Below are 115343 nucleotides of genomic sequence, written 5' to 3' on the forward strand. Positions count from 1 at the left end.
GCTCTGCGTTGATCTTCATGAAGACCTCATCCAGGTGCCATTTGTCCCCGGGGCGGGGCAGCCGGCGACGCAGGCCGTTGGCGTAGGTCTGCCCGAACTTGGCGCACCAGCGGCGGACCGTCTCATAGGAGACAAGCACGCCGCGCTCCAGCATCAGTTCCCCGACCCCGCGAAAGCTGAGCGGGAAGCGAAAGTACAGCCACACGCAGTGCGCGATCACCTCGACCGGGTACCGGTGCCCCTTGTACGACGGCGGCGCGCTGCCCACGGACGACCCCTCCCGGCATGACCAACCAGAAGATCATCCCACCCGGTCAGTCAACGTGACAGTGCCCTCGCGAGTCCACCCCGGCCCCCAGTGGCTCTTCCCGGGCATGGTCCCGGGCAAGCCGATTTCGACGCACGGCATGACCCAGAAGCTCAACCGGCACGGCATCGCAGTCCGCACCGCCCGCAACGCGGCGCTGGCCGCCCTTGCTGCTGATCTCCCCAGCCCGATCCTCGCCGACGTGACCGGGATGCACCGCCACACCGCACTCCGCTGGGTCGCCTACGCCCGACGCGACTGGGCCGAGTACCTCGCTGCCCGGGCCGAGGACCTGAAGGAACCGCCTGGTGGCGAGTGCCGATGAGGGGAACGATTCGTGCTGCGGCTGGCCAATCGATAAGGTGCCAGGTCATGACCGCACCCGTTCGATCCACGGGCCGGTCAGGGTTTTGCCGCAGTTTGTGGCACCTCCACGGCTGCCTTGCCGACCCCTGCCTGCCCCGGCCCTGGGACACGGGCGGGATCTTCACGGCGGGGCAGTCGGGCCCCGGCCGACGGGTCAGGAGGAACGAGTGGCACAGATCATCGCCGGGGTCTCACGGACGTTCAACGAGTTTCTGCTCTTGCCCAACCGGACCCGGACCGACTGCTCGCCCGCGACGGTCGAGCTGCGCACGCCCCTGGTGCGGCATATCGTGGGCGAGCCGTCGGCGATCGAGCTGCACTCCCCGTTCACGTCCGCGATCATGCAGGCTGTCAGCACACCGGAACTCGCGATCGCGCTCGCTCGCAACGGCGGTCTGAGCTTCCTGCACCACAACCAGTCGATCCAGGACCAGGTTGCAGCGGTCTGCCAAGTGAAGAACTTCAAGGCCGGATTCGTCACCAGCGATACAAACGTCCGGCCTGACGACAGCCTGGGTCTCCTGGTCGACATCATGCGCCGCACAGGTCACAGCACCGCCGCGGTCACCCACGACGGGACCGCCACCGGACGGCTGCTCGGTCTGGTGACCTCCCGCGACTTCCACCCGCAACGCCACGACCTGGCCGAACCGGTCAGCGGGCGGATGACCGCCATCGCCGACTTGCCCCATGCAGGGCCTGACACCACGCTTTCCGAGGCCAACGCCCGGCTGTGGGACGAACGGCTGGACTGCCTCCCCGTGCTGAACGGCGAGGGCAACCTGCAGTATCTGGTGTTCCGATCCGACTACACGGACAACAAGCGATTCCCGAACCAGGTCGTGGACGCCGCCAAGCGCCTGCGCGTGGGCGCGGGCGTCAACACCCATGACTACCAGGAGCGCATCCCGGCCCTGGTGGAGGCGGGCGCGGACGCGCTGTGCTTCGACTCGTCCGACGGCTACAGCGACTGGCAAGCACACGCCCTGACCTGGGTGAAGAAGCACTATCCCGAGATCCCGGTCGGCGGCGGCAACGTGGTCGACGGCGAGGCGTTCACCTTCCTCGCCGAGGCGGGGGCGGACTTCGTCAAGGTCGGTGTGGGCGGCGGTTCCATCTGCATCACTCGCGACCAGAAGGGCATCGGCCGCGGCCAGGCCAGCGCTGTGCTGGACGTCGCGACGGCCCGGGACGCGTTCCGCGAGCGCACCGGCGAGTATGTGCCGATCTGCTCCGACGGCGGCCTGGTCCACGACTACCACGTGGCCCTGGCGTTGGCGATGGGGGCCGACTTCGTCATGATGGGGCGATATTTCGCGCGCTTCGACCAAGCGGCCGGCGCGAAACTGCCTACCCGCGACGGCTTCGTGAAGGAGTACTGGGGTGAGGGCTCGAACCGGGCCCGTAACTGGCAGCGCTACGGTCAGGGCGGTCAGGGGCTGGTCTTCGAGGAAGGCGTGGACGGCTACGTCCCCTACGCAGGCGACCTCAACGAAGGGCTCGCCCTGACCGTCGCCAAGCTCAAGACCACGATGGTCTCCTGCGGTTCCGCCACCCTGCCGGAGTTCCAGTCCACGGCCCGGCTGACCCTCGTTTCAGACCAGAGCTTCCAGGAGAGCCACGCCAACGTCACCCTGCGAGACACCCCGACGACGGTCTGAACCGCCCCGGTTCGAATAGAGACTCGATTTCATGAAAGGATCGAGTCATGGCACGACCTTCCCGTTACCCGCTTGAGCTCCGCCGTCGTGCGGTGCGCATGGTCGCCGAGGTGCGCGACGACTACCCGAACGAGACGGCCGCCCTGCAGGCGGTCACCGACAAGCTCGGCATCGGCTCCCGCGAGACACTGCGGAACTGGCTGAAGCAGCAGGAGATCGACGCGGGGACACGGCCGGGGACGACGACGGAGGAATCGGTCCAGCTCAAGGCGCTGAAGAAGGAGATCGCCGAGCTGAAGCGGGCGAACGAGATCCTGAAGGCGGCGGCGAGTTTCTTCGCGGCCGAGCTCGACCGGCCACACCTGCGCTCGTAGCGTTCATCGACGAGCACCGGGACCGCTTCGGCGGGGTCGAGCCGATCTGCAGGACGCTCACCGAGCACGACTGCAAGATCGCCCCTTCCACCTACTACGCCTACAAGAAACGACTGGCCGCCCCGTCCGCTCGTACCGTGCGGGACACGGAACTCAAGGAGCTGATCCGGCAGGTCTACACCGACAACTACCGTGTCTACGGGGCACGGAAGATCTGGCGGGAACTGAACCGGCAGGGTCATGAGGTGGCCCGCTGCACCGTGGAGCGGCTGATGCGCGAGCTGGGCATCGCCGGCGCCGTCCGCGGCAAGAAGGTCATCACTACGGTCCCGGACCAGCAAGCCGGGCGGGCACCGGACCGGGTGGACCGCGACTTCGTCGCCACGGCACCGAACCGCTGCTGGGTCGCGGATTTCACGCACGTGGCGACCTGGGCCGGGGTGGTCTACGTCGCCTTCGTCGTGGACACCTTCTCCCGCCGTATCGTCGGCTGGTCCGCCGCGACGTCGAAGGAGACCCAGCTCGTCCTGGACGCTCTGGAGATGGCGCTGTGGCAGCGCGACCGCGATGAACGCCCCCACATTCGGGGCGAGTTGATACACCACAGCGATGCGGGCAGCCAATACACCAGTTTCAAGCTGGCCGAACACCTCGACGCGGCCGGCATCGCGGCCTCGATCGGCTCCGTCGGCGACGCCTACGACAACGCCCTGATGGAGAGCACGATCGGCCTGTTCAAAACCGAGTTGATCAAGCCACAGCGACCCTGGAAGACACTCTCCCAGGTCGAGCTGGCCACCGCCGAGTGGGTCGACTGGTACTGCCACCGACGCCTGCACGGTGAGATAGGCCACGTCCCACCCGTTGAGTACGAGACCAACTACTACACGGAACTCACGAAACCACAGGTCACACCCACAATCTGAGATCTCTACCGAACCCGGGGCGGTTCAGTCTCCTGACAAGCCGCCGAGGCCCATCAAGGACTACTGGTGGGAGGGGAATAGTGCACGGTCGGAATAACCCCCTTCCGCCAGTAGTCCTCAGTCTTGAACGCGGCTGCGTCGAGCGAGACCACGCCCACGGCCTGGTGACCCTGCGCGGCAGACACTGGAAAGGTGTCCGCGACGCTGCCGGCGACAAAATGCCCGAGGGTGAGATCCGGGCCGATCCGTGGGTCGTCACCGAGGCCGTCGCCACCGCCGTCGCCGTCCTGGAGCGGCTGCACACGAGTACCTGGCCGTTCCCGGCGACGTTGTTCACCGACGGCCGCGACGGCGCGACCGTCCTGCGCAGCCGCGTCGGCGGCTCCCGGTCGGAGACCCGGATCAACCACGACATCGCCGAATTCCTGGCCTGGGTCGAGGCCTACTGCACCGAACACGGCCGCAGCGACCGCATCCCGCCCGACCCGGTCCACCCGGTCATCTACTCCGCTCGCCTGCGCCGCACCCTGGCCTGGTTCATCGTCCGCCGGCCACGGGGCCTGGTTGCCGCCGCCATCCAATACGGACACCTCCGCGTCCAGATGACCCTCGGCTACGCCGGAAACTACGACTCGGGCTTCCCCGACGACCTCGCCTTCGAAGACTGGCTGGCCCGGCTGGACGCCCTCGCTGACGCACACCCGCGCCTCCGTGAAGGCGAACAGGTCAGCGGCCCAGCAGCCGAGACCTACCACCACCGCGTCCAGGCCGCCACCCGCTTCGCCGGCCGAGTCCTGCGCACCAAGCGGCACGCCACCACCATGCTCGCCAACCCCGACCTGCAGATCTTCCCCGGCAAGGGCATGACCTGCGTCCTGGACCCCAAGCGGGCAGCCTGCCGCCTGCGCAGCGAGGAAGACAGCACCCGCCGCACCCCAGACCTCGACGACTGCCGCCCGAACTGCGTCAACATCGCGCGGACCGACCGTGACATCGAACACGTCCTCGTCCAGATCGAGCAGCTACGACCGCTCGTCGACGACCCGCTGGCTCCCGCCTTCCGACACGCCCGCGAACAGCACGAACTCGACCGCCTGGAACGCATCGTCGCCGCCCACGACTCGACCGGAGAACTCCACGATGGCCACTGACCACGACGACGAACGCGACGCCATCACCGCAGCGATCCAACGGCTCCTCGCCGGCCGTCCAACCCGGTCCACCGGGGCGCTCACCACGCTGCAACTCGCCGCTGAGGCGGGTGTCAAGCGCTGGGTCCTCACGCACAAGCACGTTGACCTCAAAGAAGAATTCGTCCGCCGGAAGTCCGAAGCGAACGGCATCCCACCTGCGTTCCAGCCTCTACACGCCCGCGCCGTCGACGCCGAAGCCGCCGCTCAAGCCTTGCGGGAGGACAACGACCGGCTCCGCGAACGCGTCGCCGTCTATGCCCAGGTCATCCACGAACTGCGCACCGAGCTGGGCCGGCGCACCGACACCAGCACCCAGCGCAGCCCCGTCCGGAGCCTCCCCACCAGCAACACCTGACGAGCGAGGCAGTCACGGCCTACCTAAGGACTTCAAAGGGACTCGGTCCATCACCCGGCCGGGGCGGTCCCTCGCCCAGGAAGGCCACGATCAGGCGTACCTGGTCGTCCACCAACGACTCTCCGCCCAGCCTCACCCTGCGTTCCTGCCCATCGGGCCACTGCAGCCGGGCCTCCTGACCTGGTTGCATCGCGGCAGCGAGCCCTTCCGGCACACCCCGCAAAAGCCCGCCCCACTGCGGAACCTCGGCCGGTGTCAGCTCACCCAGCTCGGATCGAGCGGGATCTGCTCGTTCCCCACCAGCAGCACGGCAGACAGGGGTGACTTCCGCCCTCGTCTGCGGGGGCGTACGTGCGGGAGGCCTGCGCGTTGTCCCCCGGTGCGGGCCTTCTGCGGGTCGGTCCTTGCGGCCGTGAGGCAAGCGGAGGTGAGCCTCGTCGCGAACCGGCTGCGGGGACGAGGGCCGGGGCTGCAGCGGCTCCCCCTGCGGGAGGCGGCTCCGGCCCGCCGGAGGTTGACGGCGCCCGTGACCATGCCGGGCTAGGCGCGTTGAGCGACCAGTATGCACTCGCCGCGCTCCGCATGCGCGTCACGGCGTCGGCGTCACCCGGATGCCGAGCGTTCCGGCCTGACCTCGGCGCAGTCGGCTGCCGAGGAGGCTGAGGCGGCCGATGATGCCGTACTTGCGGGCGATGAGCTGCCGATAGCGGGCCGTGGTGGCGGCGTCGCAGATCTCGGCGGTGGCGGGAACCTGGTCGCCCGTCGAATTGCCGCGTAGATCGCAGGGGCCGACGAGGACGTCGGCGCGGGCCCGGATCCGCTTGACCTTCCAGGAGTCCGCGGCCGTCCAGACGCCGAGCGCGTCGCCGTCACGCACCACCCAGACGGGGGTGGCGACCGGGGTGCCGTTCCTGCGGTAGCTGGTGACCAGCAGATACTTGCCCGTACTGAGCCGGTCCAGTGAGGCGTCGTCCATGCCCGCAGTCACAGGTTGTTCGCGTAGAAGCTGGTGAGTCGTTCGGCGGCGGCGTCGACGTATGCGGGTTCGTCGTACATCTCGTAGTGGCCGGCGCCGTCGATCACCATGAGGTCGACGGGGTTGGGGGCCAGCTTCCACAGCTGCATGCCCATGTCGTAGGAGCCGGTGTTGCCGATGCGTCCGGCGAGGATGACCTGCAGGGGCTGGGTCATGAGCTGATCGGCCAGGTGGAAGGCGTCGTAGCCCAGCAGGAGGGAGTCGCCGCGCAGGAGGCGCCGGTTCGTGGAGTGTTCGTTGCCGCCGCGCTCGGTGCGGTAGTAGGTGATGGCCTGAGTGGTGTCGATGTCGGTCAGGCCCGCTGCCGCGGCGTCCTCGAGGGTGTCGGGCAGCCAGTTCACGCGGGTCATCTCGCCGGAGCGGGCCTCTTCGGTCCGTGCGTCCGCGAGGGCGTCGAGTGCTGCGGCCGGACCGTCGGGGGAGAAGCTGCGGAACGCGTTGCCGATGTTGACGGGGACGACCGTACCGACCGCCTTGATGCGGTGGTCCGTGCGGGCGGTGTGAACGGCGTAGCCGCCACCGGCGCAGATGCCGAGGACGCCGATGCGCTGCGGGTCGATGCCGGGGGTCGTGGTGAGCGCGTCGATGGCGTAGGAGATGTCCTCGCCTCGGCGGTAGGGGTCTTCGAGGTCGCGGGGCTCGCCCTCGCTCTGGCCCTGGTGGGCGGGGTCGAGGACAAGGGCGGCGATGCCGTGGGCGGCGAGACGGGAGGCGTAGTTGGCGCCGATCTGCTCCTTGACGCTGCTGCCGGGGGTGGAGAGCACCACGGCGGGCAGCGGTGCGCTGCTGTCCGCGTTGTCGGGCAGGTGGAGGTTCGCGGCGAGCTTGATGGGGCCGCGCGGGATCGTGAGGTGCTGGATCATGACTGGCTTCCTTCGCGAGATTGTTGTTCCATAGGAGCCCAGTACAAGACAGCATCTTGTACGATCTGGAACTAGTACGAAACTGTAGCACATGAAACGGAGGGCCGCATGTCGGTCGACGGGGCGCAGCTGTGGACGCTGAACCAGCGGCTGCTGGCAGTCGTGATGGATGCCTGCACGGAGGAGCTGGCCGAGCTCGGGTTGGAGACGAAGGAGTTCTTCGTCCTGGCCGAGGTGGAGGCATCGCCGTACCCGGCCGAGATCGCAACCGCGCTACTACTGCCCAAGGCGAGCGTGACGGTCTACGTCCGCAACCTCGTCACCAAGGGCTTCATCCGCCGCGAGATCGACGAGGCGGACCTGCGGCGTCACCGGCTCGTGCTGACCGACGAGGGCACGAAAGCACGCGATCGAGCACTTGCCACCCTCGCGGCGGAGTACGACCGCAGGTTGGCGAGGGTCACCCCCCAGGACCGCGTCGAGCTGCAACGCATCCTCAAAGCGATGCTCGACTCGCCCGCGTGAGCCGGTATGCGCGAGTGATCGTGGCAAGGAGAGGACACTGTCCTTGGAACCGGTCAGTCCCGGACCAGTTCGCGGGGTGCCGGCTGCCCGTTCCTGCGGGAGCTTCGGCGGGTGATGCGCCTGGTCATGATGGTGATCGCCGCCCAGGCGATCAGTGATTCCGAGTGCTGGATGAGCCGTTCGTAGTCGCGTGCGCGCCGGCGGGCGTGCATGATCCAGGCGAGGGAGCGTTCGACGACCCAGCGGCAGGACGACGAACCCACTGGCGTCCTTCGGCCGACTGACTGTCTGCAAGGTCAGGCCCAGCCGGGACTTCGACCAGGTCACGAGCTGTCCGGCGTAGGCGGAGTCGTCATCCCGCCGACCGCGACCGGGCAGCCCACGCGGCAGCAGCCGCGGGATCTTTCTGTACCCATCCGATTCACCCGGATCATCCAGAACATTCCATTCGAGGCAATGGCCATTGCCTCCCGACATGCCCTTTGGCAGCAACAACTCGCAATGGGCGAGAGAACGGCGGGGCGGCATCGGCGGGGCGTTGGCGTGGCGGGCGGTGGCGGGCGGTCTGGCGGGCGCGCAGGCGTGCCTCGGCGGCGGCCATGTCGTAGGTGGCGTAGCGGTTGCGGTGCGGGCGGAGGCGAGCAGGTCGTCGATGGTGCGGTCGTCGTCAGGCAGGACGGTCATGAGCGGTTCTTCCCGTCGGGGTGCTCCGGGCAGTGGAGTTTGAGCATGTAGGCGAGGCGTTCTCGGCCGGTGCGCAGCTGGGAGCGAACGGTGGATTCCTGGTTGCCCGTCACTTTGGCGGCTTCAGCGGCGGTGAAGTCCATGCCGTAGTGCAGCAGGATCGCGTCGCGCTGCCGTTCGCTGAGGACGCTGACAGCCGCGTACAGGGTGATGGCATCGGTCAGCGTGTCGTACGGGTCGTCCACGTAGTCGGCGAGCGCGGCCTCGAAAGCGGCCGTCTCCATCAGCTCCGGGCGGCGCCGACGTTTGCGGTGCATGTCGATGATGTGCCACCCATCGTGGTCATCGTGCTGCGGCTGGCGTCCGCGCTGAGTGGCGGTGGGCCGAAGGACAGCGTCTCGGCGATCGTCTCCGGGCTGTCCATCATCCTTGCTGGCCATCATCGCCAGCGCGATGATCTTCCGCATGGTGCCGCGCACGGGAGACGAGATCACCGCCGCCCGCCGGGACTCCTACGACCCGGCGAGCCGTCAGGCTGCAGCGCTCGTCACCCGGCCGGTCACCGGAATCACGCAGGGCATCAACACGCACGCCGGCAGGGACACTACCTCGCGGGCGCCGCGGACCAGCCAGACCTCGTCCTCCAGCGTGGCGCGCGCCAGCAGCGGCATCGCTGCCCACTCCACGCGGCCGACCACGTCCCCGCCCATCCCTCCGCGGCCGTCCGCGCCGCCCCAGGACACCGGGGCACGGGCACCTGATCAGGGGCCGGGCTGCGGGTTGGCCATGCCGATCAGCACACCGATCACGATGACGGCCAGCAGCAGGAACCTCTTCCCTTTCAGACCCACCTGGGTTTCCCCTCCGCAGTACGGCAGATCGACGTCACCGTACCGCCGGGGCGGGCTCACCACCGATGGCGGGCTCACGTCCACGGCCCGACAGACAGCAGACTGGGCCCCGGGCGATTCGCCCGGGGCCCAGTGCTGTGTCTCTGGCTGTGCGGGGCCAGTCACATCTGACGGGCCCTGGTGCGGGGCGAGTCCTACCGGTGGTGAGTGGCCGGCACCGATGCCGATTGCGACGGCGTACTGCCGACCGGTGCCTTGCTGCTGGCTCCCGGGCCGCCGGCCAGAGCCAGCAGCAACAGGAGCAGCATCAGCCCTCCGCCCCCCGTGCCCGCGGCCACGGCGATGGTGCGCGGGCTGATGGACCGGTGGTGCCCGCGAACGCGGGTGCCGTCGGCGCGGTAGTAGGGACGGACGTAGGCCGTCGGTCCGGTGGGGACCGGACGGGGCCGCGAAGCGGCGCGTCGGGGGGCCGTACGGGGCTGTGCGGTGCGCGGCCGGGTGCGGCGGTTGTGGCCTTTGACGTAAGTGCCGTCGCGGCGGTAGTGGGGGCGTACGTAGGTCACGGGCGGTCCTCGGCGGTGAAAGGGGGCAGTGCCCCCAGGCGGGGCCGGGTGTTCCTCGGCGCAGCATTCGACGGTAGCGACCGGCACTGACAATCCAGGGCGGCCAACTCATCGACTGTGCGCAGCTGTTGGGCAGCAGGCAGCGATTTTCAGACGGGTGATCCCGACGGCGGGCCTACTGTCGGTGCCGGGTGCTGTCATGAAGGCGACGGGGAGCAGCAGACGAGGGGGAAACGTGCCCGGGAACAGGGGATACGAAGACGTCGATCACACCGGCCGGCATGGGCGCGGGACGCTGTACACCGTGCCGGCGAGGGGCTTCCGGTGAGCCCCCGTCGGCGGCGGCGCAAGAGCAACGACGATCTACTCGTCGCGCTGGGTGGGCTCGTGGCCGTCGGGTTGGTGCTGGTCAAGGTCGGACAGTGGATATGGGCACACTGGTGGGTCCTGGTCGTGCTCGGCCTGCTGGCGCTTCTCGCCCTCGCGGGCTGGATCTACCGGCAGGTTGACCAGATGCGGTCCGCGCAGCTGCGGGTCGAGGGCCTGACCTATTCGCTCGGCCAGCTGGATGTCATGCACCACAGCGCCTTCGAGAACGCCGTGCGTGACCTGCTGGCCCGGGACGGCTCCCGCGACGCGCTGCGCTGCGGCGGCAGGGGTGACCTCGGCGCCGACGTGAAGGGGCACGATCCGCTCGGCCGACTGTGGGTGATCCAGTGCAAGCACCGCAGGAAGGGGCTGGACGGCTCGGCTGTCGGGACTCCGGAGCTGCAGACGCTCAACGGCACCGGTCGGCCGGTGCACGGCGGCGACGTCGTCGTGATGGTGACCAATGGAAGGATTTCCGCGCCTGCCCGCGACTTCGCCCGGCAGCAGCGCCTGCACCTGGTCGACCGGCGGGTGCTGGAGCAGTGGGCCCGGGGCGGGCGACCGCTGTGGGAGATCCTTCCGGCTGTTCCCCCTCCCCGGAAGCCTCCACAACTTCGCTGAGCTTTATCGCACTGGTGGGCGGGACCGGTTGGTCCCGCCCACCGTCATGTCGCCGTTGCCACGGGTCGAGCGCGAGGCGCTCTACGCTTCCGCCCATGACCAGCAAAATCCCCATCCGTGGGGCAGGATGGGGCAGCAGCACCGGGCGACTCCGGATGACCTGCGCTCCTACACCGTGTCGCCGGCGTCGCTGGTGACGGTGACCCGGGCCGACGGATCGACGGAGACCCGGGCGGCGAAGGCGGCGCGGAAGACGATGCCGGCGCCGCGGCGGCGGGGCCCGACCGTGTGCGCGATGTGCGCCGACCCGATCAAGGGCAAGGTGTGGGTGAGCCGGGAGCAGGGGCCCGCCCGGGGCAAGCCGGTACACCCGGACTGCGAGAAGAAGGCGCAGGCGTTCACGAAGGAACGCCGGGCGGCGAAGCAGAAGGAACGGGCGGCCAAGCCAAAGCGGCTGTCGCTGGTGGAGGAGAACCGGCGGTTGTTCGCGGAGCAGGAACGCATCCGTGAGCTGCGGCGTAAGCAGAGCCAGCCGAAGAAGTAGCCCAGGCAAGCGCGGGGCCCCGTCAGATTTGACGGGGCCCCTGCTGCACTGCGTGGCCCGGGTCTGCGTCCGTTCGCCCTACAATGCCTTGACCAGGGCGTTCTCCTCCCAGCCGTCGCCGTCCTCGAAGTAGCCCTCCATCGCGGCGCTGTTCTCGACCCATCCGCCTTGCTTGGCGATGACCTTGCGGTCGTTGCCGGCGCGCTTGGAGCTGGTGGCCAGCCCGCGGCGCGGGGAGTGCCCGGTGGGCCGGAAGTCCAGCTCGGCCCACTTGCCCAGCCGGGTGATGACGTCGCCGATGGTCTCCGGGTCGAGCCCGCCCTCCATGACGGTGTGCCAGCGGTTGTGCAGCGGCTTGTACGCGAAGTCGTCCGGGTCGGTGAGGGCGGCCGACTCCTTCCAGACCCGCCACGCGCGCACCGGGCAGCTGCCGGGGCGAGAGCCGAACGGCACCTTCACCTTCCTGGGCTTGGTCTTCGAGACCCGCACGTCGACCTCCATGCCATGCTCGGTCTAGACGAAGTCGCGCACTCGCAGGAAGGCGACCTCGTGCTCGCGCCCGGCGATGGCGAACGCGGTCAGCCCGATGGAGCGGCCCCGGATACCCAGCCGGTTGTCCGGCGCGGCGATGACGCTGGCGCGCAGGTGCTCGGCGAGCAGGGCGGGCGCCAGGCCACGACCCCGGGTCTCCTTCGTCTTCTCCATCTCCTTCACCTTGGCCTTGAGTACCCGGCGGGCGCGGGCGGCCACGGTCTTGTCGAGGACCAGGTGGTGGCCGGTGCGGCCGGTGACGACGACGCCGGACAGGCGGCGGTCGATGGTCGAGGGCGCGGTGTAGGTGCCTTCCTTCCAACCGGGCTGCCACCACAGCCACTCCACGAACGCGGTCAGGCTGCCCGGGGTGATGGCGGTGACGGGGAGTTCGAGCAGCGCACAGAACTGCTCCCACTGCTTCCAGTCGGCGGCGTAGGAGTCGGAGGTGTTCTTCGGCCGGAGATTCTTCTCGTGCTGCGCGCTGCGCTCCCCCAGCTCCTGGAACTTGGCGAGCACGTCGGGGGTGAACGTCTCGGCGGTCCCGGCGACCGGACCGGCGGACGCCGGCAGCAGCACCACGGTGGGCGTCACGACGTGTCGAACGTCCGCGCTCGTCCCGGTTTGCTCCATGATGCTTCTTCACGCCCCTTCGTTCGTACCGTTATTTGTAGTGTCTGTGTCCCGCATATGTGATCGGTGGCAGGCGTGTCGGACCGCAGGCAGCGCAGAACGCAACCGCCGGGAGGGCTGGGTCGTCCTGCCGGTCGTGACTCCTCTTCTTGCCCGCACCCGGGAGCGTCGACGCGGTCTGCGTCTGTGGCACGTGTGGATCGTCCTTCCCCTGGCCTTCGTCGCCGCGCTGGCAGTCGCCAGCAGCGTCTTCTACGCCGGCTGGGACCTGCTCGATGCCCAGAAGCTCAAGGCCGAACCGCACATCGACTCCAAGACGCTCTTCGAGCTGGTGAAGCTGTCTTTCGGTGTGGTCGCCGGGGCCGGCGGTCTGGTCGCCCTGGTCGTGGCTTACCGGCGTCAGCGAGTCGACGAGGACGGGGCGTTGCGAGATGCGACTCGCCTGCACAGTGAGCGGTTCACCGTCGCGGTTTCCCAGCTAGGTGATGCCTCCGCCGCGGTCCGCCTTGGCGGCGTCCATGCCTTGGCACACCTCGCCGACGACGCGCCCACGAGGGCACTACGCCAGTCCTGCGTCGACGTCCTGTGCGCCTATCTGCGCCTGCCCCACACGGCGGAGTGCGACCTGCCGGCAGGCGACACCCTGGCTCGTCATTCCTACCTAGAACTGCGGCAGGTCCGCCATACCGTCATCCGTCTCATTCGTGATCATCTCCGACTTGGCGTCGAACACTCCCACTCCTGGCGCGACCACAGCTTCGACTTCACCAGCGTGGTACTCGACGGTGGCGACTTCGAGGGTGCGCACTTCCTCGGCCACGTCTCGTTCGAGGATGCGCAGTTCACCGGACACGTCTCCTTCGACCGGGCGCGGTTTGCCAGCAGCAGCGTCTCCTTCGATGGCGTGGTGTTCACCAGCGGCAACGCTTCCTTCGACCGCGCCGAGTTCACTGGCGGCGACGTCACCTTCAACCGCACACAGTTCGCTGGCGGCAACGTCTCCTTCAAGGACGCGCACTTCGCCGGCGGCACGGTCGATTTCGGTAGGGCTGGCGGGACCGCCCCGGAAGGGTTGCCGTCGTCTGGAGGGTCCGTGCCAGTCGGGTTGGTCTTGCCCACCGCCTGGTAGGGGCGTGGCCCTGTGCAGGTCGGTACACGGTGCCCTACAGCACGCCGAGCAGGGCGTTGTCCTCCCCCTGATCGACGACTTCGAGGTAGCCGGCGAGCACCTTGGAGTGGGCGGCCCAGCCGCCCTGTTTGGCGATGACGATCTGGTCGTGGCCCTTCAGCCGGGAGGACGTGGCCAGTCCGCGGCGGGGGCTGTGGCCGGTGAAGCGGATCTCGATCCCGGCGCGTTCGCCGGCGCGGGTGACAATGTCGCCGATGGACTCCGGCGTCAGGCCGCCGTCCATGACGGTGTGCCAGCGGTTGTGCAGGCGGCGCCAGGCGCAGCCGTCGGGGTCGGTGAGGTAGGCGGCCTCCTTCCACGCCTGCCACGCGCGGACCGGGCAGATCGAGGGCCGGGAGCCGTACGGGACGGGGGCGACGCGGGGCCGGACCTTGGAAAAGCGCAGGTCAGCATGGATGCCGCCGGGGGTCTCGGCGTAGTCGCGGACGCGGTTGAAGGCGAGTTCGTGCTCACGGCCGGCGACGACGAAGTGCATGAGCACCAGGGCGCGGTCGCGGATGCCCCTGAGGTTGTCCGGGCAGGCGGCGCTGATGCGGACGGGGTGCTCGACCAACAGCGGCGGGGCCTGGCCCCGGCCGCGGGTCTCCCCGCTGGCCTCCATCTCTTTGACCAACTGCTTGAGCCGGTTGTGGGCGAGCCGGGCGACGCCGTCCTCCAGCCGCACGCCGTCCTCCAGCCGCACGCCGTGCTCGGCGCGGGCGGTCACCACGGTGCCGGAGATGCGGCGGTCGATGGTCGACGGCGCGGTGCACGTTCCCTTCTTCCCGCCGGGCCGGGTCCACAGCCACTCGACGAACATCACCAGCGTGCCCGGGGTGACGGCGAGCACGGGCACTCCGGAGTCGGCGCAGAACTTCGTCCAGCTCGCCCAGTCCTGGGCGTAGCTTCGGCGGGTGCTCTCCGGGCGGCCGTCGGCGACGGTGCGCACGGCCTGGCGGTCGATGTGGTCGAGTGCGGCCCGGGTCGCGGTGCCGTACTCCTCAGGCCGGGCCGGCACGGCCGGGATGACGACCGGTTCAACCACCTTCTGACCATCTGACATGAGACGCCCCGTTCACCGGTTTTACGCGCTTCCGCGGGCCCCTGGTATGAGCGAGCGCGAGCAGGCCATGGCCGACTGACACTGCACCCCGTGCGACCAGGAGATCGAACGCAAGCGCGCGGAGGCGCAGCGGCTGGCCGACCGCGCCCGATGGGACGACCTCGGGCCGACCATCGCGTGGGCACAGAAGATCCTCGCCAACCCGGACGCGTACGCGGTCCTGGACACCGAGACCACCGGCCTGACCGCGACGTCACGGATTGTGGAGATCGCCGTCACCACGGTGTCCGGGACGGTACTGCTCAACCCGGGCGAGCCGACCCCGGCAAAGGCCACGGCGATTTACCACATCACCGACGCCATGGTGCAGGACGCGCCCACCTTCTCCGAGATCCTCCCCCGCCTCACCGAGGCCCTCGCCGGGCGCCGGATCGTGATCTACAACCGGGCCTACGACACCGGACGGCTGCTGTGGGAGCTCCACCTTCACCATCAGGCCCTGGGCACGGTCGCCTTCACCAAGCACCCCGGCTACGGCCCCCAGCGGCACGCGGCCGCGCAGGCCTGGATGGACGCGCAGAAGTGGGAGGAGTGCGCGATGGAGCAGTACGCCGCCTTCTACGGCGACTGGCACGACTATTTCGGCAGCTACACCTGGCAGAAGCTGCGCGGCGGCCACTGGGCCCTGAGCGATACCCGTGCCGTCATCCGGCGGCTGGAGAGATGGCCGCCTACCCCAGCCCCTTCGACCGCATGGAGGAGTCCGCCGCTGCGTAACAACGACGGACCGCCCCCCGGGTTTGTGATCTCCTGCCCGATCCCTCTGCCGCTTGGAGGAGCGCATGCTCGAACTGGCCCTGAAGGTCACGCAGTTACCGGAGGCGTCGTGACTCAGGCTGATCAGTGGGGGCACTGGCGCCCGCAGTACCCTGCACATCATGCCGGTCTGGTCGCCTGCCTGGACTCCCTTGCGGTAGTCGAGCAGCGGCGCGGTCAGGGCGTCGCGCGCGCCCTGGTGGCCGAAGCGGAGAAGGCGGCCGCTCGCACCAGGCCGGGAAGCTGGGCGCGGCCGTCCTGTACGCCACGCACGAGCCGGAGCTGACGGACTTCTACGCCGGGCTCGGCTTCACCCTCTCCCCCGACGGCATCGGCATCCCCACCCCGACCGGGCTCATCTGCCACGGCCCGACCAAGGGCTTCCACTCTCGTCCCCGACCCGACACATGGAACTCGACCGCCACGGCGCCGAACTGCTGTTCCAGGTTTTGACCGAGCGCGAGGAGAAGACAGCGTCGCCATCGCCTCCAACGAGTCCTTCGGCAAAGCGCACTTGTTCCGGCGAACTCGTGCCAGGTGCTGCCGAAACAACACGGGTTTGAAGCGACGGGGTGGTGCCCGTCGGTACTGGTCAGAAGTGGGTGGCGATCCCGAATGCTCGTCGGAGCTGGGCCATGTCGTGACGGTCGTGATCGGCCGGTTCGTAGTCCTGGTGGAAGTAGACCTGCTGCTCAGGCGACAGGCAGGAGACTTTGGACCCCTTGATGGTGCCGGTGACGAAGCACGAGGCGGGATAGACGAACGGGCGGTCAGGGTCGAGTGAAGCCTGCACCGCGGATCCATCTGCGGCAAAGGTCAAAGGGTGCAGATCGATCTCTCGGCCGAGCGGGTCGGTGACGACAAACCGCACAGGACGCCAGCTGAGGTTCTCGACGAACCCCGCGTCCGCGAGAGCCGCCACGACGGCCGGTTCCTGGTCCTCCCGGTGCATCAAGTCCAGGTCACGGTGGTGGCGCGTTTGCTCACCGACCAGGGCGTCGATGCCCCAGCCGCCGCCGATCCAGATGTCGACGTCCGCGTCCCGCAGCACGGTGAGGATGGACAGTACGTCGTCAGCTGTCATCACCCTGGCACGTTAGCGGCGATCATCTGGGCGGGCGAGTGGATTTGTCGCGCGGGAGGCCAATTGCGCTTCCTGGGCGACGTGGTCGGTGAGATAGATCAGGGTGGCCTGCGGGTCCATGCCGAAGGCGGCCGCCACGAGCTTGGGGTCCATGGTGTTGACCAGGTCGACGAGGCGGGTGCTGCGGATCATGCGGGGCGGGTATCCGCATTCGTCAAGAACGTGCGAAAGATAGGCAGTTGAGGCCGGGCTCCGCCCGGCCTTCGTTCCCTTGGTGACCATTACGTGCGGGTTGGCCGTCGGCCATGCCGCGCGGTGGGCTAGACATCGCTGCAGCACCGCCCAGGAGGCAGGATCCAGCGGGACGGGGTGAGGCCGCTTGCCGAGCAGGACTGTCTGGGCTGCCGGGTCGACGTCAGCGATCTTCAACATGCGGACCTCAGTGCTGGAGGCACCGTGCAGCAGGGCGAGGATGCCGAGCAGGGCCTCGTGCGGGTGGACGAGGTCGTCGGTGGTCCAGCGGCGAAACAACCCGCGCTGCTGGTCGAGGGTGAGGGTGCGGCCGCGGAAGCCGCTCGGTTCCTTCGCCGTCAGGGTGCGGGCCGGGTCGATGAGCACGATGTGTTTCGAGCGGGCAAAGCGGAAGAACTGCCGCAGCACGACCAGCCGCCGCTTGCGGGCCTTGGGCACGGTGGCGAAGGAAGGCTTCGATGTCGTGCACGTCGACCGGGGCCCAGTCGTCCTTGCCGCGGTGCCCGGTGAGGAATGCAGCGAGGTCGCGCAGGATGGACAGGGCGGTTTCCAGGGTGTGGTTGCTGCGGGGGGCGGGTGCCGGCCCGGCGGGCCCGGTCCTGGGCCCGCATGCGGGAGGCGTCGAAGGCGGCCACGGCCGGCCGGAGCGGTTCGGGGAGGGCGTCGATGCGGCGTTGGCGCCGCCCGGCGGCGAGCCGTTCGGCCTGGTCGGTGGGCAGGGCCAGGCCGCGGGGGGTGGAGAAGTCCTCCAGTGCCCGGGCGAAGGAGCCCATCGACCGGCCAGTTCTGCGAGACCTTTCCAGCAGGACCTGGGGTGAGTTGGAGTGCCCATCGTTCAGAAGCCGGCCCAGGTCGGTGACGAGGCCGCAGGCCCGGGCGACGCAGAAGCGGGCCGCGACATGGACGACGAAGTCGTCGAGCCAGGCGGGCGGGTCGGAGAGCTGGTCGCGCAGATACTCGCCGCGGATGAAGGGGCGGTCGGGGTGCCGTTGCCAGCAGGCCGAGCACAGCCCCAATCCGGCATGCCGTCGCAGCTGGCCGCACTCGCGGCAGACTCGCGGCGGCTGCTTCGGCGGACCCGGGCGTGAGCATGACCCGCACCATCCGGTGTCCTGAGGTTCCCCCGCTGTGCGGGAGTGGCTGACTAGCTGGTCAGGGCGGCTTGACGTGGTTTCAGGTTCACTTGTTCGGCTGCTGCCTGGTCGGCGTAGTGCTTCTCCTCGAACTCGATGGGGCTGAGGTAGCCGAGCCGCTTCTGGATGCGGCGGGGGTTGTAGAAGCCGTCGATGTACTCGAAGAGCGCGAGGTTGGCCTCAGCTCTGGTCGCGAAGACGCGGCCGCGGATGCACTCCGTCTTGACCAGCATCCACAGGTTCTCCGCCAAGGCATTGTCGTATGAGTCGCCGACTGAGCCCATGGACGCCTGGATACCCGCTCTGACCAGGCGCGTTGTGAGCTTGATGGACGTATATTGCGTGCCGTGGTCGGCATGGTGGACGAGTTCGCCGGGGGCGACCTCGCGGCTGGCCAGCGCGTACTCCAGGGAGGTGAGGACCAGGTCGGCGTCCGCGCGGGCAGAGGTCTCCCAGGCCACGACTCTGCGGGAGAAGGCATCGCGGATCGCCGATAGCCAGAGCGGTCCCTCCAGAGTGGAGACCATGGTCAGATCGGTGACCCACAGCCGGTTCGGTGCGCGTGCCGTGAAGTCACGTTGCACCAGGTCAGGGGCGATTTCGGCGTCCGGGTCCCGGCGGGTGAAGCCCTTGCTCCGCCGCGGGCTGATCCCGGCCAGGCCGGCCTGGCGCATGAGCCGCTCGACCCGCTTGCGGCCGACGTGGACACCCTCGCGTTTCAGGACGGCATGGATCCTGGGTGATCCGTAGATGCCGCCGGAGTCCCGGTGGATCTGCCGAATCTGTCCGATCAGCTCGGTGTCCTGGCGGATCCGTTCACAGGGCTCCTTCTCGGCCTGGCGCCAGCGGTAGTAGGTGGAGGAGGGGATGTGCAGTTCCCGCAGGACGGGCTCGACCCCCAGGTGCGGGTGCTCGTCGAGGAGCGTTCTTACCTGGGCCGGGTCGGGTCGAGCTGCGCGGCGAAAAAAGCCGAGGCCGTCCGCAGGACCTCATTCGCCCGGCGCAGGTCCCGCACCTCGCGTCGCAGCTGGGCGAGCTCTTCCCTCTCCTCGGTGGTGAGCAGGTCATCCCGCTCGCCGGCGTCGGCCTCGGCCTGCCGGATCCAGCCCCGCAGGGCCTCGTGATGCACACCGAGTTCCTCGGCCATGCGGCGGATCACGGGCTTCGGCTCAGCAGTCCGGTACATCCGCACCGCACGCTCTCGCAACTCCAGCGGGTACTTCCTCGGCGCAGGCATCGTCTGGGCTCCTCTCATGAGACCCATCTGACCCGTTGTCACCATTCCCCGCATCTCGGGGGAACCTCATCCTCGCGCAGATAGCCCGGTTTGCCGCAGCGCGGGCAGGGCCGCTGGGCGGCGAGCCGCTCGGCTTTGCGGCGGCAGTCCCGGCACAGACTGCTCCGAGCTGCGCGGACCGGATGGCCGCACTCGTTGCAGACCCGCGAGCAGGTGATGCACTGGCCGGTGTTCGGCTGGAGCATGCGATCCTTGCCGCAGGACGGACATGCCGCCTTCGCGGCCTGCTCCTGCATCCGACGCCGGCACCGGCACCGGCACCGGCAGCAGTGCTCACGGTCGCGATAGCCGACCGGGGCCCCGCAGGTGACGCAGCTCCGCTGCTTCTTGCCCACCTCGGTTCCCGCCGGTCACAGGGGCGGCATCGACCGGCCCCGCGCGGAGGCGGCCTGCGGGAGGTCGGTGACGGGTCGGGGCGGTGCGACGGGTCGCTCGACGGGGGTGGTGTCGACCTCGATCAGGTCGTTGGGGGTGCACTCCAGCGCGGTGCACAACGCGGCCAGGGTGGTCATCTTCACCTGCGAGGGCTCCTTGGTGAACAGCGCGGACACCGAGGCGGAGGACAGCTCCAGGCCGGCCTTCTCGGCCAGTAGCCGCCGCAGCTCGGTCCCGGTCCACACCTCGCGCTGGGCGGCGGCCATCCGCAGTCGCCATCGGATCTTCATGCCGTGGTGTCCTTCCCGGTCAGCTCCGCCAGGGTGCCGGCGACGGCCCGCTGATAGGCGTCCTCGATGAACGTCGCGGAGGGCCGGACACAGCGCATGGTCGAGCTGACCGTCCAGCGCCCCAGCATCTGTTGGATGGCCACCAGGTCGACGCCGCGTTCGTAGTTGTGGGTCGCGCAGGCCCTCCGCAGGGCATGCGGGCTGAACCGGTCGGCACTCGGGCGTCCTTCGAGCTCCATGAGATAGCGAAGCCGGTTGCGGATGGTTCCGCGATGCAGGCTGCCACCAAACTCGTCGGCGAACAGCACTGGCGAGTCGGGGAACTTGGGCCGCATGTCGTCCAGGAACCAGTGCAGCACCAGGTCCAGGCCGTCGAGCATGGGCACCCAGCACGGTCGCGGCCCAGAGGTGCGGGCTCCCTTACCGAAGCGGACGTGGAGCTTGCCGAACGGGCCGCGGCTGAAGTGCACGTCCGGCTTCTCCAGCAGCGATGCCTCCTCCGAGCGGAGCCCGGCGTGATACAGCGTCCGAAACAGCGCATAGTCCCTTGCGGCGGGCCCGTACTTCCTCGCGGTCGCGATCCGCTGCTTCATGAAGTCGAAGAACTCCGCCACCCGCTCCGGTGTCGGCGGCGGCAGCAGGGCTGGCGAGTCGTCACCGACATGGCGTGAGGCGTTGAACTCGTCGACCGGCAGACCAGCCTCACGCCGAACGCGGCCTCGAACTCGGCCGCCTTGCGGGCCTGCAGGAACCGGTGGAACCCCTTGAAGATCTGCACATACTCGCGCCGGGTCGACATCGCCCGGCCCTTCACCGCAAGGTCACCGACCACCCGGTCGATGTCCTCCGGCGTCACCTCCCACGCCGGCCGCCCAAACGCGGACAGGGTCCGCTCCAGCAGGCCGATGTCGTTGTCGATAGTCACCGGGCTGAACCCACGAGCCCGCCACGAGGCGACGAACGCATCGACGCACGCGGCCTGGAACCGCCACGGGTCCGTCGTCAGCCGCTCCTGCGGGACCGCCCCGCCCGCGATGACCTGCAGTCTCGCCTCGGCCACCGGCACACCTTCCTCGCACCTGAACAGTCAAGGCAGCACCTTGAAAACCGGGGTGCTGCCGCGAGAACCAACGAGGACCGCAGGAGTGGGATACGGCCAGGTGGCAGCAGCAGCTCTTGTGAGGGAACAAGTGCCAGCCCCAGATGGCTGGACGAAGACCTTCACCGATCCCCGGCTCTGCGCGGCCATCGTCGACCGTCTGACCTTCAACGGCGCGATCATCGAGACCGGCACCGACTCCTACCACCTGGCCACCACCCGCGCACGGACCGAACAGCTTCAAGCCGACTGACGAGACAAGGCTGCAGAGGCCGTTTCTGTCAACGGCCGTGTGGTTCTCCCCGTAGGCGGCCAGGAGTTCGCCCCGCTGGCGGCCGTGGAGTCGTCCCCGGTGGCGGCCAGATAATTCCCCGCCTTCGGGTTGGTGTGGGTCAGCTGAAGGGCTTCACCCCCTGCCCGCTGGTGGCCTGGGTGAGCCGGTAGCTGTCACCCTGGGTGACGACGATGTGGGCGTGGTGCATGAGCCGGTCGACCGTGGCGGTGGCGAGCGTCTTGGGCATGATCTCGTCGAAGCCCGAGGGGTGGAGGTTGCTGCTGACGGCGATCGAGCGCCGTTCGTAGGCGGCGTCGACCAGGCGGTAGAAGCCCTCGGCGGCATCTGGGGAGACGGGCAGGAGCCCGATGTCGTCGACGATGATCAGGTCGGAGCGGATGATCTTTGCCAGGGTCCGGGCGATGGAGTCGTCCGCGCGGTGCCGGCGGACCAGGGCTCCGAGGTCTTCGATGGTGAACCAGGCCACGGTCAGCCCGGCCTCGATGGCGGTCTAGCCGAGGGCCTCGGTGAAGTGCCTCCTGCCCGTGCCCGAGGGGCCGCAGATGCAGAAGTTCTCCCGGCGGCCGAGCCATTCGAGCGTCTTCAACGCGTCCTGGGTGGGGCGGGGGATGGAGGGCTTGGCCTCGTCCCAGTCGCCGAAGGTCTTGCCGGTGGGGAACCCGGCCCGCTTGCGGCGGGTGTGCAGGTTCGCCCGGTCGCGTCCGGCGGCCTCCTCGGCCAGAAGGACGCGGACGACCTCGGCCGGGTCCCACCTCTGGGCCTTGGCAGTGGGGATGATGTCGGTCAACGACCTGCGGATGTGCGGGAGTTTGAGGCGGCGGGTCAGCTCGATGGCCTCGGCCAGCGGGTCGCCATTGGTGCCGGGAACGGTGCGAAGAGGGGTGGCCATCAGGCAAGGTCGCTTTCGTCGTACTCGGTGACATCCGAGATGGTGGTGGGGATGCCGAAGGTGGACCAGGCGGAGGTGCCCGGCCGCAGGGAGTGGTCCTCGCTGCGGCGGACCGGCTCGGCCGGCTCGTGGACGGCCTGGTAGTCGAGGATCGACAGCAGATCCTTCTCCGCGAAGCGCCCGGTGACCGCGGCGGTGCCGAGCGCCCGGTCAACTTCCGCTGCTGAATACAGCTTTGACAGTGCGACGGCCTCGGCCATCTTCGCCTTGATGCGGCGGACACCGGCCGCGCCGGCCCCGATGAGCCAGGACGCGGCGCCGGGACCCAGCGCGAGGAAGGCGGCCTCTTCCGCGCTCGTGGCCTTCGGGGTGCGGTCGCTCTCCTTGTTCTCGCGCGGCGGATAGTGGGCATCGTCCAGGACCGGGGTGCCGGGCTGCCCGCGCCGGTGCCGGGCGACCTCGCGGGCCGAGCCGTCCTCGCCGACCGCGGTGACGATCAGCTCGTCACCGTGGAAGCGGGCCCAGACCCGGGTGTCGATCAGCTCGTGCGGGACCGAGTAACGCACCGCCTCGACCGAGATCGTCGACTCCCAGTTGACCCGCCGGGTGGTGCCGAACGCGGCGGTGAACGGGCTGCGCGGCAGCGGGTGCAGCCTTTGTTGTTCTTCCGCCAGGCGTTCGGCGGGCTTGCGTCGACTCGCCCTGTGTGTGCGGGAGTTGACCTCATCGCAGAAGCTGCGGCAGGCCGCTTCCAGCTCACCGAAGGTCTTGTAGTGCTCACGGAGGTTCACGTCCTTCGGCACCAGGTCGGCCTTCGCGATGCGGACCGTCGCCTCGGATCCGCCCTTGGTCTCCGGATCCGCCGGCAGACAGGTGCGTATCGTCGTGCCGTAGTGCCGGGCGACCTCGACGATCTCCGGGTTGCGGACCGCGATCCCGGCGACGTGGTCGGTGGTGACCGTCTTTTCGTTGTCGGTGAGCACGTAGGCCGGCACTCCGCCGATCCGGCGGAACGTGGCCTCCAGACACGCGGTGATCGTCGGCAGCGTCTTGTCCCAGATCGGGATCACGACGCGGAACCGGGACCAGGCCAGCCAGGCGCACCACAGCGTGGTCTTGCGCCCGCCGATGACCGGGCCGTCGCCGAAATCGTACTGAAGCCACAGCCCGGGCTCGGTCACCCACGGCCGGTAAACCCGCCGCCGACCGGCCCTGAACTGGGCCTTTGCCTCGGCCACGGTGCGGCGGGTGGTGCGTTCCCCGCCCGTGAAGCCCATCGCGACGATCCTCTTGTGCACCACGTCCGCGCGGATCTTGCCCTGCGAGCGGACCACCAGTTCCTCGATCTTCGGCAGATAGCCGTCGATCGCCCGGGCCCGGTGACGGCGCCGGTCCGGGTGCTGGCCGGCGGCCCGCATCTTCACATACCGGGCCACCGTGTGGTGGTCGCACCCGGCCAGCTCTGCCGCGGCACGGTAACTGCTGGTGAGGTCGTACGCCTCAAGGATCTCCATGATCTCCCTGCTGTTCTTCACCCGCTCGACTCTCGCCGAACGAGATCTGGATCTTGCGAGCGGGGAGATATCTGGCCGTACGTGGGGAGAACCCTGGCCATCAGTGGGGCGGTAAGTGGCCGCCTATGGGGAGCTCGCCACGGCCGCCGTCACCTCCACTGCGCGACCGAAGCCCGGCAGTCCAGCCGGCCGCCAGCGGACCTTGACCGGCTCTGCCACCGCACCTCCACGCATCAAGTTGGATGTCGTCACATCCAACCGCCCGCAAGGCCGCACCGCGAACGGCAACCCGGTGAACCTTCCCGGTCAGAGCACTACCGAGCCGAGATACCAACCATTTCATGATCTGGGACCAGATCACCGGCGTCGCCGGTCAGCCCACCACAACCTGACTACAGCCCCGGACCGCGGGCCCACATGCCGCGACACACCACCAGACCGCCACCCGCCCGACAACGTGACAACGCCGACCAAACCTTTCGGCCAACCGAGGCCAGAGCCCGACGCCAGCGATTCACTGACATCCTGGACACCTTGAAGCGCGGAGGCCGTCTCCAGAGCAATGACATCAGCCTCGATTGACTGTACTGCTACATGGCAAAGAAAATCATCTGGGCACCTCATACGTACCGTGAAAAACGCGCCATGCGTCGTCAGGCTGAAAATCTTCACCACTGATGCTCCCTGCTGGACCACGGGCGGATTGGTGATCTAGTTTTATTCGCCAGGAGAACGGCCGGGTAACTTCACGCAGGGGTGATTTTGAAGTGTGCAGGTCACAGCAGTGTGGTCAGCACCCCGATCGAGACATCGGCCCGCCCTCGGGTACTGGTGGGGGAAGCAACTACCCGAGCGTGAGCGCTCTGCCGGTGATGTGCTGGGCAGACCCCGGACAGCGCCCTCGCCCGGCCGGGGCCCGCAGCTGATCAGCCGGAAACCTGTAGCTCATCGGGGCACGGTGAGCGTCGACGCTTGCCCCACTTCGCGTAACCTGAACTCGGCCGACCGGCCCAATTCGAGATCACTGTAATCCAAAATTACTCCAAGATGGTGAAGTTATGGAGTCCAGCGGCATCAACAGGTATCAGGCCGCATCCCTGGATCAATATCCGACTGTCAAGTTAGACATTTACACTCTCTCACCGGCGGATTCTCCACGCCTGGACAGGGAGTGCGCGGATCACATTCAATTACTCACCGATTCCGATGATCGATTTCCCCCCATCGTCGCGCATAGACCGACTAAGGGCTGTCCCGCAACTCCGAGGACCGCTTGCCGGTGTCCGGTTCGGCCTGCTTGACCGAGATCCCGTTGAGGCCGCGAGCCCGGGCTGAACCGGATAAGTCGATCCGGCTGCGGTGACCTACCAGCCTCTGCTCCGAGTTACGGGACAACGCTTAGGCGTGTTATTGATGGCATGCATAGACTTCGCGCTGCGGCACTGAGGGGAGTGAGGTTATAAATGCCCAATTTTTCGACCGGCAAGGGTGGTACGGGGCCCGGCCGCCATGGAGGAGAGGGATACCGCCAGGGCACTGTCACGTTGGCTGACCGGGTGGAGTGATCTTCGGGTTGGTCGTGGTGGAGGGGTCGTCCGCGGGCAGTACGTCGCCGTCGTACCAGGGACGCTGGTACCCGGTCGAGGTGATCTCGCGCTGCGTGCGGCGGTACGTCCGCTTTCCGCTCGGTTTCCGTGAGGGCGGGGAGCTGATGCTGGAGCGCGGTGTGGTCGTCTCCCACGAGAGCGTGCGGCGCTGGTGTCTGAAGGTCGGACAGGCCTGTGCCGGCGGCCTGCGCCTGCGGCGGCCCCGGCCCGGTGACACCTGGCACCTGGCACTTGGGCGAGGTCTTCATCAAGGTCAGCGGAGAGCGGAAGTACCTGTGGCGGGCCGTCGACGCCGGCGGGATGGTGCTGGACGTTCTCCTGCGGGACCGCCGGGGCACCGCCGCGGCCAGGCGTTTCCTCCGCCGCCGGATGAAAAGGAGGTGTTCGGTGCCGAGGGTGGTGGTCACCGGCAAACTCCGTTCCTGCGGGGCGGTCCGCCAGGAGGTGATGCCCTGCGTCGAGCACCGTGCCCACAAGGGCCTGAACAACCGGGCCGAGAACAGTCACCAGCCGACCCGGCAGCGCGAACGCGCGATGAAGGGGTTCCGCGGTACCGGCGGGGCCCAGCGGTTCCTGTCCGCGTTCAGCGGGATCCCACCTCACTCCCGGCCCCGCCGCCACCTGATGACTACACTCGATCACCGGGCCGAGACGACCATCCGCTTCGCGAACTGGGATCAGATCACCGGCGCCGCCGGCCGGACCACCACGGCTTGACCACAGACCCAGGGCCGCGGTCCACCACACCCCGACGCACCATCAAACAGGCGCAACCCAACAGCATGACAACGCCCGTCCGGGTAGTCCTTCATCGCCATCGGCGGTGAACACATTTTCTTCAAATCGAGCGGGTCCAGCATCAACATGTGCACCACTCAGGGGGAGGCTCCATCAGCGGTGGAACCAGTGTGCATCATGAACTTTCTGGCACTCCGACACGTTTCACTAGCAGAGGTCAACCGGGCGGGCGGGAGGAAGCGGTCCCGCTGGCTGTGAAGCGCGTCCGGTTGTCCTGGCTCGACGTTGGAATCCCCGAGGGAACACACTTGCTGTATTTCAGGATGCTTGGGTCACTTACCGTTGAAGTCGACGGACACCGTGTGACGGTGGCTGCGCCGCGGCAAAGGGTTATCCTCGCGGCCCTGCTACTGAACGCCAATCGGGTGGTGTCAGTGGACCGGCTGGAAGACTTCGTCTGGGACAACACACCACCGAGCAGTGGCCCGGCGGTGATACGTACTTACGTGATGCGGCTACGACAGGCACTCGGGTCGAGGGCCGGCGCGAGGATCGTCACCCGGGCGCCGGGTTACCTGGTCGAGGTGGACGATCAGGAGACCGACCTCGGCCGGTTCGACAGTCATCGCGAGAACGCGTCCGCACTGGCCATGGCGGGGGACCTCGCCGGCGCATCAGCGGAACTGAGCACCGCGCTGTCGATATGGCAGCAGAGTCCGCTGCAGGACGTCCAGTCGAGCACCTTGCGTGACATTGAGGTACGGCACCTCGAAGAGCGGTATTTCCAGACCCTCAGCTGGCGGTTGGACCTGGATATGCAGCTCGGCCGGCACACCGACCTCGTTCCCGAGCTGTGGCGGCTGACCCGTGAAAACCCTCTCCACGAAGGCCTGGCGGCGAAACTGATGCTGGCGCTGTTCCGCTCCGGACGCCAGTCCGACGCGCTGAACGTGTTCCATCAGATCCGGGCCGCGCTGATCGAGGAACTGGCCACCGAACCGGGCACGGAACTCCAGCAGATGCAGCAACAGATCCTGGCCTCGGAGGACGCACGGCTCACAGGGCCAGGACCGGCGGAAGTCGGGCCTGTCACCCGCATCGCCCCGTCACCGCCACGTCCGGCTCAGCTCCCCGCCGTGCTTCCCGACTTCCTCCCCTGCCCGTCCACCGGACCGCAGTTGTCCGTGGACGGCCTCGCGAGCGTGCTGTCCGATCCCACGGCTCCGCCACGGGCGAAGACCACGGTGATCAGCGGCAGCGGCGGTGTCGGCAAGACTTCCCTGGCGGTGCACTGGGCGCACGCCTGCCGCAAGGAGTACACCCGAGGCCAGCTTTACGCCTCCCTGGGCGGCAGCAGCGACCGCCCCGTCCGGCCGGCCGACCTACTGATTCGCTTTCTGCGCGACCTCGGTGTGCCACAGGCCATTATTCCCCAGGACGAGGCAGAACTCGAAGGCGTATACCGCTCGGTGGTGGCCGACAGCAAGCTGCTGGTCGTCCTCGACGACGCGCACAGTGCCGCTCAGGTACGCCCGCTCATCCCCGGCGGTGCACGCAGCAGAGTACTCATCACCAGCCGGAACCGACTAGCGGACCTTGAAGGTGCGCGGACCTTCGTTCTCGGACGCATGGTCGAGGACAGCTCCCTGCGCCTGCTCTCCACCATCATCGGTCGAGCGCGTGTCGATGCGGAACTTGCGGCCGCGCGGCAGATCGTCCGATTCTGCAGTGGTCTTCCTCTGGCCCTGCGGATCGTCGGCATCAGGCTGCTCAGTCGTCCGTACCGCCCTCTCGCCGGCATGGCCGACCGGTTGGCGAGAGCCGACCGGCTGCTGGACGAACTGAGTGTCGGCGACCTGTCGGTACGCAGTTGCTTCGACACCGGCTACAAGGCTCTCAGCGCTGCACCGAGGCATGGCATCCACGCGAAGTTGGTCCTACGGATCCTGGGTCCACTCGAAACCGGCGTCCTGAACACCGCTGTGTTGGTCGAGCGGCTCGGATGCTCTTCCATCGAGGCTGAGGACGCCCTGGACCGCCTGGTGGACGCCAACCTTCTCGAACAGGACAGCTCCGGACGATATCTGCTTTCCAACCTTGCCCAGGCATACGCCCGGGAACAGTCGATGGCACTGCGCAAAAACGCGCCTCGGATCGCTTGAGTACTGTGACGACGCCTCTCGGAGAACTGATGCCGTGGCCGGTACTGGTGGGACATGACCTCTTCATGTTCCACTACCCGCGGATGCAGGCGCTCCCATACCTTCCGCCTCACCGGTCCTGCCGCCGCCACGACGTCGGCCTTCCAACTCGTTCGAAGTGGCGCGGTCCTGCACACCTGACACCCAGCCGAATAAGGAACCAACAGACGTGACCGTCACCTCCCCTCACGTTCCCCTCAGCGATCCCGGCGCATGGCTGCGCCGGTTCCGACCTGCTCCTGACGCAGCGGTGCAGCTGGTCTGCTTCCCTCATGCCGGCGGCGCCGCGAGCTACTACATGCCGGTCGCCGCGGCCCTGGCACCGCGGATCGACGTGGTCGCGGTCCAGTACCCGGGGCGGCAGGACCGGCGTCACGAACCATTCGTCGAGGACATCGGCGTACTCGCTGACCACATCCACGCGGCACTGGTCACGTGCGCCGACCGCCCGATGGCGTTCTTCGGTCACAGCATGGGAGCGGTCACCGCGTTCGAGGTGGCCATGCGGCTGGAGCGGAGCCACGGCACCGGCCCGGTGCGGCTGTTCGTGTCCGGACGCAGAGCTCCCGGGACACGGCGCCAGGAGGCTGTGCACTTGCGCACCGACGAAGGGATCCTGGCCGAGTTGCGCGCACTCAGCGGTACGAACGAGCAGCTCCTGCAGGACGACGAGATGGTGCAGATGATCATGCCTGCCATCCGTGCCGACTACCGGGCGATCGAGTCCTACCGGGGCTCGGAGGGTGACGTCGTACGCTGTCCCGTCACCGTTCTCGTGGGAACCGAGGATCCCCAGGTGACTCCCGACGAGGCCCGCCTCTGGAGCTCGCACACCACTGGCCCGTTCGACTACCGCGAGTTCTCCGGGGGCCATTTCTACCTGGCGGACCACCAGAAGGAGATCAACGCTCTGCTGACTGAGCGGCTTCTCGGGGCGGCATGGTGACCGTTCTTGCGGCCATGCGCCTGAGCGCATGACGTTCGTGTCCTTGCATTTTTGAGCGAGTCGCGGCAGTCGCGGTTCGTTCAGCTTCCTGCGGCAGAAGCCGTCCGGTTTCATCACCATGTACGTAAGTCCGGGTCGCCGTCAGGACAGACCGTGCCCCTTTCGCGCGACCCGTCCGCCACGAGATGTCAGCCGGCCCAGCTGCCGCACCGCCACGGCGCGGTCGGCCAATTCGGTCGCGGACCGGGGCCAGGCGGCGTTGCGGCGGTCGATCGGCGTAATTCCGGAAGCCCACGCGCGCTGAGGACGCGTTGTGCCAGCGTCCCGGCGTCCGGACCTGAGCCAATACGAGAGAAGTTCCGATGATCAGCCATCCTTCAGATACCTCCTCTGCCTCGACCGGCGGCCAACTGCTCGCCATCAGTGATCTGCACGCCGTCCATGCCGACAACCGGAGAATCCTGCAAGGACTTCGTCCGCAGTCCGCTGACGACTGGCTCATCGTGGCCGGAGACGTCGCAGAGATCAGCACGGACATCGAGTGGGCGCTTTCCCAGCTGGCGGGGCGTTTCAGCAAGGTGATATGGACTCCGGGCAACCACGAGTTGTGGACCCACCCGAGCGACCCCGTGCAACTGCGGGGGGAAAAGCGTTACCGGTACCTGGTCGAATTCTGCCGCAGCATCGACGTGGTGACTCCGGAGGATCCCTATCCTGAGTGGAAGGGCGAGGGCGGACCGGCGATTGTCGCTCCACTGTTCGTGCTGTACGACTACTCGTTCCGCATGCCCGGTATGTCGACGAAGGAGGAATCTCTGCGCAAGGCGCATGATGCCGGCATCGTCTGCACTGACGAATTTCTGCTGCACCCCGACCCGTATCCGACCCGCGAGGCCTGGTGCAGGGCCAGAACAGCGGAAACCGAGCGACGGCTGGCCGCCTGCGACCCAGGCCTGCCGACCATCCTCGTCAGCCATTGGCCGCTGCTGCGCCATCCCACCGAGGTCCTTTACCACCCGGAGTTCGCACAGTGGTGCGGGACGACACTGACAGCCGACTGGCACCGCCGCTTCCGGGCCACCGCAGCGGTTTACGGTCACCTGCACATACCCCGCACCACGTGGCACGACGGGGTGCCATTCACAGAAGTATCGGTGGGCTACCCCCGCGAGTGGCGGCGCCGCCCGGCCGGCGCGCCAGGACTCCGCCGGGTCCCGCTGAAGGAGGCGTCGTGATCGCCGATGTGCTCCCCGCGCCCGTGATCGCCTATGACACCTTCACGGACGCTCCACGAGACGCCCTCCTCCCCGAGGAGCACGCCGTGGTCGCCACCGCCGTGGAGAAGCGCCGCCGCGAGTTCACCACCGTACGGGCACTGGCCCGTACCGCAATGCACGCACTCGGCTATCCCCCCGCCCCCGTGCTGCCGAACCGCCGGGGGGCACCGGGCTGGCCGGAAGGCCTGGTCGGCAGCATGACGCACTGCGAGGGATACCGGGCCGCGGCGCTCGCATGCGCCGTCGACATGATCGCCGTCGGCATCGATGCGGAGCCCAACGCCCCGCTTCCCGACGGTGTCCTGGAAGCCGTCTCCCTGCCGGCGGAGCGGGCATGGATCTCCGACCTAACGGCGGTCAGGGGCGAGGTGAGCTGGGACCGGCTGCTCTTCAGCATCAAGGAGACCGTCTTCAAGGCGTGGTACCCGCGAACCCGCTACGAGCTCGACTTCGAGCAGGCGGAGGTCACGGTTTCTCCGCAGTCGCACACCTTCACCTGCCGCCTGATTCTGCCCGAGCAGGCACCGCCGTCCTCGTGGCTCACCGACACGCAGGGACGCTGGCTGGTGCGGGACGGCCTGCTGGTCACCTCTCTGGCGGTGGCGGCCGGCTGGGCACCGGTCCCGGCGCTCGGTGCTGAGCCTCCTGCCGCAGCCCCGTCGGCTCCTTCGGGGCCCCGGCCGCCACGCGGACGGACTGGGTGTCGATGATCACCAGGTACGGGTCCTCCAATCGCCCGGACCGCTCCCACACCTGGCAGCGCAGGATTTCCTGGATCCGCTGGTCAGGGTCGTCCTTGCGTCACAAGGTGCAGGACGAACTGCCTCTACTTCTCACCACTCACACGACTTCGGTTTACCCGAGGGAAGCAGTACCGAACTGGCCGGAACGCAAGGAAGCGGGGAACCGACACGAGAACCGGGTCATACAGGCCCTGCGGGCCCGCGGATGGACCGTGCACCCCCTGCGGACAGGGCACTTGCCCCACGCCCGTTCAAGACGCGCTGCGCCGCACCAACTCCGCTCTTCGGCAGTTCCCCCGACCTCATCGCCGCTCGCGGCGCCGAACTCGTCACCATCGACGTCAAGGACCGCATGCCGAGTGCCCACAGCCACCGCTACGCGATCAGCACCGCCACCGTGAGACGTTGGCCTGCTCTTCACCGTCACACCCGCGCCCCTGCACCGCTGCACTACGTCCTGGGCGACATGAGGGTGCTCACGCCCGCAGAAGACTCCACTACACAATTCACGCCATGCGACACCGAAGCGGCGCCTACCACCTCGTCAGCAGCCACCAAGCCCATTCGTTCGACGAGGTCTTTGGCCCGAGGCGGGTCTGTCAAACGAGCGGCCCTGTCTCACATTCGGTGGTGACGGAAAGTAGTGGTGACGGCAAACAGACCATCGGTCACGAAGCCGCAGGCCTGCGCCCCGCAGTGGCCGTTTTCCGGGATCGACCGATTGGGTGCTGTCACGTTGGCTGAGCGGGTGGGATGATCTTCGGGTTGATCATGGTGGAGGGGGATCGTCCGTGGGGAGCGCGTCGCCCAGCCCCGGCCTGGTGACAAGTGGCACCTGGACGAGGTCTTCATCACGATCAACCGTGAGCGGAAGTACCTCTGGCGGGCTGTCGACCAGGACGGCATGGTGCTGGACATCCTGGTGCAGAACCGGCGGGACAAGACCGCGGCCAGGCGATTCTTCCGTCGTCTGGTGAAGAGGACCCGTACGGTGCCGCGGGTGGTCGTCACGGACAAGCTCCGCTCCTACGGCGCCGCTCACCGCGAGGTCATGCCCTCGGTCGAGCACCGCTCGCACAAGGGGCTGAACAACCGGGCGGAGAACAGCCACCAGCCCACCAGGCAGCGTGAACGTGCGATGAAGGGCTTGGCGCTCCGCTGGAGGGGCGCAGCGGTTCCCGTCCGCGTTCAGCGGTATCCCACCGCACTTCCGGCCCCGCCGCCACCTGATGGCCGCCCCCGACTACCGAGCCGAAATGAGCATCCGCTTCGCCATCTGGCAGCAGGTCACAGGCACCGCCGGTCTTTCCACCATGGACTGAGCACAGGGCCCACCATGCCCCGACACGCCATCGGAGACCCACACACCCAACAACGTGACAGCGCCCGTCCCGTAACTCGGGGCAAAGACCGGTAGACCACCACAGCCGGGATCGATTTGTTCAGTTCCCCCCGGCTCGCGGCCTCAACCGGATCTCGGCCAAGCGGGTGAAGTGCCCGCCGGGCAGTCGGCAGGCCATCCATGCCGATGATGGCGATCGGCTCGTGCTCCCTGGCCTCGGCGGTACGCAGCCTCTCCTTGGTACCACGCAGATCCGAGGTCAGGCGTTTGAGGTAGGTGAGAACCTTCTCATCCGTTGATTCCGGCGTACCAGCCATCAGCTCCTGGCCCTTCACTGAGTCTCGAAGTCGGCGACCGTACCGCCGCGTACCGGCCTGGCCACCCGGCGCCGCGTCGTACGCCGTCTGCGCTTGTGGGGCAGACTTCCGGTCGGGTGGATCGGCGTCCGCCATGGCAGTGCGGCACGTCTCAGCACTCCCGCTCACGCGCCACACATCGAGGCGACAGCTCTCCCATGGACAGGAGAAACCGCCAGCGTCACACGCTTCTCCGACATGTGACGCATGCGGGAAGCGGGCCTGCGCGTACCGTCGGCTGCGGTGTACGCGGACAGAGCATTACCTCATGCGTGTATCCAACTCCTCGCGTCACGTCGCACCTTGTCCTGCGCGATGACTCTGGCATACGGGCGCATCACATGTGTATCGCGCCGGTGACGCCGTACACTGCCTTGCCCGCCCACAGCGTGACGAGCGGCGACGGTCCTCCCGGCTCCTCGTCGGTCAGCTGCGACGGGGAAGGACGCATTCGGACCACTCGCACCGCTGCGGCGCCACCGGTCGGACGTCTGGGGTACCTTCGGACCGATCCGCGGTTACGCTTGGAGCAACGCTCTTGTGCATTAGCGTGTTGTAAAACGATCGCAAGTCACCTCGCGTTCGCTGCACGCGGAGCCGGGACGACCGAGCGACCCGGTGGGCCGGTCCGCTCCCCATGATGAACGCACGCTGACGGGAATACACGATGGCTGAACAGCTTGCTGTCTCCGACACCATGCACGCCTACGTGCGTGGGGTCTCACTGCGAGAAGATCCGATCCTCGCCGGTCTACGTGCATTCACCGCGCAACTGCCCGCGGGCACGGCGATGCAGGTGTCCGCGGAGGAGGGACAGCTGCTCGCCCTCCTGGTGCGTCTGACGGGTGCGGCCAACGTCCTGGAGATAGGAACCTTCACCGGCTACAGCACGCTTTGCATGGCTCGCGCCTTGCCGGACAAAGGCCGTCTGACGACGTGTGACATCACAGACCGGTGGCCCGGCATAGCAGCCGAGTACTGGCGGGAAGCGGGCGTCGAGGACCGCATAGAGTCGCGCATCGGCGATGCTAGGCAAACCCTCGACGCGCTGCGCCGGGAACACGGTGCGGGCCATTTCGACCTGGTCTTCATCGATGCGGACAAAGCTAGTTACCTGCACTACTACGAGAAGTCACTGGAGCTGTTGCGCCCCGGCGGTCTCGTGGTGGTGGACAACACACTCTTCTTCGGGCGGGTGGTGGACCCTGAGGCACAGGACGCCGACACCGTCGCGATCCGCGAGTTCAACACGTTCCTGCGAGACGACGAGCGGGTCGATGTGTCCCTGCTGCCGATGGCCGATGGCATCACTCTCGCCCGCAAGCGGTCTGCCTGAGAACACTTCCCGCCGTCCCGGCCCGAACCGGGGCGGCTAGGGTGCCGCAGTTCACGAAGCCGGGTGGCCGGGGGTCTCCGCTCGCGCCCCGCCCCCTTTCCCGCAACCTACCCGCATACCCGGCCACCGAGTATGCACCACGCCCAGGAGGCAGGTATTACGATGAAGACCGAGCCGATCGCGGTTCTCGGTGCCGGCGTGATGGGCGTGGGTATCACCACGCTGCTGGCGGGCCACGGCCTGCCGGTACGGCTGGTGGAGAACGACCCGGAGAAACTGGCGCAGGCGCCCGGCAGGATCCGGCGGGAACTGCGCATGGCCCAGCTGATGGGCGTCCTGCCGCCGGGGCGCGAGGAAGGCGAGGTGAGCCTTCACGGCGATCTTTCCGCGGTCCGCGGCGCACGGGTGGTGATCGAGGCGATCACCGAGAACGCCGACCTGAAGACCGCGGTGCTGGCCGATGTCTCCACGCTCGTACCGCCGGCCACCGCGCTGGTCTCCAACACCTCCTCGATCCCGATCGACGAGCTGGCCGACGCGGTACGGCACCCCGCCGACCTGATCGGCACCCACTTCATGAACCCGCCGGCCCTCATCGGCACCACCGAGGTCATCCGTGGCGTGCGTACAGGTGAGGCGACCCTGGAGGCGGTACGCGGCCTGCTCCGCGAGGTCGGCCGCAAGCCCGTGGTGGTCCGGGACGCGCCCGGCTTCGTCACGAGCCGTCTGCTGCACCCGATGATCAATGACGCAGCCCGGGTGGTCCAGGAGGGCACGGCGTCCGCCGAGGACGTCGACGCGCTGATGCAGGGCTGCCTGGGTCACCCCACCGGACCGCTGCGCACGGCGGACCTGATCGGCATCGACAACCTTGTCGACTCCCTCTGGGTGCTGCTCAAACGCACCGGCGATGAGGGCTGTCGCCCCTGCGATCTTCTGCTGCAGAAGGTCGCCGACGGCCACCACGGCCGGAAAACCGGCCAGGGTTTCTACGAGTACGAGGAGAGCACACCATGACCGTTCCCACCGACCAGCCCACGGACGTCCAGGCGGCCATCTTGACCTTCGTCGAGGCCAAGACCAAGACGAGCTGGGATCCCGGTGCCGATATCTTCGCGACCGGCGGGCTCTCCTCGCTCTTCGCCATGGAGCTGGTGGTCCACCTGGAGAAGACGTTCGGCATCTCCATCGGCGGCGCCGACATGCGCCTGGAGAACTTCCGCACGGTCGACTCCATGGTCGGGCTCGTGACGCGGCTGGGCGGGAATGCCAGTGCCTGACCAGCTCGCCGCCGAGGTCACCGAACTGGTGAGTGACCAGGCAGGCCACTGGGATCGCACTGGGCTGATCCCGCACGAGCTGCTGCGGAGGATGTCCGCGCGCGGTCTGCTCTGCGCCCAGGTTCCCGAGGAGTACGGCGGTCTCGGCCTCAGCAGCGCCCAGAACGGCGAGTTCACCGCACACGTCGGGAGCCTGTGCAGCTCCCTGCGGAGCGTGATGACCTCGCAGGGCATGGCCGCCTGGGCCGTTCAGCGGCTTGGTGACGCCGAGCAGCGCACCGGCCTCCTGGGCGAGCTGGTCGGAGGCCGACTGGCGGCTGTCGGCTTCAGTGAGGCGGAGGCCGGAAGCGACATCTCCGCCATGAGCACCACCATCCGGCCCGACGGGGACGACGTGGTGGTGAACGGCACCAAGGTGTGGATCACCGCCGCCCACTACGCCGACGAACTGGTGATCTTCGGGCGGTACGCGGAGGGCGGGGCGGCCGTTGTGGTTCCCGCGGACACCCTCGGTGTCACCATCGAGCGGGTACCCGATCCGCTGGGCTGCCGGGCCGCCGGACACTCCACCATTCGGCTGGACGAGGTCCGGGTACCGGCCACCCGGTTGCTGGGCGGCGCAGGGATGCCGCTCTCGATGCTGGTCACCCTCGTCCTGGCGTACGGCCGGATGTCCGTCGCCTGGGGGTGCGCCGGCATTCTCCGCGGCTGCCTGGCCGCGGCCGGCGCCCACGCCCGGACCCGCCGCCAGTTCGGCAAGCCGCTCGGTGAGCACCAGCTGGTCGGCCGGCACCTCGCGGAGCTGCTGGTTTCCGAGCAGATCGCCACACGGGCGTGTGAGCACGCGAGCGTCCGCTGGGACGAGAACGCCCCGGACGCGGTCACCGCCACCGTCCTGGCCAAGCATGTGAGTGCCACGCAGGCCGCGCAGGGTGCCGCCGCGGCGGTCCAGGTCATGGCATCGGCCGGCGCGGACAACAGCAGCCTGGTCGCCCGCGCTTACCGGGACGCCAAGCTGATGGAAATCATCGAGGGCAGCAGCGAGCTGTGCCAGGTGATGCTGGCCGAGCACGTGCTGTCGGACTCGTAGAGGAGCTGGCGAATGACTGAGCGGCCGACGACGGTGAAGTGCCTCGTCTGGGATCTCGACAACACACTGTGGCAGGGCACCCTGCTGGACGGCGACGACGTCCGGATCACGGACGAAGCCAAACATGTGATCACCGAGCTGGACCGCCGCGGCATCTTGCAGGCGGTGTGCAGCAAGAACGACCACGACCTCGCATGGGAGCGGCTGGAGCGACTGGGCGTGGCCGAGTACTTCGTCCTCCCGCACATCGGCTGGGGACCGAAGTCCGAATCGGTCCGGTCCATCGCCGAACGGCTCAACTTCGCCCACGGCACCATGGCGTTCGTCGACGACACGCCGGCCGAGCGTGCGGAGGTGTCGTACCACCTGCCGGAGGTGCGCTGCTACGACGCCGAGCAGTTGTCAGCCCTGCTGGACCTGCCCGAGTTCAGCCCGGTCTCCGCCACCGTGGACTCGCGACGGCGTCGTGAGATGTACCAGGCCGGTTTCCGCCGGGACGCCGAGCGCGAGGCGTACAAGGGACCGGACGACGACTTCCTACGCTCGCTCGACCTGTGGATGTCGATCGACAGGGCGACCGAGGACGAGCTGACCCGCGTCGAGGAACTGACGCTGCGCACGAGCCAGATGAACGCGACGGGCGTGCACTACGACGACGCCTCGCTGCGCCGGCTGATGGCCGACCTCGAGCACGAGGTACTGGTCGTCACCATGGGCGACCGGTTCGGACCGCACGGCGCGGTGGGTCTGGTGCTGCTGCACCGAACGGCCGTGGCATGGCATCTGAAGCTGCTGGCGACCTCGTGCCGGGTGGTGTCCTTCGGCGCCGGCGCGGCCATCCTCAACTGGCTCGTCGATCAGGCCGCCGCGTCCGGCGTACACCTGATCGCCGACTTCCGGGCCACCGCCCGAAACCGCATGATGGAGATCGCGTACCGGTTCGCCGGCTTCGAAGACCAGCCCTGCGAATGCCACGAGGCACTGACCGAGGCTGCGGACGGCACCCCCGGTGTCCAGCGCCTGCACCTGGTTCCCGGACGGCGGCCCGCACCGGCCACGATGCGGCTCGACGCGGTTGCACTCACGAAGGCCGAGACGCCGGTGTCCCTCTGAGCCGGCGGTCTCCCGAGCCGTACCGCCGACCGAGGCCGGGAGACGGCGATGCCTTGGTGGGGTGCGGCGATCGCGTCGTGCGTCCGGCCAGGGCCGAAGGCACAGATCCATGACGTGCGGTCGGGAGGGTGACCACGGCAGCCCTTCGACCGCGTGCCACCCGGTGAGGTGTTCGTTGGGCTGTTCATGGGGCGGGGCGAGCCGGGTTTCAGGATGCACTTCCTGCTGGGCGCGAACGGACTGCCCCCTGGTCGTCAGCCCCTCGGCCACCAACACCGAAGGCAGCCTACGGAAGCGGTTGCGGTGCTCCAAGAGCACCGCAACCGGCAGAAGGGCCCGCCGAACCGTCGTTGCGGTTGCCGCCCGTCGGTGTGGCGGCAAAGGGAACTCCAGTGGCGTCGGTGAGCACGTTGGCGCTCCGCAGCCTGGCTGTGAGAACCTCGTGCGGTCGAGGCCACACACCAGCCTCGGTCCACTCGGCCATGCGGCGCCAGCACGTCAACCCGGAACCGAAACCGAGCTCCGGCGGCAGAAGTTCCCACCACGGCGATGACCTGTCGCAGGACGCGTCCGGGCCGTCCCTTCGCGCCCAGCCGCGGGTGAGCGGCTCGCGGAACAGCCGTGGGCTTCCCCTGCGCTTCGAAAGAGCGGGCGCAGCCCGCGCTCGCCCGTCACCGGATCGACGCGTTCATGGGCCGCCGCCCGCTCCTCGGCCGGAAGAAGCGTGCCACGGCCCGCCCGGCCGGAACCGTCGCTGAGGGGCGACGGCCCCGGCCGGGCGGGCACGGCAGCTCAGTACAGCCCCTCGACCGCGGTACTGGCCGTCTCCAACGGGCGCACATTGGCCACACCGTCCGTGGGGAAGCGGTCACCCGTGTCGTACCGCACCGCCTCGTCGCGCTCGAGCACGTTGGGCAGGAAAAGGTCCTCGTGGAGCACGGTCAGCCGGACCCTGCCCACCGTGCCGTACGGCACTACGGTCCTCGGGTCGGTCTTGTCCACCACCGCCATCGTCACCTGCGGGAAGTTCGGCAGGTACGGCATCAGCTCACCGTCCTGCTCGACCGGCAGGCCTGCCGCGTTGCCGAACGTGTTGCCGTAGCTGAGACCGCAGATGCCCCCGTCCAGAGCCTTCACGATCTGCCGGTAGACGGAGGGGACCAGGTGGGTGCCGCTCAGCCGGACGCCCCGCAACGCGGCGACCTGCTCGGGGGCCCGGCGGGCGAGCGCCACCATCAGCGCCGGCGTGGTGTTGACGTAGTCCACCTGGCGGGTGTCGAGCACGTCCAGGATCTGGTCCAGCAGATGTTCGGTGTAGTCCCGCGCGACCGCCATCCGCCCGGTGCGCAGCAGCCGCTTCACCCAGCGGGGATCCATGTCGATCGCGTACACGACCGACTGGTACAGGTCCCCGGCCTCCCAGACCCCGTTGCCGATCAGGTGGGGTCCGGTGGGCGTCGCCTGGAGCCAGGTGCGGTGCGGTTCGAAGCCCTCGGTCTGGAAGGACCAGCGGCGCCACACACCACGCTGGACGATCATCTCCGGGGTGTAGCAGAGGCGGCACGGCGCGCCCGTGGTCCCGCCGGAGTCCCACACCCGGCCGGTGAGCGGGCGCGGAACGGCCAGGGGCACGAAGTCCCGCGGGTCACGCGTGCGGAGCACGTCCAGGTCGAACGGGCCGAACTCGGGGAGCTCCGCGTAGTGTTCGATGTCACGAGGGTCGAACGGCAGTTCCGCGACCCGCTCCAGCCAGTAGGGGCTGCCGGTCTCCGGGTCGAAGTGGCGCCGGACCACTCGCCGGGTCCACTCGTCCAGATCGGTGGTCAGCCAGCCGTCCACGAGCTTGTCGCAGTCGGCCGCGGACAAACCCGAGTTCAGCACTGCGGGAGCCCCTTCTCGGGGTATTCGATGCCCAGCTCGAACACGCTGGAGACAACCTTCTCGATGTGCTCCGGCTGCTCGACGTGGAGCACGGGGAAGGGTATGCGCAACAGCCCGGCGGGGATCGCCGGGCCGACCACCACACCAAGCTGCACGCCAATCCCGTGCATACCCTCATACACGTACGGCAGGCTGATCGGTGTGGTCGGGTTGCGCTTGAACAGGTCCTTGACGTCCCCGCCGGAGGCCAACTGCTTGCGGTCGAGGCAGGACATCACCGGCAGCTTGGGCGCGCGGAAGCCGATGGCCTCGATGTACGGCTCGATGAACTGCCGGAACGGGGCGCGCAGCGGGGTGTGCTGGGCGATGCCCCGGCCCGGCAACAGGGTGACCAGGCCCTCGGGCAGCGAACCGGCCAGCGTGGCCATGGCATCGTGCAGACCGCCCAGCATGTGGATGCGGAGCGCGCCGTCGGCGGTGTCGCCCATGTCACCGGCGACGTGGACGCCCTCGGCACCGCCGACGAACGTCTCGACGCTCTGGCCCGCGGGTACGGCCGCGATGGCGAGGGCGTGCGCCGGCTCGGACGGGTCCGGGTCGGGGCAGAGCCCGGCACTGGAGAGCAGTCCGAACAGTTCCTGCCTGGTGAGGGCGCCGGCCAGGCAACTGCTGGTCATGGCGCCCAGGCTCAGGCCACCGAGGACGGAGGGGTGTACGCCCCGCTCCGCGAGGATGTCGTGCACGGCGAGGGCGAGCGCCGTCTCGCGGATCGAGCCGACGCTCTGCCGCTGCTCCTGCGGCTCCGGCAGGTCCTCCTCCAGGATCTGGCCGACGGTCAGGCCGGTCCATTCGGCGATCTGCTCGTACAGCCGCTGCATCACCGGGTACGCGCGGTGCAGCTCGATGCCGTGCGGCTCGGTGCCCACGCCTCCGCCCAGCAAGTAGCCCAGCGCCATGTGAAACCTCCGTACATCATGTGTCGGACTTCAGGTCCGACTCTCTGGAAAGGGGAAAACAGCACCTCGGCGGCGCGCGGTGCCTAGGTTCGCGTCACGGTGCGCCGCAGGGGCCCGCCCGGGTCGTACGGCCGGGCGGGCCGTACCCGTCACAAGGTCGCCAGCCAGTCCTTGACGGCCCGCGTGGTCGTCTCCAGGTGATCCTCCATGACCGTGAAGTGGTCGCCGGGCACATCGAGCACCTTGGCGTCAGGCCACACGGCTCGCCACTCCTCGCTCGACGGGTCGTCCGTCATACCCTCCAGCGGCACGGTGGCCCGCAGCAGCAGCGTGGGCGTCTCCACCGCCCGCGGCTCCCAGAACTCGTACATGCCGCAGTACCAGCCCATGGCGGTGAGCCGGGTGCCGTCCAGGCTGACGAACCGCTCCTCACGCTCGAACATGCCCTTGAGCAGCTGGTCCTGGACCCTGTTGATGTGCGGACTGGTCATCGGGTAGCCGTCGATGACGACCACACCTGCCGGGGCGACTCCCCGCCGGCTCAGCCGCTCGCCCGTGTCGTGCGCAAGCACGCCGCCGGAGGAGGAGCCCAGCAGGACGAATGGATCGTCGCCGACCAGTTCGGCGATCATGTCACAGTACACATCGATGAGTGCCTCCGAGTCCGCGGCCAGCGGCTCGTCGTTCTGGAAGCCGGGGACGTCCAGGGCCGAGATGGCGTACTGGTTCTCGAAGAACGAGGCGAACCGGACGAACTGATGAGCTCCGCCCAGGGCGACGAAGGCGGAGAGGCAGATGATCCGGGGCCGCTTGGCTCCGGTGGCCAGCCGCAGCGGGCCGGGAATGCCCTCGCGGCCCGACGTGGCCGTGAACATGGTCCGCAACTGGGCGGCCTGGTGCAGCAGCTTCACGCCCGTCTTCAACTGGCCGCGCTGGGCGGCGTACCGGAAGAGTTCGCCGGCGGCGTCCAGCGGGCCGGCGCGGCGGGCGGAGACGGCCGGTGTGGCCGTCTCGGCCGACGCCGCGGCGAGCAGCTCGGTGCGCAGGAACCGCGACAGCTCACGGGGAGTGGCGCAGTCGAAGGCGACGGTGGGACGCAGCCGCAGTCCGGTGACCGCGGTCAGCCGGTTGCGCAGCTCGACGGCGGTGAGCGAGTCCAGGCCGAGGGCGAGGAAGGTGGTGCTCTCCTCGATGTCGTCGGCCGAGGCGTGGCCGAGCACGGTCGCGAGGTGGCCGCGCACGATCTCGCCGAGCAGGGCGTCGCCGTCCTCCTCGTCCAGGCCGGCGAGCCTGCGCCGCAGCTCGTCGGCGCTCTGGCGCTCGGGGCCGGGGCCGGGCCGCCGGGCCGGGGCGCGCACGAGGTCCCGCAGCAGGGCCGGTGCGTGTTCCGGGCCGGTGTCGAGCGTGGCGGCCGCGAGGATCGCCGGGACCAGCGCGGGAGCCCCCGTGCCGCGCGCCAGGTCGAGGACCGCCAGGCCCTGCTTGGTGTCGAACGGGACCACTCCACCGCGCGAGATCCGCGCCACGTCGGCCTCGTCCAGATGCTGGGTGAGACCGCTGCTGTGCTCCCACATACCCCAGGCGAGGGACTGGGCGGGCAGTCCCTGGGCGCGCCGGTGGTGGGCCAGGGCGTCGAGGAAGGCGTTGGCCGCCGCGTAGTTGCCCTGTCCGGGAGCGCCCAGAACGCCGGCGATCGAGGAGAAAAGGACGAATTCCCGTATTCCTTGGTGACTCGTCAGCTCATGCAGGTTGAGCGCCGCATCGACCTTGGCACGCAGTACGGCGCCGACCTGCTCGGCGGTCAGCGAGGCGAGGACGCCGTCGGAGAGCACCGCCGCGGTGTGCACGACCGCGGTCAGCGGCGCCCGCTCCGGTACGGCCGCCAGCAGCTCGGCCAGGGCGTCCCGGTCAGCCACGTCGCATGCGGCTCCGAGGATCTCGGTGTCCAGGTCCGCGCCCAGTCGCCGGAGCTCTTCGGCGCTCGGGCCCCGCCGGCTGGCGAGGATGATCCGCCGGACGCCGTGTTCGGTGGCGAGGTGGCGGACCACGAGGCCGGCCAGGCCGTCGGCACTGCCGGTGACGAGCACGGTGCCGTCCGGGTCGAGTCCTCGTTCCGTGCTCTCGTGGGTGGACCGGTTCAGCCGTGGCACGCGCAGTTCGCCTCGGCGCAGCACCAGCTGGGGCTCCTCGCAGGAGAGCGCGGCGGCCAGCAGGTCCTCGCTCTCCTCGTCGGTGTCGACGAGGACGAAGTTGCCGGGGTTCTCCGACTGGGCGGACCTGACCAATCCCCACACCGGCGAGCCGGCCAGGTCGGTCACGTCCTCGTCGTCTGCGGCGGCCACCGCGCCCCGCGTGACGACGACGAGCCGGGCGCCGTCGGCGTGGTCGTCGGCCAGCCAGTCCTGCAGCCGGCCGAGCACCCGGCGGGTGGTCTCGTGGGCCGCCTCCGCGGTCGGCGGGCCCGGCTCCACGTGGACCACCGTGTCGGCGCGCTCCACCGCCCTCGGCAGCGGGCGGGTCACCCAGGACACGTGGTAGAGCGAGTCGTGGCGGGGTAGGCCGGTGAGGCGGCGCAGCGCGAGCGATTCCACCTCGACGACCAGCCGGCCGTCGTGGTCGGTCGCGCGGACGGACACCTCGTTCTCGCCCCGCCTGGTCGTCTCGACCCGCAAGTCATCGCCCACCTCGCCGTACACGCTGACCCCGGAGAAGGAGAAGGGCAGGACCGGCCCGCCCTCGTCGCCGCCGCGGGTCAGGCCGACGGTCTGCAGCGCGGCGTCCAACAGTGCCGGGTGGACGCCGAACCGCCGGGCATCAGGTCGCTGCAGCTCGGGCAGACGCGCCTGCGCGTAGACACGGTCGCCCTGGTGCCAGGCGGCGGTCAGGCCCCGGAAGGCGGGGCCGTACTCGATGCCGCCCTCGGTGAACCTGTCGTAGAGGTCTCCGACGTCCATCGGTTCGGCGTCGGCAGGCGGCCACTGGGTGCCACCCTGAATCTCGGCAGGCGCCTCGGTCGCGCCGGGGGCGAGCCATCCGGTGGCGTGCCGGGTCCAGGGGCCGTCGTCCGACGCGGAGTGGACAACGAACCGGCGCCGGTCCGCCGCGTCCGGGCCCTCCAACGTCAGCTGGATGGTGAGCGGTCCGGCGGGATCGAGCACGAGCGGGGTCTCGACCGTCAGCTCCTCGAGCAGCCCGCAGCCCAGGTCCCGGCCGGCGTGCAGCACCGTCTCCACGAGCGCCGCGCCCGGCAGTACAACCGTACCGCCGACGGCGTGGTCGGCCAGCCACGGGTGGGTGCGCAGGGACAGGCGCCCGGCGAACAGCAGCGTTCCGCTGTCGGCGACCGGCCGCGGCCGCCCGATCAGCGAGTGGCCGCCGGTCGCGGTGCCGATGTGCTCGATGGCCGGGTCCAGCCAGTACCGCTTGTGCTGGAAGGCGTAGGTGGGCAGGGCGACGCGCCGGGCGCCGGGAAAGACCGGGTGCCAGTCGACACGTACGCCGCGTACGTGGAGTTCGGCGAGGGAGGTCAGGAACCTGTCCAGGCCGCCCGCGTCCCGGCGGAGCGTGCCGACCACGATCCGGCCGCCCGTCTCCTCGACCGCGGCGGCCAGCACGGGGTGCGGGCTGACTTCGACGAACGTGTCGTAGCCCGCGGTGATGAGCTGGTGGACGGCCTGGTCGAACTCCACGGGCCGGCGCAGGTTGCGGTACCAGTACCCGGCGTCCAGGGCGGAACCCTCCAGCCACGCGCTGTCGGCGGTGGACCAGAACCCGACCGCGGCCGGACGTGGACGCACACCGTCCAGCAGGCCGGAGAGTTCGTCGCGGATGCGCTCCACCTGGCGCGAGTGCGCGGCGAAGTCGACACCCGGGATCGGCCAGCGCAGGACGTCCTCGTCCGACAGCGCCGCGCTCAGTTCCTCCAGTGCCCCGGGGTCGCCGGAAAGCGTCACCGAAGCGGGACCGTTGACGGCGGCCACGCTGATACGGCCGTCCCAGTCGGCGATGCGTTCGCGCAGCGGTCCGGCCGCCATGGCCACGAACATCATCGCGCCCTGCCCGGCGAGCGCGGTGAGGGCCTTGCTGCGCAGGGCGACGATCATCGCCGCGTCCTCCAGCGTCAGCGCCCCGGCCACACACGCGGCGGCGATCTCGCCCTGGCTGTGACCGACCACCGCGTCCGGTTCGACGCCGTAGGACCGCCACAGCGCGGCCAGGGAGACCATCACGGCGAACAGCACCGGCTGCACACGGTCCACCTGCTCGTAGTCACCGGATCGCAGGACCTCGGCCAGCGACCAGTCCACATGCGGAGCCAGGGCACGCTCACACTCGGCGAGGCGCTCGGCGAACACCGGCGACGACTCCAGCAGCTCCACCGCCATCCCCGCCCACTGCGACCCCTGACCCGGAAACACGAACACGGTCCGGCCCACCGGGGCGGTCGTGCCCCGAACCGTGTGATCCGAGTATTCGCCACGGACCAGCAGGTCGAGTTCGCGGCTGAGGGCGTCACGGTCGGTGCCGACCACGACCGCGCGGTGGGGCAGCGCGGCCCGGCTGGTCGCGGTCGAGAACCCGATGTCGGCCGGAGCCAGTCCGGGGTGTGCTGCCACGTGGGCCCGCAGCCGGTCGGCCTGTCCGCGCAGGGCCTCGGCCGTCCTGGCGGACAGCAGCCACGGAACGGCCGTGGCGGGCGCGGGCGCGACAGGTGCCGCGTCGGGCTGGGGGGCCTGTTCCAGGACGAGGTGCGCGTTGGTGCCGCTCACTCCGAAGGACGACACGCCGGCGCGCCGGGGGTGCCCGTGCTCGGGCCAGTCGACGGCCTCGGTGAGCAGCCGGACGTCGCCCTCCGACCAGTCGACATGCATCGACGGCTCGTCCACGTGCAGGGTCCGGGGCAGGACACCGTGCCGCATCGCCAGCACCATTTTGATCACACCGGCCACACCCGCCGCCGCCTGGGTGTGGCCGATGTTCGACTTCAACGAGCCCAGCCACAGCGGCCGGTCGCGGTCCTGGCCGTAGGTGGCCAGCAATGCCTGCGCCTCGATCGGATCGCCCAGCGACGTTCCCGTGCCGTGCGCCTCCACCGCGTCCACCTCGGACGGCTTGAGCCCGGCGTTGGCCAGCGCCTGCCGGATCACCCGCTGCTGCGAGGGACCGTTCGGCGCGGACAGGCCGTTGGACGCGCCGTCCTGGTTGACCGCGCTGCCCCGGATCACCGCCAGCACCGGGTGCCCGTTGCGCCGCGCGTCCGAAAGCCGCTCCAGCAGCACCACACCGACACCCTCGCCGAAACCCGCGCCGTCCGCGCCCTCCGCGAAAGACTTGCAGCGACCGTCGCGCGCGACTCCGCCCTGTTGGCTGAGTCCCACGAACAGGCCGGGTCCCGCCATCACGGACACGCCGCCGGCCAGGGCCAGCGAGCACTCGTCCGCGCGCAGGGACTGCGCGGCGAGGTGGATCGCCACCAGGGAGGAGGAGCAGGCGGTGTCGACGGTGACGGTCGGCCCCTCAAGGCCGAAGGTGTACGCGATCCGACCGGAGCCGACACTGGACTGGGTGCCCATGCCGAGGAACGCCTCGACGCCGTCGGGAACGTGGTGCAGGGAGCCGCCGTAATCGGTGCCCATCATGCCGACGAAGACGCCGGTCCTGCTGCCGCGCAGGGTCGCCGGGTCGATGCCCGCCCCTTCGAGGGTCTCCCAGGTGGTTTCCAGCAGCAGCCGCTGCTGCGGGTCCATCGCCAGCGCCTCACGAGGCGAGATCCCGAAGAAGCCCGGATCGAAGTCGCCGGCGTCGGTCAGGAAGCCGCCCTCGCGGGTGTGCGAGGTCAACCTGCCGGGGGAATGCGGGTCGGAGAGCCCGCCGGTGTCCCAGCCACGGTCCTCGGGGAAGGGGGAGATGGCGTCCTTCGCCTCACGCACCAGGGCCCACAAGCCGTCGGGCGAGGCTACCCCACCGGGGTAGCGACAGCCCATGGCCACTACCGCCACCGGTTCACCGGTCCGCTTCGACAGGCGCTGGTTGGCCTCCTTGAGGCGCTCGTTGTCCACCAGCGCGCTGCGCAGGGCAGCGACCAGCTGGTCCTGAGGGGCACTCATCATGAACTCCACACACTTCGATCCGGATCAGGAATTGTCATTGCCAAGGGCACTGGCCCAACGGACGAGATCGTCGACGTCCATGCTCTGGATGTGACTGATCCGGTCTGCCGCCGTCTGCTGCCGCCCCTCTTCCGCGAGTCGCAGGATCACGTCGAGCACCCCGGACGCACGCAGCTGGTCCACGGTGACGGACGCGAGGGCTTCGCGGATCTCGGAGTCCTCGGGGCCGCCGCCCGGCTCGTCGGCCGCTGCCGGGGCGAGCCCCAGCTTGTCGTAGAGGTAGCCGGCCAGGCTCGAGGCGGTCGGGTAGTCGAAGGCCAGGGTCGGCGTCAGCCGGGTGCCGACGGCGGTGGAGAGCCGATTGCGCAGTTCGACGGCCATCAGCGAGTCGAAGCCGAGACCCGTGAACGTCAGGTCCGGGTCCACCGCCGCGGGCCCGTCATAGGCGACGACCGCGGCCACGGTCGACCGCACCAGGTGCGACAGGGCCGCCCGCTGTTCCTCTTCCGGCATCCCGGCCAACCGCTCCCGGAACGACGTTGTCCCGCCCGAGCCCTCGGCCACGGCCGGGGTCCGCCGGACAGCGGGCCGCACCAGGTGCCGCAGCAGCGGCGGGATCTTGTCGCCCTGGGACGACAGGTCCAGGTGGATGGGCACCAGCACCGCCTCGTCCATGGCGGACGCGGCGTCGAACAGCGCGAGTCCGTCGGACGAGTTGATGGGCCGCACGCCGCCGCCGGTGAGCCTGGCCACCTCGCGTTCGCCGAGCCTGCCGGTCATGGCGCTGCGCTGCTCCCAGAACCCCCAGCCCAGCGACTGGGCCGGCAGGCCTGCGGCGCGTCGGCGTACGGCCAACGTGTCGAGGAAGGCGTTCGCGGCGGCGTAGTTCGCCTGACCGGCCGCGCCGAAGGTCGCCGACGCCGAGGAGAACAGCACGAACGCGGACAGCCGCAGGTCGCGGGTCAACTCGTCGAGCAGCTGCGCCGCGTCGGCCTTCGGCCGCAGCACGCGGTCGACCTGCTCGGGCGTCAGCGACGTGACCGGGGCGTCGTCGAGCACGCCGGCCGCGTGCACGACCCCGGTCAGCGGCCGGTCGGCCGGGATGGCGGCGATGACCTCGGACATCGCCGTCCGGTCGGCCGCGTCGCAGCGCGCGGCCACCACACGGGCCCCCGCCGTCGTCAGCTCCTTGACCAGCTCCGGGTCGGGCCCGGACCGTCCGATCAGCACCAGGTCGCGGACGCCGTGCCGGGTCACCAGGTGCCGCGCGGTCAGTCCGCCGAGGACACCGCCGGCGCCGGTGACGAGCACCGTGCCGTTCGGGTCCCACTTCGGCTCCCTCCCGGTCGGCGCGGCCCGCACGAGGCGGGCGGCGAGTACGGCACCGCCCCGGACCGCCACCTGCGGTTCGCCACAGGCCACGGCGGCGGACACCAGCGTGTCCGCGTCGTCGGTCACGTCCAGGTCGACCAGTACGAACTGGTCGGGGTGCTCGCTCTGCGCAGCCCTGACCAGGCCCCACACCGAAGCGTGCACCGCGTCCCGCGGGTCGGGACCGGCCGCGTTGCGAGTGACGAACACCAGACGCCGGTCGTCCTGGTCCCCGGCCAGCCACTCCTGGACCCGGGCGAGTGCACGATGCACGACGGCGTGTGCGTCGTCGTCGGGTGCGGTGAAGTCGACCACCTCATACGCCGGCACGGCGGCGCCCGTGGCGGTCACCGGGTGCCAGTCGACCCGGAACAGCGACCTCACCCGGGCGGCCTCCATCTGACCGGCCGCGACCGGGCGCATCACCAGCGATTCGATGGCCGCGACGGGGAATCCGGTGGCATCGGCCACGGTGATCGCGACTTCGTGGGAGCCGGTCGTCGTCAGCCGCACCCGCAGGCTCGTCGCGCCCGACGCGAACAAGCTCGCCTTGCCCCAGCTGAACGGCAGCCTGATGCCTGGGGCCTCGCCCGCGGACGGTCCGGCCTCGACGGCCGCCAGCCACAGGGCGTGCAGCGCCGCGTCCAGAAGGGCCGGGTGCAGGCCGAACTCCCGGGCCGAGGCGCGCTGTGTCTCGGGCAGCGTGACCTCGGCGTACACTTCGTCGCCGCGCCGCCAGGCCGCCCTGAGCCCCTGGAAGCCAGGCCCGTACTGGTACCCCTGTTCAGCGAAGCGGGCGTACAGATCAGTCGTGTCCAGCGATTCGGCCCCGGCCGGGGGCCACTGGCCGGTCAGCCCGTCCGCCGCCGCGGTGCCGGTCGCCAGCGCGCCGGTGGCGTGCCGGGTCCATTCCTGTTCGGCGGCCGTGTCCTCCTCCCGGGCGTACAGGCCGAGGGAGCGCCGTCCGGACCCGTCGGCCGCGCCCACGGACAGCTGCAGGATCAGTCCGCCGTGGTCGGGGAGGATCAGGGGTGTTTCGAGGGTGAGTTCCTCGACCGTGCCGCAGCCGAGCTGCTCGGCGGCGTGCTGCGCCAGTTCCAGGAACGCCGTCCCGGGCAGCAGCACCGTCCCGTTCACCGCGTGGTCGGCCAGCCACGGATGTGTCCGCAACGACAACCGCCCCGTGAACAGCTGCCCCTCGGCGTCGGCCAGCGCCAGCGCCGCACCCAGCAGCGGATGCCCCGCGCTGCGCAGACCCGCGGCGCTCACGTCGCCGCTCCCGACGGCCTTGACCTCCAGCCAGTACCGCTTGCGCTGGAAGGGGTAGGTCGGCAGATCCCGGTAGGCCGGCGTGCCGGCGAAGAACGGTGACCAGTCCACCTCCACACCACGGACGAACAACTCCGCCACCGACGTCAGGAAGCGGCGCATGCCGCCCTCGTCACGCCGCAACGTCCCCGACACGACGGCCCCGTCACCCAGCGCCTCGTCCACCCCCATCGTCAGGACGGGATGGGCACTGACCTCGACGAAGACGTCGTGCCCGGCAGCCGCGAGATCCCGTACGGCGGTTTCGAACCGCACCGTCTGACGCAGATTGCGGAACCAGTACCCGGCACCGAGTTCCTCCCCGGTGAGCCATTGGGTGTCCACCGTGGAGTAGAACGGCACCACGGCCGGTCGAGGAGAGATCTGCTTCAGCACCCGCAGGACCTCCTCACGGATCTCCTCCACCTGCGCCGAGTGCGAGGCGTAGTCCACGGGGATGCGCCGGGCCCGCTCGACCCGGCCCAGGATCTCCTCCAGACCGGCCGGGTCACCGGCGACAACCACGGACGAGGGGCCGTTCACGGCCGCCACCGACACACCCTCGGGCAACAGGCCGCCCACCTGCTCCACCGGAAGGGGAACCGAGACCATGCCACCCCGGCCCGCCAGCGCGGTGATCGCCCTCGAACGCAGTGCCACAACCCGCGCGCCGTCCTCCAACGACAGCGCGCCCGAGACCACGGCGGCCGCAATCTCGCCCTGAGAATGGCCCACCACGGCAGCCGGCCGCACCCCGACCGACTCCCACAATGCCGCCAGCGACACCATCACCGCCCACAGCACCGGCTGCACCACATCCACCCGGCCGAACTCACCGGAGGCCACAACCTCCGGCAACGACCAGTCCACATACGGCGCCAACGCCCGGCCGCACTCCTCAAAACGCGCGGCGAACACCGGCGAGCAGTCCAGCAGCTCCACCGCCATCCCCGCCCACTGCGAACCCTGACCGGGAAAGACGAACACCGTCTTGCCCACAGCGGAAGCGACACCCGTCACCGTGCCGGCCAACGACTCGCCCGCCACGACCGCTCCCAAAGCGGCCTCGAGCTCCACCCCGGACCCGCCGACGACCACCGCACGGTGCTCGAACACCGACCGGCCCGCCAGAGCCGCACCCACCGCGGCGCGATCCGCACCCGCCAACGACACCAACCGACCCGCCTGCGCACGCAACGCGTCCACCGAACGACCCGACACCACCCACGGCACCACGCACGACACCACAGACGACGACACCGGACCCTCAGCGTCCACGGCAGCGGACACCGGCCCCTCCACCGGGGCCTGCTCCAGGATCAGGTGAGCGTTCGTACCACTGACGCCGAACGACGACACGCCCGCGCGGCGCGGACCGTCCTCGTCGGCCCACGGCCGTTCCTCCGTCAGCAGCTCCACCTTGCCCACCGACCAGTCGACATGCGTCGACGGCTCGTCCACGTGCAGGGTCCGGGGCAGGACACCGTGCCGCATCGCCAACACCATCTTGATCACACCGGCCACACCTGAAGCGAGCTGCGTGTGACCGATGTTCGACTTGATGGAGCCGAGCCAGAGCGGTTCCTCGCGGTCCTGGCCGTAGGTGGCCAGCAATGCCTGCGCCTCGATCGGGTCACCCAGCGTGGTGCCGGTGCCGTGCGCCTCGACGGCGTGCACGTCGGACGGCTTGAGCCCGGCGTTGGCCAGTGCCTGCCGGATCACCCGCTGCTGTGCCAGGCCGTTGGGCGCGGACAGGCCGTTGGACGCGCCGTCCTGGTTGGTGGCGCTGCCCCGGATCACGGCGAGGACCTCGTGGCCGTTGCGCCGCGCGTCCGAAAGCCGCTCCAGCAGCACCATGCCGACCCCCTCGGACATGCCCATGCCGTCGGCGGCGTCGGCGAACGCCTTGCAGCGTCCGTCGGCCGCCAGGCCGCGCTGACGGCTGAAGCCGACGAATCCCTCCGGGTTGGCCATCACGGTCACGCCGCCGGCCAGGGCGAGCGAGCACTCACCCGAACGCAGCGCCTGGCTCGCCAGGTGCATCGCCACCAGCGACGACGAACACGCGGTGTCCACACTGACCGCGGGCCCCTCCAGACCGAAGGTGTACGCGATCCGTCCGGACGTCACACTGGCGGAACCGCCGGTGACCATCTGGCCCTGAAGCCCCTCCGGAATCTCGGCGTTGGCGCCGTAGCCCTGGTAGCCGGTGCCGATGAAAACGCCGGTCCGTTCGCCCCGCTGGCTCTCCGGATCGATGCCCCCCCGTTCGAACGCCTCCCAGGCGGTCTCCAGCAGCAGCCGCTGCTGCGGGTCCATGGTGATCGCCTCACGCGGGCTGATGCCGAAGAACACCGGGTCGAAGTCGCCCGCCCCGTCCAGGAAGCCGCCGTGCCGGGTGTAGGAGGTGCCGGCCTTGTCAGGATCCGGGTCGTAGAGGCCGTCCAGGTCCCACCCGCGGTCGGCCGGGAAGTCGGAGATGGCGTCGCCGCCCGCGCGCAGCAGTGTCCACAGCTCCTCCGGGGTGCTGACACCACCGGGGAACCGGCAGCTCATCGCCACCAGCGCGATCGGCTCGTCGTCGGCCGCGACCGCCACCGCCACCGGCGCCGCCGGCGCGGAGGCATCATCGGTCAGCTCCTCCCTCAGGTGGCGGGCGATGGCGTGAACGTTGGGGTGGTCGAAGACGACCGTGGTGGGCAGCCGCAGGCCGGTCGCGGCGTTCAGCCGGTTGCGCAGTTCCACGGCGGTGAGCGAGTCGAAGCCGATGTCCCTGAAGGCCCGCTTGGGATCCACCGCGTCACCCCCGGAGTGGCCGAGCACCGAGGCGACCTGATCGCGCACGAGTCCGACGAGCTCGGCCTCGGAGAGGGCCGCGGCCACCGGCGTTGCGGCCGGGCTCTCCTCCCGGGCGAGGGCAGCCACCTCCGGTATCTCATCCAGCAGCGGACGGGGACGAGTGGAGGTGAAGACCGGCGCGAAGCGCGACCAGTCGACCTCAGCGACCGCGAGGACCGTCACGTCGTCGTCCAAGGCCCGCTGAAGGGCGGAAACCGCCAGCTGCGGGTCGATGAACGGCAGGCCCTGGCGCCGGACCCGGTCCATGTCGAGGCCGCCGGGCATGGTGGAGGCATCCGCCAGGTTCGGGGTGTTCCAGATGCCCCAGGCGATGGATGTGGCCGGCACGCCGCGGCCGCGCAGGTGCTCGGCGTAGGCGTCGAGGAAGGCGTTGGCCGCGGCGTAGGCGCCGTGGTCGCCGCTGCCCCAGACACCGGCGATGGAGGAGAAGAGGATGAACGCGTCGAGATCGGGCAGCAGCTCGGCCAGGTGAACCGCGCCGGCTGCCTTGGCGTGCACGACGTCCTCGAACTCGGTCAGCGAGGTGTCGGCCAGTGACGCGATCTGGATGAGGGCCGCGGCGTGCACGACCACGCGGACCGGAGTGCCCTCCTCGGCGAGCCGCGCCACCAGGTCGGCCACCGCCGCGCGATCGGTGACGTCGCAGCCCGTGTAGTCGAGCCGGGTCCCCGCCTCGGCGAGTTCCGCGGTGAGTTCCGCGGCGCCGGGCACGTCCGCGCCACGGCGGCTAGCCAGCACCAGGTGCTCGGCGCCGGCGGCGGCCAGCCAGCGGGCGATGTACGGGCCGACGGCGCCGGTGGCCCCTGTGACCAGAACCGTGCCCTGCGGCCGCCAGGCACGCCGGGCGGGCCTGCCGTCCGGCAGCGCGCGGACGAGGCGGCGCACCAGGGTGGTGTGCGCGCGGATGGCCCACTGGTCCTCGTCGCCGCCACCGGCGAGCACCTCGCAGAGCGCGGCGGCGGACCGGTCGTCGTAGTCGGGGGGCAGGTCGGCCAGGCCGCCCCAGAACTCCGGGTGCTCCAGGCCGATGACCCGGCCGAGGCCCCACACCGCCGCCTGTGCGGGGTGCCGCAGTTCGGCGTCACCGGCCGCGGAAGTGGCGCCGTGGGTGAGGCACCACAGCGGCGCGGTCCAGCGGACGTCGTTGAGCGCCTGAGTGAGCACGGTGGTGAGGGCCAGGCCTGTGGTCAGGCCCGGGTGAGCCGGGTCCGGCCGTTCGGCCAGCGCCAGCAGCGACAGCACACCGTCCGGCTGCGGCCGGTCGCCCAGCGCTGTGGCCAGCTCCTTCCGGCCGGCCCCGACGGGGACGACGTGCTCGGCGACCTGTGCGCCGCGCTCGGTGAGCGCGCGCAGTACGCCCGTCACCCAGGCTTCCTCACGGCATCCCTCCGGGACGATCAACAGCCATCTGCCCGGCAGCGGGCGGGCAGCGGGGGTGGCCGGGCGCCAGGTGACGCGGTAGCGCCAGGAGTCCGTGGAGACCTCTGGCGAAGGCGGCGCCAGCCAGTACCGTTCGCGCTGGAACGGATAGGTAGGCAGGGCCACCTGCCGGCCGCCTGGGTACAGCGCGGCCGCGTCCACCTCCGCTCCGTGCGCCCACGCCGTACCGAGTGATGTCAGGAAGCGGCGCATGCCGCCGTCGTCGCGGCGCAGAGTGCCGACCGCCAGTACCGGGGTGCCACCGTCGCCGTGCCCGGCGGTCTCCTCGATGCCCATCGTCAGGACGGGATGGGCACTGACCTCGACGAAGACGTCGTGCCCGGCAGCCGCGAGATCCCGTACGGCGGTTTCGAACCGCACCGTCTGACGCAGATTGCGGAACCAGTACCCGGCACCGAGTTCCTCCCCGGTGAGCCATTGGGTGTCCACCGTGGAGTAGAACGGCACCACGGCCGGTCGAGGAGAGATCTGCTTCAGCACCCGCAGGACCTCCTCACGGATCTCCTCCACCTGCGCCGAGTGCGAGGCGTAGTCCACGGGGATGCGCCGGGCCCGCTCGACCCGGCCCAGGATCTCCTCCAGACCGGCCGGGTCACCGGCGACGACCACGGACGAGGGGCCGTTCACGGCCGCCACCGACACACCCTCGGGCAACAGGCCGCCCACCTGCTCCACCGGAAGGGGAACCGAGACCATGCCACCCCGGCCCGCCAGCGCGGTGATCGCCCTCGAACGCAGTGCCACAACCCGCGCGCCGTCCTCCAACGACAGCGCGCCCGAGACCACGGCGGCCGCGATCTCGCCCTGGGAATGGCCCACCACGGCAGCCGGCCGCACCCCGACCGACTCCCACAATGCCGCCAGCGACACCATCACCGCCCACAGCACCGGCTGCACCACATCCACCCGGCCGAACTCACCGGAGGCCACAACCTCCGGCAACGACCAGTCCACATACGGCGCCAACGCCCGGCCGCACTCCTCAAAACGCGCGGCGAACACCGGCGAGCAGTCCAGCAGCTCCACCGCCATCCCCGCCCACTGCGAACCCTGACCGGGAAAGACGAACACCGTCCGGCCCACACCAGCGGCGACCGGCTGGTCCAGGTCCGCCAGCCCGGCCGCCCGGTCCTGGGCGTCCCGGCCGACGACGAACGATCGGTATTCGAACGCGGTACGGCTCGCAAGGGTGTGACCGACGTCGACGGGGTTGTCGTCGACGACCGACAGCAGCCGCTCCGCCTGGGCCCGCACGGCTTGCGGTGTTTTGCCCGACAGCAGCCACGGCACGACCGTGACGGGTGGCGCGGCGGTCTCGGCGGCCGGAGGCACCGACTCGATGATCACGTGTGCGTTGGTACCGCTGATACCGAACGAGGACACACCGGCTCGACGCGGGTTGTCCCCGTCGCGCCACTCGCGGGCCTCGGTGAGCAGCTCGACTCGTCCGGCGGACCAGTCGATGTGCGGCGACGGCTCCTCCGCGTGCAGCGTCCTGGGCAGCACGTCGTGCTGCATGGCCAGCACCATCTTCATGACGCCCGCTACACCGGCGGCGGCCTGGGTGTGGCCGATGTTCGACTTCACCGAGCCCAGCCACAGCGGCCGGTCGCGGTCCTGGCCGTAGGTGGCCAGCAATGCCTGCGCCTCGATCGGATCGCCCAGCGACGTTCCCGTGCCGTGCGCCTCCACCGCGTCCACCTCGGACGGCTTGAGCCCGGCGTTGGCCAGCGCCTGCCGGATCACCCGCTGCTGCGACGGGCCGTTGGGGGCGGTCAGCCCGTTGGACGCGCCGTCCTGGTTGACCGCGCTGCCCCGGATCACCGCCAGCACCGGGTGCCCGTTGCGCCGCGCGTCCGAAAGTCGCTCCAGCAGCAGTACGCCGACGCCCTCCGACATGCCGAACCCGTCGGCGCCCGCCGCGAAGGACTTGCACCGGCCGTCCACGGCCAGGCCGCGCTGGCGGCTGAACTCCACGAACCCGCCGGGGGTGGCCATCACCATGACGCCACCCGCGAGCGCGAGGGTGCATTCGCCCGAGCGCAGCGCCTGGGAGGCCAGGTGCAGCGCGACGAGCGACGAGGAGCACGCGGTGTCGACGGTGACCGCGGGACCCTCCAGACCGAACGTGTAGGAGATCCGACCTGAGACGACGCTCGCCGAGTTGCCGGTGGCGATGTAGCCCTCACCGGCCTCCGGTGCCCCGGCGAGTAGGGAGATGTAGTCCTGGCTGTTGGTGCCGATGAAGACACCGCCGGGCGTGCCTTTGAGTGAGACGGAGTCGATGCCGGCCCGTTCGAAGGTTTCCCAGGTGGTCTCCAGCAGCAGCCGCTGCTGCGGGTCCATCGCCAGCGCCTCACGCGGCGAGATGCCGAAGAAACCGGCGTCGAACTCGCCCACGGCCTCCAGGAAGCCGCCCTCCCGCACGTACGAGGTGCCGACACGGTCGGCGTCGGCGTCGTAGAGGCGGCTGACGTTCCAGCCGCGGTCGGTGGGCAGACCGGTGATCGCGTCACCGCCCGCGGCCAGCAACTCCCACAGCTGGTCGGGGGTGCTGACTCCCCCGGGGAACCGGCAGCCCATGGCCACGATGGCGATCGGTTCGTCGGAGGCCACGACCGTCGGGGCGGCCTTCACGGTGTGGGTGCCCACCGACGAGGTGAGGAGGTGCGCCGTCAGGACCGCGGGCGTCGGGTAGTCGAAGACCAGGGTTGCCGGCAGCTTCAGGCCGGTGGCCTTCGTCAGCCGGTTGCGCAGTTCCACCGCGGTGAGCGAGTCGAAGCCCAGCTCGCGGAAGGCCTTGCCGGGTTCGACCAGGTCCGCGGACGCGTGACCGAGGACGACGGCCGCGGCACCGAGTACCAGGCCCAGGACGTGTTGCTGCCGCTCCGGCTCCGGCATGGCCGCCAGCCGGTCGCCGAAGGACGACCCGTCGGCCGGTCCGGCGGACGCCCGCCGGACCGGCGCGCGGACCAGGCCGCGCAGCACCGGAGCCAGGGTCTCCTGACGGCGCAGCGCGTCGTGGTCGACGCGGACCATGACGGGCGCCGCGAGGTCCGTCGCCAGGGCGGCGTCGAGCAGGGCGAGGCCCTGCTCGGAGGAGAGGGGGGTCATGCCGGACCGGGCCATCCGGGCGATGTCGTCGTCGTCCAGTCGCGCGGTCAGGCCGCTGCGCTCGGTCCACATCCCCCAGGCCAGCGACTGGGCAGGCAGCCCGACCGCCCGGCGGTGCTGCGCGAGCCCGTCCAGGAAGGCGTTGGCCGCCGCGTAGTTGCCCTGGCCGGGGGCGCCGAAGACGCCCGCCGCAGAGGAGAACAGCACGAAGGCCGCCAGGTCCTGGTCCCTGGTCAGTTCGTGCAGGTACGAAGCGGCGTCGGCCTTTGCGCCGAACACCCGGGCAAGGCGTTCGGGGGTGAGGTCGGCCAGGACACCGTCGTCGAGGACGCCCGCGGTGTGCACGACCGCCGTCAGCGGCCGTTCCAGAGTACCGAGTACTTCGGCCAGCGCGTCACGGTCGGAGACATCGCAGGCGAACGAGCGGACGTCGGCGCCAGGGATGTCCGGCGCGTTGCCACTGCGGCTGAGCATGACCAGATGACGGATCCCGTGCTCGGCCACGAGGTGTCGGGCGACGAGCCCGGCCAGCACGCCGCTGCCGCCCGTGACGAGGACGGCGCGGTCCGGGTCGAGCCGTCGCGGCGGGATGAGGACGAGCTTACCGACGTGCTTTGCCTGGCTGAGGAAGCGCAGCCCCTCGCGAGCGCGGCGCAGGTCCCAGCTGCGGGTCGGCAACGGCGTCAGCACGCCCTGCTCGAACAGCGCAAGCACCTCGGTCAGCATCTCGTGGATCCTGTCGGGGCCGGCGTCCATCAACTCGAACGCCCGGTAGCGCACGCCCTCGTACGCGGACGCCACCTGCTCGGGGTCGCGGAGGTCGGTTTTGCCCATCTCGATGAAGCGTCCGCCGCGGGGCATCAGGCGCAACGAGGCGTCGGTCAACTCGCCGGTGAGGGAGTTGAGGACTACGTCCACGCCCCGGCCGTCGGTCGCGGTCAGGAAGGTGCTTTCGAACTCTGCCGTCCTGGAGGAGGCCAGATGGTCGGCGGCGAGTCCCGTCGCCTCCCACTTGCCGGTGCTGGCCGTGCCGTAGACCTCGGCGCCAAGGTGCCGGGCGAGTTGCACGGCGGCCATGCCGACGCCGCCCGCTGCGGCGTGCACCAGGACGGACTCACCCGCCCTCAGACCGGCCAGGTCGACCAGTCCCCGGTAGGCGGTGAGGAAGACCACAGGCACGGCCGCGGCCTGCTCGAAGGTCCAGTCGGCGGGCATCCTGCCCAGCAGCCGCCGGTCGGTGACCGCGATCGGCCCGTAGCAGCCGGCGAACACACCGCACACCCGGTCGCCGACCGCAAGATCGGTGACGCCCGGTCCGGTCCCGGTGACGACGCCCGCCCCCTCGATGCCCAGCGGCCCGGGCTCGCCGGGGAGCAGTCCCAGGGCGTTGAGCGCGTCACGGAAGTTCATGCCGGCGGCACGGACCTCGATGCGCACCTCGCCGTCGGCGAGCGGGGCGGTCAGCTCGGGCGCCGGCAGCAGCGCCAGGTTCTCCAGCGTGCCTCGTTCCGTGGTCCCCAGCAGCCATGCGGACGTCTCGGCGGGCGGCAGCAGGATGTCCCCGGCGGAGTAGCGGGCCAGTCGCGACTGGTGTGCGACGCCCTCGCGGATCGCGAGCTGCGGTTCGCCCGTCGCTGCGGCGGCGGCCACGAGGTGGTCGGACGCCTCGTCGGAGTCGATCAGCACGAACCGGTCGGGGTGCTCCGCCTGGGCGGAGCGGACCAGACCCCACACCGCGGCGTGCGCGGGGTCCACATCCGCGCCCGGCTCGGTGGCCACGGCCATCCTGGTGCGGATGACCAGCGTTCCCTCCTCGGAAAGGGCACGCTGCAGCCGGGCGAGCACCTGGGTGGTCGCCTCGTGCGCCGTGCCGGCGTCGACCACGAAGATCTCGGGCTCCGGATGCGTACCGTCGGCCTCCAGCGGCATGACCGGCCACTGGAAGTGGTACGGCAGGTCACGGGGGCCGTGGAAGAGCAGGGGATTGAGCGGACGGACCACCAGCGAGTCGACGGTCACGACCGGAGCACCGGACTCGTCGGCGGCCGCGATGGCGATCGAGTCCGGCCCGTCCGGGCGGATCCGGACGCGCAGCACACGCGCACCGGACGCCAGCAGCGAGACCCCTCGCCAGGTGAAGGGCAGCCTTGCCTCGTCGCCGGGGAAGAACGCGCCCAGACCCGCGGCCTGGAGCGCCGCGTCCAGCAACGCGGGGTGCAGCCCGTACGCGTGGGCGTCCTCGCCCTGCTCGTGAGGGAGCGCCACCTCGGCGAACAGAGTGTCGCCGTGCCGCCAGGCAGCTCGCAGTCCGCGAAAGGCCGGACCGTAGACGAAGCCGTTGCCCGCCATGCGGTCGTAGTACCCGTCGAACTCCAACGACTCGGAGCCGACCGGGGGCCAGGTACGGGCGGTGAAGTCGGTGGCGGCCGTCGCCAGGGCGAGCGAGCCGCCCGCGTAGCGGGTCCATTCCCGGTCGGCGGGCGCGTCGTCCGCCCTGCCGTGGATCGTCAGCCGTCGGCTGCCGTCGGCGTCCGGCGCACCGACCACGACCTGGATCGCGAGTCCGCCGTGGTCGGGGAGGATCAGGGGTGTTTCGAGGGTGAGTTCCTCGACCGTGCCGCAGCCGAGCTGCTCGGCGGCGTGCTGCGCCAGTTCCAGGAACGCCGTCCCGGGCAGCAGCACCGTCCCGTTCACCGCGTGGTCGGCCAGCCACGGATGTGTCCGCAACGACAACCGCCCCGTGAACAGCTGCCCCTCGGCGTCGGCCAGCGCCAGCGCCGCACCCAGCAGCGGATGCCCCGCGCTGCGCAGACCCGCGGCGCTCACGTCGCCGCTCCCGGCGGCCTTGACCTCCAGCCAGTACCGCTTGCGCTGGAAGGGGTAGGTCGGCAGATCCCGGTAGGCCGGCGTGCCGGCGAAGAACGGTGACCAGTCCACCTCCACACCACGGACGAACAACTCCGCCACCGACGTCAGGAAGCGGCGCATGCCGCCCTCGTCACGCCGCAACGTCCCCGACACGACGGCCCCGTCACCCAGCGCCTCGTCCACCCCCATCGTCAGGACGGGATGGGCACTGACCTCGACGAAGACGTCGTGCCCGGCAGCCGCGAGATCCCGTACGGCGGTTTCGAACCGCACCGTCTGACGCAGATTGCGGAACCAGTACCCGGCACCGAGTTCCTCCCCGGTGAGCCATTGGGTGTCCACCGTGGAGTAGAACGGCACCACGGCCGGTCGAGGAGAGATCTGCTTCAGCACCCGCAGGACCTCCTCGCGGATCTCCTCCACCTGCGCCGAGTGCGAGGCGTAGTCCACGGGGATGCGCCGGGCCCGCTCGACCCGGCCCAGGATCTCCTCCAGACCGGCCGGGTCACCGGCGACAACCACGGACGAGGGGCCGTTCACGGCCGCCACCGACACACCCTCGGGCAACAGGCCGCCCACCTGCTCCACCGGAAGGGGAACCGAGACCATGCCACCCCGGCCCGCCAGCGCGGTGATCGCCCTCGAACGCAGTGCCACAACCCGCGCGCCGTCCTCCAACGACAGCGCGCCCGAGACCACGGCGGCCGCAATCTCGCCCTGAGAATGGCCCACCACGGCAGCCGGCCGCACCCCGACCGACTCCCACAATGCCGCCAGCGACACCATCACCGCCCACAGCACCGGCTGCACCACATCCACCCGGCCGAACTCACCGGAGGCCACAACCTCCGGCAACGACCAGTCCACATACGGCGCCAACGCCCGGCCGCACTCCTCAAAACGCGCGGCGAACACCGGCGAGCAGTCCAGCAGCTCCACCGCCATCCCCGCCCACTGCGAACCCTGACCGGGAAAGACGAACACCGTCTTGCCCACAGCGGAAGCGACACCCGTCACCGTGCCGGCCAACGACTCGCCCGCCACGACCGCTCCCAAAGCGGCCTCGAGCTCCACCCCGGACCCGCCGACGACCACCGCACGGTGCTCGAACACCGACCGGCCCGCCAGAGCCGCACCCACCGCGGCGCGATCCGCACCCGCCAACGACACCAACCGACCCGCCTGCGCACGCAACGCGTCCACCGAACGACCCGACACCACCCACGGCACCACGCACGACACCACAGACGACGACACCGAACCCTCAGCGTCCACGGCAGCGGACACCGGCCCCTCCACCGGGGCCTGCTCCAGGATCAGGTGGGCGTTCGTACCACTGACGCCGAACGACGACACGCCCGCGCGGCGCGGACCGTCCTCGTCGGCCCACGGCCGTTCCTCCGTCAGCAGCTCCACCTTGCCCACCGACCAGTCGACATGCGTCGACGGCTCGTCCACGTGCAGGGTCCGGGGCAGGACACCGTGCCGCATCGCCAACACCATCTTGATCACACCGGCCACACCCGCCGCCGCCTGCGTGTGACCGATGTTCGACTTCAGCGAGCCCAGCCACAGCGGCCGGTCGCGGTCCTGGCCGTAGGTGGCCAGCAATGCCTGCGCCTCGATCGGATCGCCCAGCGACGTTCCCGTGCCGTGCGCCTCCACCGCGTCCACCTCGGACGGCTTGAGCCCGGCGTTGGCCAGCGCCTGCCGGATCACCCGCTGCTGCGAGGGACCGTTCGGCGCGGACAGGCCGTTGGACGCGCCGTCCTGGTTGACCGCGCTGCCCCGCACGACGGCCAGCACCGGGTGCCCGTTGCGCCGCGCGTCCGAAAGCCGCTCCAGCAGCACCACACCGACACCCTCGCCGAAACCCGCGCCGTCCGCGGCGTCGGCGAACGCCTTGCAGCGTCCGTCGGCCGCCAGGCCGCGCTGACGGCTGAACTCGGTGAACAGGGCGGGCGTGGCCATCACGGTCACGCCGCCGGCCAGGGCGAGCGAGCACTCACCCGAACGCAGCGCCTGGCTCGCCAGGTGCATCGCCACCAGCGACGACGAACACGCGGTGTCCACACTGACCGCGGGCCCCTCCAGACCGAAGGTGTACGCGATCCGTCCGGACAGGACGCTCGGCGAGGTGCCTGTGCCGAGAAAGCCCTCGACCTCCTCGGGCACCTCGGTGAGACGCGCCGCGTAGTCCTGGTACATCACTCCGGCGAACACACCGGTGGCGCTGCCCTTGAGGTCCTGAGGCCGGATGCCCGCGCGTTCGAACGCCTCCCAGGATGTCTCCAGCAGCAGCCGCTGCTGCGGGTCCATCGCCAGCGCCTCACGCGGCGAGATCCCGAAGAAACCCGGATCGAAGTCGCCCGCGGCGGTGAGGAAACCTCCTTCGCGGGCGTACGAGGTACCGCGGCGGGTGCCCTCCGGGTCGTAGAGGCCGTCCAGGTCCCAGCCGCGGTCGGCGGGGAAGGCGGCGATGGCGTCCCCGCCGGCCGCAACCAGGTCCCACAGGTCCTCGGGAGAACGGACGTCTCCGGGGAAGCGGCAGCCGATGGAGACGATCGCGATCGGTTCGTCGACGGTGACCGACCGGACCGCCGTCGTGGGAGCCGCATCCCGCCCCTCGCCCAGCTCGGCGAGCAGGTGTTCGGCGAGCGCGAGCGGGGTCGGGTAGTCGAAGACGAGCGTCGCCGGGAGCTTGAGGCCGGTGACCGCGTTGAGCCGGTTCCGCAGCTGGACCGAGGCGAGCGAGTCGAAGCCAAGGTCGCGGAAGGCCCTGCTGCCGTCGATGACGTCGGCGGAGGTGTGGCCGAGGACCGTGGCCACACGAGTGCGGACGACGTCGACCACGGCGCCGAGGCGGTCGCCCGCGGGCAGGGCGGCGAGCTGCCCGGCCAGTGAGGTCATGTCCTCCCGGGGCTCCGCCGCGACGGCCCTGCGGGCCGGACCGCGGACCAGACCCCGCAGCAACGTCGGTACCGGGTCGGACGAGGCACGCACCACCTGCAGGTCCAGCCGCATCAGGACGAGCAGCGGGTCCGGCGCGGCCAGCGCGCGGTCGAACAGCTCCAGGCCCTGCTCGATGGTGAGCGGCGGAATGCCGGAGCTCGCGATGCGGCGCAGATCGGCCTCGTCGAGGTGCGCGGTCATCGCGCTGGCCTGCTCCCACAGGGACCAGGCGAGGGACTGCGCGGGCAGGCCCAGGGCACGCCGGTGCCGGGCCAGCGCGTCGAGGAAGGCATTGGCGGCGGCGTAGTTGGCCTGGCCCGGGCCGCCGAAGACACCCGCGGCGGAGGAGAAGAGGACGAACGCGGACAGGTCGAGGTCGCGGGTCAGTTCATGCAGGTTGACCGCGGCGTCCGCCTTGGGCCGCAGGACGGTGTCGATCCGTTCCGGGGTCTGGGAGGTGACGACTCCGTCGTCGAGTGCGCCGGCCGCGTGGATGACGGCGCACAACGACCGGCGCAGGCTGTCGATCACCGCGGCGAGGGCGTCCCGGTCGGCGGCGTCGCAGGCCACCAAGTCGACCTCGGCGCCGAGGCCGGTGAGCTCCGCCTGCAGCTCCGGGGCGTGTCCGGTGCGGCTGAGCAGGACGAGGTGGCGTACGCCGTACCGGGTGACGAGGTGCCGGGCGAGGTGGGAGCCGAGGAGGCCGGTGCCACCGGTGATCAGCACGGTGCCGTCGAGCGCGGGCGGCCGGCCGTCGGACCGGACGCGCTCCAGACGGGGGGCGAGTACACGGGCCCCGCGCACCGCGAGCTGATCCTCGCCGGTGACGAGCGGTACCTCGCCGTCGGTGTCCACCAGCACGAAGCGGCCGGGGTGTTCCGACTGGGCGGACCTGACGAGGCCCCAGACGGCGGCGCCCGCCAGGTCGGTGACATCCTCCGCATCCGTGCAGGACACCGCTCCGGTAGTGACGAACGCCAGCTGTCCCGGCTGGTCGTCCGCGAGCCACCGCTGCACCTGCGCGAGCGCGTGGTTCAGCGCGGCCCGGACGTCGCCACCGGGCCGGATCCGCACGGTCTCGACCGGCTCGGCGGCACCGGGCTTGGCGGACACGGGGCTCCAGGTCGGCCGGAACACCGCGTCGGCCCCCGCGACGCGGACCGCGTCGTCGGCGGGCGGACGCAGCGCCAACGACTCCACCGAGGCCACGGGCCGGCCGGCGGGGTCGGCGACGTGGACGGAGACGGCGTCCTGCCCGGCAGGGGCGATCCGGACGCGCAGGGCGGTGGCGCCCTGGGCGTGCAGGGACATGCCGGTCCAGGAGAACGGCAGCCGGGCCTCGGCGGCGTCGGCGAGTCCGGTGACGTGCAGCGCCGCGTCGAGCAGCGCGGGGTGCAGGCCGAAGTGCCGGGCCTGGCCGTGCTGGTCGTCGGGGAGCGCCACCTCGGCGAAGAGTTCGTCGTCGCGGCGCCAGGCCGCTCGCAGCCCTTGGAACGCCGGACCGTAGCCGAAGCCGGCTGCGGCGTAGCGGTCGTACATGTCGGCGGTGTCGAGCGCGGTGGCGCCCCGCGGCGGCCAGACGGTGAGGTCGGCGGCGGGGGCGACGGGCGCGGCGGAGAGGGTGCCGCTGGCGTGGCGCGTCCACTCGTCGGTGCCGTCGGGGGCCGCGTGCAGGGTCACCGTGCGACGGCCGTCCCGGTCCGAAGCTCCGACGGCGAGCTGGATGACGACGGATCCGCTCTCGGGCAGCACGAGCGGGGCCTCCAGCAGGAGTTCCTCGATCCGCTCGCAGCCCACCTGATCACCGGCGCGGCCGGCCAGCTCCAGGAACGCCGTGCCGGGCAGCAGGATCGCGTCCCGCACCGTGTGATCGGCGAGCCAGGGGTGGGTGCGGACGGAGAGGCGTCCGGTGAGCAGGGCGCCCTCGGCGTCGGCCAGCGCGACGACCGCGCCGAGCAGCGGGTGCTCGGCGGAGCCGAGTCCGGCCGCGGTCACGTCACCCTGGTGGCCGGTGTGGTCCTCCAGCCAGTAGTGATCCCGCTGGAACGGGTAGGTGGGCAGGTCGATCCGGCGGCCTCCGGGGAACAGGGCGCCGAGGTCGACGGGAACACCGGCGACGTGGAGCTCGGCCAGGGAGAGCAGGAACCGGTCCAGGCCGCCCGCCTCCCGGTGAAGCGTGCCGACCACGGTCCCGCCGACCGTCTCCTCGACCGCGGCGGCCAGCACGGGGTGCGGGCTGACCTCGACGAAGACGTCATGGCCCGCGGCCCCGAGCGTCCGGACGGTGGTCTCCAACTCGACTGTCTGCCGCAGGTTGCGGTACCAGTACTCGGCGTCGAGCACGGCGGTGTCCAGCAGGCCGCCGGTCACCGTGGAGTAGAAGGGGATCTCGGCGCTGCGCGGGCTCAGCCCCGCGAGGGTGCTGAGCAGCTCCCCGCGGATCTCCTCCACCTGGGCGGAGTGCGAGGCGTAGTCGACGGGGACGCGGCGGACGCGCACGTCGTCCCAGCCCTCGAGCGCGTCGAGCGCGGCTGGGTCGCCGGCGACCACGACGGACGAGGGGCCGTTGACGGCGGCGATGGACAGGCCGGGACCGATCCGGCGCCGGGCCTCCTCCGCGGAGAGAGCGACCGAGGCCATGCCGCCGCGGTTCGCAAGGGCGCTCAGCGCCTTGCTGCGCAGGGCGACGACGCGCGCGCCGTCCTCCAGCGTCAGCGCACCGGCCACCACGGCCGCGGCGATCTCGCCCTGCGAGTGGCCGACGACGGCGTCCGGCCGGACCCCGGCGGACTGCCACAGGGCGGCGAGGGAGACCATCACGGCGAACAGCACCGGCTGGACGACGTCGACCCGGTCGAAGTCGCCGGAGCGCAGCACGTCCTCCAGGGACCAGTCCACGTGCGGGGCGAGTGCCTCGGCGCACTGGGCGATCCGGTCGGCGAACACGGGTGAGGCGTCGAGGAGGTCCACCGCCATACCCGCCCACTGGGCGCCCTGGCCCGGGAAGACGAAGACCAGGTCGCGGGTGGGCCGGGCGGTGCCCCGGACCAGGCCGGGGTGCTCCTCGTCGCGCTCCAGGGCCGCGAGCGCGCCGACAAGGTCGCCGATTGCGACGGCGCGGTGTTCCAGCGCGGCTCGGGTGGTGACGAGGGAGTGGCCGACATCGAGTGGATCGAGGCCGGTGAGGGCGCGCAACTGCCGCGCCTGGTCGCGCAGCGCCCCTGCGCTGCGGGCGGACAGCGCCCAGGGCACGACGGCCGGAGCGGTCACTGTGGCGGACGCGGTGTCGGTGCCCAGGTCGGCTCGGGTCTCCTCCGGGTCCTCGGGGGCCGGAGCCTGTTCCAGGATGACGTGGCTGTTGGTGCCGCTGACTCCGAAGGAGGAGACAGCGGCACGGCGGACCCGGTCCACCGCGGGCCAGGGGAGCAGTTCGGTGGCCAGCCGGACCGTTCCGGACTCCCAGTCGACCTGGGGCGTGGGACGGCCGGCGTTCAGGGTGGGAGGCACCTGCCCCCGCTGCATGGCCTGCACCATCTTGATGATTCCGCCGACGCCCGCGGCGGCCTGGGTGTGGCCGATGTTCGACTTCAGCGAGCCCAGCAGCAGCGGCTGGTCCGGGGTGTGCGCGCGCCCGTAGGTGGCGAGCAGCGCCTGCGCCTCGATCGGGTCGCCGAGCGGCGTACCGGTGCCGTGCGCCTCGACGACGTCGACGTCGGCGGGGTTCAGCCGGGCGTCGGCCAGCGCCTTGCGGATGACCCGCTGCTGGGCGGGTCCGTTGGGGGCGGTGAGCCGGCTGCTGGCACCGTCCTGGTTGACGGCGGTGCCGCGCACCAGCGCGAGCACCGGGTGCCCGTTGCGCTGGGCGTCCGACAGCCGTTCCAGCAGGAGCATGCCCACGCCTTCGCCCCAGCCCGTGCCGTCGGCATCGGCGGCGAACGACTTGCATCGGCCGTCCCTGGCCAGGCCCCGCTGCCTGCTCATTTCGGTGAACGCGACGGGGGTCGCCATCACCATGGCACCGCCGGCCAGGGCGAGCGTGCACTCCCCGGCGCGCAGGGCGTGGGCCGCCAGGTGCAGCGCGACCAGTGAAGACGAACAGGCGGTGTCCACGCTGACCGCGGGGCCCTCGAAGCCGAAGACGTACGAGATGCGGCCGGAGGCGACACTGTCGGAGTTGCCTCCGGCCAGGAAGCCCTCGACCTCCTCGGGCACGTGGCGCAGGCGGGAGCCGTAGTCCTGGTACTGGATACCAGCGAAGACGCCGACCTGCGCGCCGCGCTGGGCCTGCGGGTCGATGCCGGCCCGCTCGAACGCCTCCCAGGTGGTCTCCAGCAGCAGCCGTTGCTGCGGGTCCATCGCGAGCGCCTCGTGCGGCGAGATACCGAAGAACTGCGGCTCGAAGCCCGCGATCGAGTCGAGGAAGCCGCCCTCACGGGCGTAGCTGCTGTCCGCCCGGACGCCTTCCGGGTCGTACAGGCGCTCCAGGTCCCAGCCGCGGTCCGACGGGAACGGTGTGATGGCGTCCGTGCCCGAGGCGACCATGCGCCACAGGTCCTCGGGGCTGTTCACGCCGCCCGGGTAGCGGCAGGCCATGCCCACGATGGCGATGGGCTCGGTGTCCCTGGCCTCGAGCTTGGCCAGCCGCTGACGCGTGCGGTGCAGATCGCTCGTGACCCGCTTCAGGTAGGTGCGGAGCTTGTCGTCGTTCACTGCTGTCCCTCTACCTTGGTGGGCGGTCACGACATGCCCAGTTCGTTGTCGATGAAGTCGAAGATCTCGTCGTCGTCGGCCGAGTCGAGGAGTTGGTCCACGCGGTCGACCTCGCTCGCCGAGCCCGCCTTGGCCAACAGATCCCGCAACCGGCCGGCTAGCTCGTCGCGGTAGCGCTCGTCGTCCAGGAGGACGGTGAGCCGCTCCAGCTCGGCGACGCCCGGCAGTCGCCCGTCCGCCGGCTCCAGAACAAGTTCGGCTGCGAGGTAGCCGGCGATGGCCCGGCACGACGGGTAGTCGAAGAGCAGGGTGGCGGGAAGCCGCAGTCCGGTGACCGCGCCCAGCCGGTTGCGCAGTTCGACCGCGGTCAGCGAGTCAAAGCCCACCTCGAGAAGGCCACGGTCGACATCGACGGAGCCGGCCTCGGTGAATCCCAGCACGGTGGCGGTGTGGTCACGGACCAGGTCGATCAGGGCCCGGTCGCGTTGTGTGTCCGTCATGCCGGACAGCCGCTGAGCCAGGCCCGCCGCCTCTGCGGCGCCGGTGGTGGCGTCGGCGGCGCTGCGCCGTACGGTCGAGCGCACCAGTCCCCGCAGCACCGCGGGCACCTCGCCCTGCGCCTGGACCGCCTTGGTGTCCAGGCGCAGCGGCAGCAGGACCGGCTGGTCCTCGCTGAGCGCTGTGTCGAACAGCTCCAGGCCCTCCGCGGGCGGGAAGGCGATGATGCCGCCCCGGGCGATGCGCTTGAAGTCGTTCTCATCGAGGTGGCCGCTCATGCCGGCGTCGTTGGCCCACAGGCCCCAGGCCAGCGAGGCGGCCGGCAGTCCCTGGGCCCTGCGGTGGTGGGACAGGGCGTCCAGGAAGGCGTTGCCCGCCGCGTAGTTGGCCTGCCCCATGCCGCCGAAGACGCCGGCCACGGAGGAGAAGACCACGAAGGCCGACAGGTCCAGGTCCGCGGTGAGTTCCTGGAGGTTGAGGACCGCGTCGACCTTGGGCCGTAGGACCACGTCCAGTTGCTCGTCGGTGATGGCTGCCACGATGCCGTCCCGCACCACACCGGCGGTGTGGACGACGGCCGTGACCGGGAACGCGGACGGGACCGCGGCAAGCAGGGCGGCGAGCGCGTCGCGGTCGGCGACGTCACAGGCCGCCACCTCGACTTCGGCGCCCAGCGCCGTGAGCTCCTCCTGCAGCCGCGCGGCGCCTTCGCCGGCGGGGCCGCTGCGGCTGGTCAACAGAAGTCGTCCGACCCCGTGTTCGGTGACCAGGTGCCGGGACACGTGGGCACCGATCGCGCCGGTGCCGCCGGTCACCAGGACGGTGCCGCCGCGCTCCCACTGCGGTGTGGTGGGAGCTGCGCCCACCGGAACGCGCGCGATGCGGTAGGCGTACGCCCGGCCGTCGCGCACCGCCAGTTGCGGCTCGCCGCCGGCCACGGCGCGCGCGAGTGCCGTGTCGTCGTCGTGGTCGACCAGCACGAACCGGTCCGGGTGCTCGGTCTGTGCGGAGCGGACCAAACCCCAGACGGCGGCACCGGCGAGATCGGTCACATCGTCCTCCGCGGTCAGGGGCACCGCGCCGCTGGTGGCGAAGACGAGCTTGGCCCCCTCCCCGTCCTGGGCGAGCCAGTCGCGGATGTCGGCGAGTGCCTGCCGGGTGGCGCGGCGCACGGCGTCGGCGTCCTGTCCCGGCTCGTAGCTGCGCACCTCGAACGCGGTGGCGCCCCCGGCGGCGGGCAGCGGTACCTCGATGAACTCCGGGCGGTACAGGGTCTGGTGGATCCGCCCGCCACCGGTCGCGGACCTGGCGGGTGCGGCCGGCCGCAGGGCGAGCGACTCGGCCGTGGCGACCGGTGTGCCCGTGGCGTCGGCGAGGGTGACGGACATCGAGCTGTCGCCGGTGGGCACCATGCGCAGCCGGACGGCGGCCGCGCCGCCGGCGTGCAGGGTGACGCCGCTCCAGGAGAACGGCAACCAGGCCTGGCCGCTGCCACTCAGCACACCGAAGGCCAGCGAGTGCAGCACGCTGTCCAGGAGAGCCGGGTGAAGTCCGAAGCGGCTGGCCTCGGACCGCACGGACGCGGGCAGGGCGGCCTCGGCGAACACCTCCTCGCCGCGGCGCCACACCGCCGTGAGCCCCTGGAAGACCGGACCGTAGGCAAAGCCGCTTTCGGTGAACCGGTCGTACAGGCCGGTGACGTCGATCCGCTCGGCGCCCGGTGGCGGCCACTCGACGAGCGACTGGGCAGCGGGTGTGGCGGCCGACGACAGCACACCGTCCGCGTGCCGGGTCCACGCTTCCTCGGCGGGCGCGTCCTGCGGCCGGGAGAAGACCTCCAGCGAGCGGGTCCCGTCTGCCGCCCGCGGGCCGACCCGCATCTGCAGGACCACGGCGCCCTGCGCCGGCAGCACCAGCGGTGCCGCCAGGGACAGTTCGTCGACCCGGCCGCAGCCGACCTCGTCGGCCGCCCGGACCGCCAGTTCGAGGAAGGCCGTCGCCGGGAACAACGCCTCGTCGAACACCCCGTGGTCGGCCAGCCACGGTGTGCTGTACAGCGACAGCCTGCTGGTGAACACGTATTGGTCCGACTCGGCCAGTTCGACGGCGGCGCCCAACAGCGGATGCCCGGTGGCGACCAGACCCGCCGACGTCACGTCGCCGGCGTCGGCTGGGGCATCGAGCCAGTAGCGCTCGCGCTGGAACGCGTAGGTGGGCAGCGGCACGCGCCGCACGTCGCGGTCCTCGAAGAACCGCTCCCAGTCGGGGGTGCGCACCTGGGTGTGCAACCGGCCCAGGGCGGCGGTCACCGAGTGGACCTCGTCGCGGTCCCGGTGCAGCAGCGGGATCAGCTCGGCTCGGCCCTCCAGGCAGTCCTGGGCGAGCGCGGTGAGGGAGCCGTCGGGGCCGATCTCGAGGAACGCGGTCACCCCGGCCCGTTCGAGGGTCCGAACACCGTCGAGGAACCGCACCGCCTGGCGGACGTGGTCCACCCAGTAGTCCGGTGTGCACAGCTGGTCGGCGTCGGCGAGGGCCCCGGTGACGTTGGAGACGATGGGGATACGCGGCGGGTGGAACTCGAGCTGTGCCGCGACCTCACGGAACTCCTTCAGCATGCCGTCCATGTGCGGGGAGTGGAAGGCGTGGCTGACTCGCAGCCGCTTGGTCTTGTAGCCGTCCGCGGCGAGTCGGCCGGCGACGTCCAGCACGGCCTCCTCGTCCCCGGCGATGACGGTGGCCGTCGTGCTGTTGAGCGCGGCCACGGCGACCGTGTCTCCACGGTCCGCGAGGAAGGGCAGGACCACGTCCTCGGGGGCCATCACGGACACCATGGCTCCGTCACCGGGCATGGACTGCATGAGCCGGGCCCGCTGCGCCACCAGGCGGGCGGCGTCCGGCAGCGACAGCACCCCGGCGACGTGGGCGGCCGCCAGCTCGCCGACCGAGTGGCCGATGAGGTAGTCGGGCCGCACGCCCCAGTGCTCGACGAGCCGGAAGAGCGCGACCTCGACGGCGAAGAGGGCCGGCTGGGTGAAGGCCGTCCGGTTGAGCAGGTCCGCGTCCGCCGAGTCGGCGGCGGAGCCGATGACGGCGCGCAGGGGCTGGTCCAGAAGCGGGTCGAGGGCTGCGCACACGGTGTCGAACGCCTCGGTGAACACCGGGAACTCGCGGTGCAGCCGCAGCCCCATACCCAGCCGCTGGCTGCCCTGTCCGGAGAAGAGGAACGCCAGGCGCCGCTCCGCGGGGAGAAGGGTGCCGGTCACCGACCGCAGGGCGGCACGGATCGCACCGTGGTCCTCGCCCTGCACGACGGCCCGGTGTTCGAGGTGCGCGCGGGCGGTGGCCAGGGTGTGGCCGACGTCGGCGAGCCGTACCTCCGGGTGCTCCGCCAGGTGCCTGTCGAGCCGGGCCGCCTGCTCGCGCAGCGCTTCGGCGCTGCGGGCGGACAGCACCAGCGGCACCGGCAGCGGCTCCCGTACGTCGTCGGTGGTCGCCGCGTCGTCGGGGGCCTGCTCCAGGATGGTGTGCGCGTTGGTGCCGCTGACACCGAAGGAGGACACGGCTGCCCGGCGGGGGTGGCCGGTGACGGGCCACGGGGTGTTCCCGGTGACCAGCTCGATGCTGCCCGCGGTCCAGTCGATGAGCGGCGACGGCTCGTCCACGTGGAGGGTGCCGGGCACTGTGCCGTGCTGCATGGCCAGCACCATCTTGATGACGCCCGCGATGCCTGCCGCGGCTTGGGCGTGGCCGATGTTGGACTTGACCGAGCCGAGGAGCAGTGGCCGCGTGCGGTCCTGGCCGTAGGTCGCCAGCAGCGCCTGGGCCTCGATCGGGTCGCCCAGCCTGGTGCCGGTGCCGTGCGCCTCGACCACGTCGAGCTCGGTGGGCGCCAGCCGGGCACTGGCCAGGGCGTCGCGGATCACCCGCTGCTGGGAGGGACCGTTGGGAGCGGTCAACCCGTTGGACGCGCCGTCCTGGTTGACCGCGCTGCCCCGCACGACGGCCAACACCGGGTGTCCGTTGCGCCGCGCGTCCGACAACCTCTCCAGCAGCACGACGCCGACGCCCTCGGCCCAGGCGGTGCCGTCGGCGGCAGCCGCGAAGGGCTTGCAGCGGCCGTTGGCGGCGAGGCCGCGCTGCCGGCTGAACTCGATGAACGACACCGGGGTGGCCATCGCGGCGGCACCGCCGGCCAGCGCCATGGTGCACTCCCCGGCGCGCAGGGACTGCGCGGCGAGGTGGATGGCGACCAGCGAGGACGAGCAGGCGGTGTCCACGCTGACGGCCGGCCCCTCCAGGCCGAAGGTGTAGGAGATACGCCCGGAGGCGACGCTGCCCGCGCTGCCGATGCCGAGGTAGCCCTCCACTTCCTTCGGCGCGTTGCGCACCCGCAGACCGTAGTCGTGGTAGCTGGAGCCGACGAACACGCCGGCGCGGCTGCCCTTGACCGACTGCGGGTCGATGCCGGCCCGCTCGAATGCCTCCCAGCCGGTCTCGAGCAGCAGTCGCTGCTGCGGGTCGATGGTCGTCGCCTCCCGCGGGGAGATGCCGAAGAAGGCGGGGTCGAAGTCGGCCAGGTCGTGCAGGAAGCCGCCTTCGCGCGCGTAGGTGGTTCCGTGGTGGTCCGGGTCCGGGTCGTACAGGGCGTCCAGGTCCCAGCCACGGTCTGTGGGGAACGGAGTGATGGCGTCACCGCCCTCGCTGATCAGCCGCCAGAAGTCCTCCGGGGAGTGGACGCCACCGGGGAAGCGGCAGGCAAGGGACACGATGGCGATCTCGTCATCAGTGACCGCGGCGCCGGCCGCCGGGACCGCGACGTCCCGGGTCCGCGCCTCCGGCCCGCCGAGTTCCGCCACCAGGTGGTCGACGACAGCGGACGGGGTCGGGTGGTCGAAGACGAGGGTGACCGGCAGTCGCAGCCCAGTCGCTGCGGAGAGGCGGTTGCGGAGTTCGACCGCGGTCAGCGAGTCGCAGCCGAGGTCCTTGAAGACCCGGTCGCGGCCGATTGCGTCGGAATCGGGGTAGCCGAGGGCCTCGGCGGCCGCCGTTCGCACCAGCTCCAGCAGCGCGGCCCGGTCCAGCGCGGACGGCTGCTCGGGCCCGGCCGGCCGTTCGGCGAGCGCGGCAACCTCCGGCAGGTCGGCGATGAGGGGGCTGGGCCGCAGGGCGGTGAAGGCGGGGACGAACCGGTCCCACGCGAAGTCGGAGACAATCACGTGCGGTTCGCGTCGGCCGACAGCGTCCCGCAGGGCGGCGACGGCGCGCTCGGGGTCCATGGCGGGCATGCCGTCGCGGATCAGGCGGGCGGCCACTGCCTCGTCGGTCAGGCTCTTGCCGGCCCACAGCCCCCAGGAGACCGAGGTGGCGGGCAGACCTAGGTCGCGGCGGTGCAGGGCCAGCGCGTCGAGGTAGGCGTTGGCCGCGGCGTAACTGCCCTGTCCGGTGCCGGCGACGGTGGACGCCAGTGAGGAGAACAGCACGAACGCCGACAGGTCCAGGTCGCGGGTCAGTTCGTGCAGCAGCATCGCGGCGTCGGCCTTCGGCCGGAACACGCCGGCCGCGCGCTCGCCGGTGATGGAGTCGACCACGCCGTCGTCGAGGACACCCGCGGCGTGCACCACGGCGGTCAGCGGAGTCTCGGCCGGAATGCCGGCCAGGAGTTCCACGACGGCGTCCCGGTCGGCCACGTCGCAGGCGGCGACGGTGACCCGGGCGCCCAGTGCGCCGAGTTCGGCGACCAGTTCAGCCGCGCCGGGGGTGTCCGGGCCGCGCCGTCCGGTCAGCACCAGGTGTTCGGCGCCGGCCGTAGCCAGCCAACGGGCCACATGTCCGCCGAGGGCGCCCAGACCACCGGTGACCAGCACCGTTCCGGTGGGCTGCCACGGGTCGCCGGTGGCGGGGCCGGACAGCCGGTCGGCGTGCTCCACCCGGCGGCCGTAGACGCCGGACGGGCGGACGGCCACCTGGTCCTCTCCGGTCTCCCCGGTGAGCACCGCCAGCAGTTGTTCCGCGGCCCGGTCGTCGAAGGCGGCGGGCAGGTCGACCAGGCCGGCCCATCGTGCCGGGTACTCGACGCCAGCCACGCCACCGAGGCCCCACAGGGCCGCCTGCGCGGGACTGTCCAGGGGATCGCCGGGGCTGACGGACACGGCGCCGCGGGTGGCGGTCCACAGCGGCGCGTCGATGCCCGCGTCCCCCAGGGCCTGGAGCAAGGACACGGTCAGCGGGAGCCCGGCAGGCAGCACCGACCCGGCCGACCATGGCCGGTCGGCGAGACCCAGCAGGGAGAGCACGCCTGTGGGTTCGCCGCCGGACGATGCCGTGCGCAGCAGTTCGGCGCGGGCGTTCCGGTCGGCGGTCTCCTCCCACGGGACCACGAGGATGTGGGCGCCGTGCCGGCGCAGTGCGTCGAGGTACCCGTCGACGTCCGTGCCGGCGGGAGTCACGACCAGCCAGTCACCGGCGGCCGGGCGGGCCGGGCCGCCGGTCAGGACACGCCAGGTGACCCGGTAGTGCCACGCGTCGCTGTCGCCCGCCGTGGGCAGGGCCTGGGGCTCGCCAGGGGGCGGAACGAGCCAGTAGTGCTGCCTCTGGAAGGCGTAGGTGGGCAGGGCGACACGGCGGCCGCCCGTGTGCGCGGCGGCCCAGTCCACCGTGGCGCCGCGCGCGTGCAGTTCGCCGAGGGAGGTCAGGAAGCGGTCCAGGCCGCCCTCCTCCCGGTGCAGGGTGCCGACAACGGCTCCGCCGTCGCCGGCCTCCAGTGCCTGCTGCACCCAGATCGTCAGCACGGGGTGCGGGCTGACTTCGACGAACGTGTCGTAGCCCGCGGTGATGAGCTGGTGGACGGCCTGGTCGAACTCCACGGGCCGGCGCAGGTTGCGGTACCAGTACCCGGCGTCCAGGGCGGAACCCTCCAGCCACGCGCTGTCGGCGGTGGACCAGAACCCGACCGCGGCCGGACGTGGACGCACACCGTCCAGCAGGCCGGAGAGTTCGTCGCGGATGCGCTCCACCTGGCGCGAGTGCGCGGCGAAGTCGACACCCGGGATCGGCCAGCGCAGGACGTCCTCGTCCGACAGCGCCGCGCTCAGTTCCTCCAGTGCCCCGGGGTCGCCGGAAAGCGTCACCGAAGCGGGACCGTTGACGGCGGCCACGCTGATACGGCCGTCCCAGTCGGCGATGCGTTCGCGCAGCGGTCCGGCCGCCATGGCCACGAACATCATCGCGCCCTGCCCGGCGAGCGCGGTGAGGGCCTTGCTGCGCAGGGCGACGATCATCGCCGCGTCCTCCAGCGTCAGCGCCCCGGCCACACACGCGGCGGCGATCTCGCCCTGGCTGTGACCGACCACCGCGTCCGGTTCGACGCCGTAGGACCGCCACAGCGCGGCCAGGGAGACCATCACGGCGAACAGCACCGGCTGCACACGGTCCACCTGCTCGTAGTCACCGGATCGCAGGACCTCGGCCAGCGACCAGTCCACATGCGGAGCCAGGGCACGCTCACACTCGGCGAGGCGCTCGGCGAACACCGGCGACGACTCCAGCAGCTCCACCGCCATCCCCGCCCACTGCGACCCCTGACCCGGAAACACGAACACGGTCCGGCGGCCGGCGTCGGCGGTGTGTACGGGTGCCCTGCCGTCGAGCACCGCACGGAGGCCGGCGGCGAGTTCCTCGCGGTCGGCTCCCACGACCACGGCCCGCCGCTCGAACGCGGTCCTGGTGGTCGCCAGCGAGTAGCCGACATCCAGCGGGTCGGCGTCCGGCCAGTCCAGCAGGGCGCGTGCCTGGTCACGCACCGCGTCCTCGGTGCGGCCCGACAGGGTCCAGGCCACGACCGGTTCGGCGGCGGTCTCCGCGGTCGGCGCGGTCTCCTGAACAGGGGCGGGCTCGGCCTGTTCGATGATGACGTGCGCGTTGGTGCCGCTCATGCCGAACGACGACACGCCGGCACGCCGCGGGCCGTCCCAGGCCCGCTCCTCGGTCAGCAGCTCGATGTTCCCCGCGGACCAGTCGATGAACGGCGAGGGGACGTCCGCGTGCAGCGTCCTGGGCAGCACGCCGTGCTCCATGGCCTGGAGCATCTTGATGATGCCGGCCACGCCGGAGGCGGCCTGGGTGTGGCCGATGTTGGACTTGAGCGAGCCCAGCCACAGCGGCCGGTCGCGGCCCTGGCCGTAGGTGGCGAGCAGGGCCTGGGCCTCGATCGGGTCGCCCAGCCTGGTGCCGGTGCCGTGCGCCTCGACCACGTGCACGTCGGAGGGTTCGAGTCCGGCGTTCGCCAGGGCCTGTTGGATGACGCGCTGCTGCGAGAGTCCGTTCGGCGCAGTCAGGCCGTTCGAGGCGCCGTCCTGGTTGACGGCGCTGCCGCGCACGACGGCCAACACCGGGTGCCCGTTGCGCCGGGCATCGGACATGCGTTCCAGGACGAGCATGCCGACACCCTCGGCTATGCCGAATCCGTCGGCGTCGACGCCGAACGGTTTGCAGCGGCCGTCGGCCGCCAGGCCACGCTGCCGGCTGAAGCCGGTGAAGGACAGGGGGGATCCCAGAATGGTGGCGCCGGCGGCCAGGGCCAGCGAGCACTCGCCGGACCGCAGCGCCTGGGCCGCGAGGTGCACGGCTATGAGTGAGGACGAGCAGGCGGTGTCGATCGTCAGCGCCGGTCCTTCCAGGCCGAGCGAGTAGGAGATACGACCGGACAGCACACTGCTGGAGATGCCGGCGATGAGATGGCCCTCGGCCTCCTCGGGCACCCGCTCGCCGTCCCCACCGTACCCCTGGTACCCGGCGCCGACGAACACGCCGGTGTGGGTACCGCTCAGCGAGGTCGGATCGATACCGGCCCGCTCCAGCGCCTCCCAGGACGTCTCCAGCAGCAGCCGCTGCTGCGGGTCCATGGCGAGGGCCTCACGCGGGCTGATGCCGAAGAACGCCGGGTCGAACAGGCCGGCGTCGTAGACGAAGCCGCCCGCCCGGGAGTAGGTCGTGCCGGGCCGGTCGAAATCGGTGTCGAAGAGGTCCCCGAGGTTCCAGCCGCGGTCGCCGGGGAGTTCGGATATCGCGTCGCGCCCCTCCGCGAGCAGCCGCCACAGGTCCTCAGGGGTGCGCACGCCGCCCGGGTAGCGGCAGGCGGCGGAGACGATGACGACGGGGTCGCCGTCGGCGGGTACGGTCACCGGCACCGGGGCGGCCTGCGTCGTCGCCGTGCCGAGCAATTGGTCGCGCAGGTGGTCGGCGAGGGTGGTGGCCGTGGAGTAGTCGAAGACGACGGTGACCGGCAACCGCAGGCCCGTCGAGGCGTTCAGCCGGCCGCGCAGGTCGACGGCGGTCAGCGAGTCGAAGCCCAGCTCCCGGAAGGCACGCCCCGGATCGATGTCGGCCGCGGACTCGTGATCGAGGACGGCCGCGGCCTGGGTCCGGACGAGGTCGGCAAGCGCTTCGCGCTGCTCGGCTTCGGGGAGGACACGGAGCCGATCCAGCAAGGGCGAGGAGCTCTCGTCCTGACGGGCGGCGTCTGCCGCCTGATCGGACAGCGCGTCGCGGGCGTCGGGCAGGTCGGAGATGAGGGCGCTGGGCCGGGCGGATGTGAACACGGGGGCGAAGCGGTCCCAGTCGACGGCGGCCACGACGATGACCGTCTCGTCCCGGTCCAGTACCTGCTGGAAGCCCTCGATGGCGAGCGAGGGGCGCATGAAGGGGATGCCCCGTCCGCGCAATTGCTGCTCGGCGAGGTTGGCGGCCATCCCCTTGCCGTCCTGCGGGGCCCAGATGCCCCAGACCACCGAGGTGGCTGCCAGCCCGCGGGCGCGCCGGCGCTCCGCGAGGCCGTCCAGATAGGCGTTGGCGGCGGCGTAAGCGCCGTGGTCCGCGCTGCCCCAGACCGCGGAGATGGACGAGAACAGGACGAACGCGTCCACCTCGCCGATCAGCTCGTCCAGGTGGGCCGCGCCGAGTACCTTGGCGTGCAGGGTGTCGCCGAACTCGGCGAGGTCGGTGTCCGGTAGCGGCACGAGGCGGCCCGCGCCCGCTGTGTGCATGACGGAGCGGATCCGGTCGCCCTGGGCCTCCAGGCCGGCGATGAGGGCGGCCAGTTGCTCGCGGTCGGTCACGTCGCAGGCGGCGGTGGTGACGCGGGCGCCCATGGACCGGAGTTCCGCGGTCAGCTCCGCGGCGCCGGGTGCGTCGCCGCCCCGCCGGCTGAGGAGCACCAGGTGTTCCGCTCCGTTGCGTGCCAGCCAGGCGGCGATCTGCCCGCCGACGGCGCCCGTGCCGCCGGTGATGAGGACGGTGCCGCGGGGGCGCCATGGCTCGGGCGCTGCCCCGGAGGGCAAGGGGGCTCGGGCGAGGCGGCGTCCGTACGCGCCGCCGGGCCGCAGGGCCACCTGGTCCTCCTCTCCGTCACCGGCCAGCACGGAGGTCAGGGCGGCGGGGTCGAAGCCCTCGGCCAAGTCGCAGAGTCCGCCCCAGCGCCGCGGGTACTCCAGGGCGGCAACGCGGCCCAGGCCCCACACCAGGTTCTGGGCGACGCCGGTCACCGGGTCGTCGTGGTCTGTGGAGACCGCGCCGCTGGTCAGGCACCACAGCGGGGCGTCGATGCCCGTGTCGTCGAGCGCCTGGGCGAGAGCGAGGGTGAGGGCCACGCCGACCGGCACGACGGCGTGGTCCGGGTGCGGCCGTTCGTCCAGGCTGAGGAGCGACACCACCCGGTGCAACGGACGGGGCAGGCCGGCCAGTCGCCGCGCGAGCGTCCGCCGGTCGCTGTCGGCGGCGGTCAGTTCCGCCTGCGTCACCGTTGCGCCGGCGGCCTCCAGCGCCCGGCGTACGTCGACGGCGAGCGGGTGGCCGGTCTCCGGGACGAGCAGCAAGCAGTGGCCGGAGATGTCCCCGGGTGCACGGGCGGGCAGCGCCTTCCAGGTGATGCGGTACCGCCAGGAGTCAACTGTGGCGCAGCTGTCGCGGCGGTTGCGCCAGTCGGACAGCGTGGGCAGCAGGGCGCTGAGCGGCGTCTGCGGGTCCACGCCGAGCAGCTCTCCCAGGCTGCCGTCCTCGACCGTCTGCCAGAAGTGGTTTTGCTCCGCCTCGCCGATGCCGACACTGTCCTCCAGCCAGTACCGCTTGCGCTGGAAGGGGTAGGTCGGCAGATCCCGGTAGGCCGGCGTGCCGGCGAAGAACGGTGACCAGTCCACCTCCACACCACGGACGAACAACTCCGCCACCGACGTCAGGAAGCGGCGCATGCCGCCCTCGTCACGCCGCAACGTCCCCGACACGACGGCCCCGTCACCCAGCGCCTCGTCCACCCCCATCGTCAGGACGGGATGGGCACTGACCTCGACGAAGACGTCGTGCCCGGCAGCCGCGAGATCCCGTACGGCGGTTTCGAACCGCACCGTCTGACGCAGATTGCGGAACCAGTACCCGGCACCGAGTTCCTCCCCGGTGAGCCATTGGGTGTCCACCGTGGAGTAGAACGGCACCACGGCCGGTCGAGGAGAGATCTGCTTCAGCACCCGCAGGACCTCCTCGCGGATCTCCTCCACCTGCGCCGAGTGCGAGGCGTAGTCCACGGGGATGCGCCGGGCCCGCTCGACCCGGCCCAGGATCTCCTCCAGACCGGCCGGGTCACCGGCGACAACCACGGACGAGGGGCCGTTCACGGCCGCCACCGACACACCCTCGGGCAACAGGCCGCCCACCTGCTCCACCGGAAGGGGAACCGAGACCATGCCACCCCGGCCCGCCAGCGCGGTGATCGCCCTCGAACGCAGTGCCACAACCCGCGCGCCGTCCTCCAACGACAGCGCGCCCGAGACCACGGCGGCCGCAATCTCGCCCTGAGAATGGCCCACCACGGCAGCCGGCCGCACCCCGACCGACTCCCACAATGCCGCCAGCGACACCATCACCGCCCACAGCACCGGCTGCACCACATCCACCCGGCCGAACTCACCGGAGGCCACAACCTCCGGCAACGACCAGTCCACATACGGCGCCAACGCCCGGCCGCACTCCTCAAAACGCGCGGCGAACACCGGCGAGCAGTCCAGCAGCTCCACCGCCATCCCCGCCCACTGCGAACCCTGACCGGGAAAGACGAACACCGTCTTGCCCACAGCGGAAGCGACACCCGTCACCGTGCCGGCCAACGACTCGCCCGCCACGACCGCTCCCAAAGCGGCCTCGAGCTCCACCCCGGACCCGCCGACGACCACCGCACGGTGCTCGAACACCGACCGGCCCGCCAGAGCCGCACCCACCGCGGCGCGATCCGCACCCGCCAACGACACCAACCGACCCGCCTGCGCACGCAACGCGTCCACCGAACGACCCGACACCACCCACGGCACCACGCACGACACCACAGACGACGACACCGAACCCTCAGCGTCGCCACCGACCGCCCCGGACACCCCCTCCTCCAGCGGAGCGTCCACCGGGGCCTGCTCCAGGATCAGGTGGGCGTTCGTACCACTGACGCCGAAGGCGGAGACGCCCGCGCGGCGCGGACCGTCCTCGTCGGCCCACGGCCGTTCCTCCGTCAGCAGCCGCACGTTGCCCGCCGACCAGTCGACGGCCCGGCTCGGGGCGTCCACGTGCAGCGTCTTGGGGAGCGTCCCATGCCGCATCGCCATCACCATCTTGATGACGCCGCCGACGCCTGCGGCCGCCGAGGTATGACCGATATTCGACTTCAGGGAGCCCAGCCACACAGGGCGCTCCGGGTTGCGGCCGTAGGTGGCCAGCACCGCCTGCGCCTCGATCGGGTCACCCAGCTTGGTGCCGGTGCCGTGCGCCTCCACCACGTCGATGTCGCCCGTGGAGAGTTGCGCGTTGGCGAGCGCTTCCTTGATTACGCGCTGCTGGGACGGACCATTGGGCGCGGACAGTCCGTTGGAGGCGCCGTCCTGGTTGACGGCGCTGCCCCGGATCACGGCGAGGACCCGGTGGCCGTTGCGCCGCGCGTCCGACAGCCGCTCCAGGACCAGCACACCGGCGCCCTCGGACCAGGCAGTGCCGTCGGCGGCGTCGGCGAACGCCTTGCAGCGTCCGTCGGGTGCCAGACCGCGCTGACGGCTGAAGGCGATGAACGCGTCCTGTGTGGCCATCACCGTGACGCCGCCGGCCAGCGCCAGGGTGGCCTCGCCGGTGCGCAGCGCCTGGACCGCCAGGTGGATCGCGACCAGCGAGGATGAGCAGGCGGTGTTGACGCTGACCGCGGGGCCTTCGAGGCCGAGGACGTAGGAGACACGGCCGGACACGACGCTGCCGGCGGTGCCTGTGTCCAGCAGTCCCTGGAGTTCGGGGACGTCCTTGGAACGGTCGCCGTAGCCGTTGCCTATGGCACCGATGTACACGCCCGTCCTGGTGCCGCGCAGCGCGTGCGGGTCGAGGCCGGCGCGTTCGACGGCTGTCCAGGCGGTCTCCAGCATCAGCCGCTGCTGCGGGTCCATCGCCAGCGCCTCACGCGGCGAGATGCCGAAGAAGCCCGCGTCGAACAGACCTGCCTCGTGCAGGAAGCCTCCGTTGCGGGTGTAGGAGGTGCCGGCCTTGTCGGGATCCGGGTCGTAGCGGCCTTCCAGGTCCCAGCCCCGGTTGATGGGCCACTCGGTGATGGCGTCGGTGCCGTCGGCGACCAGTTGCCACAGGTCCTCGGGGGACTCGACGCCACCGGGGTAGCGGCAGTCCATCCCGACGATGGCGATCGGCTCGTGCATCGCCTGGCGGGCTTCGCGCAGCGCCGCCTTGGTCTGGCCGAGCTCCGCCGTGGCGCGCCTGAGGTAGTCCAGAAGCTTCTTGTCGTCCGTCATGGTGTGGCGGTCCCCTCAGGCGGTGCCGAAGTCGTTGTCGAGAAGGTCGAAGAGTTCGTCGGCACTCGCCGAACTGAGTTCACCGGCGTCGGCCGGGGCGCTGCGCTCGTTCCAGCGGCGCAGCAAGGTGTGCAATCGGGTGCTGATCTCATCCACCACCGGCAGCTGGCCCAGGGCCCGCTCCAGACGGTCGAGTTCGGCCAGCATGGGGGCGACGGGATCGGGCCCGGCGAGCAGTTCGCCGTGCAGGTGGTCCGCGAGAACGACCGGTGTCGGGTGGTCGAAGACCACCGTCGGGGAGATGGCCAGTCCGGTGGCCGTGCACAGACGATTGCGGAACTGGACGGCGAGCAAGGAGTCGAAGCCGATGTCGGCGAAGGGCGAGTCGGGCCGGACGGCGCCGGGTGTGTCGTGGCCGAGCGTGGCGCCGACCTGCTCGATGACCAGGTCGAGCAGAGCCCGGCGCTGGTCTGCCTCGGAGAGTGCGGACAATCGCTCCACGAGGTCGTCGCTGCGTTCCTCCACGGCGGCGTCGGGCAGTTCCGAGACCAGGTTGAGCTGGCGCGGGGTGGAGACCCCCGAGGTGATCAGCTCCCAGTCGACGTCGGCGACGATCAGGGCGGCCTCGTCGCGTTCGACGGCCCTGCGGACCGCCCTCATGACCGCGTCGACCGGCACCGGCCTCTCGGCGGGTGCGTGCGTTTCCCAGCCGCCGACGGCGACCGTGACAGCGCGTACGCCGCGGTTCCGTAGTCCGGTGACGAGCGCGGCCAGGCCGGCGTACCGGGCGGTGGCGGCACTCTGCCGTGCCGCCCCCCAGACCCCGCTGAGCGGGTGCAGCAGGACGAAGGTGTCCCCGGCGCCGGTGAGTTCGGCAGGTACGGTCACGACGGTCTCGGCGACCGGGCCGGCCGGCGGTTCGGCGGCCGCGATCTGTATCACTGTGCGCTCGCCGGCTTCGGGCGGCGCGGTGGGGTCGGCGCAGACCCGGACGCCCTCGGCGCCGTGCCGCTCCAGCCAGTCGGTGAGCTCCGCCCCCAGGGGCCCGTCGGCTCCCCGGACGAGGACGTGTCCGGGGGCCCACCGTTCGGCGGGTGGCGCGACCTGCGGGACGCGGACCAGACGCCGGGCGTACGTGCCGTCGGCGCGCACCCGGACCTGGCTCTCGGCGCCTGCCAGAGCGGTGCGCAGGCGGTGGATCACCTCGTCGTCGAGATCGGCGGGCAGGTCGACGAGGCCGCCCCAGCGCTCCGGCTGCTCCAGGCCGATGACCTGGCCGAGTCCCCACACCGCGGCCTGGTCCGCGGTTCGTTCGGCCTCAGTGGTCACACACCACAGGGGTGCCTGGATGCCCGCGGTGTCCAGGGCGCGTACCAGGGCCGGGGTGTCGGTGGGCGGTAGCAGACAGAGCACGCCGGCGACGGGTCCGGTGACGCCCCTGAGGCCGGCGTCGGTCGTCACGGCCCCCGGCAGGGCGGCGGCGACCGGGTGGCCGCCGTCGGGCACGACGACCGCCCAGTCGTCCAGCGGTACAGGCACGCCCTGCTCTGGCAGTGCCCGCCACTCGGTGCGGTAGAGCAGCTCCGGCGCCTGCTGCCGCGGGGGTCCGGTCCGGCCGGGCGTGGGCAGCCAGTAGTGCTCGCGCTGGAACGGGTAGGTCGGCAGCTCGACGTGGTGGCCGGGGCCGGTGAGGGCGGTCCGGTCGACATCGGCCCCGGCGGTCCACGCCTCGGCGAGGGCGGCGCGCATCCGGTCCGGGCCGCCCTGGCCCCTCAGCAGGGTGCCGACGGTGGTGACCGCGAGGCCGGCGTCCGCGGCAGTGCCCTCAATGCCGGAGACCAGCACGGGATGCGGGCCGACCTCGATGAACAGAGTGTGACCGGTGCGCAGCAGACGTTCGGTGGCGGCGTGCAGGGCCACCGGTTCGCGCAGGTTCCGATACCAGTACTCGGCGCCCAGGGCGGTGCCGTCGATGAAGTCCCCGACCACGGTCGACAGCAGGGGGGTCTCGCCCATGGTGGGCCGGACGTCGGCCAGGGCGGCGAGGAGTTCCTCCCGCACCTGCTCCACATGGGCGGAATGCGAGGCGTAGTCGACGGGGACCCGCCGGGCACGGACGCCCCGCGCTTCGCAGTCAGCGACGAGGACGTCCAGTGCCTCCGGGGCGCCGGAGACGACGATCGCGTCGGGGCCGTTGAGCGCGGCGATGCCGATCCGCCCCTCCTGACCGCCCAGCAGGGCCCGGACAGTCTTCTCGTCCGCCGCCACGGAGACCATGCCGCCCTTGCCGGCCAGGGACCGGCGGATGGCCTGGCTGCGGAGCGCGACGGCCTTCGCGCCGTCGTCGAGGCCGAGCACGCCGGCCACCACGGCAGCGGCGATCTCGCCCTGCGAGTGCCCCATGACGGCGTCCGGCCCGACGCCGTAGGAACGCCACAGTTCGGCGAGCGAGACCATGACCGCGAAGAGGGCGGGCTGGACGACGTCGACCCGTCGCAGGGCCGCCTCGTCCGCGAGGACCTCGCGCAGAGACCAGTCGACGTGCGGCGCCAGGGCTTCGGCACAGGCGTCCAACCAGGAGCCGAACACCGGTTCCGCTTCGGCCAGTTCCAGGGCCATGCCGGTCCACTGCGTGCCCTGGCCCGGGAAGACGAAGACGGTACGGCCGGAGCCGGCCTGGCCCGTGACGACGTTCGGTGCGGTGCCGGGCGCGGCGAGCCCGGACAGGAGGGCGGCCCGGTCGGTGCCCAGGACCGCCATGCGCCGCTCGAAGCAGGACTTGCCGGCCAATGTCCAGGCCACATCGGCCGTGCGGACGCCGGTGGCACTCAGCAACCGGTGCAGGTCGGCGGCATGCTCGCGCAGTGCTCCGGCGGTACGGGCGGACAGCAGCAGGGGCGCCGCGCGGTCCGGGGAGGCAGGCACGGCCACCTCGGCCGGTTCCGCCTGCTCCAGGACGACGTGGGCGTTGGTACCGCTCATGCCGAACGCGGACACGCCGGCCCGGCGCGGCCCCGCCCAGGGACGGGTCTCGGTGAGCAGCCGGACGTTCCCAGCCGCCCAGTCGATCCTGGTGCTGGGTTCCTCGGCGTACAGGGTCCGGGGCAGCGTGCCGTGCCGCATAGCCATGACCGTCTTGATGACAGCGGCGACGCCTGCTGCGGCCTGGGTGTGCCCGATGTTCGACTTCAGCGAGCCGAGCCACAGGGGCTCCTCGCGGTTCTGGCCGTAGGTGGCCAGCAGCGCCTGCGCCTCGATCGGGTCGCCGAGGGCGGTGCCCGTGCCGTGCGCCTCGACCAGCTGCACGTCCGCGGGTGCGAGCCGGGCGTTGGCCAGTGCCTGGCGGATGACCCGCTGTTGCGCGAGGCCGTTGGGGGCGGTGAGACCGTTGGACGAGCCGTCCTGGTTCACGGCGCTGCCGCGGATCACGGCGAGCACCGGGTGGCCGTTGCGGCGCGCGTCCGACAGACGCTCTATGACGAGCACACCGACGCCCTCGGACCAGCCGGTGCCGTCGGCCCCCTCTGCGAAAGAGCGGCACCGGCCGTCGGGGGACAGCCCTCGCTGCCGGCTGAACTCGACGAAGACGTCCGGGGACGCCATCACCGCGGCGCCGCCGACCAGGGCGTAGGCGCACTCGCCGGAGCGCAGGGACTGGCCAGCCAGATGCAGTGCCACCAGAGAGGAGGAACAGGCCGTCTCCACGGTGACCGCGGGGCCTTCGGTGCCCAAGGTGTAGGCGATGCGGCCGGAGGCCACGCTGGTGACGGTGCCGCTGAGCAGGTGTCCCTCCACGCCTTCGGCGGGCCCGCTGCCGTAGCCCTGCGCGGCGACACCCATGAAGACCCCGCCCTGGGTGCCACGCAGCGACGCCGGGTCGATGCCCGCCCGTTCCAGCGCCTCCCAGGAGGTCTCCAGCAACAGCCGCTGCTGCGGGTCCATCGCCAGCGCCTCACGGGGGGAGATCCCGAAGAACGCCGCGTCGAAGTCACCCGCGCCGTCGAGGAAGCCGCCTCCCCTGGCGTAAAAGGTGCCTTCGTGGTCCGGGTCGGGGTGATACAGGCGTTCCAGGTCCCAGCCGCGTCCCGTCGGCAGGGGGCCGATGGCGTCCTCGCCGTCGGCGACCAGTCGCCACAAGTCCTCCGGGGAGGCGACGCCGCCGGGGAGTCGACAGGCCATCGAGACGATCGCCAGTGGCTCGTCGGCGGCTGCCCGGACCGCGTCCGTGGCGGCCGGGCGGGTGTCCGGGCCGGACGCGGCCCCCGCCAGTTCGGCGTGGAGCCGGTCGGCCAGGTCGGCGACGGTGGGGTGATCGAACACTTCGGTGACGGGCAGCCGCACGCCGGTGGCCTCCACCAGCCGGTCGCGCAGCTCCACGGCGGTCAGTGAGTCGAAGCCGAGGTCCCGGAAGACCCGGTCAACCGCAACGCCTTCGGCCGAATCGTGGCCGAGGACGGCCGCGACGTGGTCGCGGACCAGGTCCCGCACAGCCTCCGCGCGGCGCGCCGACGGCAGGCCCGCGAGCCGTGCGGCGAGCGCGGACGCGGGCGGCGCGGGCTCCTCCTCCCGGTCGTCCAGGAATGACCGCACCTCGGGCAGGTCCTGGATGAGCGCGCGTGGGCGCGCAGCGGTGTACGCGGGGACGAAGTCCTCCCAGCGGACGTCGGCGATGACGACCGCGGCGTCCCTCCCCGTCGGCAGGGCGGCCAGGGCGGTGACGGCGGCGGCCGGCGCCATGGCGGCGAGCCCGCGGCGGCGCAGCCGTTCGAGAGCCGCCTCGTCGGCCATGCCGCCGCCGCCCCAGGGGCCCCAGGCGACCGATACGGCGGTGAGCCCCCGGGCCCTGCGCCGTGCGGCCAACGCGTCCAGACAGGCGTTGGCGGCGGCGTAGGCGCCCTGGCCGCCGCTGCCCCAGACGCCGGCGACGGAGGAGAACAGCACGAAGGCGTCCAGCGGGGTGTCGCCGAGCAGTTCGTCGAGATGGCGGGCGCCCAGCGCCTTGGCGGCGGCGGCCTCCTCGAGCACGGCCGCGGTGTCGTCGGCGACGGAGCCGAGGACGAGCGCGCCCGCGGTGTGGACGACGGCGGTCGGCGGGTACTTCGCCAGGAGGGCGGCGACCGCGTCGCGGTCGGTCACGTCGCACGCCTCGATGGTGACGCGGACTCCGTGGGCGGCGAGTTCGTCGCGGAACGCGGCGGCGCCGGGGGCGGCCGGACCGTGACGGCTGGTGAGCACCAGGTGCTCGGCGCCGTCGTGAGCGAGGCGCAGGGCGACATGGCGGCCCAGCACGCCGGTGCCGCCGGTGATGAGGACGGTGCCGCGCGGCTGCCAGGCCGGGCCGGCCGCCGGTGCGGGGACGCGTTCCAGACGACGGCCGTGGACGCCTCCGGCCCGAACGGCGAGCTGGTCCTCGTCGTCGCCCCCACCGGTGACGGCGGCGCCCAGGCGGGCGAGAGCGGACTCGTCCGGGTCGGCGGGCAGGTCCACCAGGCCGCCCCACAGCTCGGGCTGTTCCAGCCCGAGGACCTGGCCGAGGCCCCAGGTCTGTGCCTGCTCGGGCCGCGCCGTGTCCTGCTCCGGGTCCACGGTTACCGCGCTCTGCGTCACCACCCACAGCGGAGCTCCGAGCTTCGCGTCGGTCAGCGCCTGGGCGGCGGTCAGCGTGCCGGCCAGTCCGGTCGGTATCGCGGGATGGTCCGGGTGCGGCCGTTCGTCGAGCGCGAGCAGTGAAAGCACGCCCGACACCGGGCCCCTCACCGCCGCGTCCCGCAGCCGTTCGGCGAGCGTGTCCCGGCCCGTACCGGCGGCGACGAGGACGATGGGGGTGCCGAGCCGCTCGAGCCAGGCGCGGCAGGCGGCCAGCGCCTGGGTGCCGTCCTCGGTGTCGGGCGCCAGGGCGAGCCAGGTGCCGTCGGGCCCGCCGGCTCCGGCGGGTTCCCTCAGGGCCGTCAGCTCCGTCCAGCCGATCCGGTAGTGCCACTGGTGGGCGGGCGCCCCGGCGGCGGTTCCGGCCGGAACACGCGGCCAGAACCGTTTGTGCTGGAACGGGTAGGTCGGCAGTGGGCGCCGGCGGGCGCCCGCCCCGGCGAACAGCGCCTCCCAGTCCGGAGTGACGCCCGCGGTGTGCAGGCGGGCTACGGCGGACAGCAGCGTCTGCTCCTCCGGCCGGCCGTCGCGGAGCAGGGAAACCGCCAGCGGGCTCTCCTCCGGCAGGCAGTCCGGCACCATGCCCGAGAGTACGCCGTCGGGGCCGATCTCCACGAAGATGGTCGCGCCGACGGCCCGGAGGGTGCGTACGGCGTCGGCGAACCGGACCGTTTCCCGGACCTGCCGCGCCCAGTAGGCGGGTGAGCACGCCTCCTCGGTTGTGAGGTCCGCGCCCGTCACGGTGGAGACGACGGGTATGCGCGGCGGGGAGTAGTCGAGGGTGGCCGCGATCCGCTCGTACTCGGCGAGCATGCCGTCCAGGTGCGAGGAGTGGAAGGCGTGCGAGGTCCGCAGCAGCTTGGTCCTGCGGCCCCGCTCCCGCCAGTGCCCTTCGAGGGCGGCCACCGCGTCGGAGTCGCCGGAGAGCACGACGGACCCCGGGGCGTTGACGGCCGCGACGGCGACCCGGCTGCCGTGCTCGGCGAGCGAGTCGGCCACCTCGTCGGCGGACGCCTGGACGGCGAGCATCGCGCCGTCGGAACGCTGGGCCTGCATCAGCCGCCCCCGCGCGGTCACCAGGACGGCGGCGTCGGAGAGGGTGAGGACCCCGGCGGCGTGCGCGGCGGCCAGTTCGCCGACGGAGTGGCCAACGAGCCGGAGCGGCCGGACGCCCCAGTCCCGCAACACCCGGAAGAGTGCCACTTCGACGGCGAACAGCGCGGGCTGGGCGTACTCGGTCCGCTCCAGGGCCTCCGCGTCCTCGTCGACGATCTGGCGCAGTGGCCGGTCCAGGTGGCGGTCGAGCTCGGTGCAGACCTCGTCGAAGGCGGCGGCGAACGCGGGGAGCCGCGCGGACAGTTCCGCTCCCATGCCGACACGCTGGCTGCCCTGGCCGGTGAACAGGAAGGCCACCGTGTCGGCGGCGTCGTCCCGGGCGGTGCCCCGGAAGACGCCGGCCGAGGGCCGGCCGGCGGCGAGGCCGCCGAGCGCGCGCACCAGGTCGTCGCGGTCCTCTGCGAGCACGACGGCGCGGTCGGGCAGTGCGGCGCGGGTGGTGGCCAGTGAGTACGCCACGTCCGTCAGTCCGTCCTCGGTCACGGACTCGGCTTCCAGGAGCGCCAGCAGGCTCGCCGCCTGCTCGCGCAGGGCAGCGTGCCCCTTGGCGGCGAGCGGGAACAAGCGGGCTCCGGAGGCCGCTCGGTCGGCGGCCGGAGCCCCGGCGGGCTCCGTGGACTCCTGCGGCGGCTGCTCGAGGATGACGTGCGCGTTGGTGCCGCTGATGCCGAACGCGGAGACGCCGAACCGGCGCGGAGACCCGGTCCTGGGCCCCCAGGGCCGTGCCTCGGCTAGTGGCCGTACGGCTCCTGCGGTCCAGTCGACGACATCGGACGGTGCGTCCAGGTGTAGGGATTCGGGGAGGACGCCATGCCGCATCGCCATGATCATTTTGATGAGCCCGGCGACGCCCGCGGCGGCCTGGGTGTGGCCGATGTTCGACTTCACCGAGCCCAGCCAGAGCGGCCGTTCCTCGGCGCGGCCCTGCCCGTACGTGGCCATCAGAGCCTGTGTCTCGATGGGGTCGCCGAGCCGGGTGCCTGTGCCGTGGCCCTCGACCGCGTCGACGTCCTCGGCCCGCAGGCCGGCGGCGGCCAGCGCAGCCGTGATGACCCGCTGCTGCGACGGACCGTTCGGAGCGGCCAGGCCGTTGCTGGCGCCGTCCTGGTTGACCGCACTGCCGCGCACGAGGGCGAGCACGGGATGCCCGTGCCGACGGGCGTCCGACAGCCGCTCCAGGAGCACCACGCCGACACCTTCACCCCAGGCGGTGCCGTCCGCTGCGGCGGCGTACGCCTTGGCGCGCCCGTCCGGGGCCAGCCCCTGCTGCCGGCTGAACGACACGAACAGCCCAGGGGTGGACATCACGGTGACACCGCCGGCCAGGGCCAGTTCGCACTCGCCCTGGCGCAGCGACTGACATGCGAGGTGCAGCGCCACCAATGCGGAGGAGCAGGCCGTGTCGATCGTGACGGCCGGGCCCTCCAGGCCGAGGGCGTAGGAGACGCGACCGGAGACGACGCTGGCGGCGGCGCCGGTACTGCCGTAGCCCTCGCTGTCGGCGTACCCCGCGGGCGCGGCGGCGAGCAGCGTGGGGTAGTCCTGGCCGTTGGTGCCCGCGAAGACCGCCGTGCGGCTGCCGCGCAGCGTGGTGGGGTCGATCCCGGCGCGCTCCAGCACCTCCCAGGACGTCTCCAGCAGCACACGCTGCTGTGGGTCCATGGCCAGCGCCTCGCGCGGCGAGATCCCGAAGAAGTCCGCGTCGAAGTCGGCGGCGTCGTGGAGGAAGGCGCCCTCGCGTACATAGGTGGTGCCGGGGTGCGCCGGGTCCGGGTGGTACAGGGCGTCCAGGTTCCAGCCACGGTCGGCGGGGAACGCGCCGACCGCGTCGACACCCTCGCTGACGAGGCGCCAGAGATCGTCGGGGGTCCTTACGCCACCGGGAAAACGGCAGCTCATGGCGACGACGGCGATCGGGTCCTCTTCGGCCGCGGACGGTGCGGGCAGGAGCGGTTCCGGTGCGGCGCCGACCGCCCCGCCCGCCAGTTCGCCACGCAGGTAGCGGACCAGGGCAGCGGGGGTCGGGTGGTCGTACACCACGGTGGCCGGCAGCCGCAGTCCGGTTGCGGCTCCCAGCCGGTTGCGGACCTCGACGCCGGTCAGTGAGTCGAAACCGAGCTCCTTGAACGAACGTTCGGCCGGGACCGTCGCGGCACCGGTGTGGCCGAGCACGGCGGCGACGTGGTCGCGCACCAGGTCGAGCAGGATACGGCCGCGCTCCTCCTCACTCGCGCCCGCGAGCCGTCGGGCGAGCGTGGACATGGCCGCGCCGGGCTCCTCGGCAGCGGTGACGGCCGAGCGGATGCGCCGCACCTCGGGCACGTCGTGCAGGAGCGGCCGGGCCCGGGAGGCGGTGAAGGCCAGGAAGAAACGGTCCCAGTCGATGTCCACCACGGTCAGGCAGGTCTCGTCGTCGTCCACCGCCTGCTGCATCACCGCCACGGCGTCCGCGGGGGACATCGCGTGCAAACCGTGCCGGGCCAGCAGGTCGCCGACGCCCGCGCGGCCGGCCATGCCCGCACCCGCCCAGGGGCCGAAGGCTACTGAGGTCGCCACGAGTCCCTCGGCGCGGCGTTGCTCGGCCAGGGCGTCCATGAACGCGTTGCCCGGGGCGTAGTTGCCCTGTCCGGGTATGCCGAAGGTACCGGCCACGGAGGAGAACATGACGAAAGCGTCGAGGTCCAGGTCCCGGGTCAGCTCGTGCAGGTGGAGCGCACCGGCCATCTTCGGACGCAGGACCCGCTCGATCTGCTCCGGCCGCAGCGCCGCCAGCGTGTCGTCATCCAGGACGGCGGCGGAGTGCACGACCGCGGTGAGCGGGTGCTCGCGCGGCACCGTGCCCAGCAGCGTCGCCAGGGCGTCGCGGTCGGCCACGTCGCAGGCGGTGACCGTCACGCGGGAGCCGAGCTCCTCCAGCTCCCGGCGGAGTTCTTCGGCGCCGGGCGCCTGTGGACCGGCGCGGCCGACGAGAAGCAGGTGCTCGGCGCCGTGTCCGGCGAGCCAGCGGGCAACGTGCGCGCCCAGGGCGCCGGTGCCGCCCGTGATGAGCGTGGTTCCGCCGGGCCGCCAAGCGCGGGCACCGGGACGGGCACTTCGTACGGCTCGCGTGAGACGGCGTACGGACACGCCGGTGGTCCGCACGGCCACCTGGTCCTCCGTGCCGTGGGCCGGGTCCGCCGAGCCGTCCGTGGGCAGGCCTGCGAGGACGGCGGCCAGCCGGGCCCGGGTGCGTTCGTCCCAGCCGTCCGGCAGGTCGACGAGGCCGCCCCAGCGGTCGGAGTGTTCGAGACCGGCCACCCGGCCGAGCCCCCACACCAGGGACTGTGCGGCAGCGGTGAGCCGCTCGGTGGAGTCCACGGCGACCGCGCCCCGGGTGGCCAGCCAGAGCGGCGCGGGGATTCCGGTGTCGCCGAGTGCCTGGAGGAGCGCCACGGTGGACACCAGTCCGCCGGGCGCCGCCGGGTGCCCGGGGCACGGCAACTCGTCAAGGGCGAGCAGCGACAGCACGCCCGCGACGGACTCGTCCGTGGCCGCGGACCGCAGCCGCGCGGCGAGGACCGCCCGGTCGTCGGCACCCGTCACGGGAAAGCTACGGACGTCCGCGCCGTACGCGGCCAGCAGCGCCGTGACGTCGCCGATGTACGTGTCGCCGGTGAGTGCTTCGGGCACCGCCACCAGCCAGCGGCCGGACAGAGCGTCCGGGGCCGGCGCCCGGTCGGCGTCGGGACGCGGGGTCCAGGTGACGCGGTAACGCCAGGCCTGCGGTCCGGGCCGCGCGGACGCGGTGGCGCGCATGGTGTCGAGCCAGTACCGCCGGCGCTCGAAGGGGTAGGTCGGCAGCTCCGTCCGTCGGGCGCCGCTGCCCTCGTACAACGCCGCCCAGTCCACCGGCGCGCCGTGCACGTAGGCCTCGGCCAGGGAGGTGAGGAACCGCTCGCGGCCGCCGTCGCCCCGGCGCAGCGTGCACAGCACCGCCGCCGGGCGGTCGGGGGCGCGGTCCAGGGACTCCGAGATGCCCTGCACGAGCACCGGGTGCGGGCTCACCTCGATGAAGAGCGCGGAGTGGCGGGCGAGCACGTCCGCCACAGCAGGACCGAATCGGACCGTGCCGCGGAGGTTCCGGTACCAGTACTCGGCGTCGAGTTCAGTGCCGTCCAGCACCGCGCCGGTGACCGTGGAGAGGAAGGGCACCGTGGCGCGGCGCGGCTCTATGCCGGCCAATGCCCCGATCACCGCTTCGCGGATCTCCTCGACGTGCGCCGAATGAGAGGCGTAGTCGACCGGGATCCGGCGGGCGCGGCAGCCCTCCGCCTCGCACGCCGTGAGGAGTTCGTCCAAGGCTTCCGGATCGCCGGAAACCACCACAGCGCCGGGTCCGTTGACGGCGGCGATCGCCAGCCGGCCTCCCCAGCGGGCGACGCGGCGTACGGCCGCCTCCTCCGGCTCGGCGACCGAGACCATGCCGCCGCGTCCGGCGAGGGCGCGCAGCGCCCGGCTGCGCAGGGCGACGACGCGGGCGCCGTCCTCCAGCGTCAGCGCACCGGCCACCACAGCAGCGGCGATCTCGCCCTGCGAGTGGCCGACGACCAGGTCCGGCCGCACACCGTGCGAGCGCCAGAGGGCCGCGAGGGAGACCATGACGGCGAACAGCGCGGGCTGTACGACGTCCACGCGCAGCAGGGCGGGTGCTCCGGGCTCGGCCAGGACCTGGGACAGGGACCAGTCGACGTAGGGCGCGAGAGCGTCCTCGCAGGCCCGCAACTGCTCGGCGAAGACCGGTGCGGACCGGGCGAGGTCGAGCGCCATACCGGCCCATTGCGAACCCTGGCCGGGGAACACGAAGACCGTTCTGGCATCGGGCACCACACTGCCGTGCACCACGCCCGGCAGCGACAGTGCCTCGTCGGGCGCCGCCTGGGCGAGCAACGGCAGCGCGTCCGGCCCGCCCAGAAGAACGGCGCGGTCCTCGAACGCGGTGCGCCCGATCACCAGCGAGTAGCCGACGTCCAGCGGACGCGGCCGCGGTACGGCGGTGGTGAGGTGATCGGCCAGCCCAGCGGCCTGTCGGCGCAGAGCCTGGGCGTCACGGGCGGAGAGGACCCACGGCAGGGAGGTCGGTGCGTCCGGGCGATCGTCCGCGGCCGCCGGTGCAACCGGCGGGGCCTCTTCGACTACGACGTGGGCGTTGGTGCCGCTGACGCCGAAGGAGGAGACGCCGGCGCGGCGGGGACGGCCCGCGGTCCGCCACGGCAGTTGTTCCGTGAGGAGCCGGGCTGCGCCGGCCGACCAGTCCACTCGGGACGACGGCGTACGGACGTGCAGGGTCTTGGGCAGCGTCGCGTGCCGCATCGCCTCTACCATCTTGATGACGCCGGCGATGCCCGCCGCGGCCTGGGTGTGGCCGATGTTGGACTTCAGCGAGCCGAGCCACACGGGCCCTTCACGATCCTGCCCGTAGGTGGCGATCAGGGCTTCGGCCTCGATCGGGTCGCCCAGCCGGGTACCTGTACCGTGCGCCTCGACGGCGTCGACCTCGGCGGCCGTCAGCCGGGCGCTCGCCAGGGCCTCGCGGATGACATTCTCCTGCGACGGACCGTGCGGTGCGGTCAGTCCGTTGGACGCACCGTCCTGGTTGACGGCGCTGCCGCGCACCAGCGCGAGCACCGGATGCCCGTTGCGCCGGGCGTCCGACAACCGCTCCAGCACCAGCACGGCGACGCCTTCGCTCCAGCCGGTGCCTGCAGCATCGTCGCTGAAGGAGCGGCACCGCCCGTCCGTGGCGAGGCCGTTCTGCCGGCTGAACTCCATCAGCATGCCGGGGCCCGCCATCACCGTGGCCCCGGCGGCCAGGGCCAGCGAGCACTCGCCCGCCCGCAGCGAGCGGGTCGCCATGTGCAGCGCCACCAGCGACGACGAACAGGCCGTGTCGATGGTCACGGCCGGACCGTGCAGACCGAATGTGTAGGAAAGGCGGCCCGAGGCGACGCTGCCGGCGCCGCCGACCAGACCGTACCCCTCCGCCTCGACGGGTAGCTCGTGCAGCCGGGGCAGGTAATCCTGGCCCATGGCGCCGACGAACACACCGGTGGCACTGCCACGCAGCGAGGACGGGACGATGCCGGCCCGCTCGAACGCCTCCCAGCTCGTCTCGAGCAGCAGCCGCTGCTGGGGGTCCATGGCGGCCGCCTCACGTGGCGAGATGCCGAAGAAGGCGGCGTCGAACTCGCCCACTCCCTGCAGGAATCCACCGAAGCCGCTGTGGGACGTGCCGTTGCTGCCCCCGCCGAGCAGGGCTTCCAGGTCCCAGCCGCGGTCCTCGGGAAGGGGGCCGACGGCGTCGGTCGCGCTCTCCACGATCCGCCACAGGTCCGCGGGAGAACGCACCCCGCCGGGCAGTCGGCAGCTCATGGCGACGATCGCCACGGGCTCGTCCTGGGGCCCGGCGGCCGGGCCGGCGGCCGCGCCGGTGCCGTCCGCACCGGTCAGAGCGCGGTGCAGGAAGGCCGCGACGTCCTCGACGGTCGGGTGGTTGTAGACCAGGGCGGCCGGCAGCCGCAGCCCCGTCGCGGCGGCCAGTCGGCCACGCAGCTCCAGTGACGAGGTCGAGTCGAATCCCAGAACCTTGAAGCTCAGGCGGACATCGACCTCCTCCGCGTCCGAGTAGCCGAGGACTACGGCGGCGTGCGACCTGACCAGGTCTGTCAGGGCGGGTAGGCCGGTGTCCGCCACCGCGGTCGCGGCCGGGGCGGGCTCGGCGGCCCGGCCGAGCCAGTACGACTGGCGCTGGAACGAGTAGGTGGGCAGCGCCACTCGGGCGGCGCCCGCGAGCAGGGGCGACCAGTCGACCTCGACTCCCTGTACGAAGAGTTCGGCCGCCGCACGCTTCAGCCGGTCCCATCCTCCGTCGTCCCGGCGCAACGTCCCGGCCGTGATCACGTCACCGACGCTCTCCGCCACCGCCGAGGTCAGCACTGGATGGGCGCTGACTTCGACGAACACGCCGTAACCCGATTCCGAGAGGTGCCGTACGGCCGCCTCGAACTCGACGGTACGGCGCAGGTTGCTGTACCAGTACCCGGCGTCGAGGGCTGTGCCGTCCACCCAGTCCACGTCCACGGTGGAGAACATCGGAACGCCGCACTCACGGGGCGTCACTTCGCGAAGGACGTACAGCAGCCTCTCCCTGATCTCCTCGATCTGGGAGGAGTGAGAGGCGTAATCGACGGGGAGCCGGCGCGCGCGGACGTCCCGCGCCTCGGCCAGGGCTTCCAGTTCGGCCAGAGCCGCAGGGGGGCCCGCCACGACAACCGACGACGGACCGTTGACCGTGGCGATCGAGAGTTCCGGCCCCAGCAGCGCCCGGACGTCCGGGGCCGACAGCGCCAGCGCGGTCATACCGCCGCGTCCGGTCAGCTCCCGAAGGGCCTTGCTCCGCAGGGCCACGACCCGGGCGCCGTCCTCCAGCGACAGGGCTCCCGCTACCACGGCGGCCGCGACCTCGCCCTGGGAGTGGCCGAGCACCGCGTCCGGGACAACGCCCAGTGACTGCCACACGGCCGCGAGCGACACCATGATCGCCCACAGGACGGGCTGGACAACCTCCGTGCGCTGCAGCGCGTCCGCGTCGTGCAGCACGTCGGAGAGGCGCCAGTCCGTGAATGGTGACAGGGCCTGTTCGCACTCGGCCATGCGGGCGCGGAACACCGGTGAACCGGCCAGGAGTTCACGCCCCATGCCCACCCACTGTGGGCCCTGCCCGGGGAAGACGAACACCGTCTTGCCCACGGGTGCCGCGACGGAGCCGGTGACCACGTCCCCACCCGCCTGACCGGCGGCCAGCGTGCGCAGTCCGGCGGCGCCCAGGGAAACCGCTCGGTGGTCGAAAAGCGTACGGGACGACAGCAGGGAACCGCCGAGATCGACGTGGCCCGTTCCGGGGTGGTCGTCGATCCAGTCGGCCAGCCGCGCGGCCTGCGCGCGCAGCGCGGCCGGGGTCCGCCCGGACACCACGAGGGGCACGGCGCCGGGTACTGCGTGCCGCTCGGGGGCGGTCGGCGCCACGGTTGCGGGCGGATCGTAGGACGCCACCACGACGTGGCAGTTGGCACCGCCCAGGCCGAGGGAGGTGACGCCGGCGATCCGGCGATCCACGCGCCAGGGGGCGCGCTCGGTGAGTACCTTGAGGTTCAGCTCGTCGAGGGGAATGCCGGGCGGCGGCGTATCGAAGTTGAGGCTCGCCGGGATCTCGCCGTGCCGCACCGCCAGGACGGCCTTGAGCAGGCCGACGACGCCTGCGGCGCTTTCCAGATGACCGATGTTGGTTTTGGCCGAGCCGACCAGCAGGGGCGAGCCGGCCGACCGTGCGGAGCCGGTAGATGCTCCCAGCGCAGCAGCCTCGACCGGGTCGCCGACCTTGGTGCCCGTACCGTGCAGCTCCACGTAGTCGACGTCAGCGGGTGAGATGCCGGCGGCCCGCTGGGCCAGCGTGACCAGTTCGCGTTGGGCTTCGACGTCGGGCACGGTCAGCGAGCTTCCATCGCCGTCGTGGTTGACGGCGCTGCCGAGGAGCACGCCGTGGATGGTGTCACCGTCGGCGATGGCCCGGTCGAGCAGCTTCAGCAGCACCAGCGCGCCCCCCTCGCCGCGCACGTAACCGTCGGCCCGCGCGTCGAAGGTGCGGCACCGCCCCTCCGGGGAGAGGGCACCGACGCCTGCGACGACCAGCGCGGTGTCGAGTGCCAGGTTGAGGTTGACGCCGCCGGCCAGCGCGGTGGTGGACTCGCCGGAGCGCAGGCTCTGGCAGGCCAGGTGCACGGCGACCAGTGACGAGGACTGGCCGGTGTCGACGAGTTGACTCGGGCCGCGCACGCCCAGGGTGTGTGAGAGCCGGTTGGCGATGAGGGCGCGCTGTGTGCCGACGAGCGTGTGGTGGGTGATGTCGCCGTCCGACTCGCGCCGCAGCGTGGCGTAATCGTCCCAGCCCGCGGCGACGAACACGCCCGTGCGGGTGCCGGCAAGTGCGGCGGGCAGCAGGCCCCCGTGTTCGACGGCCTCCCAGCCCAGTTCCAATACGAGCCGCTGCTGCGGGTCCATGGCGGCGGCCTCGCGGGGCGAGACACCGAAGAAGGGTGCGTCGAACGCGTCGGGATGTTCGATGAACCCGCCCCAGCGCGCGCTGGCCGCGTGCGGGGTCTTCGCGGCGTCGAGCTGGCCGACCGTCCACCTATCGGCCGGGGCCTCGGTGATGGCGTGCCGCTTGTCGAGCATCAGCCGCCAGAAGGCGTCGGGATCGGGCGCGCCCGGCAGCCGGCACGAGTAGCCGATGACCGCGATGGCAGCCTGCGACGGGTCCCTCCTGGTCAACGCTTGCTCCTCAAAATACTGCAGGTTTTTGGACCGGGTTTCGGACATGGATGTTCGGGTCACGCGGAACGCCTCGAGCGCCATGTGCCGACACGTGTCGTGGCAACACTCGCCCTGCGCTGTGTGTGGAGGATCGGTGGGTGGCATGCCGTTCGCTCACACCCCGCCAACCCACTGTCAGCGAGCGGCACGCCGACTCGACCTGCCGTGAGGTCCGTGGCGCGACGGCAAGAAGTACACACGATCCTCACCGTCGCGGTGCCGTCCGGTCACTGTGCCGTCCGGCCGTTGCCACCGACGACGGCTCCGGGGCGCCACGGTCGAGGCCGACGGCTGATCCGGTGGATCTCCAGTGGCGCGACTGATCGAGCGCCACGCGGCGTGGGTGGCTCCGGCACAGCCCGGGTAGCGACAACCCGCGCAGGACCGTAGTCAACTCGTTGTTCCTCGCCTCAGGTTGACGCGCATGCCGCACAGTCCGGCACGAATCCGCCGTCGCCCGCTTCACGTGTTCCCGTAACTCCTCGCCGCTCACCACACCGACCACCGCCCTGTTTCGACACCCCGCCCCGGTACTCCGGGTCTTGGCGTGGGTGGTGTTGACGTCAGGTGTCGCGCCCGGCCTGCACGCCCAGTCTCTCAGGGGCGCATATCGTCTCGATGACGCGCGGTGGAACAGTCTCCGCATCCCGGGTCCGCACGACTGTCACAGCGGGGCCGTGGGGAGCCCGGGGACGCGACCGCGTGCGCCGCTCGCCGGCGAAGGCGATCCGGCCGCCGACGTAGTGCGGCCGGATCGCCTTCGCCGGCGAGCGGGCCGCCGACGTAGTGCGGTTCACGCCAGGGGTGATCGGGCCCTCCTCAAGGCCGGTTGGTACTCCAGTCCGGTTTTGCGATGTTGCGGCGGACCCGGCTGGGAACGGGTGTGGCCACCGCGTGATCATCGGTTGGTGTATGGACAGACGAAGATCGTGCGGTGGCCGCGGGCCATAGCGAGGCCCTGCCCGTTGGCGGGCTATGTTCGACCAGGTCACGGCCCGGATCGCGGAACGTTTCGGCCGAGTTGAGCCTCGGGTCGTGGCCCGCGCCTGTGCGCTCGGGCTGCTGTCGGGTGTCGAGCGGAAGAACTGCTGGCAGCTGGCCGAGCAGGCCGGGCACGTCCGCCCCGGACCGATGCAGCGCCTGCTGCGCTACGCCCGCTGGGACGCCGATGCCGTCCGTGACGACCTGCGCGCTTACGGTGCCGACCACCTCGGCACCGACGGCGGTGTGCTCATCGTGGATGAGACCGGCTTGGTGAAGAAGGGCCGGTCCTCGGCGGGGGTGCAGCGGCAGTGCACCGGGACCGCAGGACGCATCGAGAACTCCCAGGTCGGCGTGTTCCTCGCCCTGGCCACCAGCCGGGGGGTGCCTCTATGTCCTTCGTCAAGCCTGAGCTGGTCATGCGACGGCTGCTTCGGGGAGGCGGGGTTCGTAGAAGGTGCCGTCGCGGAGCATGGCGAACAGGACGCTGATGCGGTGGCGGGCGAGGCGGAGCAGGGCCTGGGTGTGGGTCTTTCCCCGGGAGCGGCATTCGTCGTAGTAGGTGCGGGAGGTGGGATCGTGCAGGGCGGCGAACGCGGACAGGAACATCGCGCGTTTGAGCTGTCGGTTTCCGCCGCGTGGTGCGTGTTCGCCGTGGATCGAGGTTTTCGAGGACTTCGTCGTCGGGGCGAGGCCGGCGTAGGAGGCCAGGTGGGCGGCGGTGGGGAAGCCGGTGCCGTCACCGACGGTGACCAGCAAGGTGGCGGCGGTCCTGACCGCGACCCCCGGAATCGAGGTCAGGACCTTGGAAAGAGGGGGATCCTCCAGCAGGGCTTTGATCTGGGTTTCCAGGGCCCGGCGTTGTTCGTGGACCGCCGCGAGCGATCGGGCTAGGGAGGGCACGACCGTGTCGAGGGTGCCGGTGCCGGGAACGACCACGGTCTGTTCGTCCAGGGCTTCGAAAGCGCCCGCCAGTTGCACTGGGTCAACATCTGGCGCGACCCGGCAGGAGCCGCAGCGGTGAGAGCAGCCAACGACGGCAACGAGACCGTGCCGACCGTCGTCGTGGCGGGCCGGCCACACACCAACCCCGATCCCGAACGGGTGCGCGAACAGCTCTCCCCTTCCACATGATCAGAAACCGCTCCCTACCGAGAGGCACCCACGGACACAAGCACACAGAGGTTAAAAGACAAGCTCAGACGGCGATGTCCAACTGGCACTGTCCCGCAGACCAGCGACCGTGTGCTGGAGGACTGCCCCGAACGCCTTCGGCGGCCGCCTCTCAGCGGCCCGCCAGTAGCCCCAGCGCCTCGGTCGCACCGCTCGTTCGACCCGACTCCCGCGGTTCGGCGGCGGGCACGCCCCGAACCTCCTGCAGCCTGTGGCGCCGGCCGAGGCCATCACCGAATCCGCCTCTCCGCTCACCCGTGGGCGGACCGTCTCGCCGTCGTGAGCGCGGGACGACGAGGCGGGCAGGGGCTAGTGCCCGGGCACCAGCCCCTGCCGTGAATCGGGTGTTCAGCCCGTGCGCAGTGTGCGGTTGCAGTCGAGGCGGTCGAGGTCGACCGCGTCGGCCATCGCCTGCATGCCCTTGTCGTTGGGGTGCAGGTGGTCACCGCCGTCGAAGACGGGCAGGATCCGTTCCGGGTCGTAGGGGCTGCGCAGGATCCGGTCGAAGTCGGCCACCGCGTCGAAGTCGCCGCGGGTTCTGATGAAGGTGTTCACCTCCTGGCGCACGGCTTCGGCGGCCGGGTCCCACTCGGACCAGCCCTTGAACGGTGTGACGGTGGCTCCGACGATGCACTTGCCCGCCTTGTGCGCCCGGTCGGCGATCCGCCGGTACGCGGCTACCAGGTCCTGCGCGGTGACACCGGTGTGGGCCTTGATGTCGTTGATGCCCTCGAAGAGGAAAACGGTGCGCACACCCGGGTGGGAGAGGACGTCCCGGTCCAGACGGTTGAGGGCGCTCTGTCCGGCGCCGTCGGCGAGGACCTTGTTGCCGGAGATCCCCTCGTTGGCGACGCCCTTGAGCGGCGTGTCCGTCTTCCGGAGACGGCGGGCGAGGTAGTCGGGCCAGCGGCGGTCGAGGTCGGTCGTGGACTGCCAGCCGTCCGTGATCGAGTCGCCCAGCGCCACCACGGCTTCGGTACCGGTCCGCGGGCGGACCGACACCGCGTCGAGGTAGAACCACGAACCGATCGTGTCGGTCCAGGGTTCGGCGCTCGCTTCTGCCGTGTGGTCGCCCCTGGCGGCGTACGAGGTCTGCATCGCCATGCCGTGGCCGGTGGCCGGGCCCGCGGCGTCGGGTGTGTGGATGCTGATGACGAGATCGCTCCCGGCGGGCAGCTTGCCGGGCAGGGGGTCGCTGAGCGCGGTCTCGCCGGCCGGGACGGTGACGGAGCGGGTTCCGTCGAAGGTCAGCCGCCGGTTGCTGCCCCGCACGAGCGCGGCCCCCTCCTCCCGCAGGCCGGCATAGACGCTGTCGAATGTCACCGGGCGGTTTCCGAACGCGTTGGACAGCCGGATGCGCAGATCGGTGCCGCCCACACTGGTACGCACGATGAGGCGGTAGCTCCGGTCGGCGGCGGCCTCGCCCATGCGGTCCGCGCTCGCCGCCCAGGTGACCACGTCATGCCGTTGAGTCGCGGCTTGCGCGGGGGCCGGTGAGGGCTGCAGGGCTGCGGCCGCCAGCGCCGCCGCCGCCAGTCCGCCGGCGCGTGCGAAGCGGCGGGTCATCGGGTGAAGTCCTTCAGCGTGACGGAGTCACCGGGCTCCAGTGAGACCGTGCGGGATCTCCCCTTGTACGCGACCGTTGTGGTCCGGCCTCCGACGCTGCGGACGCGCACCTCGGTGGGCTTGCCCTGCTTCCACTCCAGGTCGACCACGAAGCCGCCGCGGGCGCCGGCCCCGGTGAGGGAACCGGACTGCGACCAGGCCTCCGGCAGGGCGGGCAGGAGCTCCACGTGGCCCGGACGGGAGTACACCAGCATTTCGATCATCACCGCCGGGGTGCCGAAGTTGGCGTCGATCTGGAAGATGCCCCGGCCCTTCTCCACCTCGTAGATGTCGAAGAGGTTGAAGGCGGTGCCGTTGCTCCCGCCGGTCGAGGGGCGCAGGTTGTTCACCACCAGCCGGTAGGCCGTCTCGGCGTCCTTCAGACGGGCCCAGCACAGGCCGCGCCAGGCATTGGCCCAGCCGAAGCTCTCCATGCCGCGCGCGGTGAGCAGGGCAGTGGCACCCTTGACGATGCCGGACGGGGTGGAGCCGTCGGGGCGGATGCGGTCGCCGGGGAAGAGGCCGACGAGCGGGGACAGGTGGCGGTGGGTCGTCTCACCGAGGTTGTCGGGGGACATCCACTCCTCCAGCCAGCCGGTCCTCGGGCTCACCTTCGGCAGGTACAGCTTCCGGCGCAGGGCGCTGACGATGTCGGCGTAGCCGCCGTCCCTGCGCAGCTCAGCCGCTGCCGCGCAGTAGTTGCCGAACAGGGTCCATACGAGTTCCTGGGCGTAGGTGATGCCCTTGGCGTCGAGGGGGCCGTGTTCGGGGGACCAGTCGCTGTCGGCGATCAGCACCTCCTTCGGGCTGCCCGGCAGGGTCGTGGTGAGCAGTCGCGTCTCCCAGAACTCGCAGGCGCCCTTGAGCAGGGGGTAGATGCGCTCCAGGTGTGTGCGGGATGCGGTGAACTCGTAGTGCTCGTAGAGGGAGTTGCACAGCCAGGCGTTGCCCGCCGGGTGCCACCACCAGCCGTTGCCGCCGTGCGGGTTGGTGGAGACGGCGACGGTCCAGCCGGCGATCCTGCCGGTGGTGTTGTGGTAGCGGTTGCGCGGGTCGTTGAAGTGCTTGCGGGTGAGGTCGGTCCAGGCAGGGAGCTGGGCGAGGCAGTAGTCGGTGAACGCGTCGAAGCAGTCGGACAGGCCCGCCCGGTCGGCCAGCCAGTAGTTCATCTGGATGTTGATGTCGGTGTGGTAGTCGCCCATCCAGTCCGGGTCGTTGCCGTCCAGCCACAGCCCCTGAAGGTTCAGTGGCAGACTGCCCCGGGAGCCGGAGATCATCAGGTAGCGGCCGAATTGCAGGAAGGCCGCCTCCAGTTCGGGGTCGGGCTGTCCGTCCCGGGCCCGTGCCCGCAGCCGCTCCCAGGTGTCCAGGGAGCGCTGCTCGGCGGTGGAGGTGCCCAGGGAGACGTCCATGCTGCCGTACAGGGTGCGGTAGTCGGCGATGTGGGTGCGCAGCAGGGTGGCGGTGGTGTGCGCGGCGGCGGTACGGACCTTGGTGCGGGCCAGACGCCCGGGGTCGAGGGACGGGTCGCGGTAGTGGGTGGCCGCGTCGGGCTTGTAGTTGGTGCCGCCGCTCACCACCACCGTGAGCTCCTTGCAGCCGTCGAAGTGGATCCGCTCGCCGTCGGCCGCCACCCGGCCGCCCCTGCCGTGGGCGGTGACCGCGGCGCCGTAGCGCAGTCCGTTGGGGAAGGCGGCGCCGAACGAGGTCGCGGCGTCCTCGCCGTGCGTCCCGACCAGTGTGACGCTGCCGGTGTAGTGGCCGCCGCCGCTCTGGATGAAGTGCAGCACGATCACGTCGTCCGGGCGACTGGCGAAGATCTCCCGCCGGTAGGTCGCGCCGGAACGTTCGTAGGAGGTCGTGACGACAGCCCGGTCGAGGTCGAGGGTGCGGCGGTAGCCGGAGACGGCGGACAGGTCGTGGTCGGGCAGGTCCACGGTGAGCTGGGCCAGCAGGGTGAAGGAGCCGAAGTCGTCGCGGCCGTAGGGGAACTGGCCGTCCCCGTCGAGAGTGTCGTTGAGACCGCCGGTCCACATCGTGGCATCGGTTATCAGGAGGAGTTCGCGGCCGGGGTCGTTGCTCGCGAGGGCGCCGAGGCGGCCGTTGCCGACCGGAAAACCCTGTTCGATCATCGAGTGGTCGTCGGCGGGGGCCCGCCACCACAGCCGGCCGGCCGGGAACGTGGGCGGGGACGGCGCGTTCGTGGGGCGTTGGGGCGCGGCGGAGGCGGTGAAGGCGGGCAGTGCGCCGAGTGCTCCGGCGAGGCCGGCCGTGGCGGTGAGCGAGAGCAGGGTTCTTCTGCTGGGGTGTGACGGGCGGAGGTTCATGGGGCGGCTCCGGGGACGTCGGGGTGGGGCCCGCCGGCGGCCGGGCCCCGGGGGTGTCAGAGCGTCTTCGGTACGTCGATCCGGTCGATGTCCGGGGCGTAGCCGTTACCGCTGTCGATCGTGATGGTGTTGCTGCCCGCCTTGAGGGTCACGGGGACGCTGACCGTCGCGACGGTCCCCCAGTCGCCGGTGGAGGGGAACTTGTGGCTGGTTTCGCCGCCGCTGTCGGCGGAGACCTGTGCGGAGCGGGCGTCACCGCTGATGTAGGCGATCTTGACCTGATAGGTGCCGGTCTCGGCCACGACGATGTCGTTGAAGGTCAGCTTGCCTCCCTGGTAGAGGTTGCCGATCTTCTTGCCGTCGGAGCAGGCCGGGCAGTCGGCGACCGAGGCGTTGCCGGCGAGCGTGTTGGCGGACCGCTCCGCCTCGTAGGCCGTGGTGGTCAGGGCCCCGCCCTTGGGGTCGACGGTGAACAGGCGGGAACCGTGGGCGGGCAGGGCCTCGGTGACCTTGTTCCTATGGGTGCCGAGATTCTCGCGGTTCCACAGGTCGCGGACCGCGGCCTTGCCGGTGAAGCCGAGAGCGGCCCAGTCGGCGGTCACCGACGCGGGCTTGTCGGCGAGGTTGAACAGGGCGACCGTGTAGGTGCCGTCGGGGTTCTTCGACGCCCACACCTGCTGCGGGTCGGAGGGGGTCACCGGGCGTGCGGGCGGGTTGGGGCCCTGGTCGAGGGCGATGACCTCGCGGTTGGTCAGCAGGGACAAGCCGTAGGGGTCCAGGCGGGTGAGGTCGTCCCCCGTGTACAGGGGTGACTTGGCGATGGCCCACAGGGTGGCGTAGCTCTGCCGCTCGGCCTTGGTCAGGCCGTCCATCTCACCGTTGCCGACGTCCAGGGAGTCGAGGTCGTTCCAGCCGCCGGGACCTGCGTGCCGGGTCCACGCCGGAGCGTCGTCCCAACGGTCGTCGACCGAGTTCTCCCAGCTGACGAGGGTATTGCAGTAGCACTCGACATCGGTGTCGATGCGCCAGCCCTGGGAGTACTTCTTCCAGTCGGCGGCGTGTCCGATGTCCAGGGACCAGGACAGTTCCAGATGGATGGGACGCCCCGTGGCGGCGATCGCCTTGTGCCAGGCGGCCACGTCGGCAACGTTGTCGTACTGCTCGCCGCTCCTGCCCGAACCAGGTCCGACGCCGTCGAGCTTGAGGAAGTCATAGCCCCAGTCGGCGAACATCTGGGCCTGTGAGTCTATGTACTTCTGGGTACAGGGGCGGGAGAAGTCGAGTTTGTAGGAGCTGTCCCAGCCGTTGGTGGTGCGCAGGTCGTTGTAGACGATGTCGGCGGTGGTGCAGTCGTCCGTGTTCCAGATCGGCGACCTGCCGTCGTTGTACGCCTCCTTCTCCAGACCGGCCGGCAGGTAGATGCCCGCCTTGAGGCCCCTGGCGTGGATGTGGTCGGCGACGGCCTTCATGCCGCGCGGGAAGCGGACCGGGTCGGCCTTCTGCCGGGCGTAGCGGTCGAACCCGGGCTTCCACGTCTTGTCCCGCCACCAGCCGGCGTCGATGTTGACGTACTCGTAGCCGTACTTCTTCAGTTTGGCGGCCAGGGCGTCGGCCTGCTTCAGGACGTTGGCCTCGGTGAGGTAGCTGTAGTCGCCGTCGGGGTTGAGACCCGGGTACTTGGACGACTGCATGCTCCAACTCGACCAGCCCATGTAGGGCTTGGCGGCCGGGTCGGCAGAGGCCGCGGTGGAGGCCGTTGCGGCTTCGGCGTGGACGGCGGGGGCGACGGCGGTGGTGGCGCCCGCGGTGAGGGCGAGGACCACCAGGGCTCTGAGGGTGCGTGCGGGCAGGACGGTGTACGAGGATGACCGCATGGTTCGTGCCTCCTGTGGGTTCGGTGTTCAATCGGGGGAACGGGGCGGCTCAGCCCTTGCCCGAGCCGATGGTGAGACCGCTGATGAACTGGCGCTGGAGCGCGAAGTACACCAGCAGGGTGGGGATCGCGGTCATCAGGGCACCGGCCGCGATCAGATTGGGGTTGGTGAAGTACTGGCCCTGGAGGTTGGCCAGCGCGGAGGTGATGGGCCGCTTGTCGCCCGTGTCGATCAGGATGAGGGGCCAGAAGAAGTCGTTGTAGATCCAGATCGATTCCAGGGTGGCCAGTGCGGCGAAGGCGGGGCGGCACAGGGGCAGCACGATCTGGAAGAACTGGCGCCAGGCCTGGGCACCGTCGACGACGGCGGCTTCGAAGATCTCCTTGGGGACCGTCTTCATGTAGTTGCTGAGGACGAAGGTGCAGAAGCCGCACTGGTAGGCGATGTGGATGGCGATGATGCCCCAGGCCGAGTCGTACAGCAGCAGGGAGTCGCTCATCCACGGCGGGAGCGGGATCTGCAGGTACAGCCGGTACAGCGGGGTGATCAGGACCTGCGGGGGCAGCAGGTTGCCCGCGGTGAAGAGCATCAGCAGGGCGATGTTGAAGCGGAAGTCGAAGCGGGCGACGAAGAAGGCGACGGCCGCGGAGAACAGCAGTGTGCCGAGGACGGCGGGGACGGTGATGAGGACGGAGTTCCAGAAGAAGTGCGGCATCCCGGACTCGTTCCAGGCGTCGCTGTAGTTCTCCAGGCCGAAGCTGTGCGGCAGGGAGAAGTACCCGTGCTCGGAGGTGTCGCTGTAGGACCGCAGGGAGGTGTAGACGGCCCACAGCAGCGGGACCAGCCACAGCACGGAGATGCCGCCGAGCAGGAGATGGCGGCCCAGGTTGCGGGGCGGGCGGGAGGGGCCGTCGTGCGGCTCCGGCCGGCGTGCCGGCCGTGACCGCCGCTCCGGCCGGGTGGCGGTCGTGGTCACCGGTCCTCCTTGCGGAACGTCTGGAAGAGGAACGTCCCGATGGCGGCCAGGGAGACCAGGAGCAGGACGACCGCGAGGGCGGAGCCGTAACCGATGCGGCTCGACTCGCCGATGATGTTGTCGGTGATCAGCAGGGACAGCAGTTCCATGCCGGGTTTGCTGCCGATGCCGCCACCCAGGACGTAGACGATGTCGAAGGCCCGCAGGGATTCCATGACGGTGACGACGAGGATGATGATGTTGACCGGTTTCAGCGCGGGGAAGACCACGCGCAGGAACGTCTGGCGGCCGTTCGCGCCGTCGAGCGAGGCCGCCTCCCTCAGGGCCGGGTCGAAGCTCTTCAGACCGGCCAGGTAGAGGATCATGACGTAACCGGTGTGCCGCCAGCCGGACGCCACCAGGACGGCCCACAGGTTCAGGTCGGGGTTGCCCAGCCAGTCGATGTGGTGGGCCGAACCGGCCGCCCCCAGAACGCTGTTGAGCAGACCGGTGTCCGGGTTGTAGATGATCTCCCAGACGAACCCGACGACGGCGAGGGACAGCACCATGGGCAGGAAGATCGCCGTCTGGTAGAAACGCGTGAAGCGGATCTTCTTGTCCAGTTGATAGGCCAGGAAGATTCCGAACGGGGTGGGCAGCAGCGCCGTGAACAGCAGCCAGACGACGTTGTGTCGCACGGCGGGCCAGAAGGGCGGGTAGTTGGTGAGGATCTGCCGGTAGTTCTCCGGGCCCGTCCAGTGGATGTCGCCGAGGTGGATGCCGTCCCACGTGGTGAAGGACAGCCCGACCGAGGCGAGGGCGGGGAGCCAGACGAAGACCAGCAGGGCGAGGACGGGCAGGCCGACGGCGGCGGTCAGGAAGAGACGGTCGCCCTTGCTCAGCCGGGAGGGGGATGTCGCGGAGGACACGGGAAGGCCTTTCCGGTCCTGGTCAGGCGGAGAAGAAACGCGAACGCTGGGATTCGATCTTCTTCAGCGTCGACGCTCCGTCGTCGGGGTGGCCGAGCCATTCGGTGAGGCCGGGCAGGACGACGGTGGAGATGAAGCCGGGATCGCTGTCGCGGTCGGCGAACTGGCTGATGTGCTTGGCGGAGGCGATGAGTTCGGCGGACTTCTTCTGCAGGGCGTTGTAAGGGGTCGTGGACGCCCGCTTGTTGACGGCGAGGTTGGACGGGTCGACCCCCGTGTAGAGTTCTTCGGCCCGCGCGCCGCCCAGGAATTCCAGGAACTTCCTCGCGCCGCTTTCGTTCCTGGGCTTGCGGCTGAGCATGAACCCGTCGGTGGGTGCCTCGACGGCGTCCTGGCCGTGGCCGGCATCGATCTCCGGGAAGGGGAAGAAGTCGATGTCGGCGCGCGTCTCCTCGTCGGTGACCTGCTGGCCGAGGAAGAGCCCGATGACGGCCATGCCGGACTTCCCGTCGATCAGCGACTGTGCGGCGTCCTGCCAGGAGCGCCCGCCGGCACCTCTCTGGTAGTACGGGGTCACCTCACGCCACAGGTCGAGGACGCGGGCGGCCCGCTTGTCCGTCCAGGAGACCTCGCCGCGCATGAGCTGCATGTGGAAGTCGTAGCCGTTGGCCCGCAGGTCCAGGTAGTCGAAGGCGCCAAGGATGGACCAGCTGTCGCCGCCGCCGTAGCCGGAGGCGATGGGCGCCAGGCCGTCCTTCCCCATCTGCTTGGCCAGCGCGGTGAACTCCTCCCACTTGCGCGGGACCTGGTAGCCACGTTCCTTGAAGACGCTCTTGCGGTAGAAGACGGCCCACGGGTAGTTGTACAGCGGAACGAAGTAGTACTTGCCGTCCTCACCGCGCGAGAGCTGCTTGGCGGCTTCGCTGAAACCGCCGCCGATCGTGTCCCAGACGTCGTCGACGGGGGCGCACAGGCCCTTCCTGGCGAAGTACTGCATGCGGTAGCCGGCGAACCAGGTGAAGACGTCGTCCGGGGTGCCCTGCAGGTAGCTGGTGATGCTCTTCTGGAAGGTGTCGTGGTCGACGGTGTTCGTCGCGACCTTCAGGTTCGACTCCCGGGTGAACGCCTTCGTCACGGCCGCGTAGGCCGACTTCGGCGTGGCGTCCGCTCCGTTGGAGCCGAAGGTGACCGTCTTGGGGTCGGCTCCCGCTCCCCCGCCGCAGGCGGCGAGCAGCGGGGCGGACAGGACCGCGGTCCCGAGACCGAACAGCCCGCCCACGACTCTGCGACGGCCGGGGCCCCGCGCAGCCAGGGGAATGCGGCTCTGCTGCGTCATCGTTGCTCCTCGTACGTGTTAGTTCGTGTCTGATCTGATGAAGGACTGGATCGCGGTGGCCGCGGCCCCGCGCGCCCACTCCTCGAAGGGCAGCGGGCGGATCCGGACGTCGCACCGGGCGGCGGACCCGAAGGCGGACGCGGTGAAGGCGTCGCGGATCTGCTCGGCGAACAGGTCGTAGGCGGCCAGCCCCTCACCGGAGATGATCACGCGCTCGGGGCCGAGCAGGTTGGCGACCGTGGCGATGCCACGGCCGATCGCGTCACCCGCGGCCGCGTACACCTCCCGGGCCCCGGCCACATTCCGCCGGGCGAGTTCGACAGCCTGGATCGGATCGGCGACCTCGATCCCCGTCGCCTCCTGGATCCGACCGATGATCGCGGCGTCCGACGCGATCGCCTCCACGCAGCCGCGGTTGCCGCAGTGGCAGGGCGGCCCGACCGGGTCGACGGTCACATGGCCGATCTCTCCGGCCACTCCGTGCGCACCGGCGACGACCCGGCCGTGCACGACGAGTCCGCAGCCGATGCCCGCGCCGACCGTCACCACCGCGAAGTCGGACAGGCCCACTCCGGCACCGAACCACTGCTCGGCGACGGTCAGCGCGCGGACGTCGTTGTCGACCGTGACCGGCAGACCGGTGATCGTGGCGGCCAGTTCGGCCAGCGGAACGTCGTGCCATTCCAGGAACGGTGAATAGCGGACTGTGCCCTCGCCCCGGTCGACGTCGCCGGACACGGCGACACCGAGACCCAGGACCCCGACGCCGAGGCCGTCGGCCTCCGTGAGCAGCTCCTGCACCAGTTCGGCGGCCGAGGCCAGGACCGATCCGGGGTCCCGGGCCGTCAGCGGCATGTGACGGCCCACGAGGATCCGGCAGCGCAGGTCGGTGAGGACGCCGATGATCTCGTCGCCGGTCACCTTGAGGCCGGCGAACAACGCCCGCCCGCCGTCGACCCGCACCAGGTTCGCCGGCCGCCCGAGCGCCGGACGGGCGTCCTCGTCGGCGTCCTCCACCAGGTAGCCCGCCTCGATCAGGGGACGGACCGCCTTGGTGACGGCGGCGGGCGACAGTCCAGCCCGGCGGGCCACCTCAAGTCGTGTGAGGGGGCCGTGGCACAGGACGGTGGTGAAGATCTGGGAGGCGGCCGGGGTGTTCGCCGGGAACGTCTCGGGACGGAGGGTGGGACGCATGGCCGGAACCTATGTTTCTTATTTTCTGCTGTCAATGAAAGAAGCGAAAATTGCTCGATGCTAAAGACCGGAGCGTCCGAACCTTGCGAATCTTCTACAGGAGCGAAGGGTTGACACATGATCCAAGGCCACGGTTGTCTCTGCGGAATACCCCCCGAAGCCCGGACGTGAGGCCCCATGCCGTTGATCTCCCACTCCCCCGATACCGGGACCTGGCTGCTGAACACCCGGGGCACGTCGTACGCGCTGCGGATCGACGAGACCGGCGCGCCCTGCCACGTGGCCTGGGGCCCGCGGCTGACCCTGCGCGAGACGGAGGAGCTCGGCAGCCCGTCCGGGCCGCCGGCCAGCAGCTTCGAGGGCCGGCCGCCGGTGGGTGAGGAACTTCCCGTGGACAGCGGCACCCGGTACGGTCCGCCCTCGCTTCAGGTCCGCTACGCGGACGGCTCCCGCGCCTTCGAGTGGCAGCCGACCCGGCACGAGGTTCTGGCGCCCTCCCCCGGCACCGCCGAACTGGTCCTCGAGTTCCGCGACCGGCTGTACCCGCTGGAGGTGGCCCTGCACTACCACGTGCGCGAGGACAGCGACGTCATCGAGCGCCGCACCGTGCTGCGCAACGCCGGGGACCAGCACCTGACCCTGCTGCGCGCCGACTCCGCCGCGTGGACCCTGCCCCCGCTGCCCGACTACCGGCTCAGCCACGTCACCGGACAGTGGTCGGCCGAGAGCCAGTTGCACCGCGACCGGCTGCCGCACGGCGAGACCGTGCTGACCAGCAGGCGAGGTCTCACCAGTCACCACGTCAACCCCTGGGTCATGCTCGACTCGGGCGAGGCCACCGAGCACCACGGACGGGTGTGGAGCACTGCCCTGGCGTGGAGCGGCAGTTGGCGCATCACCGTGCAGCGCACCCCCGACGGCCGGTCGAGCGTCACGGGGGGCGCCGGCCACGAGGGGGTCCCCGTACCCCTCGCTCCGGGCGAGGAGTTCACCACTCCGGTCTTCGCCGGGCTGTGCACGGACGGCGGCTTCGGCGCGGCCGGCCGGGCCTGGCACTCCTACATCCGCGCTCACGTGATGCCGCGTGCCCGCGAGATCGCGCCGGTGCTGTACAACTCCTGGGAGGCCACCGGCTTCGACGTGGACCAGGCCGGCCAGAAGGCCCTCGCCGAACGGGCCGCCGCACTGGGAGTGGAGCTCTTCGTCGTCGATGACGGATGGTTCGGCGGCCGCCGCAGCGACACAGCCGGCCTGGGCGACTGGGTTCCCGCGCCCGACCGCTTCCCCGAAGGGCTCGGCCCCCTGGCCCGAGCCGTCCACGAACTCGGGATGCGCTTCGGTGTGTGGGTCGAGCCGGAGATGGTCAACCCCGACAGCGACCTGTACCGCGCCCATCCCGACTGGGTCCTGCACGTCCCCGGACGGCAGCGCACCGAGCTGCGCAACCAGCTCGTCCTCAATTTCGCCCGCCAGGACGTCGCCGACTGGGCCCACGGCTGGCTCACCCGCCTCGTGGCGAACCACGGGATCGACTTCCTCAAGTGGGACATGAACCGGTCCTTCGGAGAGGCCGGCTGGCCAGGACAGCCCGACGGCGCCGACCGGCTGTGGACCCGGTATGTGACCAACCTCTACGACGTCATCGACCGGCTGCGTGCCGACCACCCGGACCTGCGGATCGAGACGTGCAGCGGCGGTGGCGGCCGGATCGACCTCGGTATCCTCACCCGCACCGACCAGGCATGGGTGTCGGACAACACCGACGCCGTCGACCGCCTGTCCATCCACCACGGCTTCACCCAGCTCTATCCGGCGCGCGCGATGTCCGCCTGGGTGACCGATGTGCCCAATCAGATGACCGGCCGCTCGGTACCGCTGCGCTTTCGTTTCCATGTCGCGATGTCGGGGCTGCTGGGCATCGGCGGGGATCTCGCGCAGTGGTCCGAGGAGGAACTCGCCGAGGGCGCCGCGCTGGTCGCCGAGTACAAGAAGGTGCGGCACCTCGTGCAGCACGGTTCGCTGTACCGGCTGTCCGCACCACCCCCGGGCGACGCCCCCACCGTCGTGCAGTACGCGGCCGACGATGCCGACGAGGTGCTGATCCTCGCCTGGCAACGCGGGCCGCGCCACGGCTGCCCCCGGCTGCCGGTACGGCTGGCCGCTCTGCCGCCCGGCGCCCGTTACCGCGACTCCCGTACCGGCGTCGTCCACCACTCCACAGTGCTCACCGAGTACGGGTTGCGCCTCGACCTGCCGGCCGGGGACTGGGCCAGCACAGCCGTGCACCTGACCCGCGTGCCCGAGGACCTGCCCCGCCGACAACACTCCCGGCACGGCGAGCACGGCGATCTGTGAGCGGGACCGCCCCGGAGCCGGACTCCCGGGGGCACGGCGCCACTCCCCCACCCCGGATGAGGAGCTGACGTGCGCAACTCACGACGCTCGACCGCACAGCCCGCGGAACCGGGCGGCCGCACCGACGCGCACGGCGGTCGCGGCGGACGCGGTGGTGCGCACCCGCTCTCCGGCGTCCTCGGCGTGACGCCACTGGCGGCCACCCCGCCCGCCTCAGCACACGCAAGCGTCCTGCAACTCCTGGCCAGAACGCCAGTGGCCTGGAGCGGCCCCTCTCCCCCGCCCACGACTACGACACCGACGGCTGTTGCGCGACAGCCGCCACCGGCTCCGACGGCACCATCGACCCCGGTCCGGAGTACGGCGGTGACGTCAACGGCAGGTGCCACGACTGCGCCAAGCCGGCGAACGCCAACACCCGGCCCACCCGTTCCCCGACGGGCGGGAGCCGGAGCACCCGCCCAAGGCAGCCCTCGCCCTGGTGCGCGAAGCGGTCTGGGAACGTGGTCCCGACATCAACCGCGAGGCACCCGGCCTACGACGTCTTCCCTGTGCTCCGACGACCGCGGTCAACACCGATGAGGTTCCTTGGGCATCGCGTCGCTCCGTGACGGCGCGCCACTCGTCCTCCTCCCGGCCGGGACGGCGCGGCTCCCCCGGCCCGACGCGCTGTGCGAGCGCCTCACCACTGGCGGGCGCCGTGCGGTGCGCCACGACCTGCGCGGCAGCGGGGAGCCGACGATGGCGGATCCCGAGGTGCCCACCCACACCCTGCGCGGCCACGAGGCCGAGGCGCGCTCCTGTGGGAGGTGGGTCAGGCGCACTCGCCGGCAGGTGAGGTCGGTCAGCGGGCGGCCGGGGATGCCGGACACGCCGTGGTCCTCGTGGAGGAAGGGCAGGATGCGGTTGGCGACGCGGCAGGCCGTGTCGGTGTGGATCTCCAGGTGGTCGGATGGGGAGGGGGCAGATGGCGTTCAGGTAGCCGTTGAGGCCGGCCATCGCGCTCTTTCGCGGCCGTTCCACGGGGTGCGGGTGCGCATGGCCGCTCATCGGGCACTATCAGGCACTCGAAGAAGAGGAGGGCTTGGAAGGCGAGTCGTCCGCGGTCTGTGGGGGCCGGGGTGGGGCGGCCGCCCTTCGGCTGGAGTCGTCCCAGGTACAGGAGGCGCGCGAGTTCCTTGCTGATCCGCTTGCCGGTCGTGTGCGGCACGGGGTTCCTGCTCCGGCTGCCCCGTTGTCCTCTTCGCGGTCCGGCAAGAGGGTCGCTGGCCTCCGGGCCCGGCATGGCCGTTGCCCCCTGTCGAGTCGATGGCCCGGGGGTGCAACCGGCCCGAGGGGTGCCGTTCGAGCCGGGCGCCGACGATCACCACGCGCCGGCGCGGCCACCATCGTGCCGTCTGCCCGTCCGGCACCCACCAGCGGGCACGCCGCGTCGGCAACCCGGTGCCGTCGGTGTGCTTCACCCCCCGCCGGACAGGGAAGGGCATGTGGGTGGGAGCGGCGGGCGCGGTCGGCGCGGGAGCGACGGTCAGGGCGGCCAGGGCCGCGGTGGTGACCGCCGGGGCGGGGTCGGCCGCACGAGAGCCTTCGGGTGGCCCGGAAGGCAGCCGCCGGGCGGCGCCCCAGCGGCGCTGGGACGTCTGCCGGGGTCACCGGCCGGTTGCGTATGGGTGCGACGGTGGGGCCCGGGATGTGCCGGGGGCCGACCGGCCGGTCGACTGGTCAGGGCAGGCGGGTAGGAGCGCGATCCGACGGTTGGTGGAGCGCGCGCCGTGCCGTGCCGGTCGCTCCGGCGCGCCCCGCCCGTCGCCTGCGCAGGACGTGCCGTTCACCGCGTGGCCCCCTCGCCCGTGTCACGGTTACGTCGTCGGCACAGCGCGCCGGTGGAGATGCCGCCGGGAACGGAGGCGGTAGGGGTATGGAGCTGCGGAGGACCATGGAGGCGGGGGATCTGCGGACGGACGAGGACGCCTACCTGGACGCCCTGGGCAGGTTCTTCGCGGGGACCGACGAGAAGACCGTCACCCACGCCTATCTCGAGAGCATCGTCGAGCGGCTGCCCGCCCGGCGGGTGCTGCTGGACGTGGGTGCCGCCGACGGCACAACGACGCGGTGGCTCCTGCCGTACTTCGAACGCACCGTGTGCATCGAGCCGAGCGCGCCGATGCGGCGTGTCCTGGCGCGGACGTGCCCGCAGGCCGAGGTGGTGGCCGACCCGGTGCTTGAGGCGCGGATGGATGTGCGGGCCGATCTGGCGCTGTTGTCTCACGTGCTGTACTACATTCCGCGTGCGCAGTGGGCGGCGGCGGTGGCCCGGATCATGCAGTGGATGGTGCCGGGCGGTGTCCTGCTGGTCCTGCTGCAGGACTCCGACAATCCCTGCATGCGCATGGTGCGGCACTTCACCGGCCAGCGCTTCGACCTGAAGGAACTCGCCGGTGAACTCGGCACGCTCCCGCCCGGCCTGGTCGGCGAGATCGGGCTGGACACCATGCCCGCCCGCTACCGCAGCCGGGACCTGCAGGAGACTGTCACGGTCGCCGGTTTCCACCTCAGCGTCCCCGGCGGCGCCCCGCCCCCGACCCGCGACGCGGTCGCGGCCTACGTCCGGCGGCACTTCAGTGACAGCGGCGGCTACACCCTCCGTCACGACCAGCAGGTCCTGCGCATCGAGCGCCCGATGCCGTGAAGCTCCGCCCCTCCAAGGAGCTGGCTCAGTGCACGCACGGCCTGCGCCACCGCCGGCCGCGGCGGGAGCGGATCGGCGGTACGCCCTGCACCGGCGGGATCGATGCCCGGCTGTCGTGGACGTCGGCACCGGAGATGCCGACCGGGCGCGCTGTGGCTCCAACCGGCTCACGCC

At 71.0% G+C, this 115343-nt stretch carries 53 protein-coding genes and 12 pseudogenes (1 of these 65 running past the window's edge); 28 read left to right on the top strand and 37 right to left on the bottom strand.

All coding sequences use genetic code 11. From position 1 onward, the window contains the following. A protein-coding gene (locus QQY24_RS00295; RefSeq protein ID WP_301970646.1) for an IS6 family transposase crosses the window boundary here: on the bottom strand, nt 1–268 show its beginning. It extends 440 nt beyond the left edge of the window; only the first 268 of its 708 coding nucleotides appear in the window; it begins with the start codon at nt 266–268; its stop codon lies beyond the left edge, outside the window. Between the two features lie 139 nt (nt 269–407). Between QQY24_RS00295 and QQY24_RS00300 the strand changes: the two genes are divergently transcribed. The 5 genes from QQY24_RS00300 to QQY24_RS00320 all read left to right on the top strand — a co-directional run bounded on the left by QQY24_RS00300 (nt 408) and on the right by QQY24_RS00320 (nt 5182). Continuing rightward, nucleotides 408–632, top strand: a complete 225-nt coding sequence (locus QQY24_RS00300) for a hypothetical protein (RefSeq protein ID WP_301970647.1) — start codon at nt 408–410, stop codon at nt 630–632. A gap of 208 nt (nt 633–840) precedes the next feature. After that, nucleotides 841–2334 (top strand): IMP dehydrogenase, encoded by a 1494-nt coding sequence (locus QQY24_RS00305; RefSeq protein ID WP_301970648.1) that lies wholly within the window; start codon nt 841–843, stop codon nt 2332–2334. Nucleotides 2335–2381: 47 nt separating this feature from the next. Further along, nucleotides 2382–3634, top strand: a protein-coding gene (locus QQY24_RS00310) for an IS3 family transposase (protein ID WP_301970649.1) whose coding sequence is annotated in 2 segments (ribosomal slippage) — nt 2382–2664 and nt 2664–3634 — 1254 coding nt in all. Because the reading frame shifts where the segments join, the coding sequence is not laid out codon by codon here. Between the two features lie 218 nt (nt 3635–3852). Beyond that, nucleotides 3853–4785, top strand: a complete 933-nt coding sequence (locus QQY24_RS00315; RefSeq protein WP_301970650.1) for a hypothetical protein — start codon at nt 3853–3855, stop codon at nt 4783–4785. Continuing rightward, on the top strand, nt 4775–5182 hold the full coding sequence (locus QQY24_RS00320) for a hypothetical protein (RefSeq protein WP_301970651.1): 408 nt from the start codon (nt 4775–4777) through the stop codon (nt 5180–5182). The genes QQY24_RS00315 and QQY24_RS00320 overlap by 11 nt, the downstream gene beginning before the upstream one ends. A 589-nt stretch (nt 5183–5771) precedes the next feature. On the opposite strand, the gene QQY24_RS00325 is transcribed toward QQY24_RS00320, so the two are convergent. Continuing rightward, nucleotides 5772–6158, bottom strand: a complete 387-nt coding sequence (locus QQY24_RS00325) for a PPOX class F420-dependent oxidoreductase (protein WP_301970652.1) — start codon at nt 6156–6158, stop codon at nt 5772–5774. An 8-nt stretch (nt 6159–6166) separates the two neighbouring features. Next, on the bottom strand, nt 6167–7174 hold the full coding sequence (locus tag QQY24_RS00330; RefSeq protein ID WP_301970653.1) for an alpha/beta hydrolase: 1008 nt from the start codon (nt 7172–7174) through the stop codon (nt 6167–6169). A 15-nt stretch (nt 7175–7189) separates the two neighbouring features. Between QQY24_RS00330 and QQY24_RS00335 the strand changes: the two genes are divergently transcribed. Continuing rightward, entirely contained in the window at nt 7190–7606 is a 417-nt protein-coding gene (locus tag QQY24_RS00335; protein ID WP_301970654.1) for a MarR family winged helix-turn-helix transcriptional regulator, read from the top strand. A gap of 110 nt (nt 7607–7716) precedes the next feature. Here the strand turns inward: QQY24_RS00335 and QQY24_RS00340 are convergent. From QQY24_RS00340 to QQY24_RS00355, 4 genes and pseudogenes are all read right to left on the bottom strand, one after another. Continuing rightward, nucleotides 7717–7957: pseudogene (locus QQY24_RS00340) on the bottom strand (IS5/IS1182 family transposase); the annotation flags it as partial. Between the two features lie 329 nt (nt 7958–8286). Further along, nucleotides 8287–8757, bottom strand: coding sequence for an RNA polymerase sigma factor (locus QQY24_RS00345; protein WP_301970655.1), 471 nt, complete (start codon nt 8755–8757; stop codon nt 8287–8289). Between the two features lie 63 nt (nt 8758–8820). Beyond that, a complete protein-coding gene (locus tag QQY24_RS00350; protein ID WP_301970656.1) occupies nt 8821–9033 on the bottom strand; it encodes a hypothetical protein in 213 nt (70 codons plus the stop codon). 302 nt (nt 9034–9335) lie between these two features. Then, nucleotides 9336–9704: a hypothetical protein gene (locus QQY24_RS00355; RefSeq protein WP_301970657.1), complete on the bottom strand. Its 369-nt coding sequence runs from the start codon at nt 9702–9704 to the stop codon at nt 9336–9338. Between the two features lie 324 nt (nt 9705–10028). On the opposite strand from QQY24_RS00355, the gene QQY24_RS00360 reads away from it, so the two are divergent. Both QQY24_RS00360 and QQY24_RS00365 read left to right on the top strand, forming a co-directional pair. Beyond that, nucleotides 10029–10694, top strand: a complete 666-nt coding sequence (locus tag QQY24_RS00360) for a restriction endonuclease (protein ID WP_301970658.1) — start codon at nt 10029–10031, stop codon at nt 10692–10694. Nucleotides 10695–10740: 46 nt separating this feature from the next. Next, nucleotides 10741–11238, top strand: a complete 498-nt coding sequence (locus tag QQY24_RS00365) for a hypothetical protein (protein ID WP_301970659.1) — start codon at nt 10741–10743, stop codon at nt 11236–11238. A gap of 78 nt (nt 11239–11316) precedes the next feature. Here QQY24_RS00365 and QQY24_RS00370 read toward each other — a convergent pair whose 3' ends face one another. Continuing rightward, on the bottom strand, nt 11317–11739 hold the full coding sequence (locus tag QQY24_RS00370; RefSeq protein ID WP_301970660.1) for a hypothetical protein: 423 nt from the start codon (nt 11737–11739) through the stop codon (nt 11317–11319). 12 nt (nt 11740–11751) lie between these two features. Continuing rightward, nucleotides 11752–12402 carry a hypothetical protein gene (locus tag QQY24_RS00375; protein ID WP_301970661.1) on the bottom strand — a complete coding sequence of 217 codons (651 nt, stop codon included), beginning with the start codon at nt 12400–12402 and terminating at the stop codon, nt 11752–11754. Between the two features lie 136 nt (nt 12403–12538). Here QQY24_RS00375 and QQY24_RS00380 point away from each other — a divergent pair, with 136 nt between their 5' ends. Continuing rightward, on the top strand, nt 12539–13531 hold the full coding sequence (locus QQY24_RS00380; protein WP_301970662.1) for a pentapeptide repeat-containing protein: 993 nt from the start codon (nt 12539–12541) through the stop codon (nt 13529–13531). A 34-nt stretch (nt 13532–13565) separates the two neighbouring features. Here the strand turns inward: QQY24_RS00380 and QQY24_RS00385 are convergent, their stop codons facing one another. Beyond that, nucleotides 13566–14615, bottom strand: coding sequence for an integrase (locus QQY24_RS00385; RefSeq protein WP_301970663.1), 1050 nt, complete (start codon nt 14613–14615; stop codon nt 13566–13568). Nucleotides 14616–14853: 238 nt separating this feature from the next. On the opposite strand from QQY24_RS00385, the gene QQY24_RS00390 reads away from it, so the two are divergent. Beyond that, complete coding sequence (locus QQY24_RS00390; protein ID WP_301976092.1) at nt 14854–15735, top strand: exonuclease domain-containing protein; 882 nt, start codon at nt 14854–14856, stop codon at nt 15733–15735. Between the two features lie 118 nt (nt 15736–15853). Continuing rightward, nucleotides 15854–15951: pseudogene (locus QQY24_RS00395) on the top strand (AAA family ATPase); the annotation flags it as partial. Nucleotides 15952–16041: 90 nt separating this feature from the next. Here QQY24_RS00395 and QQY24_RS00400 read toward each other — a convergent pair. Together QQY24_RS00400 and QQY24_RS00405 are read right to left on the bottom strand one after the other, a co-directional pair. Further along, a complete protein-coding gene (locus QQY24_RS00400; RefSeq protein ID WP_301970664.1) occupies nt 16042–16533 on the bottom strand; it encodes an amino acid transporter in 492 nt (163 codons plus the stop codon). Between the two features lie 12 nt (nt 16534–16545). Further along, nucleotides 16546–17223 (bottom strand): hypothetical protein, encoded by a 678-nt coding sequence (locus tag QQY24_RS00405; RefSeq protein WP_301970665.1) that lies wholly within the window; start codon nt 17221–17223, stop codon nt 16546–16548. 386 nt (nt 17224–17609) lie between these two features. On the opposite strand from QQY24_RS00405, the gene QQY24_RS00410 reads away from it, so the two are divergent. Then, nucleotides 17610–17873, top strand: a complete 264-nt coding sequence (locus QQY24_RS00410; protein ID WP_301970666.1) for a hypothetical protein — start codon at nt 17610–17612, stop codon at nt 17871–17873. A 56-nt stretch (nt 17874–17929) separates the two neighbouring features. On the opposite strand, the gene QQY24_RS00415 is transcribed toward QQY24_RS00410, so the two are convergent. The 5 genes from QQY24_RS00415 to QQY24_RS00435 form a co-directional block, all read right to left on the bottom strand. Then, a complete protein-coding gene (locus QQY24_RS00415) occupies nt 17930–18820 on the bottom strand; it encodes an IS3 family transposase (RefSeq protein WP_367658030.1) in 891 nt (296 codons plus the stop codon). Between the two features lie 26 nt (nt 18821–18846). After that, the gene (locus QQY24_RS00420) at nt 18847–19155 is read right to left on the bottom strand and encodes a transposase (protein ID WP_301970667.1); all 309 of its coding nucleotides are present in this window, start codon (nt 19153–19155) and stop codon (nt 18847–18849) included. Nucleotides 19156–19565: 410 nt separating this feature from the next. Continuing rightward, nucleotides 19566–19880 (bottom strand): helix-turn-helix transcriptional regulator, encoded by a 315-nt coding sequence (locus QQY24_RS00425; RefSeq protein WP_301970668.1) that lies wholly within the window; start codon nt 19878–19880, stop codon nt 19566–19568. Further along, on the bottom strand, nt 19877–20494 hold the full coding sequence (locus QQY24_RS00430; protein WP_301970669.1) for a site-specific integrase: 618 nt from the start codon (nt 20492–20494) through the stop codon (nt 19877–19879). The genes QQY24_RS00425 and QQY24_RS00430 overlap by 4 nt, the downstream gene beginning before the upstream one ends. After that, on the bottom strand, nt 20470–20946 hold the full coding sequence (locus tag QQY24_RS00435) for a hypothetical protein (RefSeq protein ID WP_301970670.1): 477 nt from the start codon (nt 20944–20946) through the stop codon (nt 20470–20472). Before QQY24_RS00435 ends, QQY24_RS00430 begins: the two co-directional genes overlap by 25 nt. A 139-nt stretch (nt 20947–21085) precedes the next feature. Between QQY24_RS00435 and QQY24_RS00440 the strand changes: the two are divergent. Then, nucleotides 21086–21232: pseudogene (locus QQY24_RS00440) on the top strand (ATP-binding protein); the annotation flags it as partial. Nucleotides 21233–21371: 139 nt separating this feature from the next. On the opposite strand, the pseudogene istB reads toward QQY24_RS00440, so the two are convergent. Continuing rightward, a pseudogene (gene istB / locus QQY24_RS00445) lies at nt 21372–22163 on the bottom strand (IS21-like element helper ATPase IstB). Further along, complete coding sequence (gene istA / locus QQY24_RS00450; protein WP_301970671.1) at nt 22163–23698, bottom strand: IS21 family transposase; 1536 nt, start codon at nt 23696–23698, stop codon at nt 22163–22165. The pseudogene istB and the gene istA overlap by 1 nt, the downstream one beginning before the upstream one ends. 1561 nt (nt 23699–25259) lie before the next feature. On the opposite strand from istA, the pseudogene QQY24_RS00455 reads away from it, so the two are divergent. The 5 genes and pseudogenes from QQY24_RS00455 (at nt 25260) to QQY24_RS00475 (ending at nt 31156) form a co-directional block, all read left to right on the top strand. Beyond that, a pseudogene (locus QQY24_RS00455) lies at nt 25260–26001 on the top strand (IS6 family transposase). Between the two features lie 329 nt (nt 26002–26330). Further along, on the top strand, nt 26331–28184 hold the full coding sequence (locus tag QQY24_RS00460; RefSeq protein ID WP_301970672.1) for a BTAD domain-containing putative transcriptional regulator: 1854 nt from the start codon (nt 26331–26333) through the stop codon (nt 28182–28184). A gap of 208 nt (nt 28185–28392) precedes the next feature. Then, nucleotides 28393–29169: a thioesterase II family protein gene (locus QQY24_RS00465; protein WP_301970673.1), complete on the top strand. Its 777-nt coding sequence runs from the start codon at nt 28393–28395 to the stop codon at nt 29167–29169. Nucleotides 29170–29531: 362 nt separating this feature from the next. Further along, a complete protein-coding gene (locus QQY24_RS00470; protein ID WP_301970674.1) occupies nt 29532–30404 on the top strand; it encodes a metallophosphoesterase in 873 nt (290 codons plus the stop codon). Then, complete coding sequence (locus tag QQY24_RS00475) at nt 30401–31156, top strand: 4'-phosphopantetheinyl transferase (RefSeq protein WP_301970675.1); 756 nt, start codon at nt 30401–30403, stop codon at nt 31154–31156. Before QQY24_RS00470 ends, QQY24_RS00475 begins: the two co-directional genes overlap by 4 nt. On the opposite strand, the pseudogene QQY24_RS00480 reads toward QQY24_RS00475, so the two are convergent. Next, a pseudogene (locus tag QQY24_RS00480) lies at nt 31098–31256 on the bottom strand (IS5/IS1182 family transposase); the annotation flags it as partial. The gene QQY24_RS00475 and the pseudogene QQY24_RS00480 overlap by 59 nt on opposite strands. A gap of 756 nt (nt 31257–32012) precedes the next feature. Between QQY24_RS00480 and QQY24_RS00485 the strand changes: the two are divergent. Next, nucleotides 32013–32511: pseudogene (locus QQY24_RS00485) on the top strand (IS6 family transposase); the annotation flags it as partial. Here QQY24_RS00485 and QQY24_RS34620 read toward each other — a convergent pair. Next, nucleotides 32477–32983, bottom strand: coding sequence for a polyketide synthase docking domain-containing protein (locus tag QQY24_RS34620; protein WP_367657964.1), 507 nt, complete (start codon nt 32981–32983; stop codon nt 32477–32479). The pseudogene QQY24_RS00485 and the gene QQY24_RS34620 overlap by 35 nt on opposite strands. A 571-nt stretch (nt 32984–33554) precedes the next feature. Between QQY24_RS34620 and QQY24_RS00490 the strand changes: the two genes are divergently transcribed. From QQY24_RS00490 to QQY24_RS00510, 5 genes are all read left to right on the top strand, one after another. Beyond that, a complete protein-coding gene (locus QQY24_RS00490; RefSeq protein ID WP_301970676.1) occupies nt 33555–34223 on the top strand; it encodes an O-methyltransferase in 669 nt (222 codons plus the stop codon). 162 nt (nt 34224–34385) lie between these two features. Then, nucleotides 34386–35240 carry a 3-hydroxyacyl-CoA dehydrogenase family protein gene (locus tag QQY24_RS00495; RefSeq protein ID WP_301970677.1) on the top strand — a complete coding sequence of 285 codons (855 nt, stop codon included), beginning with the start codon at nt 34386–34388 and terminating at the stop codon, nt 35238–35240. After that, complete coding sequence (locus QQY24_RS00500) at nt 35237–35503, top strand: acyl carrier protein (protein ID WP_301970678.1); 267 nt, start codon at nt 35237–35239, stop codon at nt 35501–35503. The genes QQY24_RS00495 and QQY24_RS00500 overlap by 4 nt, the downstream gene beginning before the upstream one ends. Then, the gene (locus QQY24_RS00505; protein WP_301970679.1) at nt 35490–36593 is read left to right on the top strand and encodes an acyl-CoA dehydrogenase family protein; all 1104 of its coding nucleotides are present in this window, start codon (nt 35490–35492) and stop codon (nt 36591–36593) included. Before QQY24_RS00500 ends, QQY24_RS00505 begins: the two co-directional genes overlap by 14 nt. Nucleotides 36594–36605: 12 nt before the next feature. Further along, a complete protein-coding gene (locus QQY24_RS00510) occupies nt 36606–37706 on the top strand; it encodes an HAD family hydrolase (RefSeq protein ID WP_301970680.1) in 1101 nt (366 codons plus the stop codon). A 412-nt stretch (nt 37707–38118) separates the two neighbouring features. Here the strand turns inward: QQY24_RS00510 and QQY24_RS00515 are convergent. The 7 genes and pseudogenes from QQY24_RS00515 to QQY24_RS00545 form a co-directional block, all read right to left on the bottom strand. Beyond that, nucleotides 38119–38238 (bottom strand): annotated as a pseudogene (locus tag QQY24_RS00515) (IS5/IS1182 family transposase); the annotation flags it as partial. 260 nt (nt 38239–38498) lie between these two features. Then, nucleotides 38499–39587, bottom strand: a complete 1089-nt coding sequence (locus QQY24_RS00520) for an arylcarboxylate reductase (RefSeq protein WP_301970681.1) — start codon at nt 39585–39587, stop codon at nt 38499–38501. Continuing rightward, nucleotides 39581–40543 carry an ACP S-malonyltransferase gene (locus QQY24_RS00525; protein WP_301970682.1) on the bottom strand — a complete coding sequence of 321 codons (963 nt, stop codon included), beginning with the start codon at nt 40541–40543 and terminating at the stop codon, nt 39581–39583. The genes QQY24_RS00520 and QQY24_RS00525 overlap by 7 nt, the downstream gene beginning before the upstream one ends. 149 nt (nt 40544–40692) lie before the next feature. Further along, nucleotides 40693–46650 carry a type I polyketide synthase gene (locus QQY24_RS00530; RefSeq protein WP_301970683.1) on the bottom strand — a complete coding sequence of 1986 codons (5958 nt, stop codon included), beginning with the start codon at nt 46648–46650 and terminating at the stop codon, nt 40693–40695. Between the two features lie 27 nt (nt 46651–46677). Beyond that, nucleotides 46678–67275: a type I polyketide synthase gene (locus QQY24_RS00535; protein WP_301970684.1), complete on the bottom strand. Its 20598-nt coding sequence runs from the start codon at nt 67273–67275 to the stop codon at nt 46678–46680. Between the two features lie 26 nt (nt 67276–67301). Then, nucleotides 67302–81584 (bottom strand): type I polyketide synthase, encoded by a 14283-nt coding sequence (locus tag QQY24_RS00540; protein ID WP_301970685.1) that lies wholly within the window; start codon nt 81582–81584, stop codon nt 67302–67304. Between the two features lie 15 nt (nt 81585–81599). Further along, complete coding sequence (locus QQY24_RS00545) at nt 81600–97709, bottom strand: type I polyketide synthase (protein ID WP_301970686.1); 16110 nt, start codon at nt 97707–97709, stop codon at nt 81600–81602. 1017 nt (nt 97710–98726) lie between these two features. On the opposite strand from QQY24_RS00545, the pseudogene QQY24_RS00550 reads away from it, so the two are divergent. After that, nucleotides 98727–99107: pseudogene (locus tag QQY24_RS00550) on the top strand (transposase); the annotation flags it as partial. A gap of 42 nt (nt 99108–99149) precedes the next feature. On the opposite strand, the pseudogene QQY24_RS00555 reads toward QQY24_RS00550, so the two are convergent. The 8 genes and pseudogenes from QQY24_RS00555 to QQY24_RS00590 all read right to left on the bottom strand — a co-directional run. Further along, nucleotides 99150–99695, bottom strand: a pseudogene (locus QQY24_RS00555) (transposase); the annotation flags it as partial. A 558-nt stretch (nt 99696–100253) separates the two neighbouring features. Further along, complete coding sequence (locus tag QQY24_RS00560) at nt 100254–101471, bottom strand: SGNH/GDSL hydrolase family protein (RefSeq protein WP_301970687.1); 1218 nt, start codon at nt 101469–101471, stop codon at nt 100254–100256. After that, nucleotides 101468–103837, bottom strand: a complete 2370-nt coding sequence (locus QQY24_RS00565) for a glycoside hydrolase N-terminal domain-containing protein (RefSeq protein WP_301970688.1) — start codon at nt 103835–103837, stop codon at nt 101468–101470. The genes QQY24_RS00560 and QQY24_RS00565 overlap by 4 nt, the downstream gene beginning before the upstream one ends. A 56-nt stretch (nt 103838–103893) precedes the next feature. Continuing rightward, nucleotides 103894–105711: a carbohydrate-binding protein gene (locus QQY24_RS00570; RefSeq protein ID WP_301970689.1), complete on the bottom strand. Its 1818-nt coding sequence runs from the start codon at nt 105709–105711 to the stop codon at nt 103894–103896. A 49-nt stretch (nt 105712–105760) separates the two neighbouring features. Continuing rightward, entirely contained in the window at nt 105761–106597 is an 837-nt protein-coding gene (locus tag QQY24_RS00575) for a carbohydrate ABC transporter permease (RefSeq protein ID WP_367658031.1), read from the bottom strand. 86 nt (nt 106598–106683) lie between these two features. Then, nucleotides 106684–107595, bottom strand: a complete 912-nt coding sequence (locus tag QQY24_RS00580) for a carbohydrate ABC transporter permease (protein ID WP_301970690.1) — start codon at nt 107593–107595, stop codon at nt 106684–106686. 22 nt (nt 107596–107617) lie between these two features. Then, nucleotides 107618–108931 carry an ABC transporter substrate-binding protein gene (locus tag QQY24_RS00585; protein ID WP_301970691.1) on the bottom strand — a complete coding sequence of 438 codons (1314 nt, stop codon included), beginning with the start codon at nt 108929–108931 and terminating at the stop codon, nt 107618–107620. Nucleotides 108932–108949: 18 nt separating this feature from the next. Then, complete coding sequence (locus tag QQY24_RS00590) at nt 108950–110125, bottom strand: ROK family transcriptional regulator (RefSeq protein WP_301970692.1); 1176 nt, start codon at nt 110123–110125, stop codon at nt 108950–108952. 177 nt (nt 110126–110302) lie between these two features. Between QQY24_RS00590 and QQY24_RS00595 the strand changes: the two genes are divergently transcribed. The 3 genes and pseudogenes from QQY24_RS00595 to QQY24_RS00605 all read left to right on the top strand — a co-directional run bounded on the left by QQY24_RS00595 (nt 110303) and on the right by QQY24_RS00605 (nt 115169). Continuing rightward, nucleotides 110303–112480, top strand: a complete 2178-nt coding sequence (locus QQY24_RS00595) for an alpha-galactosidase (RefSeq protein ID WP_301970693.1) — start codon at nt 110303–110305, stop codon at nt 112478–112480. A gap of 192 nt (nt 112481–112672) precedes the next feature. Next, nucleotides 112673–112899, top strand: a pseudogene (locus QQY24_RS00600) (hypothetical protein); the annotation flags it as partial. Between the two features lie 1499 nt (nt 112900–114398). Continuing rightward, nucleotides 114399–115169, top strand: a complete 771-nt coding sequence (locus QQY24_RS00605; RefSeq protein WP_301970694.1) for a bifunctional 2-polyprenyl-6-hydroxyphenol methylase/3-demethylubiquinol 3-O-methyltransferase UbiG — start codon at nt 114399–114401, stop codon at nt 115167–115169. 37 nt (nt 115170–115206) lie between these two features. Here the strand turns inward: QQY24_RS00605 and QQY24_RS00610 are convergent. After that, nucleotides 115207–115311 (bottom strand): annotated as a pseudogene (locus QQY24_RS00610) (IS5/IS1182 family transposase); the annotation flags it as partial. Nucleotides 115312–115343 lie beyond the last annotated feature (32 nt).

The organism is Streptomyces sp. TG1A-8 (assembly GCF_030499535.1).
In the GTDB taxonomy this organism is placed as follows: domain Bacteria; phylum Actinomycetota; class Actinomycetes; order Streptomycetales; family Streptomycetaceae; genus Streptomyces.

What these genes read in the sequence shown, in the direction of transcription:
- QQY24_RS00525 (WP_301970682.1), bottom strand. Translation starts at nt 40,543, where the DNA reads ATGGCGCTGGGCTACTTGCTGGGCGGAGGCGTGGGCACCGAGCCGCAC.
- QQY24_RS00325 (WP_301970652.1), bottom strand. Translation starts at nt 6,158, where the DNA reads ATGGACGACGCCTCACTGGACCGGCTCAGTACGGGCAAGTATCTGCTG.
- QQY24_RS00345 (WP_301970655.1), bottom strand. Translation starts at nt 8,757, where the DNA reads ATGCGGAAGATCATCGCGCTGGCGATGATGGCCAGCAAGGATGATGGA.
- QQY24_RS00365 (WP_301970659.1), top strand. Translation starts at nt 10,741, where the DNA reads ATGTCGCCGTTGCCACGGGTCGAGCGCGAGGCGCTCTACGCTTCCGCC.
- QQY24_RS00530 (WP_301970683.1), bottom strand. Translation starts at nt 46,650, where the DNA reads ATGAGTGCCCCTCAGGACCAGCTGGTCGCTGCCCTGCGCAGCGCGCTG.
- QQY24_RS00490 (WP_301970676.1), top strand. Translation starts at nt 33,555, where the DNA reads ATGGCTGAACAGCTTGCTGTCTCCGACACCATGCACGCCTACGTGCGT.
- QQY24_RS00420 (WP_301970667.1), bottom strand. Translation starts at nt 19,155, where the DNA reads ATGCCTGCGCCGAGGAAGTACCCGCTGGAGTTGCGAGAGCGTGCGGTG.
- QQY24_RS00320 (WP_301970651.1), top strand. Translation starts at nt 4,775, where the DNA reads ATGGCCACTGACCACGACGACGAACGCGACGCCATCACCGCAGCGATC.
- QQY24_RS00570 (WP_301970689.1), bottom strand. Translation starts at nt 105,711, where the DNA reads ATGCGGTCATCCTCGTACACCGTCCTGCCCGCACGCACCCTCAGAGCC.
- QQY24_RS00375 (WP_301970661.1), bottom strand. Translation starts at nt 12,402, where the DNA reads ATGGAGCAAACCGGGACGAGCGCGGACGTTCGACACGTCGTGACGCCC.
- QQY24_RS34620 (WP_367657964.1), bottom strand. Translation starts at nt 32,983, where the DNA reads ATGGCGGACGCCGATCCACCCGACCGGAAGTCTGCCCCACAAGCGCAG.
- QQY24_RS00605 (WP_301970694.1), top strand. Translation starts at nt 114,399, where the DNA reads ATGGAGCTGCGGAGGACCATGGAGGCGGGGGATCTGCGGACGGACGAG.
- QQY24_RS00335 (WP_301970654.1), top strand. Translation starts at nt 7,190, where the DNA reads ATGTCGGTCGACGGGGCGCAGCTGTGGACGCTGAACCAGCGGCTGCTG.
- QQY24_RS00495 (WP_301970677.1), top strand. Translation starts at nt 34,386, where the DNA reads ATGAAGACCGAGCCGATCGCGGTTCTCGGTGCCGGCGTGATGGGCGTG.
- QQY24_RS00425 (WP_301970668.1), bottom strand. Translation starts at nt 19,880, where the DNA reads ATGAAGATCCGATGGCGACTGCGGATGGCCGCCGCCCAGCGCGAGGTG.
- QQY24_RS00470 (WP_301970674.1), top strand. Translation starts at nt 29,532, where the DNA reads ATGATCAGCCATCCTTCAGATACCTCCTCTGCCTCGACCGGCGGCCAA.
- QQY24_RS00500 (WP_301970678.1), top strand. Translation starts at nt 35,237, where the DNA reads ATGACCGTTCCCACCGACCAGCCCACGGACGTCCAGGCGGCCATCTTG.
- QQY24_RS00595 (WP_301970693.1), top strand. Translation starts at nt 110,303, where the DNA reads ATGCCGTTGATCTCCCACTCCCCCGATACCGGGACCTGGCTGCTGAAC.
- QQY24_RS00505 (WP_301970679.1), top strand. Translation starts at nt 35,490, where the DNA reads ATGCCAGTGCCTGACCAGCTCGCCGCCGAGGTCACCGAACTGGTGAGT.
- QQY24_RS00370 (WP_301970660.1), bottom strand. Translation starts at nt 11,739, where the DNA reads ATGGAGGTCGACGTGCGGGTCTCGAAGACCAAGCCCAGGAAGGTGAAG.
- QQY24_RS00540 (WP_301970685.1), bottom strand. Translation starts at nt 81,584, where the DNA reads ATGACGGACGACAAGAAGCTTCTGGACTACCTCAGGCGCGCCACGGCG.
- QQY24_RS00330 (WP_301970653.1), bottom strand. Translation starts at nt 7,174, where the DNA reads ATGTGCTACAGTTTCGTACTAGTTCCAGATCGTACAAGATGCTGTCTT.
- QQY24_RS00565 (WP_301970688.1), bottom strand. Translation starts at nt 103,837, where the DNA reads ATGAACCTCCGCCCGTCACACCCCAGCAGAAGAACCCTGCTCTCGCTC.
- QQY24_RS00585 (WP_301970691.1), bottom strand. Translation starts at nt 108,931, where the DNA reads ATGACGCAGCAGAGCCGCATTCCCCTGGCTGCGCGGGGCCCCGGCCGT.
- QQY24_RS00315 (WP_301970650.1), top strand. Translation starts at nt 3,853, where the DNA reads ATGCCCGAGGGTGAGATCCGGGCCGATCCGTGGGTCGTCACCGAGGCC.
- QQY24_RS00560 (WP_301970687.1), bottom strand. Translation starts at nt 101,471, where the DNA reads ATGACCCGCCGCTTCGCACGCGCCGGCGGACTGGCGGCGGCGGCGCTG.
- QQY24_RS00590 (WP_301970692.1), bottom strand. Translation starts at nt 110,125, where the DNA reads ATGCGTCCCACCCTCCGTCCCGAGACGTTCCCGGCGAACACCCCGGCC.
- QQY24_RS00400 (WP_301970664.1), bottom strand. Translation starts at nt 16,533, where the DNA reads ATGACAGCTGACGACGTACTGTCCATCCTCACCGTGCTGCGGGACGCG.
- QQY24_RS00510 (WP_301970680.1), top strand. Translation starts at nt 36,606, where the DNA reads ATGACTGAGCGGCCGACGACGGTGAAGTGCCTCGTCTGGGATCTCGAC.
- QQY24_RS00300 (WP_301970647.1), top strand. Translation starts at nt 408, where the DNA reads ATGACCCAGAAGCTCAACCGGCACGGCATCGCAGTCCGCACCGCCCGC.